This window comes from Haloarcula ordinaria (assembly GCF_029338275.1).
GTDB classification, from domain to species: domain Archaea; phylum Halobacteriota; class Halobacteria; order Halobacteriales; family Haloarculaceae; genus Haloarcula; species Haloarcula ordinaria.
The window spans coordinates 1614013-1722779 of the sequence record NZ_CP119789.1 but is presented as its reverse complement, the minus strand read 5'-3'; the positions used below and the strand labels follow the sequence as shown (position 1 = coordinate 1722779).

At 67.6% G+C, this 108767-nt stretch carries 119 protein-coding genes, 1 tRNA gene and 1 pseudogene (1 of these 121 running past the window's edge); 47 read left to right on the top strand and 74 right to left on the bottom strand.

Annotated features, from left to right (window positions below; all coding sequences use genetic code 11):
• Positions 1 to 46 precede the first annotated feature (46 nt).
• Entirely contained in the window at positions 47 to 244 is a 198-nt protein-coding gene (locus P1L41_RS09135; RefSeq protein WP_276295422.1) for a DUF5800 family protein, read from the bottom strand.
• A gap of 197 nt (positions 245 to 441) precedes the next feature.
• Between P1L41_RS09135 and P1L41_RS09130 the strand changes: the two genes are divergently transcribed.
• The gene (locus tag P1L41_RS09130; RefSeq protein WP_276295421.1) at positions 442 to 1494 is read left to right on the top strand and encodes a polymer-forming cytoskeletal protein; all 1053 of its coding nucleotides are present in this window, start codon (positions 442 to 444) and stop codon (positions 1492 to 1494) included.
• 1 nt (position 1495) lies between these two features.
• On the opposite strand, the gene P1L41_RS09125 is transcribed toward P1L41_RS09130, so the two are convergent.
• Positions 1496 to 1924 carry a hypothetical protein gene (locus P1L41_RS09125; RefSeq protein ID WP_276295420.1) on the bottom strand — a complete coding sequence of 143 codons (429 nt, stop codon included), beginning with the start codon at positions 1922 to 1924 and terminating at the stop codon, positions 1496 to 1498.
• Positions 1925 to 2020: 96 nt separating this feature from the next.
• Here P1L41_RS09125 and P1L41_RS09120 point away from each other — a divergent pair, with 96 nt between their 5' ends.
• The gene (locus P1L41_RS09120) at positions 2021 to 3199 is read left to right on the top strand and encodes a redox-regulated ATPase YchF (protein ID WP_276295419.1); all 1179 of its coding nucleotides are present in this window, start codon (positions 2021 to 2023) and stop codon (positions 3197 to 3199) included.
• Between the two features lie 14 nt (positions 3200 to 3213).
• Here the strand turns inward: P1L41_RS09120 and P1L41_RS09115 are convergent, their stop codons facing one another.
• Positions 3214 to 3510, bottom strand: coding sequence for a DUF5305 family protein (locus P1L41_RS09115; protein ID WP_276295418.1), 297 nt, complete (start codon positions 3508 to 3510; stop codon positions 3214 to 3216).
• Here P1L41_RS09115 and P1L41_RS09110 point away from each other — a divergent pair.
• Together P1L41_RS09110 and P1L41_RS09105 are read left to right on the top strand one after the other, a co-directional pair.
• A complete protein-coding gene (locus P1L41_RS09110) occupies positions 3470 to 3652 on the top strand; it encodes a hypothetical protein (protein WP_276295417.1) in 183 nt (60 codons plus the stop codon). The genes P1L41_RS09115 and P1L41_RS09110 overlap by 41 nt on opposite strands.
• 239 nt (positions 3653 to 3891) lie before the next feature.
• Complete coding sequence (locus tag P1L41_RS09105) at positions 3892 to 4731, top strand: hypothetical protein (protein WP_276295416.1); 840 nt, start codon at positions 3892 to 3894, stop codon at positions 4729 to 4731.
• A gap of 24 nt (positions 4732 to 4755) precedes the next feature.
• On the opposite strand, the gene P1L41_RS09100 is transcribed toward P1L41_RS09105, so the two are convergent.
• The 5 genes from P1L41_RS09100 to P1L41_RS09080 form a co-directional block, all read right to left on the bottom strand.
• Entirely contained in the window at positions 4756 to 5616 is an 861-nt protein-coding gene (locus P1L41_RS09100; RefSeq protein ID WP_276295415.1) for a UbiA family prenyltransferase, read from the bottom strand.
• Between the two features lie 75 nt (positions 5617 to 5691).
• Positions 5692 to 6063 carry a hypothetical protein gene (locus P1L41_RS09095; protein WP_276295414.1) on the bottom strand — a complete coding sequence of 124 codons (372 nt, stop codon included), beginning with the start codon at positions 6061 to 6063 and terminating at the stop codon, positions 5692 to 5694.
• A gap of 111 nt (positions 6064 to 6174) precedes the next feature.
• Complete coding sequence (locus tag P1L41_RS09090; protein WP_276295413.1) at positions 6175 to 7296, bottom strand: pyridoxal phosphate-dependent aminotransferase; 1122 nt, start codon at positions 7294 to 7296, stop codon at positions 6175 to 6177.
• A gap of 264 nt (positions 7297 to 7560) precedes the next feature.
• A complete protein-coding gene (locus tag P1L41_RS09085; protein WP_276295412.1) occupies positions 7561 to 8724 on the bottom strand; it encodes a thiolase family protein in 1164 nt (387 codons plus the stop codon).
• A 45-nt stretch (positions 8725 to 8769) separates the two neighbouring features.
• Positions 8770 to 8937: a hypothetical protein gene (locus P1L41_RS09080; protein WP_276295411.1), complete on the bottom strand. Its 168-nt coding sequence runs from the start codon at positions 8935 to 8937 to the stop codon at positions 8770 to 8772.
• 145 nt (positions 8938 to 9082) lie between these two features.
• Between P1L41_RS09080 and P1L41_RS09075 the strand changes: the two genes are divergently transcribed.
• Both P1L41_RS09075 and P1L41_RS09070 read left to right on the top strand, forming a co-directional pair.
• Positions 9083 to 9763 (top strand): metallophosphoesterase, encoded by a 681-nt coding sequence (locus P1L41_RS09075; RefSeq protein WP_276295410.1) that lies wholly within the window; start codon positions 9083 to 9085, stop codon positions 9761 to 9763.
• A 37-nt stretch (positions 9764 to 9800) separates the two neighbouring features.
• The gene (locus P1L41_RS09070) at positions 9801 to 9959 is read left to right on the top strand and encodes a hypothetical protein (protein WP_276295409.1); all 159 of its coding nucleotides are present in this window, start codon (positions 9801 to 9803) and stop codon (positions 9957 to 9959) included.
• Positions 9960 to 9976: 17 nt separating this feature from the next.
• Here P1L41_RS09070 and P1L41_RS09065 read toward each other — a convergent pair whose 3' ends face one another.
• On the bottom strand, positions 9977 to 11245 hold the full coding sequence (locus P1L41_RS09065; RefSeq protein ID WP_276295408.1) for an NAD(P)/FAD-dependent oxidoreductase: 1269 nt from the start codon (positions 11243 to 11245) through the stop codon (positions 9977 to 9979).
• A gap of 82 nt (positions 11246 to 11327) precedes the next feature.
• Between P1L41_RS09065 and P1L41_RS09060 the strand changes: the two genes are divergently transcribed.
• The 3 genes from P1L41_RS09060 to P1L41_RS09050 all read left to right on the top strand — a co-directional run bounded on the left by P1L41_RS09060 (position 11328) and on the right by P1L41_RS09050 (position 13886).
• Entirely contained in the window at positions 11328 to 12488 is a 1161-nt protein-coding gene (locus P1L41_RS09060; RefSeq protein WP_276295407.1) for a threonine synthase, read from the top strand.
• 42 nt (positions 12489 to 12530) lie between these two features.
• On the top strand, positions 12531 to 12977 hold the full coding sequence (locus P1L41_RS09055; protein ID WP_276295406.1) for a DUF6653 family protein: 447 nt from the start codon (positions 12531 to 12533) through the stop codon (positions 12975 to 12977).
• A 75-nt stretch (positions 12978 to 13052) separates the two neighbouring features.
• A complete protein-coding gene (locus tag P1L41_RS09050) occupies positions 13053 to 13886 on the top strand; it encodes a hypothetical protein (protein ID WP_276295405.1) in 834 nt (277 codons plus the stop codon).
• Here P1L41_RS09050 and P1L41_RS09045 read toward each other — a convergent pair whose 3' ends face one another.
• The 7 genes from P1L41_RS09045 to P1L41_RS09015 all read right to left on the bottom strand — a co-directional run bounded on the left by P1L41_RS09045 (position 13887) and on the right by P1L41_RS09015 (position 17949).
• The gene (locus tag P1L41_RS09045) at positions 13887 to 14486 is read right to left on the bottom strand and encodes a J domain-containing protein (RefSeq protein ID WP_276295404.1); all 600 of its coding nucleotides are present in this window, start codon (positions 14484 to 14486) and stop codon (positions 13887 to 13889) included.
• A gap of 124 nt (positions 14487 to 14610) precedes the next feature.
• Positions 14611 to 15369, bottom strand: coding sequence for a proteasome assembly chaperone family protein (locus tag P1L41_RS09040; RefSeq protein WP_276295403.1), 759 nt, complete (start codon positions 15367 to 15369; stop codon positions 14611 to 14613).
• Positions 15370 to 15374: 5 nt separating this feature from the next.
• Positions 15375 to 15557, bottom strand: coding sequence for an RNA-protein complex protein Nop10 (locus tag P1L41_RS09035; RefSeq protein ID WP_276295402.1), 183 nt, complete (start codon positions 15555 to 15557; stop codon positions 15375 to 15377).
• Between the two features lie 4 nt (positions 15558 to 15561).
• Positions 15562 to 16362 (bottom strand): translation initiation factor IF-2 subunit alpha, encoded by an 801-nt coding sequence (locus tag P1L41_RS09030; RefSeq protein ID WP_276295401.1) that lies wholly within the window; start codon positions 16360 to 16362, stop codon positions 15562 to 15564.
• Position 16363: 1 nt separating this feature from the next.
• Positions 16364 to 16537 carry a 30S ribosomal protein S27e gene (locus tag P1L41_RS09025; RefSeq protein ID WP_276276876.1) on the bottom strand — a complete coding sequence of 58 codons (174 nt, stop codon included), beginning with the start codon at positions 16535 to 16537 and terminating at the stop codon, positions 16364 to 16366.
• A 2-nt stretch (positions 16538 to 16539) separates the two neighbouring features.
• Positions 16540 to 16818 (bottom strand): 50S ribosomal protein L44e, encoded by a 279-nt coding sequence (locus tag P1L41_RS09020; protein ID WP_276295400.1) that lies wholly within the window; start codon positions 16816 to 16818, stop codon positions 16540 to 16542.
• Positions 16819 to 16968: 150 nt separating this feature from the next.
• Positions 16969 to 17949 (bottom strand): orotate phosphoribosyltransferase, encoded by a 981-nt coding sequence (locus tag P1L41_RS09015; protein WP_276295399.1) that lies wholly within the window; start codon positions 17947 to 17949, stop codon positions 16969 to 16971.
• A 144-nt stretch (positions 17950 to 18093) separates the two neighbouring features.
• Between P1L41_RS09015 and P1L41_RS09010 the strand changes: the two genes are divergently transcribed.
• Positions 18094 to 18366, top strand: a complete 273-nt coding sequence (locus P1L41_RS09010; RefSeq protein ID WP_276295398.1) for an HAH_0734 family protein — start codon at positions 18094 to 18096, stop codon at positions 18364 to 18366.
• A gap of 25 nt (positions 18367 to 18391) precedes the next feature.
• Here the strand turns inward: P1L41_RS09010 and P1L41_RS09005 are convergent, their stop codons facing one another.
• Positions 18392 to 20707, bottom strand: coding sequence for a DUF2298 domain-containing protein (locus P1L41_RS09005; protein ID WP_276295397.1), 2316 nt, complete (start codon positions 20705 to 20707; stop codon positions 18392 to 18394).
• Between the two features lie 98 nt (positions 20708 to 20805).
• Between P1L41_RS09005 and P1L41_RS09000 the strand changes: the two genes are divergently transcribed.
• The 4 genes from P1L41_RS09000 (at position 20806) to P1L41_RS08985 (ending at position 23180) form a co-directional block, all read left to right on the top strand.
• Positions 20806 to 21573: a glycosyltransferase gene (locus tag P1L41_RS09000; protein WP_276295396.1), complete on the top strand. Its 768-nt coding sequence runs from the start codon at positions 20806 to 20808 to the stop codon at positions 21571 to 21573.
• Entirely contained in the window at positions 21570 to 22049 is a 480-nt protein-coding gene (locus tag P1L41_RS08995) for a GtrA family protein (RefSeq protein ID WP_276295395.1), read from the top strand. Before P1L41_RS09000 ends, P1L41_RS08995 begins: the two co-directional genes overlap by 4 nt.
• 74 nt (positions 22050 to 22123) lie before the next feature.
• Positions 22124 to 22198: transfer RNA gene (locus P1L41_RS08990), tRNA-Met, on the top strand.
• 238 nt (positions 22199 to 22436) lie between these two features.
• Positions 22437 to 23180 (top strand): CPBP family intramembrane glutamic endopeptidase, encoded by a 744-nt coding sequence (locus P1L41_RS08985; protein ID WP_276295394.1) that lies wholly within the window; start codon positions 22437 to 22439, stop codon positions 23178 to 23180.
• Between the two features lie 144 nt (positions 23181 to 23324).
• On the opposite strand, the gene hpt is transcribed toward P1L41_RS08985, so the two are convergent.
• From hpt to P1L41_RS08895, 18 genes are all read right to left on the bottom strand, one after another.
• Positions 23325 to 23894, bottom strand: a complete 570-nt coding sequence (hpt, locus tag P1L41_RS08980) for a hypoxanthine/guanine phosphoribosyltransferase (RefSeq protein ID WP_276295393.1) — start codon at positions 23892 to 23894, stop codon at positions 23325 to 23327.
• Positions 23895 to 23938: 44 nt separating this feature from the next.
• Positions 23939 to 25870 carry a hypothetical protein gene (locus tag P1L41_RS08975; RefSeq protein WP_276295392.1) on the bottom strand — a complete coding sequence of 644 codons (1932 nt, stop codon included), beginning with the start codon at positions 25868 to 25870 and terminating at the stop codon, positions 23939 to 23941.
• Positions 25867 to 26187, bottom strand: coding sequence for a hypothetical protein (locus P1L41_RS08970; protein ID WP_276295391.1), 321 nt, complete (start codon positions 26185 to 26187; stop codon positions 25867 to 25869). Before P1L41_RS08970 ends, P1L41_RS08975 begins: the two co-directional genes overlap by 4 nt.
• 255 nt (positions 26188 to 26442) lie before the next feature.
• Complete coding sequence (locus P1L41_RS08965) at positions 26443 to 26940, bottom strand: type IV pilin N-terminal domain-containing protein (RefSeq protein ID WP_276295390.1); 498 nt, start codon at positions 26938 to 26940, stop codon at positions 26443 to 26445.
• 261 nt (positions 26941 to 27201) lie between these two features.
• The gene (locus tag P1L41_RS08960; protein WP_276295389.1) at positions 27202 to 27780 is read right to left on the bottom strand and encodes a DUF7344 domain-containing protein; all 579 of its coding nucleotides are present in this window, start codon (positions 27778 to 27780) and stop codon (positions 27202 to 27204) included.
• Between the two features lie 134 nt (positions 27781 to 27914).
• A complete protein-coding gene (locus P1L41_RS08955; protein ID WP_276295388.1) occupies positions 27915 to 28352 on the bottom strand; it encodes a type IV pilin N-terminal domain-containing protein in 438 nt (145 codons plus the stop codon).
• Between the two features lie 332 nt (positions 28353 to 28684).
• Positions 28685 to 30460: a Na(+)/H(+) antiporter subunit D gene (locus P1L41_RS08950; RefSeq protein WP_276295387.1), complete on the bottom strand. Its 1776-nt coding sequence runs from the start codon at positions 30458 to 30460 to the stop codon at positions 28685 to 28687.
• Complete coding sequence (locus P1L41_RS08945; protein WP_276295386.1) at positions 30460 to 32163, bottom strand: proton-conducting transporter transmembrane domain-containing protein; 1704 nt, start codon at positions 32161 to 32163, stop codon at positions 30460 to 30462. Before P1L41_RS08945 ends, P1L41_RS08950 begins: the two co-directional genes overlap by 1 nt.
• The gene (locus P1L41_RS08940; RefSeq protein WP_276295385.1) at positions 32160 to 33665 is read right to left on the bottom strand and encodes a monovalent cation/H+ antiporter subunit D family protein; all 1506 of its coding nucleotides are present in this window, start codon (positions 33663 to 33665) and stop codon (positions 32160 to 32162) included. Before P1L41_RS08940 ends, P1L41_RS08945 begins: the two co-directional genes overlap by 4 nt.
• Positions 33658 to 34017: a cation:proton antiporter subunit C gene (locus P1L41_RS08935; RefSeq protein WP_379788710.1), complete on the bottom strand. Its 360-nt coding sequence runs from the start codon at positions 34015 to 34017 to the stop codon at positions 33658 to 33660. The genes P1L41_RS08940 and P1L41_RS08935 overlap by 8 nt, the downstream gene beginning before the upstream one ends.
• The gene (locus P1L41_RS08930) at positions 34014 to 34484 is read right to left on the bottom strand and encodes a Na(+)/H(+) antiporter subunit B (protein WP_276295384.1); all 471 of its coding nucleotides are present in this window, start codon (positions 34482 to 34484) and stop codon (positions 34014 to 34016) included. Before P1L41_RS08930 ends, P1L41_RS08935 begins: the two co-directional genes overlap by 4 nt.
• The gene (locus P1L41_RS08925; RefSeq protein WP_276295383.1) at positions 34481 to 35020 is read right to left on the bottom strand and encodes a DUF4040 domain-containing protein; all 540 of its coding nucleotides are present in this window, start codon (positions 35018 to 35020) and stop codon (positions 34481 to 34483) included. Before P1L41_RS08925 ends, P1L41_RS08930 begins: the two co-directional genes overlap by 4 nt.
• On the bottom strand, positions 35017 to 35337 hold the full coding sequence (gene mnhG, locus P1L41_RS08920) for a monovalent cation/H(+) antiporter subunit G (RefSeq protein ID WP_276295382.1): 321 nt from the start codon (positions 35335 to 35337) through the stop codon (positions 35017 to 35019). Before mnhG ends, P1L41_RS08925 begins: the two co-directional genes overlap by 4 nt.
• Complete coding sequence (locus tag P1L41_RS08915) at positions 35334 to 35609, bottom strand: cation:proton antiporter (RefSeq protein WP_276295381.1); 276 nt, start codon at positions 35607 to 35609, stop codon at positions 35334 to 35336. Before P1L41_RS08915 ends, mnhG begins: the two co-directional genes overlap by 4 nt.
• The gene (locus P1L41_RS08910) at positions 35602 to 36657 is read right to left on the bottom strand and encodes a monovalent cation/H+ antiporter subunit E (RefSeq protein WP_276295380.1); all 1056 of its coding nucleotides are present in this window, start codon (positions 36655 to 36657) and stop codon (positions 35602 to 35604) included. The genes P1L41_RS08915 and P1L41_RS08910 overlap by 8 nt, the downstream gene beginning before the upstream one ends.
• 108 nt (positions 36658 to 36765) lie before the next feature.
• Positions 36766 to 37926 (bottom strand): bifunctional phosphopantothenoylcysteine decarboxylase/phosphopantothenate--cysteine ligase CoaBC, encoded by a 1161-nt coding sequence (gene coaBC / locus P1L41_RS08905; RefSeq protein ID WP_276295379.1) that lies wholly within the window; start codon positions 37924 to 37926, stop codon positions 36766 to 36768.
• A gap of 204 nt (positions 37927 to 38130) precedes the next feature.
• Positions 38131 to 38484, bottom strand: coding sequence for a DUF4112 domain-containing protein (locus P1L41_RS08900; protein ID WP_276295378.1), 354 nt, complete (start codon positions 38482 to 38484; stop codon positions 38131 to 38133).
• An 84-nt stretch (positions 38485 to 38568) separates the two neighbouring features.
• Complete coding sequence (locus P1L41_RS08895) at positions 38569 to 39435, bottom strand: universal stress protein (protein WP_276295377.1); 867 nt, start codon at positions 39433 to 39435, stop codon at positions 38569 to 38571.
• Between the two features lie 101 nt (positions 39436 to 39536).
• Between P1L41_RS08895 and P1L41_RS08890 the strand changes: the two genes are divergently transcribed.
• Together P1L41_RS08890 and P1L41_RS08885 are read left to right on the top strand one after the other, a co-directional pair.
• Positions 39537 to 39827, top strand: coding sequence for a DUF211 domain-containing protein (locus P1L41_RS08890; protein ID WP_276295376.1), 291 nt, complete (start codon positions 39537 to 39539; stop codon positions 39825 to 39827).
• A 3-nt stretch (positions 39828 to 39830) separates the two neighbouring features.
• A complete protein-coding gene (locus P1L41_RS08885; protein WP_276295375.1) occupies positions 39831 to 40412 on the top strand; it encodes a VIT1/CCC1 transporter family protein in 582 nt (193 codons plus the stop codon).
• 9 nt (positions 40413 to 40421) lie between these two features.
• Here the strand turns inward: P1L41_RS08885 and P1L41_RS18630 are convergent.
• A pseudogene (locus tag P1L41_RS18630) lies at positions 40422 to 43009 on the bottom strand (cation-translocating P-type ATPase).
• 140 nt (positions 43010 to 43149) lie between these two features.
• Complete coding sequence (locus tag P1L41_RS08870) at positions 43150 to 43605, bottom strand: pyridoxamine 5'-phosphate oxidase family protein (protein WP_276295372.1); 456 nt, start codon at positions 43603 to 43605, stop codon at positions 43150 to 43152.
• 94 nt (positions 43606 to 43699) lie between these two features.
• Between P1L41_RS08870 and P1L41_RS08865 the strand changes: the two genes are divergently transcribed.
• Positions 43700 to 43990: a transcriptional regulator gene (locus P1L41_RS08865; protein ID WP_276295371.1), complete on the top strand. Its 291-nt coding sequence runs from the start codon at positions 43700 to 43702 to the stop codon at positions 43988 to 43990.
• 54 nt (positions 43991 to 44044) lie between these two features.
• On the opposite strand, the gene P1L41_RS08860 is transcribed toward P1L41_RS08865, so the two are convergent.
• Positions 44045 to 44461, bottom strand: a complete 417-nt coding sequence (locus P1L41_RS08860; RefSeq protein ID WP_276295370.1) for a Rieske (2Fe-2S) protein — start codon at positions 44459 to 44461, stop codon at positions 44045 to 44047.
• A 109-nt stretch (positions 44462 to 44570) separates the two neighbouring features.
• Here P1L41_RS08860 and P1L41_RS08855 point away from each other — a divergent pair, with 109 nt between their 5' ends.
• On the top strand, positions 44571 to 45011 hold the full coding sequence (locus P1L41_RS08855) for a pyridoxamine 5'-phosphate oxidase family protein (RefSeq protein ID WP_276295369.1): 441 nt from the start codon (positions 44571 to 44573) through the stop codon (positions 45009 to 45011).
• A gap of 28 nt (positions 45012 to 45039) precedes the next feature.
• Here P1L41_RS08855 and P1L41_RS08850 read toward each other — a convergent pair whose 3' ends face one another.
• Genes P1L41_RS08850 through P1L41_RS08830 form a run of 5 tightly spaced genes read right to left on the bottom strand, consistent with a single transcriptional unit; the run spans position 45040 to position 49468 of the window.
• Positions 45040 to 45912 carry an aminotransferase class IV gene (locus tag P1L41_RS08850; RefSeq protein ID WP_276295368.1) on the bottom strand — a complete coding sequence of 291 codons (873 nt, stop codon included), beginning with the start codon at positions 45910 to 45912 and terminating at the stop codon, positions 45040 to 45042.
• The gene (locus P1L41_RS08845; protein WP_276295367.1) at positions 45897 to 46520 is read right to left on the bottom strand and encodes an anthranilate synthase component II; all 624 of its coding nucleotides are present in this window, start codon (positions 46518 to 46520) and stop codon (positions 45897 to 45899) included. The genes P1L41_RS08850 and P1L41_RS08845 overlap by 16 nt, the downstream gene beginning before the upstream one ends.
• Positions 46517 to 47989 carry an aminodeoxychorismate synthase, component I gene (gene pabB / locus P1L41_RS08840; protein WP_276295366.1) on the bottom strand — a complete coding sequence of 491 codons (1473 nt, stop codon included), beginning with the start codon at positions 47987 to 47989 and terminating at the stop codon, positions 46517 to 46519. The genes P1L41_RS08845 and pabB overlap by 4 nt, the downstream gene beginning before the upstream one ends.
• A 44-nt stretch (positions 47990 to 48033) precedes the next feature.
• Positions 48034 to 48624, bottom strand: a complete 591-nt coding sequence (locus P1L41_RS08835) for a helix-hairpin-helix domain-containing protein (protein ID WP_276295365.1) — start codon at positions 48622 to 48624, stop codon at positions 48034 to 48036.
• A 46-nt stretch (positions 48625 to 48670) separates the two neighbouring features.
• Positions 48671 to 49468, bottom strand: coding sequence for a shikimate dehydrogenase (locus tag P1L41_RS08830; protein ID WP_276295364.1), 798 nt, complete (start codon positions 49466 to 49468; stop codon positions 48671 to 48673).
• Positions 49469 to 49582: 114 nt separating this feature from the next.
• On the opposite strand from P1L41_RS08830, the gene P1L41_RS08825 reads away from it, so the two are divergent.
• The 5 genes from P1L41_RS08825 (at position 49583) to P1L41_RS08805 (ending at position 54321) form a co-directional block, all read left to right on the top strand.
• A complete protein-coding gene (locus P1L41_RS08825; protein WP_276295363.1) occupies positions 49583 to 50968 on the top strand; it encodes a sodium:calcium antiporter in 1386 nt (461 codons plus the stop codon).
• Positions 50968 to 52329: a D-aminoacyl-tRNA deacylase gene (locus P1L41_RS08820; RefSeq protein WP_276295362.1), complete on the top strand. Its 1362-nt coding sequence runs from the start codon at positions 50968 to 50970 to the stop codon at positions 52327 to 52329. The genes P1L41_RS08825 and P1L41_RS08820 overlap by 1 nt, the downstream gene beginning before the upstream one ends.
• 103 nt (positions 52330 to 52432) lie before the next feature.
• Positions 52433 to 53590 carry a cell division protein FtsZ gene (gene ftsZ / locus P1L41_RS08815; RefSeq protein WP_276295361.1) on the top strand — a complete coding sequence of 386 codons (1158 nt, stop codon included), beginning with the start codon at positions 52433 to 52435 and terminating at the stop codon, positions 53588 to 53590.
• Positions 53591 to 53699: 109 nt separating this feature from the next.
• Positions 53700 to 53879, top strand: a complete 180-nt coding sequence (locus P1L41_RS08810; RefSeq protein WP_276295360.1) for a protein translocase SEC61 complex subunit gamma — start codon at positions 53700 to 53702, stop codon at positions 53877 to 53879.
• A gap of 4 nt (positions 53880 to 53883) precedes the next feature.
• Positions 53884 to 54321, top strand: a complete 438-nt coding sequence (locus P1L41_RS08805; protein ID WP_276276843.1) for a transcription elongation factor Spt5 — start codon at positions 53884 to 53886, stop codon at positions 54319 to 54321.
• 216 nt (positions 54322 to 54537) lie between these two features.
• Here the strand turns inward: P1L41_RS08805 and P1L41_RS08800 are convergent, their stop codons facing one another.
• Positions 54538 to 54834: a DUF7565 family protein gene (locus P1L41_RS08800; RefSeq protein WP_276295359.1), complete on the bottom strand. Its 297-nt coding sequence runs from the start codon at positions 54832 to 54834 to the stop codon at positions 54538 to 54540.
• Positions 54835 to 54967: 133 nt separating this feature from the next.
• Between P1L41_RS08800 and P1L41_RS08795 the strand changes: the two genes are divergently transcribed.
• On the top strand, positions 54968 to 55729 hold the full coding sequence (locus tag P1L41_RS08795) for a PHP-associated domain-containing protein (RefSeq protein WP_276295358.1): 762 nt from the start codon (positions 54968 to 54970) through the stop codon (positions 55727 to 55729).
• Here P1L41_RS08795 and P1L41_RS08790 read toward each other — a convergent pair.
• Positions 55726 to 56232, bottom strand: coding sequence for a metal-dependent hydrolase (locus P1L41_RS08790; RefSeq protein WP_276295357.1), 507 nt, complete (start codon positions 56230 to 56232; stop codon positions 55726 to 55728). The genes P1L41_RS08795 and P1L41_RS08790 overlap by 4 nt on opposite strands.
• Before the next feature lie 37 nt (positions 56233 to 56269).
• Positions 56270 to 56782: a CinA family protein gene (locus tag P1L41_RS08785; RefSeq protein WP_276295356.1), complete on the bottom strand. Its 513-nt coding sequence runs from the start codon at positions 56780 to 56782 to the stop codon at positions 56270 to 56272.
• Positions 56783 to 56867: 85 nt separating this feature from the next.
• Between P1L41_RS08785 and P1L41_RS08780 the strand changes: the two genes are divergently transcribed.
• Together P1L41_RS08780 and P1L41_RS08775 are read left to right on the top strand one after the other, a co-directional pair.
• Positions 56868 to 57011 carry a hypothetical protein gene (locus P1L41_RS08780; RefSeq protein WP_276295355.1) on the top strand — a complete coding sequence of 48 codons (144 nt, stop codon included), beginning with the start codon at positions 56868 to 56870 and terminating at the stop codon, positions 57009 to 57011.
• 42 nt (positions 57012 to 57053) lie between these two features.
• A complete protein-coding gene (locus tag P1L41_RS08775) occupies positions 57054 to 58172 on the top strand; it encodes a pyridoxal phosphate-dependent aminotransferase (RefSeq protein ID WP_276295354.1) in 1119 nt (372 codons plus the stop codon).
• An 11-nt stretch (positions 58173 to 58183) separates the two neighbouring features.
• Here the strand turns inward: P1L41_RS08775 and P1L41_RS08770 are convergent, their stop codons facing one another.
• Both P1L41_RS08770 and P1L41_RS08765 read right to left on the bottom strand, forming a co-directional pair.
• Entirely contained in the window at positions 58184 to 58966 is a 783-nt protein-coding gene (locus tag P1L41_RS08770; RefSeq protein ID WP_276295353.1) for an ABC transporter permease, read from the bottom strand.
• Positions 58959 to 59948 carry an ABC transporter ATP-binding protein gene (locus P1L41_RS08765; protein ID WP_276295352.1) on the bottom strand — a complete coding sequence of 330 codons (990 nt, stop codon included), beginning with the start codon at positions 59946 to 59948 and terminating at the stop codon, positions 58959 to 58961. The genes P1L41_RS08770 and P1L41_RS08765 overlap by 8 nt, the downstream gene beginning before the upstream one ends.
• 136 nt (positions 59949 to 60084) lie before the next feature.
• Here P1L41_RS08765 and P1L41_RS08760 point away from each other — a divergent pair, with 136 nt between their 5' ends.
• The 4 genes from P1L41_RS08760 (at position 60085) to P1L41_RS08750 (ending at position 65125) form a co-directional block, all read left to right on the top strand.
• The gene (locus P1L41_RS08760) at positions 60085 to 61005 is read left to right on the top strand and encodes a sodium:calcium antiporter (protein ID WP_276295351.1); all 921 of its coding nucleotides are present in this window, start codon (positions 60085 to 60087) and stop codon (positions 61003 to 61005) included.
• Between the two features lie 318 nt (positions 61006 to 61323).
• Positions 61324 to 63762 (top strand): ATP-dependent DNA helicase, encoded by a 2439-nt coding sequence (locus tag P1L41_RS08755; RefSeq protein WP_276295350.1) that lies wholly within the window; start codon positions 61324 to 61326, stop codon positions 63760 to 63762.
• Positions 63763 to 63847: 85 nt separating this feature from the next.
• Positions 63848 to 64009: a DUF7563 family protein gene (locus tag P1L41_RS18625; protein ID WP_276276834.1), complete on the top strand. Its 162-nt coding sequence runs from the start codon at positions 63848 to 63850 to the stop codon at positions 64007 to 64009.
• Positions 64010 to 64060: 51 nt separating this feature from the next.
• On the top strand, positions 64061 to 65125 hold the full coding sequence (locus tag P1L41_RS08750; RefSeq protein WP_276295349.1) for an ArsA family ATPase: 1065 nt from the start codon (positions 64061 to 64063) through the stop codon (positions 65123 to 65125).
• Here the strand turns inward: P1L41_RS08750 and P1L41_RS08745 are convergent.
• From P1L41_RS08745 to P1L41_RS08725, 5 genes are all read right to left on the bottom strand, one after another.
• Positions 65122 to 66438 (bottom strand): glycerate kinase type-2 family protein, encoded by a 1317-nt coding sequence (locus P1L41_RS08745; protein ID WP_276295348.1) that lies wholly within the window; start codon positions 66436 to 66438, stop codon positions 65122 to 65124. The genes P1L41_RS08750 and P1L41_RS08745 overlap by 4 nt on opposite strands.
• A 3-nt stretch (positions 66439 to 66441) precedes the next feature.
• Positions 66442 to 67260, bottom strand: a complete 819-nt coding sequence (locus P1L41_RS08740; protein WP_276295347.1) for an SDR family oxidoreductase — start codon at positions 67258 to 67260, stop codon at positions 66442 to 66444.
• A gap of 57 nt (positions 67261 to 67317) precedes the next feature.
• Positions 67318 to 68883 (bottom strand): hypothetical protein, encoded by a 1566-nt coding sequence (locus P1L41_RS08735; protein WP_276295346.1) that lies wholly within the window; start codon positions 68881 to 68883, stop codon positions 67318 to 67320.
• Between the two features lie 213 nt (positions 68884 to 69096).
• On the bottom strand, positions 69097 to 69894 hold the full coding sequence (locus tag P1L41_RS08730; RefSeq protein ID WP_276295345.1) for an endonuclease V: 798 nt from the start codon (positions 69892 to 69894) through the stop codon (positions 69097 to 69099).
• 3 nt (positions 69895 to 69897) lie between these two features.
• A complete protein-coding gene (locus tag P1L41_RS08725) occupies positions 69898 to 70836 on the bottom strand; it encodes a rhomboid family intramembrane serine protease (protein WP_276295344.1) in 939 nt (312 codons plus the stop codon).
• 112 nt (positions 70837 to 70948) lie between these two features.
• Here P1L41_RS08725 and P1L41_RS08720 point away from each other — a divergent pair, with 112 nt between their 5' ends.
• Positions 70949 to 71986, top strand: coding sequence for a zinc-dependent alcohol dehydrogenase family protein (locus P1L41_RS08720; protein ID WP_276295343.1), 1038 nt, complete (start codon positions 70949 to 70951; stop codon positions 71984 to 71986).
• Positions 71987 to 71992: 6 nt separating this feature from the next.
• Here P1L41_RS08720 and P1L41_RS08715 read toward each other — a convergent pair whose 3' ends face one another.
• Positions 71993 to 72919 (bottom strand): response regulator, encoded by a 927-nt coding sequence (locus P1L41_RS08715; protein ID WP_276295342.1) that lies wholly within the window; start codon positions 72917 to 72919, stop codon positions 71993 to 71995.
• A 391-nt stretch (positions 72920 to 73310) separates the two neighbouring features.
• Between P1L41_RS08715 and P1L41_RS08710 the strand changes: the two genes are divergently transcribed.
• Positions 73311 to 73445: a DUF7503 family protein gene (locus tag P1L41_RS08710; protein ID WP_276295341.1), complete on the top strand. Its 135-nt coding sequence runs from the start codon at positions 73311 to 73313 to the stop codon at positions 73443 to 73445.
• A gap of 81 nt (positions 73446 to 73526) precedes the next feature.
• On the opposite strand, the gene P1L41_RS08705 is transcribed toward P1L41_RS08710, so the two are convergent.
• On the bottom strand, positions 73527 to 75602 hold the full coding sequence (locus tag P1L41_RS08705) for a hypothetical protein (protein WP_276295340.1): 2076 nt from the start codon (positions 75600 to 75602) through the stop codon (positions 73527 to 73529).
• A 181-nt stretch (positions 75603 to 75783) separates the two neighbouring features.
• Between P1L41_RS08705 and P1L41_RS08700 the strand changes: the two genes are divergently transcribed.
• From P1L41_RS08700 to P1L41_RS08690, 3 genes are read left to right on the top strand one after another with little or no spacing between them, the layout of a single operon-like run.
• The gene (locus P1L41_RS08700) at positions 75784 to 76236 is read left to right on the top strand and encodes a DUF5788 family protein (RefSeq protein WP_276295339.1); all 453 of its coding nucleotides are present in this window, start codon (positions 75784 to 75786) and stop codon (positions 76234 to 76236) included.
• Position 76237: 1 nt separating this feature from the next.
• Complete coding sequence (polX, locus tag P1L41_RS08695) at positions 76238 to 77980, top strand: DNA polymerase/3'-5' exonuclease PolX (protein WP_276295338.1); 1743 nt, start codon at positions 76238 to 76240, stop codon at positions 77978 to 77980.
• Positions 77973 to 78434 carry a Mut7-C RNAse domain-containing protein gene (locus P1L41_RS08690; protein ID WP_276295337.1) on the top strand — a complete coding sequence of 154 codons (462 nt, stop codon included), beginning with the start codon at positions 77973 to 77975 and terminating at the stop codon, positions 78432 to 78434. The genes polX and P1L41_RS08690 overlap by 8 nt, the downstream gene beginning before the upstream one ends.
• Before the next feature lie 6 nt (positions 78435 to 78440).
• On the opposite strand, the gene P1L41_RS08685 is transcribed toward P1L41_RS08690, so the two are convergent.
• Genes P1L41_RS08685 through P1L41_RS08675 form a run of 3 tightly spaced genes read right to left on the bottom strand, consistent with a single transcriptional unit; the run spans position 78441 to position 81896 of the window.
• Positions 78441 to 79586 carry an ABC transporter permease gene (locus P1L41_RS08685; protein WP_276295336.1) on the bottom strand — a complete coding sequence of 382 codons (1146 nt, stop codon included), beginning with the start codon at positions 79584 to 79586 and terminating at the stop codon, positions 78441 to 78443.
• On the bottom strand, positions 79564 to 80313 hold the full coding sequence (locus P1L41_RS08680) for an ABC transporter ATP-binding protein (protein WP_276295335.1): 750 nt from the start codon (positions 80311 to 80313) through the stop codon (positions 79564 to 79566). Before P1L41_RS08680 ends, P1L41_RS08685 begins: the two co-directional genes overlap by 23 nt.
• Positions 80310 to 81896, bottom strand: coding sequence for a COG1361 family protein (locus tag P1L41_RS08675; protein WP_276295334.1), 1587 nt, complete (start codon positions 81894 to 81896; stop codon positions 80310 to 80312). Before P1L41_RS08675 ends, P1L41_RS08680 begins: the two co-directional genes overlap by 4 nt.
• 106 nt (positions 81897 to 82002) lie before the next feature.
• On the opposite strand from P1L41_RS08675, the gene P1L41_RS08670 reads away from it, so the two are divergent.
• Positions 82003 to 82482, top strand: a complete 480-nt coding sequence (locus P1L41_RS08670; protein WP_276295333.1) for a DUF5797 family protein — start codon at positions 82003 to 82005, stop codon at positions 82480 to 82482.
• On the opposite strand, the gene P1L41_RS08665 is transcribed toward P1L41_RS08670, so the two are convergent.
• The 3 genes from P1L41_RS08665 to P1L41_RS08655 all read right to left on the bottom strand — a co-directional run bounded on the left by P1L41_RS08665 (position 82483) and on the right by P1L41_RS08655 (position 84845).
• Positions 82483 to 83526 (bottom strand): DUF5787 family protein, encoded by a 1044-nt coding sequence (locus P1L41_RS08665; RefSeq protein WP_276295332.1) that lies wholly within the window; start codon positions 83524 to 83526, stop codon positions 82483 to 82485. It lies immediately after the preceding gene.
• Between the two features lie 46 nt (positions 83527 to 83572).
• Entirely contained in the window at positions 83573 to 84238 is a 666-nt protein-coding gene (locus P1L41_RS08660; RefSeq protein ID WP_276295331.1) for a DUF4013 domain-containing protein, read from the bottom strand.
• Positions 84239 to 84407: 169 nt separating this feature from the next.
• Positions 84408 to 84845, bottom strand: a complete 438-nt coding sequence (locus P1L41_RS08655; protein WP_276295330.1) for a bis(5'-nucleosyl)-tetraphosphatase — start codon at positions 84843 to 84845, stop codon at positions 84408 to 84410.
• A gap of 184 nt (positions 84846 to 85029) precedes the next feature.
• Between P1L41_RS08655 and P1L41_RS08650 the strand changes: the two genes are divergently transcribed.
• The 4 genes from P1L41_RS08650 (at position 85030) to P1L41_RS08635 (ending at position 88497) form a co-directional block, all read left to right on the top strand.
• Positions 85030 to 85362: an uS10/mL48 family ribosomal protein gene (locus P1L41_RS08650; protein WP_276295329.1), complete on the top strand. Its 333-nt coding sequence runs from the start codon at positions 85030 to 85032 to the stop codon at positions 85360 to 85362.
• A gap of 25 nt (positions 85363 to 85387) precedes the next feature.
• Positions 85388 to 86665, top strand: a complete 1278-nt coding sequence (locus P1L41_RS08645; protein WP_276295328.1) for an amidohydrolase — start codon at positions 85388 to 85390, stop codon at positions 86663 to 86665.
• A gap of 198 nt (positions 86666 to 86863) precedes the next feature.
• A complete protein-coding gene (locus tag P1L41_RS08640) occupies positions 86864 to 87274 on the top strand; it encodes a zinc ribbon domain-containing protein (protein ID WP_276295327.1) in 411 nt (136 codons plus the stop codon).
• Positions 87275 to 87276: 2 nt separating this feature from the next.
• Complete coding sequence (locus tag P1L41_RS08635; protein WP_276295326.1) at positions 87277 to 88497, top strand: MFS transporter; 1221 nt, start codon at positions 87277 to 87279, stop codon at positions 88495 to 88497.
• 9 nt (positions 88498 to 88506) lie between these two features.
• Here the strand turns inward: P1L41_RS08635 and P1L41_RS08630 are convergent, their stop codons facing one another.
• Together P1L41_RS08630 and P1L41_RS08625 are read right to left on the bottom strand one after the other, a co-directional pair.
• Positions 88507 to 89349 (bottom strand): hypothetical protein, encoded by an 843-nt coding sequence (locus P1L41_RS08630; RefSeq protein WP_276295325.1) that lies wholly within the window; start codon positions 89347 to 89349, stop codon positions 88507 to 88509.
• 76 nt (positions 89350 to 89425) lie between these two features.
• Entirely contained in the window at positions 89426 to 90592 is a 1167-nt protein-coding gene (locus tag P1L41_RS08625; RefSeq protein ID WP_276295324.1) for a 3-dehydroquinate synthase II, read from the bottom strand.
• Positions 90593 to 90857: 265 nt separating this feature from the next.
• On the opposite strand from P1L41_RS08625, the gene P1L41_RS08620 reads away from it, so the two are divergent.
• The gene (locus P1L41_RS08620) at positions 90858 to 92525 is read left to right on the top strand and encodes an AAA family ATPase (protein WP_379788692.1); all 1668 of its coding nucleotides are present in this window, start codon (positions 90858 to 90860) and stop codon (positions 92523 to 92525) included.
• Here P1L41_RS08620 and P1L41_RS08615 read toward each other — a convergent pair.
• Genes P1L41_RS08615 through trpC form a run of 4 tightly spaced genes read right to left on the bottom strand, consistent with a single transcriptional unit; the run spans position 92522 to position 96235 of the window.
• Positions 92522 to 93325 (bottom strand): 2-amino-3,7-dideoxy-D-threo-hept-6-ulosonate synthase, encoded by an 804-nt coding sequence (locus P1L41_RS08615; protein ID WP_276295322.1) that lies wholly within the window; start codon positions 93323 to 93325, stop codon positions 92522 to 92524. The genes P1L41_RS08620 and P1L41_RS08615 overlap by 4 nt on opposite strands.
• 26 nt (positions 93326 to 93351) lie before the next feature.
• Positions 93352 to 94182, bottom strand: a complete 831-nt coding sequence (gene trpA / locus P1L41_RS08610) for a tryptophan synthase subunit alpha (protein ID WP_276295321.1) — start codon at positions 94180 to 94182, stop codon at positions 93352 to 93354.
• Complete coding sequence (gene trpB, locus P1L41_RS08605; RefSeq protein ID WP_276295320.1) at positions 94182 to 95444, bottom strand: tryptophan synthase subunit beta; 1263 nt, start codon at positions 95442 to 95444, stop codon at positions 94182 to 94184. Before trpB ends, trpA begins: the two co-directional genes overlap by 1 nt.
• Positions 95441 to 96235 (bottom strand): indole-3-glycerol phosphate synthase, encoded by a 795-nt coding sequence (gene trpC, locus P1L41_RS08600; protein ID WP_276295319.1) that lies wholly within the window; start codon positions 96233 to 96235, stop codon positions 95441 to 95443. Before trpC ends, trpB begins: the two co-directional genes overlap by 4 nt.
• 222 nt (positions 96236 to 96457) lie before the next feature.
• On the opposite strand from trpC, the gene P1L41_RS08595 reads away from it, so the two are divergent.
• Positions 96458 to 96928: a methylated-DNA--[protein]-cysteine S-methyltransferase gene (locus P1L41_RS08595; RefSeq protein ID WP_276295318.1), complete on the top strand. Its 471-nt coding sequence runs from the start codon at positions 96458 to 96460 to the stop codon at positions 96926 to 96928.
• On the opposite strand, the gene P1L41_RS08590 is transcribed toward P1L41_RS08595, so the two are convergent.
• Positions 96925 to 97761 (bottom strand): CPBP family intramembrane glutamic endopeptidase, encoded by an 837-nt coding sequence (locus tag P1L41_RS08590; RefSeq protein ID WP_276295317.1) that lies wholly within the window; start codon positions 97759 to 97761, stop codon positions 96925 to 96927. The genes P1L41_RS08595 and P1L41_RS08590 overlap by 4 nt on opposite strands.
• Before the next feature lie 3 nt (positions 97762 to 97764).
• Positions 97765 to 99885, bottom strand: coding sequence for an ATP-dependent protease LonB (gene lonB, locus P1L41_RS08585; protein ID WP_276295316.1), 2121 nt, complete (start codon positions 99883 to 99885; stop codon positions 97765 to 97767).
• A 171-nt stretch (positions 99886 to 100056) separates the two neighbouring features.
• Here lonB and P1L41_RS08580 point away from each other — a divergent pair, with 171 nt between their 5' ends.
• The 4 genes from P1L41_RS08580 to truD all read left to right on the top strand — a co-directional run bounded on the left by P1L41_RS08580 (position 100057) and on the right by truD (position 104652).
• Positions 100057 to 100614 carry a nicotinamide-nucleotide adenylyltransferase gene (locus tag P1L41_RS08580; protein WP_276295315.1) on the top strand — a complete coding sequence of 186 codons (558 nt, stop codon included), beginning with the start codon at positions 100057 to 100059 and terminating at the stop codon, positions 100612 to 100614.
• Complete coding sequence (locus P1L41_RS08575) at positions 100611 to 101366, top strand: SAM hydrolase/SAM-dependent halogenase family protein (RefSeq protein WP_276295314.1); 756 nt, start codon at positions 100611 to 100613, stop codon at positions 101364 to 101366. The genes P1L41_RS08580 and P1L41_RS08575 overlap by 4 nt, the downstream gene beginning before the upstream one ends.
• A gap of 511 nt (positions 101367 to 101877) precedes the next feature.
• Positions 101878 to 103230, top strand: coding sequence for an MFS transporter (locus P1L41_RS08570; RefSeq protein WP_276295313.1), 1353 nt, complete (start codon positions 101878 to 101880; stop codon positions 103228 to 103230).
• Between the two features lie 57 nt (positions 103231 to 103287).
• Positions 103288 to 104652, top strand: a complete 1365-nt coding sequence (gene truD, locus P1L41_RS08565) for a tRNA pseudouridine(13) synthase TruD (protein WP_276295312.1) — start codon at positions 103288 to 103290, stop codon at positions 104650 to 104652.
• An 18-nt stretch (positions 104653 to 104670) separates the two neighbouring features.
• On the opposite strand, the gene P1L41_RS08560 is transcribed toward truD, so the two are convergent.
• Positions 104671 to 105585 (bottom strand): DMT family transporter, encoded by a 915-nt coding sequence (locus tag P1L41_RS08560; RefSeq protein WP_276295311.1) that lies wholly within the window; start codon positions 105583 to 105585, stop codon positions 104671 to 104673.
• A 132-nt stretch (positions 105586 to 105717) separates the two neighbouring features.
• On the opposite strand from P1L41_RS08560, the gene P1L41_RS08555 reads away from it, so the two are divergent.
• Positions 105718 to 106446 (top strand): DUF2103 domain-containing protein, encoded by a 729-nt coding sequence (locus P1L41_RS08555; RefSeq protein ID WP_276295310.1) that lies wholly within the window; start codon positions 105718 to 105720, stop codon positions 106444 to 106446.
• 13 nt (positions 106447 to 106459) lie between these two features.
• Here the strand turns inward: P1L41_RS08555 and P1L41_RS08550 are convergent, their stop codons facing one another.
• The 4 genes from P1L41_RS08550 to P1L41_RS08535 form a co-directional block, all read right to left on the bottom strand.
• A complete protein-coding gene (locus tag P1L41_RS08550) occupies positions 106460 to 107278 on the bottom strand; it encodes an alpha/beta fold hydrolase (protein ID WP_276295309.1) in 819 nt (272 codons plus the stop codon).
• On the bottom strand, positions 107275 to 107619 hold the full coding sequence (locus P1L41_RS08545; protein ID WP_276295308.1) for a TfoX/Sxy family protein: 345 nt from the start codon (positions 107617 to 107619) through the stop codon (positions 107275 to 107277). Before P1L41_RS08545 ends, P1L41_RS08550 begins: the two co-directional genes overlap by 4 nt.
• 311 nt (positions 107620 to 107930) lie before the next feature.
• Positions 107931 to 108503 carry a hypothetical protein gene (locus tag P1L41_RS08540; RefSeq protein ID WP_276295307.1) on the bottom strand — a complete coding sequence of 191 codons (573 nt, stop codon included), beginning with the start codon at positions 108501 to 108503 and terminating at the stop codon, positions 107931 to 107933.
• Positions 108504 to 108543: 40 nt separating this feature from the next.
• Positions 108544 to 108767: the 3' portion of a hypothetical protein gene (locus P1L41_RS08535; RefSeq protein ID WP_276295306.1), read on the bottom strand. It continues 1 nt past the right edge of the window; 224 of the gene's 225 nt are visible here — the last part of the coding sequence; only part of the start codon is in view: it crosses the right edge, with 2 bases visible at positions 108766 to 108767; the stop codon is at positions 108544 to 108546.

The window sequence follows — 108767 nt, the reverse complement described above, 5'->3', positions numbered from 1 at the left end:
CGAGGGATTGAATCCTTCGTGGGAACGTTACCACGACAGTCCGCCGTCACCGCACGATTTCGGCGATGCGCTGGGGTTGCCCGGACAGTGACGGGTCGGGTTCGACCATCTGCAGGACTTCGTGGTCGGTGACGTCCGGGTAGGACTTCTGTGTCGCGTCTTCGATGAGGTCCTTCTCGAGTCTGAACTCGGTGCCCTCGTACACGACGTCGACGCCCTGCTCGTCGAACGAAAGGACAGTCATGGTAATCAATAGGCGGCGACCGGATAAAAGTGTAGTCTCTCGCGGGAGCAACGCCCTGTTTGGCGACTCGGAGGGCCCCACTGTCCCCGCCCGACTGGCATAGCACCCACCTCCCCCACAGGTCGCGACGAGGGCGTCAGACGCACGTCAGACGCCCGTCTTGCACGTCCTGAGGGTTTAATACGTCTGATTCCCACATGCACGACGTGCAATTCGGCTCTGACCCGCTCTCCGAACTGGCCATCCCCGACGGCACGACCGTCGAGGAACACGACCTCGTGACCGATGGCGACGTGCTCATCGGCGGGCAGAGCACCGTGGAGTTCGGCGTCCGCGGCCGGTCGGTCGTCGCCGACGAACGCGTCCGCTTCGGCGGTCACATCGAGGCCGAGGGCGACTGCCGACTCGACATGTGGTGTGACGTCCAGGACGACGTACTCGTCGGCGAGGACGCCTACATCGGCGAACGCGTCCACATCGGTGGCGAGCTCCGCGTGGCTGGCGACCTCGACATCGGTGACGACGTCGACATCGAGGAGGGGTTCGAGGCCAACGGCTGGATCGTCATCCGGAACCCGATGCCGACCATCGTCTTCCTTTTCGTCTACCTCTCGCAGCTGCTCCGAATCGGCGAGGAAGCCGCCGCGAAGGAGGTGCTCGACGAGATGCTGGGCGACGAGAGCGAGCACGACCCGATTCGTATCCCGCGGGGCGCGACCGTCTCGGACGACGCCTGGCGCGTCTCGACGCCGGCGACGGTCGGCGACGACTGCCGGCTCCACGGCAACATCCGCGCGAAGTCCCTCGAAGTCGGGCGCGACAACGTCGTCTTCGGAAGCCTCCGCGCCCGGACAGATATCGTCGTGGGTCGTGGCACCGAAATCAAAGGCGACGTGACCACCCGGAACGGCGACGTCCGCATCGGCCCCGGCGCGAAGGTGTGGGGCGATATTTCGGCGAAGACGGTCCATCTCCACGAGAACGCGACCGTCGATGGAACCATCCGCGCCCGCGAGGAGATGCGGATGCACACCGAGGAGGTCCTCGACCGGCCCGACGAGTCCGCCGCCGCGATGGCCGAGATGGCAGAGGAACTCGAACACGGCGGCGAGACCGAGGACGAGGGAGAGCAGGAGGCTGCCGATGAGGAGCCAGTCGAGGGCGAAGACGACGCCGACGGCGGCGCTGCCGACAGCGGAGCCGAGGAGGAACCCGAGTCAGAAAGCGAATCGGCCGAAGCCTCCAACTGAGTCAGGCGCCGAGGTCGTCGGTGTGCGTACCGCGTACCACCCGATACCCAGAGCGTGCGAGTACCACGGCTACCAGGAGACTCCCCAGTAGCAACGCCGGGACGCTGGCGAAGAAGACGCCGCCGTTGGACGTATTCAGCGAGACCTGCGCGAACACCGACGCGAGGATGGTCAGAACTCCCAGGAGCCCAGTCCCGTCGCCAACCGTGGTGTCGCGGCCGCCGGCGACCCGGCGCTGAAGCCAGTCCGCAGCGACGACACCACCGAGCACGAACGTTAGCAGGCTGATAGTATCGAGCGTGACGGACCCGATGTAGAGCCAGGTCGGGACGAAGTCGACGGCCAGCAGTCGTGCGGCGATGCCGAGGCCCACCGCCAGCGCGACCACGGCGCGAAGCAGCTGGCGGTCGGAGCGAGCCTGCGGGGACATACCTGAACGTGGCACCGAGACGGCAATAGTTGCTGGGGACAGTCAAACTGCCGTCGAACCGAAACCGGCTTTCGCGGGGCACTGATAGGTCGTCGCATGCTCTCTATCGCGCTGGCTGGCAAGCCGAACGCGGGCAAGTCTACATTCTACAAGGCCGCGACGATGGCCGACGTCGACGTCGGCAACTACCCGTTCACCACCATCGACGCCAACCGCGGCGTGAGCCACGTCCGGACCGAGTGCCCCTGTCTGGACCGCGAGGAGCGGTGTGGTGACGAGCACTGTCGGGACGGCAAGCGCTACGTCCCCGTCGAGCTCATCGACGTCGCCGGCCTGGTCCCCGGCGCACACGAGGGACGCGGCCTCGGGAACCAGTTCCTCGACGAACTGACGAACGCCGACGTCATCTGCAACGTCGTCGACGCCTCCGGCGGGACGAACGCAGAGGGCGAACCCGTCGAAGTCGGCGAACACGACCCCGTCGAGGACGTCGACTTCGTCGAGGAGGAGATGGACCTCTGGCTGGCGAGCATCGTCGACCGCAACTGGGAGTCCATCGAGCGCCAGTCCCGCTCGCCGGACTTCTCGCTGGACGAGGCGCTGGTCGACATGCTCGCCGGCGTCGGCGCGAGCGAACTCGACGTGGCCCGAACCCTTCGGGAGCTGGAGTACCCAGAGGACCCCATCGCGTGGACCGACGAGGACCGCGAATCGCTGGCCCGCGAGATCCGCCTGCGGACCAAGCCCATCGTCGTCGTGGCGAACAAAGCCGACGTCGCGCCCGAGGGGAACGTCGAGCGACTGAAGGAGGCCGCCGACATCGTCGTCCCGGCGACGGCCGACGGCGAACTCGCCCTTCGGAACGCCGCGAAGGCCGGCGTCGTCGACTACGACCCCGGTGACGCCGACTTCGAGATAACCGGCGACGTGAGCGACCAGCAGCGGGCGGGCTTAGACCAGATACGGACCGTCATGGAACAGTGGGGTGGCACCGGCGTCCAGCAGGCGATGGACACCGCTGTCTACGACCTGCTGGACCACGTCAGCGCGTACCCGGTCCAGAACGACACGAAGTGGACCGACGGGCAGGGCAACGTCCTCCCGGACGCCTTCTTGCTCCCCCGGGGCTCCACTCCGAAGGACCTCGCCTACGCCGTCCACTCGGACATCGGCGACGGCTACATCCACGCGGTCGACGCGCGCAAGGAGATGCGCATCTCCGACGAGACGGAGCTCGAAGAGGGCGCGGTCATCAAGATCGTGAGCTCGAACTGAGCGTGAACGCCCCGCTACTGGTCCCCAGTTGAGGGGGCTTCGGTGCCGGACGCCGACGACGACCCGGTCGTGGACTCAGATGCGTCGACGCCGTCCAGAGCAGGCGGTTCGTACGTGTACAACACCCCGTCGTGGCGGACGTAGTACGTGTCCGAACCGGGATTCTCGATGACGCTGTTGTTGGTGTCGATGGCGAAATCGACCAGGTCGGCGAGCGACGACGCCTCTGCCCTGGGAAGGTCGAGTGCTCCCTGCGGGAGGTCGAACGACGTGACCTTTGACGGCGACGCGAACGGTGAGCGAGTCGACATCGGTGTCGAGGCGACCGGCCCTGACTTCGGCATCCAGCTGACGCGGTCGGTCGAGGTCACCTGTGAGCGTGTCGTCGTGACTGAAACGACCGAGACAGACGTCGTGGCGACCGAGACCGGTTCCGAGACGGCGTCCGGCTGAGTGGGCCAGGTGAGCGGCGCCCGTGGCGAGGATATCGGCCGTGGTGCCGGACAGCGCCCGTCGTAAACCCGGGCCGAGAGCCCGTCTAGAGCCAGTTCGTCAACATCTTACAGAAGGCGCGTCACTGATCAGCGGTCACTAATTGTGTTAGTATCTAAACTGTAAATATATGTATCTGGTATGTATACGAACCTTCTCGGTACGAATTTCTTTTTAAGTATGTTTGCCCCATCGAATCGATGGCAAGAAACGACAAGCAGCGTCGAACGGCGGAAGGCGAACGCGATGGGTCGGCGGAGAATCGCTTCTTCAGCAGGCGATCGGTCCTGAAGGCGACGGGCGCTCTGGGGGTGGCCGCGGCGTCCTCGCTTGGCATCGGCAACGCGGCCGCGGCAGACAGCACCGCCGGGTTCGGTGAGGGCGACTACGGCGCTGATCAGTACGGAACTGGCGAAACCACGACGACGACGTCATTCGGCGTCTCGACGGCCCAGGCGACAGACGTCCAGACCACGTCGGCGACGCTCAACGGGTCGGTCGCCGACCTCGGTGGCGCAGATACCGCCGACATCGCCTTCGAGTACCGTCCGGTCGGCGGGTCCTGGTCGACCACCGCGGCACAGACGCTCAGCGCCGCACAGACCTTCTCACAGTCGGTCTCCGGGCTGAACAGCGGCACCGACTACGAGTGCCGCGCGACGGGCCTCTCCTCGAGTGGGGAGACGGCGACCGGAAGCACCGTGGCGTTCACCACGGTTGCAGAGACCACCGAATCCCCACCGGCAATCAACCGGTTCAACGTCTCCGAGGCCGGACGGAAGGACCCACACGCCGAGGTCACCGTCAACTGGGACGCCACCGACGTCGACGGCGACCTGGCATCGGTCGTCCTCGAGGTCGCCGACAGTAGCGGGACGACGCTCCGGAGTACCGCCTGGACCTTCGACGGTACCGCCGCGGCGTCAGACACCGACGAGTACCGGTTCAAGAAGGGCGGCGGCGTCGACTACCAGGTGACGATGACCGTGACCGACCAGGCGGGGAACACCGTCTCACAGCAGACGATGGTCTCGGCCTGAGCGACCGAGAGACGTTCGACCGGGTTACCCCAGCGGCCGGAACCACACCGCGGCCACCAGCACCGCGAGGAAGAGGTACGACCCGCGAATCAACAACTTCGTCGCCAGCGAGGACTCCGCGCGTTGAGCGACCAGCGCGACAGCCCCGAAGACCAGCGCAGCGGCGGCAGCGCTCCGGGGCATCCCTGGGACCGTCGTCGACAGCGCAACTACGCCGGCGAGCGCAGCGGCGAGCAGCCCCAGCGCCAGTCGTCGGGCCCGCGTCGGTCCCAGGACCACAGCGACGGTATGCTTCTCGATGGACCGGTCGTAGTCGTAGTCCTTCTCGTCGTCGATAATCTTGATGCCCGTCAGCAGGACCAGGAAGACGGCAGCGAGACCCAGCACGCGTGGCGAGAAACTGCCCGCCTGGGCGTAGTACCCGCCGAGCAGGGCGAGGCCGATCCCGCTCGGGTACCCCATCGTCGCGCCGACCGTGTTGAGGTCCAGTTGCGGTGCGTGGGCGTAGCCGATGAGCCACGTCGGGAGGGTCAGCAGGGCCGCCCACGGACCGACCGCGAACCAGAGGCCGGCGGTGCAGGCGGCGAATCCTGCCGTCGCCCCCACGAGCGCCAGTCGACACCCCGACGCGGTCATCGGGTGGTCGTCGTCCTCGCCGCGGACGTGGAAGTCCACGTAGCCGTCCTTGACGTGGGCGGTGTAGACGGCGAAGAACATCGCCGCGGCGTGGAGCGCCGCCACGCGGAGCGAGAACGTGACGCTCTCGGCCAGCAGCGCTCCGAACAACGACGTCGCGAGCGGCGGGAGCATGAACACCGGGTGGACCTGCGAGGCGAGGGCGCGGCCCGCCGAAAGCGGCCCCGTGTCGTGTCGGGCGACTGCCATACGACAGGAGACGGACGCCGGCGTCAAAAAGTCTCGTACGGCTGACGGAAATGGGAACGAAAGGGGCGGCCCCAGTCAGCGCCAGTTGGTGCGGTCGAGGACGAACTCGGAGATGTGCGAGGCGAGGTCGCGGCCGGCCTGTTCGGTGCCGGTGTGTAACTCACCGGAGACGGCGCCGGCCTCGCCGCCGATCCCCTCGGACTCGGAGATGGGGTCGGTTCCAGTCGGATAGGGGCGGCGCGACCGGACGCGGTCGCGGAGTGCCTGGACGGCTTCGGGTGCGAGTTCCCGGTCCAGGTGCTGGAGGTCGTACTTCACGATATACCCGCGTGTGGCGCCGCGGACGGCGAGGACCGGATGGCCCCGGTCCGCACAGCGCTCCCAGATGGCGCGGTGCTCCTCGGCTGTCGCGTACACCGGCACGTTCGACGGTGCGAGGTGGTCCATTCGGACGGGGATACGGGCTGCGTCGTTATCCACCCTTCGGGGTCACGTCAACCGCGCTCCACGAGCGGGCGCAAGATTCGTTCGAGACGGGTCGCAATCTCAGTCAGAAAGTCAGCGGACGGCGTCCGTCGCCTCCGCCATGATATCGATGGCTTCTTTCAGCGTCTCCATGTCCGTGGCGTAGGAGATACGAGCGTAACCCGCGCCGCGCTCGCCGAACGCGTCGCCGGGGACGACGACAACGCCGCGGTCGATGACCGCCTCGACCCACCCCTCCGGAACCTTCGGCATCGCGTAGAACGCGCCCTTCGGCGTGGGACACTCCAGACCCATCTCCGCGAGCCCGTCGAGCAGCACGTCACGGCGCTCCTCGAAGGCATCGCGCATCTCGGCGACGGGGTCCTGCGGGCCCGAGAGTGCGGCCTCCGCGGCGAACTGGGCGGGGGCCGACGCACAGGCCTGCGCGTACTGGTGGACCCGCAACATCCGCTCGATACGGTCGTTCGGGCCGGTGACCCAGCCCAGGCGCCAGCCGGTCATCGAGTAGGCCTTCGAGCAGGCGTTGACGACGACGACGTTGCCTGCCTCGCTGAACTCCGCCGGCGAGCGGTGTTCACCCTCGAACACCTGGTGTTCGTACACCTCGTCGGAGATGCAAAGCACGTCGTGCTCGTCGGCGATACGGGCGAACTCGCGCATGTCCTCGGGCGACTGGACCGCCCCCGTCGGGTTGGCCGGCGAGTTGACGACGAACGCCGCCGTGTCGTCGGTGATAGCGTCCTCGACGGCGGCCGGGTCGAGCGTCAGGTCCTCGCGCAGGCCGACCGGTTTCGGCTGGCCGCCTGCGAGGTGGGTCAGCGCCTCGTAGGAGACGAAGCCGGGGTCCGGGAAGACGACCTCCTCGTCCTGGTCGACGTGGGCCTCCAGGGCGATGTGGAGCGCCTCGCTCCCGCCCGAGGTGGCGATGATGTCAGCCGGGTCGACCTCGAGGTCGTTGTCCCGGGCGTGCTTCGCGGCGATGGCTTCCCGGAGTTCCAGCGTGCCCTTGTTCGACGTGTAGGCGTCGGCCTTCCCCGCGCGGATGGCCTCGACAGCCGCCTCGCGGGCGTGCTCCGGGGTGGGGAAGTCCGGCTGACCCAGCCCGAGGTTGATGGCGTCCTCGCCGGCCGCCTCGAACACCTCGCGGATGCCCGATATCGACACCTGCTCGACGCGCTCGGAGAATTCGATCATACTCTGTTCGGAGGGGGCCGGGCCGATAATTCTTCCCGTCTTTCATGCCGACCCGGTGTTCGCCCGGTGGCCATACGGCTCGGTCGAGAGCGAACTGAAAGCACCGGGCAGTCGTGCTGCTCTCCCTGACTCGCAGAAAGTCCTACCCGCCAGCCACGCCCTCCCCAGCCGAGTCGCGCGGTCGCTATCGCTCCCGCGCTCATCCCTCGCACAGGTCCGTCGCTCGACGGAGCGAGCGACAGCGCGCGCCGAAGCGTGGTCGACTCACCGCACCAGTGACATCGCCAGCGCACCCCCACCGCCCGCGCTCATCCCGACGACCCCCCGGTCGTGGTCCTCGCGCTCCATCGCATAGAGCAGCGTCGTCGTGAGGATGCCGCCGCTGGCGCCGATAGGGTGGCCGAGTGCGACGGCCCCGCCCAGCGGATTGTGTTTCTCCGGCGGCAAGCCCAGTTCGTCGGCGACGTAGACCATCTGGGCGGCGAAGGCCTCGTTGAGTTCGAAGTGGTCGACGTCGTCGACAGAGAGGTCGTTCCGCTCGAGGAGTTCCAAGACGGCGTCACGGACCGCAATCGTGAACTCCGCGGGATCGCGGTAGACGACAGTGTAGTCCTCGACGTGGGCCATCGGGCCCATGCCCGCCTCGTCGACAGTCTCGGCGTCCGCGAGCAAGACCGCGCCCGCGCCGTCGGAGAGCTTCGAGGCGTTGCCGGCCGTGATGGTGCCGTCCTCGCCGAACGCCGGCGGGAGCCGGGCGAGCTGTTCCATCGTCGTATCCGGTCGAGGCCCCTCGTCCTCGGTGACGAGGTGGTCACCCGCCTCCACGGGGACGATCTCCTCGTCGAAGGCGCCGGACTCGATGGCGTCGCCGGCCCGGTGGTTGCTCCGCCGGGCGTACTCGTCCTGGGCCCGGCGGCCGACCTCGAAGCGCTCGGCGAGCTGGTCGGTCAGCGTCCCCATGTGGGCCTCGTAGTGAGTGTCCCACAGCGAGTCGTGAATCATCGCGTCGACGAGCGTCGCGTCGCCGTGTGGTCGGCCCTCGCGCAGCTCGCGGACGAGGTAGGGGGCGTTCGACATCGATTCCGTCCCGCCGGCGAGACACAGCGACGCGCGGCCGGCCTCGATGCGGTCGGCGGCAGTCATGATAGCCCGAAGGCCGGACCCGGAGGCCTCGTTGACCGTGGTTGCGGGGACGGCATCCGGCAAGGGTGAGTCGACGACGACCTGCCGCGCCGGGACCTGGCCGACCCCGGCCTGGACGGCGTTCCCCATCGCGACCCAGTCCACCAGGTCGTGGTCGACTCCGGTGCGGTCGAGCAGCCCCTCGATGGCCGCCTGTCCGAGTTCGGTCGCGGTCCGCTCCGAGAGCGCGCCCAGGAGCGACCCGTGTGCGGTTCGTGCCCCGTCGACGACGACCACGTCGGTCATGCCCGTAACGTGACGCCGAGACTACAATACTGTTCGCCCGGGCGCTCACTCCGACTCGGTCGCCGAGCGCAGCTCCGCAATCGCGCTCTCCAGGCGGCGCAGGGTCGCGTCGGCGTCCGTGTAACCGTGCTCGTACTCGTCGTAGGCGTCGTCGGCCGCACGGAGGAACGCCGCGACGGCCTCGTCGGTCGACTCGTTCTCGGTATCGCTCATACTCGAACCGACGGGGTTCGGCCCCGAAAAGGTTGCTCACTGGGGGGCCTCGTCGTCGTGGCCGGTATCGCTGAGCGCGTCGGTAGAAGTATCACCGATGACGAGGGCGTCACCGCTATGTGTGGGCGGGCCCGACCCGGAGGCGATGACGCCCACGTACGACGACCGGGCGCTGCTACTGGACGGGACCCTCGTGCTCGCTGACCTCCACCTGGGCCGGGGCACCGGCGGGAACCTCGAACTCCCGATCGGGTCGGGCGCCGACGTCGCCCGTCGGTTCGAAACCCTCGTCGACCGCCATCGCCCGAGCGAGGTCGTCGTGGCCGGCGACCTGCTGCACTCCTTCCAGACGGTCCCCCGGACCGTCGAGAGCGTGGTCGAGAGCCTCCGGGCGACCTGTGTGGACCGGGATGCCGACCTTATCGTCACGCCGGGCAACCACGATACGATGCTGGAATCGGTCTGGGATGGCCCGAGTCCGGCGTCACACCGCATCGGCGACACCGTGGTCTGTCACGGCCACGAGGTACCCGAGGCGGAGGCCGACCGCTACGTCGTCGGCCACGACCACCCGACCATCGCCATCGAGGGCCAGCGCCGACCCTGCTACCTCGTGGGTCCCGAGCAGTTCCGCGGCGCGACGGTGGTGATGCTCCCGTCGTTCAACACGCTCAACGCGGGCGTCGAGGTCAACCGGATGCAGGCCGCTGACTTCCAGTCGCCGCTCGTCACGGACGCCGACAGACTCGAACCAGTGGTCTGGGACGAGAGCGGGCGGGAGGCCGTCACGTTCCCCGCCCTCGGGGAGTTCCGCCGGATGTTATAACGGTAGGTATTTGAGCCATCGCGGTGGACGCTGGAACATGGTTCAGACTGGCGCTGCACTCGCGCTCATCGCGGTTACGCTCCTCGCGCTCCTGGCGCTGTACTACGCGACCATCAAGTACGTCTCGGCGGTCCTCGTCGGGGACGAGGACGAGGACCCCGAGGGAAACCCGAATAGCGGCGGTCGCCCCGCATAGGCCGCCGCGCGAGTCTTCTACCGGTTGGCTCCCACCAGCTCCGCAGCGACGCGACCGCTCTCAAGGGCGCCCTGTATCGACGACCAGCGCGTGTAGTCGCCGGCCAACGCGACGTTTCCGTCGGGGGCATCCGGGTCGGGAAGGCCGGCACGGAACCCCGGCGGCTGGGCGAACTGGGCGAACGGGACGCGGTCGGTCCGGCGCAGTTCGAGGCCGTCGAACCCGGCGGCCGGATACCACGACTGGAGGGCCTGGCGCACCTCGCTGGCGAGTTCCGCGTCGCTCTCCTCGGGGACGCCGAGGAACGTCGCGCTGTACAGTTCCATCCCCTCGGGCGCGTACTCGGGTGCGACGGCCGACATCGGCGCGACGGTGTTGGGCCGGTCGTCGGCGGCGTTGAGGATGATGCGCTTGCCGGTGTTCGGCGCCCGGTTCGTCGGGAGCGAGAAGTACTGGGTGACACAGCCCAGTGCCTCGGTCGGGATTGCGTCGACGCCGGTGAGGTCCGTCGCCGTCCGAGGGTCGGTCGCGACGACGGCGCCGTCGACCGAGAGCGTCTCCGCGCCGACCTCGACGGTCGTCGCACCGGAGGCGTCGGCCCCGTCGACGCCCGTCACCGCCCGTCCCGTCTCGATGGTCGCACCGGCAGTCCGGGCCCGCTGGGCCAGTTGCTCCGGCATCGCCTGCATCCCCCCGGCCGGCACGAATATCTCGCCCTCACTGAGCATCTTGTAGGTGTACTCGAAGACGGCGCTGTCGGTACCCAGCGAGCGGTCCAGCGTGATACCGCCGTAGAAGGGCGCGGCGAAGCGCTCGACGAACCACTTCGAGAACCCCTGGTCGGCGAGGTAGTCCCGAATCGTCGACCCACCGCGGTCGAGCAGTGTCTCGGGGTCCTCGCCAGCGAGTTCGCGCTGGAGGCGGAAGAGCCGCAGTTTGTCGGCGGTGCTGACCTCGCGGTTGAACAGCGTCTCGACCGCGGCCGACGGCACCCGAAGCGGGTCCGACAGCACCGAGCGGTGGTTCGGGCGAGCGATGGTCGCGCCGGGCGAGAACCGCCGCGGCGCGAGCGCGTTCACGTCCAGCTCTCGCTTGACTGCCGGATACGCCGAGAACAGGACCTGGAACCCGCGGTCGTAGGTGTAGCCGTCCTCGTGGACCGACCGGACGCGGCCGCCCACCTCGTCGCGTTCCTCGAACACGGTCACGTCGACTCCGGCCTCGGCCAGGTGGCGGGCGGCGACCAGGCCGGCGAGTCCGCCCCCGGCGACGGCGACTTCGGTCATACGCGGGGCTTCGGCCGCACCCGTCAAGAGGATGCTGAAGTAGACCGGACGACACTTGGTTCTCCCGGCCCGAGCAGCGACTATGGAGACGACGGCGGCCTTCCGCGGCCTGCGATGCACCGAGTGCGGCGAGCGAACCGAGCCGGAGACCGACCGCTGTCCTGCGTGCAACGGACTGCTGGTCGCCGATTACGACGTCCCGGCGCTGGAACCGGCGGATTTGCCCCACGTCCGTGGCCCCGGCCGGTACGAACCGCTGCGGCCCTTCTCCGAAGCGGTAACGGTGGGCCTCGACGAGGGTGCGACGCCGCTGGTCTCGGTCCCGGAACTCGCGGCGGAGCTGGACGTCGCCGCGGTGTACGTCAAAGACGAGGGCCGCAATCCCACGGGGTCGCTGGCCGACCGGAAGCTCTCGCTCGCGGTGACGGCGGCCACCCAGCGAGGCGCAGAGCGCGTCGCGACGCCGTCGACGGGCAACGGCGCACAGGCCAACGCGGCCTACGCCGCCCGTGCCGGCGTCGATTCGACGGGCTTCGTCCCCTCGCGCTGTCCGTTCCTCAACAAGGCGATGGTGAACGTCCACGGCGGCGACATGCGCGTCGTCGAGGGCCGCTACCAGGACGCCGCCGACGCCTTCCAGGAGGCCGACGACGACTGGACGCCGGTCGCCCCGGGCGACCCCTTCCGCATCGAGGGGGCGGCGTCGGTCGCATTCGAAGTTCTCGAAGACCTGGCGTGGACCGCTCCGGACGCCGTCGTCCAGCCGACCGGCCACGGCGAGACGCTCGTCGGCCTCCAGCAGGGGTTCGACGCGGCGACCGAGAGCGGCCTCGCCGAGGACGCACCACGACTCTACGCCGCCCAGCCGGCGACCGCCGACGCCGTCGCCGAGGCGTGGGCGCAAGGCCAATCCGAGCCCGCTCGCATCGAGCACCCGGACACCATCGTCGGCCCGCTGGAGGTCCCGAACCCGGCGGCCGGCGAAGCCGCGCTCGGGGCCATCGGCGCGAGCGACGGCGGGGCCGTCAGCGTCGAGGACGAGGAGACGCTGCGTGGCGCTGTGGACTGCTGTGAACTGGGCCCGGAGGTCGGGGCGACCGGTGGCACGGCCGTCGGCGCCGCTCGCACGCTCTCGGCGCGTGGGGCGTTCGACGCCGACGACGTCGTGGTGCTGGTCAACCCCGTCGCCGGGAGCAAGGAAGCAGACCTGCTGCGGTCGCACCTGATGAGCCGCGGGCTCTAAGCGCACCCGAACAGATTTACCGGTCTCGCGAGTCGTCCCGGCATGGACTCGCCCCTCCCCGATTCCGACGCATCCACCCTCGACCGCTACTTCTGGGCCCGCCACGCGAACCCCAGGAGCGGCTGGTCCCGCGTCGCCTCGCTCCCGCTCGTCATGACCTGTCTCTACTACCGACACTGGCGCGGACTCGCTGCGACCCTGGCGTTCGTCGTCCTCAACCCGTTCCTGTTTGCCCCGCCGGACGACGACAGCGCTTGGATGACGAAGGTGGTCTACGGCGAGCGCATCTGGACCAGGATGGACCACGACCGCTTTGGCTACCCGACGATACTCAACTACGCCAACGGCGCGGCGGCGTTCTACGCGGTGTACGCCGCACTTCGCCGCCGCCCCGCTGAGATGGCGCTCGCGACTGCGCTGTCGATGGCGTTCAAGCTCTGGTTCGTCGCCGAGATGGTCCACATCTACGAGGCCGAGCGGTCGAACTGACCGGACACGACGCCCGGAACCGAACACCTATGTAGACTGGCTGTCAATTCACGCCACCGAACCGAACGTGTCGCCATGCCCGCAAAAGCACCACTCACCCTCCTGCTCGTCGCCTGCCTCGCCGTGACCGCCGGCTGTTCGTTCTTCGCGACGAACCCGGACAGTCTCTCGAGCTCCTACGAGTACAGCGTGGGTATCGACGCCAACGAGACGCTGGAGAACGTGACGGTTCGCGTCCCCCTGCCGATGCAGGACGGCAGTTCCGCGGTCGATGCCGACGAAATCGCGCCGAACGGAACCCTCGAGACACAGTTCGACTCGAGCAGGATGGGGACGAACCGGACGGCAACCGGGGCGTTCAGCGCGTCGGTGGTCGACACCGAGTACGGCCCTATGCTCGAACTCACGGCCGAGCAGTTCACCGTCGAGACGCGCTACTTCCGCTACGTCGAGGAAGACGGCCTCGGTCGTCAGGAGGAGATATCCGAATCCGAGTACGACCCGGACGACCCGGACCACGCGAAGCGCGACCGACGGACGGTGTCCACGACGGTGGTCCTCGACGCGACGTACCCCATCGAGACGCGTGACCCGGTCGGTACCTCCCCGACGCTCTACGGTGAAGGCGTGACCCGCGAATTGACCGAGTGTACCGTGCCGTATCGGGACGAGGCAGCCTGCTTTGGGTACGACGCGCCGGCGTACCTGTCCTACGAGACAAGCGACGACGCGCAGGTCGACGCCACCATATCGGCCTACGGGACTAACGAGTGGTTCACCGGCGGCTGGACGGGCAACAGCTACCAGGACCGGGTCCGCGTCTCGGCCACGGGACCACAGGACGGCTGGGTCACGGCGACGGGACACACCGAGACTGGCATCGGGAACTACCCCTCGCCCGAGCCCTGACTACGAGGCGTGCTGTTTGGCCGTCGTGTACGCCTCACGGACGCGCTTGAAGTCGGCCTCGTCGCCGCCGTGGTCCGGGTGGACCTCCTTGACGCGACTCCGGTAGGCCGACTTCACCTCGTCGATGGTCGCGGTCTGCTGGAGCCCGAGCTCGGCGAAGGCCTGGACCGTCGGGTGGACCTGTTCTACCGGGTCCGGTCCGAGGTTGACCTCCGGCACGTCGAACGGGAGGCGGGCGCCCAGCTGTACGCCGGGCATCTCGTGTTCGACGAGCACCGGAATCGTCGGCGAGCGCTCGATGCGGTAGTACGCCCGGGCGTCGAAGGTGATGGCGACGTCCCGTTTGGGCAGGTAGAAGGCGACGTGTTGCCCCTCGACGAAGTGGTTCTCGGCGAACTGCTCGTCGATGGCCCGCAGGTACTCGCGGAGCTCGGTCCGGCGCTTGGTCTCGCCGCTGTCGTGCATCCGGCGGGCCGGTTGCTCGGTCGGGAACAGGCGGTCGGCGGCCACGAAGACGACGGCGGCGGCCAGGCTACACCCGCCGCCGAGCAGGAGTCCCGTGACGAGCCAATGTGGTAACGTCCCCAATGCGCTCTGCACGAACGCCTGTTGGACGTGAGTGGTAAAGAAATTCTCGCTCGCACCATACTCCCGGCAGTCCGTTCGTGACAGATTGGGTATCAGGGGAGACTGAATACTCTCAAATTGGGACTGCCGTGAAGCATCACCCGATGTAGCGGAGGTCCTCGTCGGACGGGGCGGGCGCGTTCTGCTGTTCCATCTCCTGGATCTTGCGGACGACCTCTTCCATCTCGTCGGCTCGTTCCTCCAGCGACGCATAGTCGACGTCGAAGCCGATGATCTCCTGGAGGACCTCGAGGACGGCCTGTGCGCTCTTGGGGTCGACGAGGTAGCCGGAGGTCTCGCCCATGAGACAGGTCGCGGGGATGTCACGGCGCTCGGACAGGCCGAGCAGGAGGCCCGACACGCCGACGATGCCGCCCGCGGGTTCGTCCTCGCGGAACTCGACGCCGGCGTCCTCGAGCTCGTCGGCGAACGCGTCCGTCGTCGACGCGCCCAGCACGTCGTACTCCTCGATGAGCTCGCCCGTCGGCACGCCCCCGAGCGCGAACACCCGGCCGACACCGAACGCCTCGGCGATGTCGAGGAACGTGTCGGTCAGGCCGTAGTGGCCCTGGTTGTCCTGTGCCTGGTGGTCACCGGTGAGGACGAGCAGGTCCTGGCCCTCCTCGGGGGTGACCGCGTGGAACTCGGCAGCGGCCAGTCGGGCTCGGCCCTCGTCGATGGTGACCTGCGGCGGGAAGTGCGTCGAGTAGACCCGCCGAACGAGTTCGCTCTCCAGTTCCTCGAGCAAGTGCTCGGCGGCGAGTTTGCCGACGTGGCCCACGCCGGGCAGCCCCTCGACCAGTACCGGGTCCTCGAGCGCCGGGTCGGCCAGCGCCTCGATGTCGAATTCGTCCATACCCTCTATTCCCGGCGGCGGCGCTTAAGAGAACGTCGATACTCGCCGTATCGGTCGGTGGCGTCGAACGGCGCCGGGGCGCTGTTTACCGCCTCGGCACCGCAGTCGGGGCACGTCTCGGCGAGCGTGTACACTGGGCGGTCGTGTGCCGTCTCCCAGTCCGAACACGTCCGGATGTCGGACTTCATCGCCCTACTCGTCGTCTTCGTGGCGCTCGCGGTGGAACTCGGCGGAACCGCCCTGTTCCTCGACGACGACTCGAGCCCGGTCCGCACTCTCCTCGAGTTCGCCCTCGGCGGTCTTGTAGTCGGGCGCTCGCACCTGGATGCGGTACTCGGGGGACCCGACGTAGGTCACTTCGAGTTCGATCTCCTCGGGCACCTCGCCGTTGCCCTCGGCGGCCTTCAGCGCATCCTTGATGACGTCGACGCCGTCGCTGGTCGGACAGCGGAGGTCGACGTAGCCGGTGACGTTGACGTAGGGCACCGAGACGTTGTTGCGCGCCGTCTCGACGATGGCCTCGACGTCGTCGTCGTCGAGGTCGGTCTCCTCGAGGGCGCTCTCGCCGTGGATGGCCGCCGCCTCGAAGCCGTCGTACAGCGACCCGAACTCGGCGAGCAGGGCGTTCGCGATGGCCCCGTACGTCTCGTCGTCCAGGTTCTCGCCGAAGGCCAGTTCCATCCAGTTGTCGGCCTTCTGCTCGTTTTTCCACTCCTGGATCTTCTCCTTTCGCTGGTGGTCGTTGACGTCCTTTATCGAGAGGTCGATCTGCTGGGCGCTCTCGTCGACGTCTAGGACTTTGGCGACGACCGTTTGGCCCTCGTTGACGTGGTCGCGGACGTTCTTGATCCACCCGCTCGCGACCTCGGAGACGTGACAGAGCCCGCGCTTGCCCTCGTACTCCTCTAAGTCGACGAACACGCCGAAGTCCTCTATCTCGTCTATCTTCCCGACGACGAGTTCGCTGGGCTCTGGCCAGCCGCTGTATTTCATCCTATCGTGCCTCGACGACGGCGGTCACTTCGCCTTCGATGTCGGCTTTCCCGCCGGTCGGGCGGGCGAGGGTGTGGCCACAGACGGCACACGAGACCTCGCTGGCGGCCTTCTCGAAGATGGTCTGTTCGTTCTCGCAGTCCGGACAGGCGACGGTGATGAAGCTTCCTGCCATGCTTACTCCTGGAAGGTGAGTCGGCCGGCGCGCCATCCCTCGCGGAGGTGGGCCTTCCCACACTCCGAGCAGCGGTACTTCAGGTCCGTCTTCTTGGTGGGCTTGTCGCCACCGGGGACCTTCGAGAACTTGCCGTCGTTCCCGATACCGGAGTTGCGCTTGCGCTGGCGGTCGATCCACTTCATCCCGGTCTCGCGGCCGGTGCGGACCTTCTCGACCTCGTGTTCGTTGTGCTCGTTACAGTGCGGACAGTACGTGTTAAAGCGTCTCGGCATCTCCATAGATATCGACCTTACGGAGCGATTTGGCGTGACTGCTTAAAACCCGTTTGGTTCGGAGTCGGGCCGCCGTGCGTGGTTTGGTGTCCGTTCACGCACGCATCGGTACGCTCTGGAACGGCTGCCGTGTCGCTTTTTCCTCCCAGTGACACGTTACTGGGTCCTGGCGGAAACGTAGTTGTGGCCGACGTAGTACAGGTGTTTCACGGCCTTCAGGGAGAACGACGTGGGGTTCTCTCTGAACCGCGATGCGTACTGCTGGGCCTTCAAGTGCGTTCGTTTCGCTCGGTTGGGTCGGATCATCTCCCTGGTCTCGTAACAGAACACCGGCCTACCCGTCCGCCGGGCGATTCCCCTGGCTTGCCGCTGACTGCTTTCGATGAAGAGCGACGCGTCCGTCGTGTTGTACACCGCCGCCTTGTGCTGTACGTGGTCCCCCTGTTCCTGCCTCGCCTCCTTGGTCGGAAGGTCCATCATCACGAGCGTGTCGTACTGGACCCCGTGCTCGTCCAACCACCGCTCAGTCTCCGGCCGGTACTTCTCCAGTCTGCTCGTGACGAGGTGTCCGATCTGCTGGTTCGGAATGATGTTCGGCTCGACGTCTGCGAGAAACTCGAGATATCGCTCTCCGTCGTCGTTCTCCTCCGGTGTCGGATCTCGACAGAGGACGCCGTCGATGTCCACACACGAGTGCTCCAATATCGGATGATGCGTGATGTTCCACTCGAAGACGCGCGGTTTGGGGACCATCTCACCCCAGTAATCGACGTACTTGTGCCCCTCCCGAGAGACGTATATCGCACCGTACGAGATATCGAACGGGAGGTCCAGTTCGTCGAGTCGACTCCGCGTTTCCGTCATCTGACGGCCCGTCCTCACGGAGTCATCCATGACGAGCACGGAGGTGAGGTCACGGAGCGACTCATCGTCCTTGTACCGATTACCGGTCCCGATCAGCCGCCCCTCACAGAGCCCCTCGACGTCCGTCATCGGGACATCGAGGTAGAGACAGAGCAAGTTCGCGGCCAGGAGACCGCTCCGCGGAATACCGACTACGAGGTCAACGTCAATCGGGTGGTCGCGAGCAAACCGGTGAGTGTCTTCGCTAAGGTCAGCGATACTCTTGTAATTCACAACGTTCTCCTCCCACCGATACCGTCATAGTTATGCTACTTATACCGGCCGCGCGGGTGTCTCGCTATCTGTCCGCTATGGAAACCGAATCGTGATAAACTCGCCTTCGACATTTCTAAGTACGCCGTTTCCGAAGCCGTCCCCATGAAGAAACTCATCATCCACGGGGACCCCGGCCTCCGGAAGGGTGGCCGCATCGAGTACGACGGCGAGGAGTACGAGGTGTTCGCCGTCGCCCGGCAGGGTGACTGGCACGGCCCCGACCGCCCGCAACTCTGGTGTACCATCGGGAGCGAGGACGAGGAAGAGACCTTCGAGAAGCAGGACTACATCCCGATGCACCTCGACACCGAGGACATCGAAGCCGAGGGCGTCACCGTGCTCCGAGAGCGCGGCGCACAGCCAGGCGAAACCTGACACCGAAGCCGCCCAGTTCTTTCCGTTACAGTTGCTCCGGGTGGACGCGATAGATAACCACGTCACCGGCGCGCTTCGCCACCGTCACGCCCGAGAGGTGGTCGACCGTCACGTCCCCGTAGCGGTTGCGCTCGGCCGGCCCGACGTAGACGTAGCGGACGTCGTAGGCCCTGAGCAGCCGAATCTGCTCGTCTGCGCTGCCGGTGTAGATGGTCCGAACGGCCGCGACGCGCGTGTCGTACGCCGACTGGGAGCGGTACTGTGCCTCGTGGTTCCACCCGGCGACGGTGGGGATACCGGTCAGACTCGCCGGGGCGCTCGCCCCCTCACCGTTCCCCGGGTCCCACCCGTAGCTGGCGGGCGCAGCCGTGACTATCGTCGGCCGGCCGTCGAGGCTGGCGAGCCACCGGATGGCGGGCGCTTCTCCGGGGTGGGTCCGCTCTAAGTGGTCGAGGCCGTCGAGCGTCGCGTCGCCCGCCCGCTCGGCGTGGTTCGCGAGGGCGAACGCGCCGTACAGCGACGTCGAGAGGACTAGCAACGTGACGAACACTGTCGTCGCCGGCCGGACCCAGTGCTGGGCGTCGGAACTGCCGGGTCGCCAGCGAGTCAGCAGCCAGGCGAGCACCGGCCCCACGGCGACTCCCCAGAGAATCCACACCTGCATGTACGTCTTGAACACGGTGTTCATCCGGCCGATGTTCTCCCGGACGAAGACGAACTCGACGAGCAGGACGAGGCCGGCCCCGGCGAGAACCAGCACCGCCTCGAACCCGAGCGGCCGGTCTCCGCCGTCGGCCAGCGCGGGCACGGCAGCGACGGTTCGTTCGAGCACCGGCGAGCGCGAGAGGAGCCACGTGCCGACGAGAATCGGGACGAGGACGCCCACTGCAGCGGCGTCCAGCAGGGCCGCGACGGCGACGAGTCCGAGCGTGGCCGCGCCGACGACTCGCTCGCGGGCGGTCCCGATGCCACGGCCGAGTCGTGCGTAGAGGTACAGCGCGAACGGGACCACGAACAGGCCGTGGACCGAGAGCAGTTCCACGAGGGAGATACGGTCCGGGAGGACGGCTATCTCCCGGCCGCTGGCTGGCCCCAACCAGAACGGGAGCGACCAGAGCAGGCCGACGAGCAGGACGCCGCCGGCGATGGCGAGCGCGAGCGCGATTCTGACCGCTTCCCGCGTGAGCCCCCTCGTTTGAGCGCGGTCCCGAACACCGGCCGGGAGCAGCGAGGCGGGGTCGGCCGGCGCCACGGCGACGGTCAGGAAGACGAGGCCGCCGACCGACGGGAACGACCACGTGCTGGTCACGGCGACGATGCCACCGACCGCCGGAACCGCGCCGAACAGGAGCGCGAGTCGCCGCCGGCGTTCGGAGTCGGGCGTCTGAAAGTAACTGAAACAGAGGGCAGCGACGAGCAACAGGAACCCCGTACTCATCATGTGCGCGTGGAGGTCGCCGTTGAGCCAGGCGAACAGCGGGAACTCGTCGATGACGAAGGCCGCCGACGGCTCGTAGGTGGCGAAGTCGCTCGCCTCGTCGGTGATGACACGGCTCGCGTCCCAGTAACTGAACTCGTCGGGGCCGTTCGCGAGTCCCTGGGGATCGTAGTTCGCGGCATCGATGACCGACTGGCGGAGCCCACCGGGCAACAGCCAGACGACGAACTGCGCCGGCGTCGAGAGGTTGCTCGCGAACCCCACGAAGAACGCGCCCAGTCCCGCAGCGAGGCGGCGCGGGATACCACGGTCGGCGGCGATTGCCCCCGCGAGTCCGTACGCCGCGGTGACGAGCGTCGCGTAGAATCCCGCGAGCGCGAGGTTGTACGCGAACTGGCCGGGCGTGCCGGTGAGCCGGGCCAGTATCGACGCGGCGAGGTGACCGCCGTAGTAGTACGCGACGGGTTCGCCGGCGAACCACATGTCCTCCAGCGGGAGGCTGTCGGCCCGCAACAGCGACTGCAACAGGCCGAAGTCGAGGAACTTCTCACCGCCCAGCGAGATGATGGCGGGGTCCAGGGCGCGAATCCAGACGACCAACAGGAACCCGACCGTGAACACGACGGCCGCCTCGGCGTACTGGCGGCCGTCGACCGAGACACCTCGGTAGGTCAGGCCGATAGCGGTCGCGACCAGCGCGACGAGGCCGGCCCAGACGCCCAGAGTGAGCGAGAGGCGACCGAAGAAGTACGTCGCCAGCCACAGGATAGCGACGGCCACCGGAACGCCGAAGGTCACGCCGCGGTCGGCGAATCGTGGAAAGAGGGTCGCTGCAATCGTCCCGCCGGTGTAGAGCAACAACAGGTAGAGGACCAGCCAGAGCGCAACGAGCCCGTACTCCATCGGTAGAAAGAGCGCAATCCTGTCGTATACGTCTTTTGCACCGCGGTGACGGTGGCATATTCGAACTGTTTTTACTCGCCGGGGCTGGAACCTACCCTATGTCGCGTTCCGTCGGCGTCGTCGTTCCGGCCTTCCATCCCGACGTCGAGCAGTTGCGGGCGTACGTCGAAGCCATCGACGACAACCTCTCACCGGCGACCATCGTCGTCGAACTCGACGCGCCCCGGGACGGCGTCCCTGCCGTACTGGCCGACCTGCCCGCCGACATCGAGACTGTCCCGTACCGCCGGGGGAAGGGGGCGGCGATAACGGCCGGGTTCGAACGCCTCGACACCGACGTGTACGTCTTTGCCGACGCCGACGCCTCGACGCCAGTCGACTCACTCGACCGAATCCTCGACCGCGTGCGTCGCGGCGAGGGCGACCTGGCCGTCGGGTCGCGGCGCCACCCCGACTCAGTTGTCACCAGCCACCAGACGTTCGCTCGCCGCTTCCTCGGTGACGGCTTCGCCTGGCTCGCCGGCCGCCTCCTCGCGGTCGACCTCTACGATTACCAGTGTGGCGCGAAGGCCATCACCGCCGACGCCTGGGACCAGGTCCGTCGGCACATCTACGAGCCTGGGTTCGCCTGGGACGTCGAACTGGTGGCAATGGCGGGCGCGCTGGACCAGCGAGTGGTCGAGGTCCCCATCGAATGGGAGGACAAGCCCGGGTCGACCGTCTCGCCGGTCCGGACCTCGGTGGCGTTGCTGCGCGCCCTCCTCGCGGCCCGGCATCGGGCGAAACAACTCAGCGACAGTCGGTTCCACACCGCCATCGCCGCCCGGCGCGAGGACCCGACGGCTCTCGTCGAGCAGGAGCGATGAGCGACCCGCTGGCCCGACTCCGTGAAGCGGTCCCCAGTCGCTTCGAAGCACTCGTCTCGGGCGTCCGCTTCGGCCAGTTCGTCTCGGTCGGCGTTATCGGTGCGCTCTGTGATACGACTGTACTCGTGGTGCTGACCGAAGTGTTCGGCGTCCTCCCGGAGATCGCCACCATCGTCGGCATCGAGACGGCGATCCTGGTGATGTTCGCTGTCAACGACAACTGGACGTTCGACGCCGACGGCGAACACCGGTCGCTCGGCCGCCGGCTCCTCCGGTCACACGCGGTCCGAGCCGGCGGCAGCACCACCCAGTTCGTCGTCTTCGTCGTCGTCTATCGCCTGCTGTTCGCCCCGCTCTCGTTCGCGGGCGTCGACCTCTGGCTCCTGGTGGCCAAAGCCGGCGGCATCGGTGTCGGGATGATGGTCAACTACGTCTTCGAGAGTCTCTTCACCTGGCAGGTCCATCAGGGCGACTGACCGTGGCGCGTCACTAATTCACGGACGGCGCCTGAATCACAACCCTTAATGAGCGGCCGGGGTTAGCGAGAGGTAGCGGGATGGGATAGCCAGGAGATTCCGGCGGGCTCATAACCCGCAGATCGGTAGTTCAAATCTACCTCCCGCTACTTTCTACCGACGCAACGACAAGGAGCGAAGCGACGAGTCCAGCGTCGGTTGAAATCTACCGTCCGTTCCTTTCGGCCGACGGAGCCGCTATACAGACCTCAATCGCGTAGCGAGAGCACCGAGTGAGTATCGGTTACTAATACATCAATAATCCTATAAGTAGTCCGGCGTCGTTGATACTGCATGAACGCGATTCTCGAACGTCGGCCGATTGTATTCACCCTCGGAGTTACCATCGTGATTATCGGATTCGCCGTCGGAGGTCGGCTCCTCCTTGCGCCGCTCCTTCCACAACTCACACTCGACGGTGTCGGACTCCTGTTGAACTGGCTGTTCGTCGGCCTCACTCTCGCACTGGTCGCGTGGCTTGGATGGTGGGACAAAATACGGCTCCTCGCTCCGGTCAACCGTCGGGCGCTGGTGTACCTCCTCCCGTTCGCCGTAGCGGTGGCGATACCTGTCGTGTTCGGACTCGCGATTCCCGACGTGTCCCTCGTCCGGGGTGAGATACTCCCCGACTGGGCGACCCTCCTCGTCTTGATTGTTGGCGTTGCGCTCGGTGCGGCGCTCTTCGAGGAAATCCTCTACCGGGGCGTCTTGCTCCGAGCGCTCGAGTCACGGGGCCACCTCGTTGCTGGCGTCGTCACTGCAACCGCGTTCGGTCTCACGCACGTCTCGAAGATTATCCTCGGGGGCTCCGTCGCCGAGTGGCTGCCGTCGATGATTCTCATCATCCCGCTGGGTATCGGGCTCGCGGCAGTCGCCTTCCGTCTCGAGAGCATCTGGCCACTGATCGTCTGGCACTTCGCTGTCGACGTGACGGGACTTCTCAGCGCCGGCCAATCACAGGCGTACACACTCACGACACTCGGCTTCATCTTCTTCGTCGGCGTGATGGGCGTCTGGCTCCTCTGGCAAGACGACCGAACCGCGGAGGCCGAGCTCTCCCGCGACGGGTCCGCTATCCACACCGAGAGCTGAGAACGCAAGCCATACTCGCGAACGGACAAGGGATACCTGCCCTCGGTACTGGGAGGGATTCGCGTCGTTCACGCGTGTCTCCCATAGGGGTCTATACGAGCCACGAATTCCCGGCAAAATCCCAGTCGAAGGCTGCTCCGAGCCTCAGCCGTCGCCGTGCTCGTCGGTGATGACGACCTCGCCGTCGACGACTTTGACGTTGATGAGCGTCTTCGCGTCGTAACCGGCCTCGTCGAGCTCGTTCGTCCCGTTGTCCTTCTTGATGACGCTGACGACGTCACAGATGTCGGCGCCGATGTCCTCGAGCGCACCGGTGAGCGCGGCAAGGGTGCCACCAGTCGAGAGGACGTCGTCGAGGACCAGCACCCGGTCGCCCTCGTAGACGTCGTTGACGTACATCTCGTTCTCGGAGTAGCCGGTGACCTGCGAGAGCGACACCTCGCCGTCGAGGCCGTACTTGCGCTTGCGGACGACGACCAGCGGGATGTCCGTCATTAGCGACACCGCCGTCGAGATGTGGATGCCCATCGCGGCGGGCGTGACGATCTTGTCGATGTCGTCGAGCTCGGCCTTCCGGATGATCTTGATGACGATCTCGCGGAGGAGTTCCGGCCGGAGCATCGGCACGCCGTCGCTGATGGGGTGGACGAAGTAGTGATACCCGTCTTTCTCGATGATTGGAGCCTCGAGCAGCGAGTTCTTGAGCTGGTCCATGTCGTCGGTACTGCAAGGCCCTACAAAAGTTCTCCGTCAGCGACTCACAGCAGCGTCAGTAACTCGGCGAGGGCCCGCACCATCGGCAGCGCGTGGGTATTCCCGAGCGGGTAGTACTCGACGGCGGTCAACACGACGAACAGCGTCGGGACGGCCGTGGCGACACCCAGCAGCACGGCACCGACACGACCGCCCCACCCGTCGGACCGACCCGAGAGCGCCCACAGTCCGAGCGGGACGCCGGCCGCGAGCGCGAGCAGCGCGTGGAACTGGAACGCCTCGCCGAGTCCGTTCGCGGTGAGATAGACGACTACGACCACGAGTTGCCCGCCGACCAGCGTCGTCCCGGCGAGTGTCCAGATGAACGTTCGCCAGTGGTCTGTCAGCGTCGCGCGAACGACGGGGAGGCGAACGACCAGGTAGACGCCCAGCGGGAAGAGCGGAAAGAGGTAGCGGACCGTAATCTGAGCGTGGATCGGGAGTCGGCTGGCGTACTGCAGCGTGAGGCCGACGACGGTGATGAAGGCAAACAGGTCGACGACACGCCTTGCTGGAAGGACTCGAGACGGCAGTTCGAACGCAGCAGCGCGGGCCTGCACGGTCCGAAGCGCGCCGACGAACACCAGAAGCACCGGGGCCGATTCGAGGAGCGAGAGGTTGACGGCCTCCTCGTTGTCGAGATTGAGCGTGCCTGAAGTATGGCCTGACCGAATCGTCGCATGGTAGATCTCCGACGGTTGGGTGAGGATAGACTGGAATCCGACCACGAGTTCGTCGGAGAGTATCACGAGCGGCCGAGCGACTCTGGAGACGAGAGACAGAAGCGGTGAGACAGCGACGAGGACGGCATGGACCAAATCACCGACTCCCGAACCTGAACTCGAACCCGAACTCGCACCCAGACCTGAACTCGAACCCGAACTCGCCGCGTCCACCCCACCGCCACCACCCGAGACAGCGAACAGCCGTGGTGGCCGCAACGGCGACCCGACGACCAGCGTGTTCGTCACGAAGAACGGAATCAGCGAGAGGACGAAGACCACGGCGATGAGAGCAAGGGTCCGCGCGCTGTTGTCCGGTGCCGTCGGTACGTCGACGACAGCCAGGGCGACGAGAACCAGGAGCGCCTCGGGCGCGTGGACCCAGGCGTACAGGCCGACTGTAGCGTACGCGAGCGCGCGGAACGTCGCCGGATTTGTGACGAGCACACCGTCGGCCTCCACACGACTCCGATAGAGGAGGTACGCGACCGCGACGACGACCGTCGCCGTGAGCGCGTGTCGTTTGGGAACGCTGGCCCAGAGCACGAGTGGCGTGCCGAAGACAAGCAACAGGGCGCCGGTGATGCCGACACGACTGGTGTGGATTCGTCCCAGCAGCCGGTAGAGAGCGACGGGTGCGAACGCGGCGACTGTGAGGTGGAACAACTGGAGCGCGTACAAGTGGGTCGAATCGCCTGCGAGCGGTCGAGCGAGAGCCACGTTAAGCGCGAATAGGGCGAGCACGCCGACACTCCCCCCGATGGTGATTCGCTCGTCGTCGAGTTGCCGGCCGAGAACGACGACGAGGGCGAGCAAGGCGAGCGACCAGAGCGCGACGAGCGCGATTCGGAGGTCGACGACGCGTTCGAGCCCCTCGAGCGCCAGCCAGAAGGGAAGCGAGAGGACGATGGCGCCGTAGTTCCGTGCGATGAGGGCACCGCCGACGCGCTCTGCCCCGGGCGTGTCCAGCCGGGGCCCGTACGCGACGTCGGTGAGGACGAGCTGTCCGTTCGAGAGGCTGTACAGACCGTTCGCGAGCGTGTAGGAGTCAGTGATGAGAAAGTCGGTCCGCCAGACGAGGCCAAAGAGGCAGAGACAGCCGAGGAAGACCACGAGGCCGAGACGGTCGCCGAACAGGACAGCAGTGAGAGTCCGTCGGACCGAGTAGGCGTCGGCTCGGGTCCGAACGCGCTTCGCGAGCCCGGTGACGCTCATCCGGACACCTCGATAGTGACGTTCCGCGCCGCAGCGACAGATTCGCCCGCAGAGTCGCGTTTGACGACCGAGAGTTGGCCGTCGTACGAGGACTGGTTGATAGCCTCCAGCGAGAACGTGTCCGACCGCATCGTCAGCCGGTAGCGCTCGCCGGTCGACGGGCCGAGAAAGTGGGTCGTCGTCCGGGTGTAGTCGAGGGCTTCGATGGTAAGGCGATACGACAGCGTCGGACGACCGTCAAGTCGTGTGAGCCGGAGCGTCGTCGGAGGGACCGTGAGATGATAGTTCTCGGCACCGAACGAAGCGCGTTCGAACACCGCTGATTCGGGGAGTGGTATGTTTTCGATAGTGGCGTTGCCCTGACCGTACGCACTCCTGCTGGGTTCAGCCGTGAGAGAAACTCCCGGTATCAGTGGTCCGGAGACGAGCGTCGTCACCAGGATAAGGCCGACCACTCCGAAAATGGCACCACGCCCGTAATCCATCGTTAGCATCGACTGGATAGGTGAAAATAAATGCATCGTCCAGAGCCGTTGCTAGTTCGTTATAAAAACGTAGAAAGTCGAAGGGAATTATGCGTCGGGGCCTTCGTCCTGAGCGAGGGTCGCTGAGCTGTCACCCTCCTGGGATTCGAAGACGACCCGGAAGTCGTAATCGCTGTTTGAAGCAACGTTAATGCTGTTACCAGCGGAAATTTCACTGTCTGACGTATGACCCTCCCAGGACTGAGTGCTATTTTCAGAGACAATGTTGACTCCACCAGTAGTGTTCCAGTCATCAGAACCCTCACCACTGGCGAATCCTGAGCCACGAATGAATATGCTGTTGCCCTGGATTGTGTCACCACCGTCGTGCGTTATCGATAGAACCCCTTGGTCTGCTGGGCCGGTGCTCTCATCGTAGTCGAACGAAAAACTCGCCTGCGGAGTCGTTTGCTGTGCCTGGTCGCCTAGTCCGAGGACGAACGACGCGATGACCGCGGCCAGGATGACCGTGATCGCGACCATCAGGATGACCCCGATGACCGGCGAGACAGCGTCGTCGTCGTGGATGAGTTGTTTGATATCCATTGTGTTCTCCACACACCGGTTGTGCTACGAGCGGTAATCCGAACTTATCTCCGGTAAGGGGATTATTCCCGCTCGTGGAGGTGTGCTTAGTCGATACATTAACTCGTCAAGACTTATACCCAGAACACGTTTCAGCCTTTCAATCCCGGCTTGAAACGGGTCAATAGGGGTCTGAAGGCAAATCTCGGTCTGCTTCAGAAGCGCCAAGACCAGCTGTTCGAGAGGATACCGATTTGTCATTCAGACCGGTAGTGGTGGTTCCTACTCGCTTTCTTCCCGTGAAGCCGCGTACTCAGTGAGCGTGACCTCTCTCGCGACGAAGGTGTGGTACACGGCCGAGATAGTGAGCACGACGGCCATCACCGTGGCCCAGACCAGCGGGGGGACGAGCGTGAATGGGTAGATGCCGACCCAGAGAATCGCGACGACAGCGAGGCTGATGGCCCCCAGCGAGAGGTAGTACTCCCGCCAGGGGAACTCGCTCCCGGGGACGATCTCGAGGTATACCGTCAATTCGGTCGTATGGGACGTTGTATCGATGACGCCGTTCTCAGAGTCGTATTCCACGATACCAGCCTCGTCCATCCGCGGGAGGTGCGTCTGCTGGAGGGTGGTGTAGACCCGCTTTCGCTGCGCACTCGAGACTTCGTCCGGTGTGCAGTCGTACTCTTTCGCGGCCACGTCCGACGCCAGCTCTCCCAGTTTGACCGGACCGCCGTTCGTTCGGAGATACTGGAGGACGTAGCGACGGCGTTCGTTCTGGAGGACGTCGAAAATCTCGCCTTTGGACAGTTTGTCGTTCGGTGATCGAGCCTTAGACACCTTCGTCTCCTGGCTCATTGCTGGATAGGACTCCGCCGTCCCTGTCGTGCGGCTACCATCCGATATCGGAGGTGCGCAATGCTGGGTAATAACTCCAGCGGTGAGTGTGGTTTCTTAGAAAAATCGACGACTGAAACGGAGAGTTAGACTATTTACGCCTGTGGGCCTTCCCACTCGCCGAGGGTTGCAGAGTTTCCACCCTCAGCGGCCTCATAGACGACACGGACCTTGCTTGAAGCATCGAGACTTTCATCAGCATTAGTAACAGTTACTGAATTTCCTGCAGATACCTCAGAGCCACCACCCAAGGCACCGCTGTCCCAGCCGTATCGACTACCGTCAACGACGACGTAGAGCTCAGAGCCCTGAATCGTGTCCCCGCCGTCGTGAGTTATATCCAGCGTAGGCCCAGAGCTGCTGTAGTCAAATGAGAAACTGGCTTGCGGCGCGGTATTACTGACCTGGTCACCGAGACCGAGGACGAACGTTGCGATGACGGCGGCGAGGATAACTGTAATCGCGACCATCAGGATGACACCGATGACCGGCGAGACAGCGTCGTCGTCGTGGATGAGTTGTTTCGGGTTCATGCTTTGTGTGCACGCACACCGGTTGGTGCGTATCGCACGGCGGTAACAAGACCTTAACAGAGCCTTGCTCGCGGAGGTGTGCTATCTCTCCGTTTGGGCCGGGTGCATATATATCCTGTTCACCATTCAGCGCTTCAATAGCGTCTTGAAATGGTCTTTTAGCGCCCCTAAGTCCCGAATTACCTCTGGTAATAAATCATAAATATAAAGTTATAATATTCGTCATTTCTCCGGTTAGGTAGCACGTACTCCAAGTCAAGCCGGGCCAGGATAGAATATTACGGAGGGTCGAAGAACGATCCCAGTCGTGGTCACCGAATCGGCCACGCCGATCAGGACAGCGCGATCAGTGCCAGCGCGACGAACACCGCGAGGACGAGGATGCTGAACCCGATGCCGGCACGGAGCGGGTAGGCCAGCGAGTCGTCGTTCCCTGCGGTGTCCTGGAGCCGTCGAACGACCGTGTTCGGTTCCGAAACCACCCGCGTCGTCACCGCGGTGCCCCGGACCACCGCGCGGTCGACGGCGGCGTAGAGGTCAGTAACGCCGACGACGAGGACGCGCATCCCGTAGAACACGGCGGGGTTGTACAGCGAGTCGACGTCGGGGACGCGCCCGAGCTTCGAGAGGGGCTTCTTCGTCGCGTAGAACCCGATGAGACCTGCGATGGCGAGCGCGAGGCCCTCGACGATGTGGTCGACCGTGTACGTGACGTAGACGTGCGAGACGACGCTCTCGCTGGTCACGTCGAACGGGAGGATGCTGAACAGCGTCCCCGGAAGGAGGCCGTAAGCGACACACAGCACGGCGACGGCGACCATCGCGACGGTCTGGCCACGGTTGGCGTCCTTCACGGTGCCGTCGTACTCGCCGTGGAAGAAGGCGTAGTAGCCGAACTTGATGAACGACATGAACGTACCGACGCCACCGAGCAGGAGGAGCCATTCGAGCGTAGTGCGGTCGGTGCCCAGCGTCAGCGGCCCCGCCGCGAAGTCGTAGTGCGCGCCGGCGATGACGATGCCCTTGCTGACGAAGCCGTTGAAACCAGGGAAGCCCGCGATCGAGAGCGCCGCGACGGTGAACGCGACGGCGGTGATGGGCATCTCGCGGGCGAGGCCGCCGAGTTTCTTCAGGTTCTCGTTGCCGGTGCGATAGATGACGACGCCGGCGGTCATGAACAGCAGCGCCTTGTAGAGGATGTGGTTGTAGACGTGCGCGAACGCGCCGGCCTGGGCCAGCGTCGTCCCGATGCCGACGCCGGCGACCATGTACCCGACCTGCGACTGGATGTGATAGGAGAGGAGGCGACGCATATCGTTCTGGAACAGCGCGAACATCGCACCGAAGACAGCCATCCCACCGCCCATGTACGCGATGGCGACGTGGCCGTCCGGGAACGCCCGGTACATCCCGTAGACACCGGTCTTCGTCGTGAAGACACAGAGGAACACGCTGGCGGCGATGTGGGGGCGCGGGTAGGTGTCGGGCAGCCAAGCGTGCAGGCCGATGAAGCCGACGTTGACGCCGATACCGACGGCGGCGAGCGCTGCGGGGAGGCCCGCGGTGATGCCGTCGCCGGTGAACAGGAAGGTTCCCTGCGCGACGTAGTGCTGGAGGATGGCGGCCATCAGGAGTGTCCCGCCGATGCCGTGCAACAGCGCGTAGCGGAACCCGGCACGGACGGCGGCCCCGCGGTAGTGCCAGACCAGCAGCGTGCTGGTGACGGCCATCAGCTCCCAGAAGAAGATGAGCGAGAGCCAGTCACCGGCGAAGACAGCGCCGAAGCTCGTCGCGACGTACGAGAGCGCGAACGCCGTCTGGAGGCTCTCTGCCTTGCTCGCGTAGGAGTACAGGACCGCGACGGTCCCGATGATGCCGAAGATGAGTCCCATCAGGCGCGAGAACTCGTCGACGTTGAGGAAGGCCGCCTGGAACCCGAGGAACGACGTCTGGAGGTGTGTGCCGGCCGGGACCGAGAGCGACCACGGGACGGCCAGCGCAGGCACGAGCGCGCCGAGAGCGTGGCCGGGCTTTCGGGGCAGTACCGCCACCAACAGCGCCGTCACCAGCACGACGACGACCGGCGGCAGGAGCGTCAGCGTCGACATCAGGCGACCACCCCCGGGAGGCCGGTGACGATTGCCTCGACGATGCGGAGGAAGACCGCGGTGTCGGGGACGATGCCAAGCAGGAGCGAGAGGGTGGCGGCCGTGAGGATGGGTGCGAGCATGAACCAGGTACTCTCACCGCCGAGCCAGTTCCGCCGCTCCCAGCCGCCCTCGGGTGGGCCACCGTGGTACTCTTGGTCCTCGTGGTGCTTCCCGAGGTGGTCGACGTGTTCGGGGCGGGGAATCTCCGCGTCGTCAGTGGTGGTCTCGGGGGCCGTCTCGTCACCGCCGTCAGTCAGCGCGGCGGTGCGACCGCCCAGCATCTCCTCGATGAGCGGCTTCTCGTCGTGCGATTCGGGTGTCTCGAAGTACGCCTGATAGACGATGGGCCAGAAGTACGCGATGTTGAGCACACCCGAGACCAGCAGGGCCCCGGCGAAGACGAGGCTCCCGCCCTCGAGCGCGCCGATGATGATGTACCACTTGCTGACGAACCCGGCGACCAGCGGGATGCCGGCCATCCCGGCGGCCGCGACGCCGAAGGCGGCCATCGTCAGCGGCATCCGTCTCCCGATGCCGGCCATGTCGCTGATGTCGTCGGTGTGGGTCTCGACGTGGATGGCCCCCGCACAGAAGAACAGGGTGAGTTTCATGAAGGCGTGCGCGGGGATGTGGAGCAAGCCACCGACGAGGGCAGGGCCTTCGAGCAACGCGAGGCCCAGCACGATGTACGAGAGCTGGCTGATGGTCGAGTAGGCCAGCCGTCGCTTGAGGTTGTCTTTGCGGAGCGCGATGACGCTGGCAGTCAGCAGAGTGAGGGCGGCCACCGCAGCCAGCGGAAGGTCGACGCCGAGGTCGGCCATCACGTCGGGGCCGAAGACGTCGAGCACGACGCGGGCGATGCCGAAGACGCCGCTCTTGACGACAGCGACGGCGTGCAGCAGGCCCGAGACGGGCGTCGGCGCGACCATCGCGTCCGGGAGCCAGGAGTGCATCGGCATCAGCGCCGCCTTCACGCCGAATCCGGCGACCAGTAGCGCGAACGCGGCGCGTGCGAGTGTCGGGTCGGCGCTGGCGAGCGCGGCGATTCCACCGGGCGTGAACGTCGTCGTCCCGCTGGTGATGCCCGTCCCGGTGAGGAAGAAGACGAGGACGGTACCACCGAGGACCGCGACGCCGCCGCCGAAGGTGTAGGCGAGGTACTTCCGGCCGGCGGCGCGGGCCACATCGGTCTCGTCGTGGGTAACCAGCGGGTACGTCGAGACGGTCAGCAGCTCGTAGAAGACGAACAGTGTCAGCAGGTTCGCCGAGAACGCGACGCCGATGGCCGAAGCGAGGCTCGCGGCGAACGCGGCGAAGTAGCGCGTCTGAGCGTGTTCGTCCAGGCCGCGCATGTAGCCGATGGAGTAGAAGCTCGTGACAATCCAGAGCAGACTCGCGAGCAGGCCAAACAGGAGACCGAGCGGGTCGACGCGCAGGGCGAGTTCGATGCCGGTCGCGAACTGGCCGACCGAGAAGACGTACCGAGTGCCAGAGAGCACGCCGGGGACCATGCTCGCGACGATGGCGAACTTCGAGAGCGCCACGGCGATGGTGACGCCCTCGCGGACGTTGGGCCGCTCCTTCAGCGAGAGGATGACTGGAATCGCTATGGCCGACACGAGCACTGCCAACAGGGGTCTGAGTGAGGCGACGTCTGTCATTGGTCCAGGAGCGGTGGGAGCGTTTCGAGGAGCGTCTGTTCGAGTGCCGGTACCGCGGCGACGAGGGCGACGGCGAGGACGGCGGCGACGAAGACGACGGCGAGCATGCCGGTCGAAACCGGGCTGTCACCGCCGTCGGCGACCGGCGCCGTGCCGGCGTCGTCGGCGCCCTCCTCGCCGTAGATGGTCGGCTCGGCGAAGTAGAGCCGTTCGACGAGCTTCGCGAAGTACGCCAGCGTCAGGAGCGTACTCGCCAGCAGGACGACGACGACCGACCAGATCTCGGCCCGGACGGCGCCGACGACGATGTACCACTTGCCGACGAAGCCGATAGCCGGGGGGACGCCGACCATCGCCAGTGCGAGGACGGCGAACGCGCCGCCAGCCAGCGGGACGCGGCTCGCCATCCCGGAGTAGCCACTGACCGTCGTCGCGCCGGTGTCGCGCTCGATGACGCCGGTCGCGGCGAACAGTCCCCCTTTCATCACGGCGTGGCCCAGGAGGTGGACCGTCGCGCCCACGACGGCCGTCGGCGTCGCGATGGTGAAGCCGGCGACGACGAGGCCGAACTGCGAGACCGAGGAGTACGCGAGCATCCGCTGGACGCTGTTTTGCGACACCGCGAGCGCGCTCCCGGCGACGATGCTCACGCAGGCCAGCCCGATGAGCGTCCACCGGGCGACCGGCACCGCGGTGAGGAACTCGACGGTGAACACCGAAAACAGGATGCGGGCCAGCGCATACGCCGCGATGGTCGAGACGAGCGCCGAGATGAACGCGCTCACCGTGTCGGGCGCGTTGGCGTAGGCGTCGGGTTGCCAGGTGTGCAGTGGGAACAGCGCCACCTTCACCGTCAGCCCGCCGACCATCAGGCCGAACGCCGTGAGGACGAGCGGCGACCCGTAGCCGACTGCCGCGAGCTTGTCCGCGAGGTCGGCCATGTTGAGCGTCCCCGTCACCGCGAGCAGGTAGCCGACGCCCAGCAGGTACAGCGACGCGCCGACCGTCCCGATGATTAGGTACTTCAGCGCGGCGACGGCCGAACTGGCCTCGCGACCGCTCGCGACCAGACCGTACGCCGCCAGGCCGGTAATCTCGAGGAAGACGTAGAGGTTGAACACGTCGCCGGTGACGGCCATCCCGGTGAGACCGGTCACCAGCAGCAGGTACTGGCTGTAGAACGCGTTCGAGCGCGGCCCGGCGCGGCGAGCGTAGGCGAGCAGGCCCAGCGCGACGGCGCTCACCAGCAGGACGACGGCCGCCGAGAGGCCGTCGACCACGAGTTCGATGCCGTAGGGGATGGTGAACCCACCGACCGCGTAGTCGATGGTCCCGCTGGTCCCGACCGACCAGGCGAGCCACCCCGCGAGTGCGGTGTGGACGGCCATCGTGATGGTCGCGATGGACCAGCCGGCACGGTTGGAGACGAGACTCGCCACCAGCGGAATCGCACCGCCGACGATGGGGAGAACGACCAGTAAGACGGGGAGTTGTTCAATCATAGTAGAGCTGTTTGAGCGTCTCTTCGTCCAGCGTCCCGTACTCCGAGTAGATGCGGATGATGAGTGCGAGCGCCACCGCCGTCAGGCTCACCCCCACGACGATGGCGGTCAGGATGAGGACGTGGGGCAGCGGGCTGACGTACGGCCCCCCGCCGTCCTCGATGACCGGCGGGTTGGCCCCGGCCCGGAAGGACAGCGTGATGAAAAACAGGAAGATGCCCGTCTGGAAGATGTTCATCCCGATGACCTTCTTCACGAGGTTGCGCGACTCGATGAGCATGTACAGCCCGATGCCGAGCAGCACCACGACGGCGTAGTAGTTGTACCGCGTCAGCAGCAGGTCGACGATCATGCCTCTCCCTCCCCGTCGACGGCGTGTCCGAACCCGGCAGCCAGCAGGAAGAAGAGGCCGATGGCGACGCTGGCGACGATGGCACCGATGCCCAGTTCGACCAGTTCGATGCCGTACTTGCTCGCCTCCTTGTAGATGAACAGGTACTCGTTGTACTGCAGGAAGTTCCCCCCGAGCGCGATGGCGCCCAGGCCGATGGCGGCAAAGACGAGGACGCCGCCCGAGGCGAGCGCCGCGACGGCCCGGACGTCGACCCACTGGCGAGCCGACTCGATGCCGTAGGCGAAGGCCAGCATCATCACCGTGGCCCCGGCGATGACACCGCCCTGGAACCCGCCGCCCGGCGAGTCAGCGCCGTGGAACATCACGAACAGGGCGAAGGTCAGCACGAACGGCGCGACGACCCGGACCGTCGTCATGATGATGGTGCTCTCGACGTAGAGGGTCGATTGGTCGTCGGCGCTCATGCGAACACCTCCTGCCGGAGGACCGACAGCGCGGCCACGCCGGCGACGAAGACGACGACCGCCTCGCCGAGCGTGTCGAAGCCACGATAGGCCGCCAGCACCGCCGTCACCGCGTTCTTGACGCCCGTCTCGTCGTAGGCGTTGGCGATGTAGTACTGCGAGACTTCGCCGGCGACGACCGGGGCCGTCGGGTCACCGATGGCCGGCAGCGAGGGAACGGTCGCACCGAGGACGACGACGAACGCGCCGACCCCGAGCACTGTCCGGAGTCGGACCGGCTCGAGGCGTTCCTCCTCGTCAGGCCGGACCGTGTTGGCCATCGCCAGCAGGAACAGGATGGTCATGATGCCGGCACCCACCGCGGCCTCGGTCAGGCCGACGTCGGGGGCCTGCAGGATGACCCAGATGATGGAGACGCCCAGGCTGTAGGCCGCGAAGGCGATGACAGAGGAGAGCAGGTCCCGCAGCAGCGCCGCGCCCAGCGCACAGGCGACGACGAACACGATGAGCGCCGCCTCGATGAAGGTCAGCGTCATCCATCACCCTCCCGGTCATCGACGGTCCACGGGCGGATGCCCTGGTCCTCGGCCGCACGCGCGATGGCGTGTGCCGCCGTCGGGTTCGTCAGGAACATGAAGAGCAGCAGGAACACGGCCTTGATGGTCGAGAGGTTGGTCTGGATGGCGAGCGCGACGGCAACCAGAGCGAGGACGGCACCGAGTGTATCGCTCTTCGATGCCGCGTGTGCACGCGTGTAGATGTCCGGCAACCGGACGATGCCGACGGCCGCGACGCCACCGAAGAAGGCCCCGAGCGCCGCGAGGGCGACGATGGCCCACTCGAGGGGCGTCACAGCACACCTCCCCGCTCGACGGTGAACTTCGAGAACGCGATGGACAGCAGGAAGTTCAACAGCGCGTAGACGAGCGCGATGTCGAGGAACACCGACTGGTCGAAGGCGCCGGCGACCAGCGCGATGGCGATGACGGTGTTCGTCCCGACGACGTTGACGGCGATGATTCGGTCGAACGGCGTCGGCCCGGCGAAGACGCGGTAGAGCGCGACGACGGCGAAGATGACGAAGGTGCCGGCGACGACCAGCAGCGCCGTCTCGAACTCAACCATCGTAGGTCACCTCCTCGCAGTCCTCGCGTTCGCCCGGCGACGCGATGGCGGCGGCCTCGCGGCCGTAGAAGACGAACCGAACGGCCCGTTCTAAGCCGCCCGCCTCCAGGTCGTCGCGGGAGTTGTCGGTCAGCGAGTGGACGTTGAACGCGCGGTCGGAGACGCTTATGGTCAGCGTCCCCGGGGTCAGCGTGATGCTGTTCGCCAGCGTCGTGACCGGGGCGTCGCCCCAGACGGCGGCCCGGTAACGGATGACCGTCGGGTCGATTGGCAGCGACGGGTGCAGGACAACCTTCGCGATGTGGAGGTTCGCCAGCGCGATCTGCCAGAGCAGATAGGGGACGTAGACGACCATCCGCAGGAGCTGGATGGGGACGCGGGTGATAGAGGGCTGCTTGCTGAAGGCGATGGGTGCGAGCAACACCGAGACCAGCGTCGCGGTGATGGCGCCGGTGAAGAAGTCGAGCGCCTTGAGCGGACTCAACAGGAGGTAAAACAGGTACGAGGCGGCGAAGACGCTCAGGTACTTCGGGAGCGTCGCCGCGCGGGTGAGGACCGTCTGGCGGGCCTGGCGTTCGACCGGGGCTTCCTCGATTTCGAGGCCGTTACGGGCGAGTTCCAGCTCCAGGGGCCGCAACATCGGTGCCGCGCCTGCGGGGTTGTACTCGGGGTCCAGAATCGCCCGCTCGACGGCGTGTTCGTCGCCGTACTCCAGGAGCACGTCGGCGTAGTCGGCCGGTCCGAACAGGTATCGATCCGTGCCGAGGACGTCGAGCGTTATCGAGAGCCAGTCGGGGGGAGCGCCCCCGAGGTCCTCCTCCGTCCAAACGGAGACACGGTCGAGCAGGTCGGTCGCCGCGCCCAGCTCTTCGACCGCGTCGGGGTCCACAGAGCGGGTACCCGAAACGACGACGAAGTGGAGTTCCACCGGTGCAGCGGTGTCCTCGTGTAACGACTCGGCCTCGCTGATGGCGTACGCAACGGTGTTGCGGACCGTCGCCGAGTCGTCGACTGGGATCAGCAGACGGCGTGGGTCGGGTGCAGTCACAGTAGTGAGAGAATCCTGAGTGGTGGCGGTTGACACACTGTACAGTCGTTGTCGGTGAGAAACTGCGGGACACGCAAAACTATTTCGCAATGACGCAGCCGTTTCGCGTCAGGTGCCGAGTGCGGTGACCAGTTCGTTGGCGACGCGCGCTCCGAGTCCGCGCTTGTCACCGGTGTACTCGCTCACGTCGCCGTCACTGACGAGGAGTGCCCGGGTCTCGTCTTCGCCCATGACCCCGGCGTCGTTGGCGACGACGAATGCCAGTCCCGACCGGTCGCGAAGCGAGCGAGCCTGCTCGACGAGTGCGTCGTCGTCGCCCGCCGTCTCGACCTTGAACCCGACGATGGGGAGGTCCGGGGCGGCCTCGCGGACCGTGTCGATGAGTTTCGGGGCGGGTTCGAGTTCGAGCGTCAGGTCCGTCTGTCCGCTGCGAATCTTCTGGTCGGCCCGGTCGACGGTGTAGTCCGAGATGGCAGCCGCCGAGACGAGCGCGTCGGCCGACGGCGCCAGGTCGGTCGCCGCCGCGGTCATCTCCGCGCCGGACTCGACCGGTTCGACCGTCGCGTACGGGACGTCGGGCCCGTCGTGGAGGAGCGTCACGTCGGCGCCGCGGACGTAGCACGCCCGGGCCACCTCGCGGCCGGTCCGGCCCGACGCCCGGTTCGAGAGCGTCCGCACCGGGTCGATTGATTCGGTGGTCGCCCCCGCCGTCACGACGACGTGGCGCCCCCCGAGCGGCTGGGCACCGGCCGCCCTGGCGACGTCGGAGACGATGGCCTCCTCGGTGGCTATCTTGGCCTTTCCCTCCTCCACCCGGGGGTCGACGAATCCGACGCCCCAGGACTCGACGCGCTCGATAGCGTCCAGGACACCGGGATGGTCGTACATCGGTTCGTGCATCGCCGGCGCGACGACGACCGGGACGCCGGCTCCGAGCGCAGTCGTCGCACACGTCGTCACTGGCGTGTCATCGATGGCGCCTGCGACCTTCCCGACGGTGTTGGCCGTCGCCGGTGCCAGCAGGAGCACGTCACCCCAGCCGTCGGTGCCACAGAGTTCAACGTGTTCGACGGCCCCGGTTATCTCGGTCACGACGTCGTGCTCGGTGGCGAACTCGACGGCCCAGGGGTGGACGATGCCCGTCGCGCTGTCGGTCATCACGGCCCGAACGCTGGCCCCCTGTCGGCGCAGCTCGTGGGCGAGTTCCACCGTCTTGACCGCGGCGATGGAGCCGGACACCCCGAGGACGACGTTGACTCCGCTCAACATGCCCGCGTCTTCGCCCCCATCGGCTAAAAGTCCCGGCGTCCCTCACGCGGTCAGGTTTCGTTAAGCGATTTCGGGAGTGACTAGCCAGCCACCCCTGTCAGTCCCACCCGAAGCCGGATGGTCAGCCGAGCTGGGCGGGCCCTTTCTGGCTCTACAACCCGGCAATCAAATTTCTAAAATAAACAGCACCACTCACGCGCCCCGTCACTCGACGTGCGATTCGAGCAGGCGATTGTTCCGGTCGTTCACGCGCAAGAAGGCGTCGAACAGCGGCCCGACCACGGGAATCGACCCGAGGGCGAAGTCCAGACCCACCAGGGCGAGCATCCTGGCGAGCGTGCGTTTCGGGACGCCGAGCCGGACCGCCTCGAAGACGATGTACAGCGAGATGAGGGCCCCGACCGCGTCGCCAGTGACCGGGACGATGCTGAGGAGCGGGTCGAGCCCGAACCGGAGGTTCGTCCCCGGGACGCGGACGACGTCGTCCATGGCGGACGCGACGGTCCGGGTGCGTTCGAGTGCCGCCTCGCGTGCTGGCTGGGTCTGATAACGGAGCATCGGCGTCAGGTCGGTGCTACGTCTATGCAGCAGATACGGCTGGAACCCACCGAACGCCACGCGACGAAGCAGTGCGTGTCGGCCTCACTCCTCGGCCTCCTCGGGAGCCCGGACGGTCATCACCGGCACCGGCGACGTGCGGACGATTTTCTCGGTCACGCTCCCCAGCAGGTAGCGCTCGAGGCCAGTCCGGCCGTGGGTCCCCATCACCACGAGGTCGACGTCGTTGTCGTCGATATACGAGCTGATGGCCTGGTACGGGACGCCGTGGACGATGTCGGTCTGGATGGACTGGACGCCGTCGGTCGCCAGGTCGTCCTCGAGGGTGCCGACGGCCGACCGGGCCACCTTCTCCAGTTCGTCGAGAATCAGGTCCGAGCGGACGTCGACGCCCATCGAGCGCACGTCGACGACGGACAGCGCGTGGACCGTGGCGTCGGTCGCCGTCGCCACGGCTGCCGCCGGTCGGGCCGCTGCCCGCGCCCCGTCGCTCCCGTCCGTCGGGACCAGGATGTTCTCGAACGAGACGTCGGTGCCGTCCTCGGTCTCCTGGACCGTCAGGACAGGCGTATCGGAGAGGCGGACGACCTTCTCGGTCACACTGCCGAGGAGGTACCGACGGACGCCGGTCCGGCCGTGCGTTCCCATCACGATAAGGTCCGCATCGTTGTCCGCCGCGTACGTGCGTATCTCCTCGTCCGGAACGCCGTGGCGGACGGCCGTCGTCACGGAGAAGTCGTCGGTGTCGACACGGTCGACGAACTCCGCGAGGTCGACCGACGCGTCCGTCTCTGCGTCGTCTATCTCCGTCGCCTTGTCAAGGTAGCGGACGTCGACGACGGACAGCGCGTGGACCGTCCCGTCGTGTCGCCGGGCCAGTTCGGCGGCCGTCTCCAGCGCCCGTTCGGCCTGGTCGCTCCCGTCGGTAGGGACGAGAATCGTATCGAACATCTGTATGTAGCTCGTTCGCGGGACGAGGTTATAAATTGTTGTTCGATAAATATTACCACTGGAGAGGTACTTTTAGGGCCGGGGCCCGCCTACCGGACGGTATGGTCGCAGTTCGACGGCTCGTCTTAGACGTGCTGAAGCCCCACAGCCCGCGATTGACGACGTTCACTGAGCAGGTCACGGAGGCCGAGAGCGTGGCCGGCGCCACCGTCTCGCTCGTCGAACTGGACCAGGAGGTACAGACGATCAAGCTCACGCTCGAAGGGGAGAGCGTCGCCTACGACGAGGTCGAGACGATAGTCGAGGGACTCGGCGCGACGGTCCACTCGATAGACGAGGTGTCCTGCGGGGAGTACGTCGTCGAGGAACGAGCGACGTTCCAGGACGCTTGACGCGTGCCCTCGATTCGCAGTCGGCTCCGGATGCTCCTTGCCCGGGAGGACGTCCGGTCTATCTCGCGGCGGTACTTCATCTCGAACGGTTTCGACGGGACGCTGACCAGCATCGGCATCGTCGTGGGTGCCGTCCTCTCGGGGGTGCCAGACGGGGTGACAGTCATCCGAATCGGCCTCGGTGCCGCCGTCGGCCTGGGAACGTCGGCGGTCTGGAGCGTCTGGGAGATCGAACGGGCCGAGACGAAAGCCGAGATACTCCGCATCGAGCGGGCGATGCTCACCGACCTCGACGACACCCGCGTCCAGCGCGAGCATCGGAGCGCCCGCGTCCTCCACGCGACGATGAGCGGCCTGGGACCGCTGGTCGGCATCCTCGTGCCCCTGACGGCCTTCCTCTTCGAGGGGACGGTGTTCACCATGGCCGAGGCAGCAGTCGTCTCGGTAGCGCTCGGCATCGGCGTCCTCGGCGCGTTCGGGGCCTACATGGGCTCGATCTCCGGCCAGCGGTGGTACGTCGCGGCCGCACGGATGGGGCTCGCGGGGCTGGTCGTCGCGGTGGTGAACCTCGTCCTGCCGGGCTGAGTGCGACACTCAGGCGGCGGGCCCGGCGACGAACCGTTTCACCGCCCAGCCGACGACGAGCAACAGCGGCCCGCCCACAGCGAGCGCGAGCGCCAGCAGGCCCCAGTCGGCGAGCGAGAGCGGGACGGTGCCGAAGTAGGTCCGCAGCGGCGTGTACAGCACCGCGAGGTGGAGCAGGCTGGACAGGCCGACGGCGGCCGCAAGCCACCCGTTCGACAGCGTCGGCGTGTCCTTCGTCCACCGGACCACGTAGAGCTTGACGAACTCGAAGACGACGAAGCCGGTGAACACCATCGTCATCGCGTAGGGCGTGACCGAGGGCGCGCCGTTCAGCGTGACGACCATCACGCCGAGCATAACGACCGTCGCGACGAGTCCGGCGCCGGCGATGAACGCCATCATCTCCCGGTCGATGATGCCCGACGCCCGTTCTCGCGGCTGGCGGTCCATCACGTCGCCCGACGGGTCGGTGCCGAGCGCGAGGGCGGGCAGACCGTCGGTCAGGAGGTTTATCCACAGGAGCTGGACCGCAGGCAGGATGAGATAGCCAAAGAGCGAGGCGATGAACACCAGCAGCACCTCGGCGGCGTTCGCACTCAGGAGGTAGCCGACGAACTTCCAGATGTTGTCGAAGATGGTCCGCCCGCGCTCGATAGCGGTACGGATGGTCGCGTAGTTGTCGTCGAGGAGGACGATGTCGCTGGCCTCCTTCGCGACGTCGGTGCCGCGGACGCCCATCGCGATACCCACGTCGGCGTTCTTCAGCGCCGGCGCGTCGTTGACGCCGTCGCCGGTCATCGCCACCGAGTGGCCGTTGGCCTGGAGCGCTTTGAGAATCCGGACCTTGTGGACCGGTTCGGCACGGGCGTAGACGTCGACTTCCTCGACCCGCACGGCGAGCGTCTCGTCGTCCATCCCCTCGATGTCCCGCCCGGTCAGCGACTCGGACTCGATGCCGACCTGTGCGGCGATGGCCCGGGCGGTCACCTCGTTGTCGCCCGTTATCATCTTCACGTCGATGCCGGCCCGGTGGGTGTCAGCGATAGCCGGTGCCACCGCGTCCCGCGGCGGGTCGATGAGGCCCTGCAGGCCGACGAAGACGAGATTCTCCTCCGGCCCGCCGTCGTCCGAGCGGTCCTTGTAGGCGAACGCGAGCACACGGAGCGCGTCGCTCGCGAACTCCTCGACCTGCTCCTCGATTCGCGCTCTGGTCGCCTCGTCCATCGGTTCAGGCCCGTCCTCCCGGAGCAGGCGAGACGAGCGGTCGAGGACGACCTGTGGCGCGCCCTTGACGTACACCTCGTGCTCGTGAATCGTCGCCATGCGCTTGCGCTCCGACGTGAAGGGGACCTCGTCCTCGCGGGGGGGTGCTCGCTCTGAGTTCGGCGACGTCCAGGCCGTGGTTCTCGGCGGCGGCGACCAGCGCCTGTTCGGTCGGGTCGCCGTCGTCCGTGGTCGCGTCGTTACAGACCGCCCCGATTTCGAGGAGCTTTTCGGAGTCGGGGCGCCGGGTCCGTGTCGCCGTCGTCCGCGGCGACGGTCCCCGGACCCTCGATATCGAACGACTGGTCGTTCACCCAGGCGACGCGGACCTGCATCTCCCCTTCGGTCAGCGTGCCGGTCTTGTCCGTACAGACCACGTCGACGGAGCCCAGGCCCTCGACGGCCGGGAGGGTCCGGACGAGCGCGTTCTCGTCGGCCATCCGTCGGACGCCCAGCGCCAGGGTCAGCGTGACGACCGCGGGAAGCCCCTCGGGAATGGCGGCGACGGCGAGCGAGACGGCGGTGAGGCCGGCCTGGACGAGCGCCGTACCCCCGGCGACGAGCAACGGGACGATGACGGCAGAGAGGACGAGGACGGCGAGCCCGAGTCGGCGGCCGAGTCTATGGAGGTCCCGCTGGAGCGGCGTCTCGGGGTTCTCGGCCGTGAGCAGCTCCGTCGCGATAGTCCCCATCTCGGTGTCCATCCCCGTCTCGACGACGACGCCGACGGCGCGGCCACGGGTGACGCTGGTCCCCTTGTAGACCACGTTCGGCCGTTCTGCCAGCGGCGTGTCCGCCTGGACCGGGTCCGAATGTTTCTCGACCGGCATGCTCTCGCCGGTCAGCGCGGCCTCGTCGACCTCGAGGTTCTGGCTCTCGACCACCCGGCAGTCCGCCGGGACGACGTCCCCCTGTCCGAGTTGGACGATATCCCCCGGGACGAGGTCCGTCGCCGCAATCGTCGCCTCGGTGCCGTCGCGGCGGACCGTGATCTCGGGCGTCGCCAGCTCGCGCAGCGCCTCGAGGCTCCGCTCGGCGCGGTACTCCTGGACGAACCCGAAGACGCCGTTGCCGAGCAGAATCACGGTGATGAGGACGGCGTCGACGGTCTGGCCGATGGCAAAGGAGAGCGCCGCTGCAGCGAGCAGGACCCAGATGAGCGCGCTCGAGAACTGCGCGAGGAAGACCCGAACCGGCGAGCGGCGCTCCTCGGTGGTTATCTCGTTGGGTCCCGCGGTTTCGAGTCGCTCGGCGGCCGCCTCGCTCGTGAGCCCCTCCTCGCTCGTCTCGAGTGCTTCGAGGACGTCCGACGTCGACTGCGCGTGCCACTGCATCGGTCGCGTACGGTCAGTCCCCCACCACGCTCGGTTCGGCCCCTCCGGACGGCGACGCCAGACCCTGTCCGTGGTCGGAGCGAGCACCGGGTCGCATCGCCGTGACCGACTCGAATTCCGGAGTCACGGCGGCGTCACCGTCAGATGTCGGCACGGAGTTCTTTTCGAGCGGTCAGTTCGTCGGGGACGAGCCGGAGGAACTCGAAGGAGATGTCCTGGACTGGCATGTCGAAGACGTCCACGATGGGGATGTCGACCCGTTCCAGGCCCTCGAGCGTGTCAGTCGAGATGCCCTCGGTGTCGACCGACTCCAGCCGCCCTTTCGCGATGACGCTCACCCAGCGGTCTGCGTCCTCGGGGCGCCCGTAGGTGACGAACGTGACCCGCTTGCCGACGACGTCCCCCTTCTGGCTGTCCAGCCCGGTGGCCATCCGGAAGTAGAAGGCCGTCTTCTCCGGGTCGTAGCCGTACGAGATCGGGACCGAGTGTGGCGACTCGGCGCCGTCTGTCGCAAAAGAGACGACGCCAGTGCCACCGACGCCGAGGAACTCGTCGCGTTCGTCCGCGGGGACCGCTGCGCGGTGTGCTTCTCCCATACGTAATGTAACTCAAGGACAACTAATAAAGCCACGCTGCGGTGGACTCTCGACGGGGAACAAAACCTATTATCACGGGTTGCCAACTGCTGGCATGCGCGAGGTAAGTCGGACGACGCGACAGCGCATCGCAGACCGGTTGCGAGATGAGACGATGGCTGCCGGGACGATCGCGAACACGTTCGAGATACAGACCAGCGACGCGCTCACACACGTCGAGCACATCGCTCGGTCGCTCGAGTCGACGGACGAACAGTTGCTCGTCGCCCCGCCGGAGTGCAACGCCTGCGGGTTCGCCGACTTCGACGACCTGACGAACCGACCGAGTCGGTGCCCGGAGTGCAAGCACGAGAGCATCTCGGAGCCGGCCTACACTATCAGCTAAGTGAGCGTCGCGGACCGGTCACCAGTCGCCCCTCGAAAGCGACAGGCACCGACGCTACTGGCCGGAGAACCCGATACGACTGCCCGACGAGCGGTCGTGGTCGCCAGAAGGACCCTGTTTCTCGAACTCGTACCGGTCGTCGGTCAGGTACACCGCGCCGTCCGCGACAGACACCGAGAGCTCGTCGAGCACCGCCCCCTCACAGGGCCCGAAGTTGCAGTACCCGGAGTCCGATTCGAAGGTCGCACCGTGTTTCTCACACACCAGTTCGTCGTCGCGCATCGTCGCCCCGCTCCCCTTGTCCAGCCTGACGTCCCGCCAGTGGGGACAGTAGTTCTCGAAGGCTGCGACGCCATCGGACAGCGATACCAGGAGTGCCTCCTCGGTGTCGAACCCGTCACGGACGGTAAACAGGAGCGTCCCGTCGTCCGGCACCTCGTCGAGTGACGCGATCCGGCGATCCTCGTCCATTCTCGTCTGGCCGTATGCGTGTGGTCGGTTTCAACGTTCGGAACCGTCGATGCCGGCCGACGGGACCCTGCCACGTACCCTTATTGTCATTCGGATAGTAGGTATTGGTATGAGCCGGCGCAACATGGACGCCATCCAGATAGAGGAGTTTCTCAAGAACCAGGTGACTGGTGTGCTCTCGCTGGCCCGCGAGAACGACGGCTACGGCGTCCCGCTCTCGTACTGGTTCGACGAGGACGATTCGAGCTTCTACTTCCGGATGGGGTACGCGCCGGGGAGCCAGAAGCGGAAGTTCATCGACGCCTCGCAGTACGTGACCTTCGTGGTCTACGCGGACACCGAGGAGGGCTGGAAGAGCGTGCTCGCGGAGGGCGAGCTCGAGGTGCTGTCGGAGGATACCATCGACGCGTCCATCGAGGAGGTCACGAGACATCTCGACATCCCCTACTACGAGGTCCACGAACGCCCGATAGACGAACTGGAGTTCGACATCCTCCGGATGCGCGTGACGAAGCTGAACGGTATCGCCGAGGGGCATATGGGCGCCTGAGAGGGAGTCGCCCGTCCGCAGTCGTCGGTCAGTAGTACTCGGCTTCCACCCGTTCGTCGAACAGCCGCTGGAGGAGCGTCGTCATCGGGCCGGTTCCCACCTCGATGCCGTCGACGCTCGCAATCGGCCGCAGCTCCCACGTGGAGTTGGTGAGGAACGCCTCGTCGGCGTCCCGGACGGCGTCGAGCGAGTAGTGGCCGGTCTCGACGGGAAACGACTCTTCGCGAGCCAGATCGAGCACGACGGACCGAGTGACGCCGGGGAGGAGGTCCAGGTCGTCACTGGGTATCCGGAGGCCGTTCTCCGTGACGAAAAAGAGGTTGCTCGTCGCCCCCTCGACGACGTTGCCGTCCATATCGCGCATGAGGCACTCGTCGGCGGCCTCACGGTTGCCGGCCGCCCGACGTAGCTCCAGTCGGCCGAGGATGCCGTTGAGGTAGTTGTGCGTCTTGACGTCCGCGGGCACCGCCTCGCTCGGAATCCGGCGCGTCCGGACCGTCTGGACCGCCGCGGGGTCGTCCCAGACGCGCTGCCCGTCGCGGCCGCCCCGCGGGAGCGGGGTACAGGTGACGACAACCGTCGGGTCGACGTCGGCCCCTGGGGTGAGTTTCCCCGGCTGGACGCCCCTGCTGACCGAGACCTTGGCCGACGCCTCGTCCAGGCCGTTCTCCGCGAGCGTCTCGTCGACCCGGTCACGCAGGTCGTCGGGAACGGCGTCGGCGAACCCCAGCGTCTCGGCGGTGCGCTGGAGTCGCTCGCGGTGGGCGTCCCACTCGAAGGGAGTCCCGCCGTAGACGCGGAGCGTCTCGAACGCCGCGTCGCCGTACATGAACCCGCGGTCGCGGACTGACACCGTCGCCTCGTCGGCCGGGACGAGCTCGCCGTTTACGTGGTAGTACATTGGAGACAGAAGTTCTCGACCATGGTCTTGCCGTGTTCGGTGAGGATGCTCTCGGGGTGGAACTGGACGCCGACGTGGGGCCGCTCGCGGTGGCGCACGCCCATCAGGATGGTCGCCTCGTCGTCGGTGTAGGCCGTCTCCTCGAGCTCGTCGGGGAGGTCGACCCGCTCGACCGCCAGCGAGTGGTAGCGGCCGACCTCGACGGGGTCGGGGACGCCCTCGAAGACGCCCCGGCCGTCGTGGGTCACCTGCGAGGCCTTGCCGTGGACGACGGCCTCGGCGTGGCCGACTGGCGCGCCCGCAGCCGCACAGAGCGCCTGATGGCCGAGACAGACGCCGAGCGTCGGGTACGCGAGGTCGGCGAAGACGGGGATTGAGACCCCCGCTTCGGCGGGCGTTCCAGGGCCTGGCGAGACGACGATGCCGTCGGGGTCAAGCGCCCGAATCCCGTCGACGTTGATGGCGTCGTTGCGCCGGACGACGACGTCGTCCTCGCTCCCGCCGAGTCGGAGGACCACCTCGCCGACGTACTGCACGAGGTTGTAGGCGAACGAGTCGTAGTTGTCGACCACCAGCACCGTCGGGGCGAGGTCCGAACCACTGGTCACGGCGACCCCTCCACAGAGAGGTCGGCCCGTTTACCCAGCGCCTCGTCGATGGCGGTGACCAGCGCCCGGCCCTTGTCCAGCGTCTCGTCGTACTCCCGGTCGGGGTCCGAATCGTGGACGATACCCGCACCCACGCGGAGGTAGTAGTGGTCGGCGTATCGGACGAGCGTCCGGATGACGATGTTGAGCGTGGCCCGGCCGTCGAAGCCGAACACGCCGATGGAGCCTGTGTAGGGCCCGCGCTGGGTGCCCTCGACCTCGTCGATGATCTCCATCGTCCGGGGCTTCGGCGCGCCGGTGATGGTCCCACCGGGGAAGACGGCGGTGACGGCGTCCTGCAGCGTCGCTCGCTCCCGGAGCCGCCCCTCGACGACCGAGACGAGGTGCATCACCTCCGAGTAGCGGTCGACGCGTCGATAGTCGGTCACGTCGACAGTCCCGAACTGACTCACCTTCCCGAGGTCGTTGCGTTCGAGGTCGACCAGCATCGCGTGTTCGGCCCGCTCCTTCTCGTCGCGCAGGAGGTCGGCCTCCAGGCGGTCGTCTTCGGCGGCTGTCGCCCCCCGCGGCCGCGTGCCGGCTATCGGTTCTGTGACCAGGCGGTCGCCGTCGCGGTGCAAGAGGAGTTCGGGACTGGCGCTCACGAGGTCGACGCCCGGGAACTCGACGAGTGCCGAGTACGGCGCGGGGTTCACCTCGCGCAGCGCGTCGAACGCCTCGACGGGGTGGACGGCCGCCGGCGCCTGCAGGCGCTGGGAGACGTTCGCCTGGAAGGTGTCGCCGTCGCGGATGTACGCCTTGACGGTCCGGACGCGTTCGGCGAAGGACTCGCGGGTGCAGTCGCTCTCGAAGCGAGCCTCGTCGGCGTCGACGGGCGCATCGCCTACCACAGGGTCGCCCTCGGTGGCCCGCCGGGCGAGTGCGAGCGCGTGTTGCTTGCCGAACTCGTAGGCCGCCGTCGCGTCGTCGTGGTCGCCCAGTCTGGGGCAGGCGGTCACGCGGAGCGTCACCGGGCCGTCGCCGCGCGGTTCCTCCCAGGCCGCGACGCGGTCGTAGGCGCCGACCTGCAGGCGGGGCAGCGCCCGGTCGTCGAGAGCCTGCGTCGGGAGCGTCTCGAGGTCACGAACGATGTCGTAGGAGAGCCACCCGAACGCGCCACAGGGGTAGGGGACGTCACAGTCGCCACGGACGAGCGACGACGCGTCCAGCAGGTCAGAGAGCGCGTCCAGGGCCGGGCCGTCGTCGGGCGTGACGGACAGGAACTCGGCCGGAGCCGTCGCGAAGTAGCCCCAGCCGGACTGCCCACCGGTGGTCGCCAGGTAGACCCCACCGACCGCTTCGCGGGCCCGCCGGTAAGCAGTGAAGGGGTCGTCGACGGTGACGCGGACCTCGACCGGAATCCGGGCCTGTTCGTCCGCACCGGCCGCGAGGCTGGTGAACGACTCCCGGTCGGTTTCGACCGATACCATTACCGGGAGAGAACAGCTGCGCGACTAATTCCCTTGCGGTTCGGTCAGTAGTCGTTCGCCCGTTCGATCCAGCCGGCGACCCGGCTCTCCGCGAGGTCCGTCTGGGCGGCGATGTCGGCCGCGTCCGCGACGGCGAGGTCGCCGACTGTCTCGATGTCCAGGCCGGTGAGCCGCTCGGCGTAGGCCGGGCCGATACCTTTGATCTCGGTCACCGGGTCGTCCGCGCCCTCGAAGTCGAGTTCGGGTTCTGTATCTGCTGCCGATTCGACCTCGGGTTCAGGTTCTGGCTCGGTCTCGGCTTCCGAGGCGGGTTCGGCCTCCGGTTCAGACTCGGCCTCGGCTTCCGTCCCGGCGTCGGACTCGAGTTCCGCGTCGGATTCGTCTGGACCGTCGCTTTCGGCCGCTTCGCTAGCCGCCGCGGAGTCCACCTCCGTCTGTTCGTCGTCCGCGTCGGAGTCGTCGGGCTCGGGTTCAGGCGTGGCCGTCTCCGTCCCCTTGACCGCGTCCTCGGATTCGGTAGATGGCTCGCGCTCGACGGTCACGTCCACGTCCCGCTCACCGTTCGTCCCACTGGCGGCGGACGATTGGGCCCCGTCGAGCCCGAGAATAGATTTGATGGTTTGGAGCAGACCCATGACACGGCCTAGACCCCCCCGACACTAATCTCTTGCTGGTTTGCCACTAGAGACGGGCACGCAGCGCCCGGTTCATCGCCTCCACGGGAGCCGTCTCACCGGTCCACAGTTCGAAGGCCTCGACGCCCTGGTACAGGAGCATCCACGCCCCGTCGACCGTGGTCGCCCCCGCGGCGTCGGCATCGCGCAGCAGGCGCGTCTCGATGGGCGAGTAGACGGCATCCAGTACGGACAGGTCGCCGTGCAGCGCCGACTCGGGGACCGGCGTCGCGTCCTCCTCCATCCCGACGCTGGTGCAGTTGACGAGCACCTCGGCGTCGGCGAGCAGGTCGTCGAGGTCGTCGAGACCGTGCCCCGTCGCCCCGTCGACCTCCGCGGCGAGAGTGGTCGCCTTCGACGCCGTCCGATTGGCGATGCGGACCGCCATCCCCTCGTCCGCGAGGCCGAACGCCACCGCTCGGCCGGCGCCCCCCGCCCCGACGACGACGGCCGTCCCCTCGAGTTTGACGTCGTGGTGTGCCAGGGCGCGGACGGCACCGACAGCGTCGGTGTTGTACCCACGCGGCGTCTCGCCGGAGAAGTCGACGGTGTTGACCGCACCGATGCGCTCGGCCAGAGGGGCCGGCTCGACCGCCTCGAACACGTCCTGTTTGAACGGGATGGTGACGTTCAGCCCGTCGACGGCGAGCGTGTCGGCCGCCGCGATTGCCTCTGCACCGGCGTCGGCCGCCGGTTCGAACGTGACGTAGCGCGCGTCCAGGTCGAGTGCCTCGTAGCCCGCCTCGTGCATCGGCGGCGACAGTGAGTGCTCGACCGGGTTTCCGATGAGTCCGTAGACGTCCATATGTCCCCGAGCACACGCCGTCGGCATGAACGCCACGCTCCCGGCGAGCGGGTCGGCTCGCCCGATAATTCCCTTTCGCAACCTTTTCACGGGGACCAGTGTACGGGTCTCGTAGTGAGCTCTCTGCGTCACCCGCTGGTCCAGGTCGCCGTAACAGTCGCGCTGACCGCTGGCTGGGTCGCCGTCTTCCTCACGGGGACGTCGCTCGGGACGACGGCGACGGTGGCAGTCAGCGGCCTCGCCGTCCTGGGCGCGTCGTTCCTGCTGGCGTGGGGGGCAGAGACCGCCGAGAAAGACGTGCCACGGGCCTTCGCGATTGCCGTCCTGGCCGTCCTGGCCGTCGCGCCCGAGTACGCCGTCGACGCGCTGTTCGCGTGGAACGCGGGGGCCGGTGGTGCGACCGCCGAGGCCTGTGCGCAGTTCACCGCAGCCGAGATAGAGACCGGGGTGACGTCGCTGGCCGCGGCCTGTCACGATGCGAACCTCGCCATCGCCAACATGACCGGCGCCAACCGCATCCTCATCGGCATCGGGTGGGCCGGCATCGCTGTCTTCACCGTCTGGCGGGCGACGAAGACGAAAGACCCCGCAGTCATCAGCCGCGAGGGGATGCTCTCCGACGCCGTCCAGCTGGACCGAGATATCGCGACCGAGATCACGTTCCTCTTTCTGGCGACGATGTGGGCGTTCCTGGTCCCGCTGGGTGGCGGTATCGGTATCTTCGACACGCTGTTCCTCGTGGGCCTGTACGTCGCGTACATCGGTCTCGTGTTGAAATCGGACACCGAACACGGGGAGGAGCACGTCGGCGTGCCGAAGTACTTCCAGAACTGGTCGCTGCCGTGGCGCCCAATCGTGGTCCTGCTGCTCTTTGGCTACTCGGGGGCGATGATATTCACCGCCGTCGAACCGTTCGCCCACGGGCTGGAGGACATCGGCCTGGAGCTGGGTATCCCCGGCTTCTTCATGATACAGTGGATTGCCCCGCTGGCCAGCGAGTCGCCGGAGCTCATCGTCGTCGCCGTCCTCGTCAACAAGGCCCGCTCGACGGCCGGGTTCAACGCGCTCATCTCCTCGAAGCTCAACCAGTGGACGCTGCTCATCGGGACCATCGCCGTCGTCTACTCGCTGGCGCTGGGCCGGTACGGCGTCCTCCCGTTCGACTCGCGACAGGCCGCCGAGATATGGATCACGGCCGGCCAGTCTTTCTTCGCGCTGTCGATTCTGGTCAACTTCGAGATATCCGTCCGGGAGTCCATCCTGCTGTTCGTCCTGTTCATCTCGCAGGTCCTCGTCGAGTTCGCCCTCATCCAGGACCTGCTGGTCCTGCCGATAACGAGTCACGAGTTGCTGCTGGGCTACACGGCGCTGTATATGCTCGCCGGCACGGCCCTGTTCGTCAGCCGCCGCGCGTCGTTGGTCCTCCTCCTGGGACTGGCAGGCGACGCCGTCCGAACCGCCCTGGGCCGCGACCCGGTCCATCCCGAGTACATCGACTGATGCTCGCCATCGTCGTCTCCCGCGCCGACGAAGCGTCCGTCCACATCGGTGAGCGACTGCTCGAGCGCGGAGACTGGGAGACCGAAACCGACGAGCGTCGTCCGGACAGCGAGGGCGGCGGCACGGTCTACCGCCAGGGCGACGTCGAACTGCGGGAGTTCGACGGGCTGCACCTCGAGCTGACCGACCCCGCGGCTGCCTTCGACGACCCCGACCTGCTGGTCTTCGCCTCGAAGCACGCCGGCGAGACGGATGAGCTACTGACGGCGCACCACACCGGGAACTTCGGGGCCGCGGAGTACGGCGGTGCGGATGGCCACGTTGCGCGGGCCTGCCCTAACGCGCTCCGCGCCGTCGTCCACGCGCTCCAGGAGCACGCGCCCGACCGATACGACGTCGGCATCGAGTGCACGCACCACGGCCCGACGGACGTTGGCGCTCCGTCGATGTTCGTCGAGGTCGGGAGCGCCGAACCGCAGTGGGACGACCCCGAGGCAGCGACCGCCGTCGCGGCGGCGATACTCGACCTCGAAGGCGTCGCCGCCGACGCCCCCAGAGAGGACGGGACCCGGCGTCACCTTGTCGGGCTCGGCGGCGGCCACTACGCACCGCGGTTCGAGCGAGTGGTGCGCGAGACGGACTGGTCGGTGGGACACGTCGCCGCCGACTGGACGCTCGAGGCGCTCGAGGAGTGGGCCGAGGACGACGAGCAGTACGCGGCGGTTCTCCGGCGAGCCTTCGAGGCCAGCGCGGCCGACTACGCCCTCCTGGAGGATGACCGTCCGGAGCTTGCGGCGACCGTCGAGTCGCTCGGCTACCGGGTGGTCGGCGAGACGTTCGTGAAGGAGACGAGCGGCGTCCCGCTCGACCTGGTCGAGGCGCTGGAAGGGGAGGTAGCGTCGGTCGAAGACGGGCTCCGGTTCGGCGACCAGGCGACCGAGTTCGACGGGGAGTGGACCGTCGTCGACCTTCCGGCAGACCTGCTCGCGGAGGCCCGCGGTATCGACGAGGCGGCCGTCCGCACCCTGGTCGAGGCCGAGACGCTCGCGTTCGGGACCGAGCAGAATGGGACGGTGGTGGCCGGCCCGTTCGGCTGCCCCGATGGGGTAGGGACTGCCCGCGATCGACTGGTCGAAGGGCTCGTGGATATCCTCCGCGAGCAGTACGACAGTGTCGAGCGAGACGGGGACGAGGTCGTCGTTCGCGAGACGGCCTTCGACCCGGAGCTCGCGCGTACCGCTGGCATCCCCGAAGGACCGAAGTTCGGCCGCCTCGCTTCGGGCCGGTCGGTCGAGGTCGACGGCGAAGAGATCGGCCCGGAGCGGTTCCAGCGCGAGCGTATACGTCGATTTACGTTGTAGGAAACCGGCACGAGAGGCGGTCAGACGCCGGACGAGAGTGTCAGCCGAGCGTCAGACATAGGGGGAACGTTAATAACAACGCGTACGCAAGGGGGATTTAAATATGGACTCGATCATCGACGACGCCATCGACGAGGCCGAGCAGGAACGGGAGGAATCGTCGTCGGAGACAGCTGCGGAATCAACGGCGCCACGGGACGACGTGTCGACGTCCGGGCAGATGACCGACGAGGAACTCGCCAGCGTCGTCAAGGACCTGGAGACGAAGATCACCGTCGTCGGCTGTGGCGGTGCCGGGGGGAACACCGTCACGCGGATGATGGACGAAGGCATCCACGGCGCGAAGCTCGTCGCAGCGAACACCGACGCCCAGCACCTCGCCGACGAGGTGGAAGCCGACACGAAGATCCTCATCGGCCGCAAGCGCACCGGCGGCCGCGGCGCGGGGTCGGTGCCCAAAATCGGCGAAGAAGCCGCCCAGGAGAACATCGAGGACATCCAGCAGTCCATCGACGGGTCGGACATGGTGTTCGTCACCGCCGGACTCGGCGGGGGGACCGGGACCGGGTCGGCACCAGTGGTCGCACAGGCTGCTCAGGAAGCCGGCGCGCTGACGATCTCTATCGTCACGATTCCGTTCACTGCCGAAGGTGAACGTCGACGGGCGAACGCCGACGCCGGGCTCGAACGTCTCCGTTCGGTCTCGGACACCGTGATCGTCGTCCCGAACGACCGCCTGCTGGACTACGCACCGTCGATGCCACTGCAGGACGCCTTCAAGATCTGTGACCGCGTTCTCATGCGCTCGGTGAAGGGCATGACCGAACTGATCACCAAGCCTGGCCTGGTCAACGTGGACTTCGCCGACGTTCGCACCATCATGGAGAACGGCGGCGTCGCGATGATCGGCCTCGGCGAGTCCGACTCGGAGAACAAGGCCCAGGACTCCATCCGCTCGGCGCTTCGCTCGCCGTTGCTCGACGTGGAGTTCGACGGCGCGAACTCCGCGCTCGTGAACGTCGTCGGCGGCCCCGACATGAGCATCGAGGAGGCCGAGGGCGTCGTCGAGGAGATCTACGACCGCATCGATCCCGACGCCCGAATCATCTGGGGCGCGTCGGTCAACAACGAGTTCGACGGCAAGATGGAGACGATGATCGTGGTCACAGGCGTCGAGAGCCCACAGATCTACGGCCAGAGCGAGGCCGAACGCGAGCGCGAAGCACAGCAGATCGGCGACGACATCGACTACGTCGACTGACGCCGCCGTCGGATTGCGGTTTTCACGGTCCGATACTCTATCACGAGCCCGACGACCCGGTCGGACACTTACCACAATATAGAAAAGCCATCGGCGGATACGACCGGGTATGGACGTTCCGTTCGACCTCAACTCCTACGTACGCGTGCTCAAACTGGCGAGTACGCCGTCCTGGAACGAGTTCTCATCGATTGCGAAGATCGCCGGTGCTGGTATCGTGCTCGTCGGACTGCTCGGGTTCATCATCTTCGCCATAATGAGTTTCGTCCCTGGCGCAAAGCCGGTGTAAACAGATGGGCATCTACGCAGTCAAGACCACCGCGAGCCAGGAGCGCACCGTCGCCGACATGATAATCAACCGCGAGGAGCCGGACATCCACGCCGCGCTCGCGCCGGACTCGCTGACCAGTTACGTGATGGTCGAGGCCGACGACGCGGCCGTCTTCGACCGCATCCTGGACGAGATTCCCCACGCCAACGGCGTGGTCCAGGGCGAGTCCTCCATCGCGGAGGTCGAGCACTTCCTCTCGCCGAAACCGGACGTCGAGGGCATCGCCGAGGGGGACATCGTCGAGCTCATCGCCGGCCCGTTCAAGGGCGAGAAGGCGCAGGTCCAGCGCATCGACGAGGGCAAAGACCAGGTCACCGTCGAGCTGTACGAGGCGACGGTCCCGATTCCCGTGACGGTCCGTGGGGACCAGATACGGGTGCTGGATAGCGAGGAGCGCTGAGCGTAGCGAAGCGGTCCTCGGGAAGTTCGAACGGGGAGCGAAGCGAGCCGTGAGAACAGCGAGGACCGGTAGTTACTCGGAACAGGTGAACGGACGCGTAGCGCCCGTGAGAATAGCGAGGAGCGGTGAGCGGAGCGAAGCGCTCTTCACGTAGTTCGAGCAAGCCGCGAGAAAGGAGCTTCCTTCGATACGGTCCACCGGGGAGACGCGTGCCCCTCAGGCGCCGCCTTCGAGCCGCTCGATGACTTCACTCATGTTGGCCGTCTCCTCGACGGTTTCCTTGACCGTCTCGCGCCGGCGGACCTCGGCCGCGGAGGCGTCGTAGGCACGGACGTACTCGGCGCGCGAGTGTTCGTCGAAGGTGTGTTTGATGGCGAAGTAGCCGTCTGGAACGACGGTACCACACACCTTGCACTTGACCCGCTCGTGTTCGGTGGACTGGTGGATGATGAGCTCTTCGACGCGGTCGAACTGGTGGTCGTCTCCCTCGATAGCGCACTCCCAGCGTGGCATGTGGGCGGAAACAGGCCACGGGCCGATAAAAACGTTCGCCCCCAGGCATCCACTCTGAGTACACCCTGGACCGGTCGGCGTCCCGGCGGGACGAATGGAAATTACTAATGTACCGACGTGGCTAGCGGTGTGCGTGACGAGTGAGGGGTACGCAGTGGACCTGCACGTGAAGGTTCTCGACGAGGCGGTCGTCCGACGGGCCAAGGACCGGGGGCTGGACGCCATCGTATACGCGCCGCACTTCACGCGGTTGCCACAGATAGAGAAACGGGCGCGGCAGTTCTCCGACGACGAGCTGACCGTCGTCCCCGCCCGCGAGCTGTTCGCGAACTCCTGGCAGAAGCGACGCCACGTGCTCGCAGTCGGCCTCGACGAGCCAGTGCCCGACTTCCTGACGCTGTCGGCGACGATGGACGAACTCCGCCGGCAGGCGGCCGCCGTGCTGGTTCCCCATCCGGGCTTCCTGAGTGTGAGCCTCGGGCTGGACGAGATACGGCGCTACCAGGACACCATCGACGCCATCGAGGTGTACAACCCCAAGCACCTCCCGCACCACAATCGGCGGGCGCGGCGGTTCGCCAGCGAGACGGGACTGCCGACGTTCACGTCGTCGTACGCCCACCTGCGAAAGACCGTCGGCGAGGCGTGGGTGGAGTTCGAGCGGCCGCTCACAGGCGCCGGGGAAATCGTCGACGCACTCCGAGCGGGCGAGAAGCGGCGCGTCCTCCGCCGGGAGGGTGTCGGTCACCAGCTGCGCTGTGCGTTGGAGTTCGCGCACCTGGGCTACGAGAACACCTGGGAGAAGTTCGACCGGGTGATGCTCCAGGGGACGGCGGCGACGCACCCGGACCACGTCGCCTACGGGGGCGAGTTCGACGACGTGAAGGTGTACTAGGCGATGAGCGCGGTGTTCTCGGCGAGCAGTTGGGTCACCTCGGGCGGGAGGTACTGCGGGAGGACGTGGACGAGCAGCGCGATGGCGCCCAGCTCGACCACCGTGATAGCGACCGTGACGAGCTCGGCCCGCTTGTCTGACGTCGTGACGCCGGAGGGGAACCCGTACTCCCGGTCGGAGAGCGGGTAGAACAGGGCGATGCCGCGCCGCGAGCCAAGGTAATCGAGGACGTAGTGTGTCAGCACGCCCAGCCACACCCACTGGAGGTTGCCGGCGTGGTAGATGGGATGGGCCAGGAAGATGACGAGCACCGGCAGGTTGTGGAGCGTCTTCCGGTGTTTCCCGAAGGCCGTGTCCACGTCGGGGAAGAGCGCGCCGAGCACCACCGGGAGGAACACCTCAGCGATGGTCGCGAACGTCGTGACGTCGCCGGATGGGTCCAGGACGTAACCGAGGCCGATACTCAGCAACACCGCGTTCAGCACGTGCCCACGTTTGTTCATCCACCGGGGGGAAAGTACCGGGTCCCGAAAGGTGTTTTCACTCCTCGACTGCGGCCGCGAGCAGGTCCGCGAGGGCCTGTCGGGCAATCTGTGCCTTCACGTCGGTCCGCGACCCGTCGAACTCGTGGTGCGTGACGGTGGCCCACGAGTCACCGGACTCCCACGGCGCGGCGAAGGCGACGCCGATGTAGACCGTTCCCACTGGCGTCTCGGCGGTCCCACCGCCGGGACCTGCGACGCCGGTCGTCGCGACGCCCCAGTCGGTGCCGGCGGTGTCTCTGACGCCGCGCGCCATCTCGCGGGCGACCGGGTCGGAGACGGCACCGTGGGCGTCCAGCGATTCACGAGAGACGGCCAACAGCTCCTGTTTCGCCCGATTGGAGTAGGTCACCAGCGAGCGTTCGAAGTAGTCGCTCGACCCGGGGACGTCGGTGACGAGCGAGGCGACGAGCCCGCCGGTGCAGGACTCCGCGACGGCGACGGTCTCGTCGCGCTCCCGCAACGCGTCGCCCACCCGTTCCTCGACCGGCGTGTCGCTGTCAGCAGCCATACCGGCCGTTCGACCGTCGGGGGCAAAAGGGTTGAGTCGTGACAACCATGCAATAATATATCCGTCCACGGCCGTGACTGAGGGTATGGCGTATCAGACGACGCTCGGCTGGTCGCTGGTGGCTTCGGGCCTCGTGACGCTGCTCCTCGGCGTGTTACCGGGGTCGGATTTCCTGTGGGGCGTGCTCCTCGTAGGCCTCGGTGCTCTGACGCTGTACGTCAGGCAGTGACCCGAAGACAGAAAACCCGCCACACGCAAAGAGCCGGATACCATGGACTACGAGACGCCCCAGTTCTTCCGGGTGATACAGTACGCCCGGCGGGCCGACCGGGACGTCGTCGATATGGTCTCCGGGAACCCGGACTGGGACCCACCCGAGGGGCTCCGCGAGGGACTCCGCGAGTACGCCGACGCCGACGTCGATTCGTTCCAGTACCCGCCGAGTGTCGGGCTCCGACCGCTGCGTGAGGAAATCGCCACCCGCCGGAACGTCGACGTAGGCCGCGTGGTGGTGACCAACGGAGCGGGCGAGGCCAACCACCTCGCGATGAGCGGCGGGCTCGAACGGTTCTCCGGGTCCGAGATTATCCTGACCGACCCCGTCTACCCCTACTACGCTGGCCGTGTGAACTTCCTCGGCGCGGACATGACGCTCGTTCCCGTGGACAGCGACGGACCCCTCTGCCCCGCCGTGCTCCGCGAGGCCGCCAGCGACGAGACGGCCGTCATCGTCGTCAACTCGCCGAACAACCCCACCGGCGCGGTGTACGACGAGGACGCGATGGCCGAGTTCGCCGGCGTCGCCGAGGAGAACGACGCCCTGCTGGTCAGCGACGAAGTGTACGACCACTTCGACTACTCGGGCCGGTTCAGCTCGGCGCTGGAGCAGGACTCGCCGAACGTCGTCGCGACCAACTCGTTCTCGAAGTCGATGGCTATCACCGGCTTCCGGGTCGGCTATGCCGTCTTCCCGTCGGAGGACGGTCCGCACGGCGAACTGCTCGACCGGGCGCGGACCCGGCACATGCTGACGAACGTCACCGGAAGCCGGCCCGCGCAGTACGCCGTTCAGCGGGCGCTCGAGACGACGTCGCCCGACTACTACGCCGAGGCCCGCGAGCGGCTCGAATCGCGCATCGACACCTTCTGTGCGGCGTTGGCCGAATCCGGGGCGGAGTACGACCGCCCCGAGGGCGGCTTCTACGTCATGGCCAGGTTCCCGGAGTTCCCCGGCACGTTCGAGAACGTCTACGAACTCGTCGACGAAGCCGGCGTCGCGGGGATGCCCGGCGAGGCGTTCGGCGAGTCGCGGGCCGACTGGATTCGCTTCGCGCTGGTGACGCCGCGGGTCGAGGAGGCGGCGACGCGGCTGGTCGAGCACTTCGGGTGAGTCACGAGCCGTCAGACAGCTTCGACTCGACGGAACAGCGCCGCGCCGACGGCGATGGTGAGCACCGCCGCGACGACCATCGCGCCGAAGTCGACGAGGAGCGCACGTTCGGAGAACCCGACCAACGCCCCGCGCAGGCCGTCGACGCCGTACGTGAGCGGGTTGAGGTAGCCGACGATGCGAACCGGGAGCGGCAGGTTCGACAGCGGGAAGAACGCCCCGGAGAGGAAGGCCAGCGGGAACAGCGCAAAGTTGATGATGAGGTTGTACCCCTGCGTATCCTTGAACTGGGAGGCCATCGCCAGCCCCAGCCCGATGAACGTCGCGGCGATGAGCACGAGGAAGGCGACGGCGACGACGACGCCCCACAGCGAGACCGGGCGAAAGCCCAGCGGGATTGCGAGGACGAGGATGAGCAGCGCCTGGAGCAGCGTCGTCGTCGCACCGCCGGCGATGCGCCCGACGACGACCGCGGTTCGACTCACCGGTGCGACCAGAATCTCCTTGAGGAACCCGACCTCGCGGTCCGAGAGGACGGCTAGCCCGGTGAAGGAGGCCGAGAACAGCATCGTGAACCCGAGGATGCCGGGCACGAGGTACTCCAGATAGGAGACCGACGACGGAATCGCGCCGAAGCGTGCGTCGCTGAACCCGAACCCGAAGAACACGAGGATGAAGAAGGGGCCCAGCAGCAGGCCGACGACGCGGCTCTTGGCCCGCCAGAACCTGACGATATCGCGTTTCCAGAGCCCGTAGACGGCGATGGCGTCACCGCCGAGACGGCCGTCAGTCATCGTCGTCCTCCCCGGCGACCGGCGAGATGGGGGTCCCGCTGGCTCCCGCCTCGGCCTCGTCGACCGTCCGACCGGTCAGCGTGAGGAAGACGCGTTCGAGCGTCGGCCGGTCCACAGAGACCGTCGAGATGGCGCTCACCTCGCTGGCGGCGGTGACGAGCGCCGCGACACGTCGTTCCCCGTCGTCGACCCCGACGGTGATATCGTCGTCCGTCGTGGTCACCGACCGAATCCAGGGCGTGTTCCGGAAGGCACTCGCGACGGCGTCGGGATCGTCGGTCCCCAGCCGGACCACGTCGCCGCCGAGGTCGGCTTTCAGCGCGTCGGGCGTATCGAGTGCGACCACGTTCCCGTCGTCGACGATGGCCACCCGGTCACAGAGCGCGTCGGCCTCCTCCATGTAGTGGGTCGTCAGGACGACGGTGACGCCGGCCTCCCGGTTCAGGCGGGCGACGTACTCACGGACGGTCTTTCGGGTGCCTGCGTCGAGGCCGACGGTCGGTTCGTCGAGGAAGAGGACGGCCGGTTCGTGGAGCAACCCGCGGGCGAGTTCGAGCCGGCGGGCCATCCCGCCGGAGTACTCGCCGACTGGCTTGTCGCGGTCGTCGGCGAGGTCGACCAGGTCAAGGACCGTCTCGATGCGTTCGCGTCGATAGTCGCCACGGAGGCCGTACAGCCGGCCGTGGAACCGGAGGTTCTCGATACCGGTGAGCTCCTCGTCAAGCGCCGGCTCCTGGAAGACCACGCCGATGCTCGCCCGGACGGCGCCCGGGTCCGTGCGGACGTCGTGCCCGGCGACGCGAGCGGTCCCGTCGCTGGGCCGGAGGAGGGTACAGAGCGTGTTGACGAGCGTCGACTTGCCGGCCCCGTTCGGCCCGAGCAGGCCGAGTATCTCGCCCTCGGCGACCGAGAACGAGACCCCGTCGACGGCGACCAGGTCGCCGTAGCGCCGCGTGAGCCCGTCGACCTCGATTGCGTGCATTCGTTCGGGTAACGGGCCGGACGGGCTTGAGGGATTCGTCGCCCAGCGGGATTCGAGTTCGGTCGACTGCGATGGTGACGGTGGAACCTGTCTCTGGAGTAATACTTTACTCCCCGCCGCGAGTCGTTCCCGACAGATGCTCGTCGAGATCGTACTGTTCCTCGCCGGCCTCGCTGGCCTCGTCTTCGGGGCCGACCGAGCCGTCACGTCGGCCGGCGACCTCGCGCTGTACTACGGCGTCTCACCCTTCTTCATCGGGGTGACACTCATCTCGGTCGGAACCTCTGTCCCGGAGATGGTCACGTCCATCTACGCCTCCTATTACGGCGCGGGCGACCTCGTGGTGGGCAACATCGTCGGTTCGGAGACGACCCAGATCACGCTCGCCATCGCCGTCGTCGCGTTCATCGCCCCCTTCGTCGTCGAGCGGCGCAACGTCCTCATCTACGGCTCGGCGATGATTCTGGCGATGATAATCATGATTCTGACGCTCGACGACGGCATCATCAACCGCTCGGAGGGACTCCTGATGATGCTCGCGTACGTCCAGTTCATCTATACCCTGTACACGAACGAGGGTGGCACGGAAATCACAGAGGAGGTAATCGAGGAGCCCCGGACGCCCGAACAGACGTTCCCGTGGATCGCCGGCGGGCTGGTGCTCGTGGTCGTGGGCGGCCAGCTGATGGTCACCAACGGCGTCGCGCTCGCCCAACTGGTCGGGCTCCCTCAGTACCTCATCGGACTGCTGACTGGGCTGGGAACGACGCTGCCCGAGATCGTCATCGCCGGCATCGCCGCCGCCGAGGGGCGGAGTGGTATCTCTGTCGGGTCCATCCTGGGGAGCAACATCACCGACCCGGTGTTCTCGCTCGGTATCGGGGCCGTCTTCTTCGACGTCGTGCTCGCCGACCCCGGCGCGGTCCAGCCGTCGCTCCTGTACATGCTCGGCGTCTCCATCTTCGTCCTCGGCCTGTTCTACTGGCGGCGGGGCATCGACCGTCCGGCCGCAGTGGTCTGTCTCCTGCTGTACTTCCCGTCGTTCTTCCTGTTGTAACGACCTGATTCCGTGGATTCCGCCGATTACCCGTCCACAAGACAGCGCCAGGGCAACAACCGACCGGGCGGGACTGAAAGGGGCCGGTCGCTCGCTGGCTGCTACTCGCTGTCGTCCGAAAATCAAGGATTTTCGTAATCACGAAAGACCGGCGGTCTTTCGAACGACGCGCTTCCCTCGCTCACTCCGTTCGCTCAGTCCAGTGCTTGCGTCGTTTCGCTCAGCGAGCGACCAGGGGCTTGCTGGCTGGTTTCAAATCTAGCGGAATCGACTAGCGAATCCGGCGGTTCAAATACCAAGCCGCCCAACCCTGTCTCGATGCGAGATTCGGCCCAGACCGGCGACGAGGCGTGGCGCTCGTACTTCGGCTTCGAAGAGCCCTACGAGAACCAGGCCGACGCCGTCGAACGGGCCATCGAGGCGGGGAAGTCGCGGGGGTTCCTCGCGATGGAGGGGCCCTGCGGGACGGGCAAGACGATGGCCGCGCTCACCGCCGCGGCGACGCTGGTCAAGGATACCGACCTCTACGACCGCCTGCTGGTCGTCACACCCGTCAAACAGCAGCTCGACCAGTTCGTCGACGACCTGCGGACGCTGAACGCCGGCCTCGAGGACCCGCTTTCCGGCATCGCACTCGTCGGCAAGCGCGACCTCTGCCCGTACGGGCGCGAGGGACTGTTCCCCGACGACGCGAGCACGCACGAGCGCTGTGAGGACCTCCGGGAGGCGACGGCCCGACTCGTCGAGGACGACGGGCGGTCGAGCAGCGCCGCCGTCGCCGAGACGGCCATCCAGAACGAGGTCGAGGACGAGGACCAGTGGTGGGACCCCCGCAAGGCCCAGGACCTCGCGGCAGCCGCCCGGCCAGACGCCGTCGAGCAGGCCACGCTCGGCGAAGACAGCCTGGAGACAGCCGGGGTGGCCTCGCCCTACCGACCCAGCCAGCCGACCGCCCCGGAGTCCATGGCCGAGAGCGACGACCCGCCGCTGTACTGTCCCTTCGAGGCCGACTGGTACGCCCGCGACAAGGGGTCACCGGTCGACTTCACCGTCGGCGAGCACACCGTCGCGACCATCGACGAGTACCTCCCGGCGGCCGTCGAGCGGGGCACCTGCCCCCATCGGGTGATGGGCGTGCTGCTGGACGAGGCGGACGTCGTCGTCGGCAACTACAACCACCTGTTCGACCCCGGCTCGCGGCCGCTGCTGTCCTCGGTGCTGGACGACCGGACCTTCGTCGTGGTCGACGAGGCCCACCGGCTCGAAGGGCGGGTTCGGGACCTGCTCTCGGACAGGGTGGGCCGACAGACGCTCACGCAGGCCCGCAACGACTGCAACCTGCTGGTCCAGCGCGCCCAGCAGAGCAGCGACCACAAGGCACAGGTCCGGGAGATACTGTCGGCCCGAGAGGTGCCACTGGAGGCCGTCGACCACGCCAGGAAGTTCTACGAGGACGTGCGCCGGTGGCTGGACGACCGCATCGAGTCACACCTCGACGCCGAGCACGAGGGGTGGCGCGCCGACCCGAGCGTCCTCCCCGAACACGACCGGGAGATACCACTGCGTGACCCCGATACGGTCGAGCAGGACGAGCTGACAGAGTGGGCCGAACAGCAGGGGTACGACGGCCAGCTGTGGCGGTCGCTCGCGAAAATCGGTGCCGCCGTCGAGGACGCTATCGACCAGCTGGGCCTCAACCGCCAGCCGGTGTGTGCCGCCGTCGGCGTCGTCGCCGGCCAGTGGTGGGAGCGCGACCACTCGACGTTCCTCCGCGAGATAGCGCTCGAGCACTCGCCAGCGGACGGGCGCCACGTCGACGCCGACTACCAGGCTGTGTACACGCCAGGCCTCCTCTGTTACAACTGCATGCCTGCGAGGGCGCTCGAGGAGGTGTTCGACGAGCTGGGTGGCGGGGTCCTGATGAGCGCCACGCTCGAACCGCTGGACGTCTTCACCCGCGTCTCCGGTCTCGAGGCGCTAGGCGAGCAGTCGGGCGACGACGAACCGGGCCGCCCAGTTCGCTCGGCCACGTACGACCTCCCCTTCCCGCCGGCGAACCGGGCCTCCTACCTGGTCGACGCGCGCCCCTTCACCGCCCGGAATCGGGGCGACCCGGAGGCGATGAAGCCACTGGGCGAGCACTGGAACCCGACGCGCGACGAGTACGCACAGGCCCTGCGGGCGCTCGCGCGCTCGCCGGGCAACGTCATGCTCGCCATGCCGAACTACCGAGAGGCGCGGTGGGCCGGGGCCTACCTCGAGGACGCCGTCGAGAAATCCGTCGTCGTCGACGAGGCCTCCAGCAACGAGGAGACCGACCGGCGCAAGCGGCGGTTCTTCCGCGGCGAGGGGAAGGTGCTCGTCACCTCCACGCGGGGGACGCTGACCGAGGGCGTCGACTACGACGGCGCGAAGCTCTCGACCTGCGCGGTCGTCGGGGTCCCGCTAGTGAACATCGGGTCGCCCCGAATCAGGGCCGTTCAGCGGGCCTACGGCGACGCCTTCGGCGAGGACAACGCCTTCGAGTACGCGCTGACGGTGCCGGCGGTCCGCCGCGCCCGGCAGGCCATCGGCCGCGTCATCCGCGGCGTCGACGAGGTGGGCGTCCGCGCGTTCGTCGGCCGGCGCTACACGCCCAACGCGCGCCACTCGGTGTACCCGTACCTCCCCGAGGGCGAACGCGAGGAGTTCACGACGATGACACCGGAGTTCCTCGCGGGACAGCTCGACCGGTTCTGGTCGACCCACGGCGGCTAGGTCCACGATACAACGGGTGTCGAGGTACCGGTTCATTTCGTGGGCAACAAAAGACATTTATCCGACTAATTACCTTTATCTGAGGATGCCCGAGTGCCAGAACTGCGGAAATTTCGTCACAGAGCAGTACGTACGGGTTTTTACGCCAGAAGCAGTCGAGTCCCAGGGCCCGAGGGTCTGCCCGAACTGCGAAGATAAACTACGCGACGGTGCGGACGTTCGCGAGGCGCGCTCCTCGCGCCAGTAGCGGGCGACGTTTTCGAGAAGTACTCAAGGCCGGCGGTTCGTAGCCTCGGCTATGACCGAACTCGACGTCGAGGCAGTCGACCAGGTGACGACGCCGGACGGCATCGACGCACCCGACTACGTGCTCTACGGCGGGAAGGGCGGCGTCGGGAAGACGACGTGTGCGGCCGCGACGGCGCTCGCGTCGGCCCGCGACGGGACAGAGACGCTCGTCGTCTCGACGGACCCCGCCCACTCGCTGTCCGACACGCTCGAAGCGAACATCGGCGCGACGCCGACCCGTATCCGCGAGGACGTCCCGCTGTTCGCCGCGGAGATCGACCCCGAGGCGGCCATGGGCGACGGCCCCCTCGGGATGGAGGAGGGCGCGCTCGGCGGCCTCGGCGAGATGCTCGGCGGCGAGGGGATGCCGGGTGGCCCCGGGGGAGACGACCCGGTCGGCGGCGAGGACGGCCTGCTCGGCGGGTCGATGCCCGGGGCCGACGAGGCCGCGGCGATGCGCCTCCTGCTCCAGTACGTCGACGACGACCGGTTCGACCGTGTCGTCATCGACACCGCACCGACCGGCCACACGCTCCGGCTGCTGGAACTGCCCGAGACGATGGACTCGATGGTCGGGAAGATCCTCCAGTTGCGCGAGCGGTTCTCGGGGATGCTCGGGAACCTCACCGGGATGTTCGGCGACGACGGGGACGTCGACCCCGAGGCGGGTATCGAGGACCTCCAGGAGCTGAGCGACCGCATCGAGCACCTGCGGGCGATACTGCGTGACCCCACGAAGACCGACTTCCGGGTCGTGATGGTGCCCGAAGAGCTCTCCGTCGTGGAGTCGGAGCGCCTGCTCGACCAGCTCGAGGCGTTCGGCATCCCGGTCGGGACCATCGTCGTCAACCGGCTGATGCAGGACCCCAAAGAGATTCTGGGCGAAGACGTCGACATCGAGGGGCCGAACCACGCCGACTGCTCGTTCTGTGCCCGCCGCTGGGACGTCCAACAGGAGGCGCTGCGCCGCTCGCAGGACCTCTTCCGTGGTCACGAGGTCCGGCGGGTACCGCTGCTGGCCGAGGAGGTGCACGGCGAGCGGCTGCTGTCGGTGGTCGCGGCCTGTCTCGACTAGTCGACCACCAGCACGCGCAGGTCGTTGACGTTCGTCCCGGTCCGACCGGTGACGATACGGGCGTCCCGGTCTCCCAGGTAGCCGCCGGCGTCGTTGTCGTCGAGCGCGTCCCGAGCGGCGGCCACGTCAGTGACAGTCTCGCTGTCGACGAGTGCGCCAGCGGCATCGCTCGCACCGTCGCGGCCGTCGGTGTCCACGGCGGCGAGGACGGCCCCTGCCGGCAGGTCGATGGCGCCCGCGAGCGCGAACTCCTGGTTCGGCCCTCCCTCGCCGTCCCCCCGGACCGTGACGGTCAGTTCGCCGCCCGAGAGAACGACTGCGGGCGGGTCGACCGGGTTGCCAGTCGCTACCAGCTCCTCAGCGACCGCGAGGTGGGTCAGGCCGACCTCCCGTGCCTCGCCGCGCAGGCGCGAGGAGAGCACCAGCGTCTCGTAGCCGTGGTCCGCTGCCGTCGAGCGGGCCGCTTCAAGCGCGGTCCAGGCGTCCGCGAGGACGTGCGTCGAGACGCGGTCGAACGCCGGGTCACCCGCCGAGGGCGTCTCGGCTTCGTCCCCGTCGACGCCGGCCTGGAGGTGGTCGCGGACCGCGGGCGCGTCGATGTCGTACCGGTCCAGGACCGCCAGCGCGTCGGCGAACGTCGTCCCGTCGGGCACCGTCGGCCCGCTGGCGATGACCGAGAGGTCGTCGCCGACCACGTCGGAGAAGACGAGCGTCGCCACCGTGGCGGGCGCGGCCGCCGCCGCGAGTCGCCCACCTTTGAGCCGCGAACAGTGCTTCCGGACGGTGTTTATCTCGTCGATGGTCGCGCCCGAGGCCAGCAGTGCGTCGGTGACCGATTGGAGTGCTTCGAGGCCGATGGCCTCGACCGGTGCGGGGAGCAGCGCGCTCCCGCCGCCCGTGATAACGGCGAGGACGAGCGTCGACGCGTCGGCGGCCCAGGCTTCGTCGAGCACCGCGTCGGCCCCCTCGACGCCTCGCTGGCTGGGGACCGGGTGGTCGCCCTCGCGGACGGTCACCCGGTCGCTGGCCTCGGGGTCGTCGGTGACGACCACGCCGCCCGTCAGCGCGTCGCCGAGGACGGCCTCGAGTTCGCCCGCGACCTGTGCGGCGGCCTTCCCGCCGCCCAGGACGACGACGCGCTCGAAGGCGTCCAGGTCGTAGACGGCGTCGTCGATGCGGAGCTGGCTGCCCGTGCGCTGAACCGCCGCGCCGACCACGGTCCGCGGGTGTGCGGCCTCGATACCGGCCTCGATACAGTCGAGAGCGCACTCGTGGGCCGGCGACCGCGCGAGTGCGTCGGATTCTCGAATCATGGGTCAGGCGAACTTCCGGACGATGCCGACGGCGGCGTCACGCCAGCGGGGCGGGAGGAACCGCGCGAGCAACAGGACGCGGGCCGCCTCGCCGACGGGATACCGCGGGCGCGGGTCGCTGGCGTTCGCCGCGTCCCGAATCGTCAGCGCCACCGCTTCGGGCGTGACGGCGAAGGCGTCGGTGACGCCCGAAAGGCGCGCGTCGTCTGCGGCCTCGTAGAGCCAGTCGTAGGCCCCCGTCGCGCCCGTCGCCTCGCGTTCGTCGACGGCCCGGTCCTCGAACCCGGAGGCGACCGGCCCGGGCTCGACGAGCACCACGTCGACGTCGTACTGGGCTACTTCGGCCCGCAGGGCGTCGCTCAGCCCCTCCATCGCGTGTTTGGAGGCGGCGTAGACGCCCTGACTCGGGAAGGCGAGCTTCCCGGCGACGTCGGAGAGGTTGACGATGGTCCCGTCCTCGCGGGCTCGCATGTGCGGGAGGACCTCGCGAATCAGTCGATGCGGGCCGTAGAGGTTGACGTCGAACTGGTCGTCGAGGGCCTCGGTCGAGACGTCCTCGACGGCGCCGAACTGGCCGTAGCCGGCGTTGTTCACGAGACAGTCGACGCGCCGTTCCGCCTCGATTAGGTCCTCGACGACACGCTCGCACTCACGGGCGTTCGTCACGTCGAGTTCGGCCGTCACGCACCCGTCGGGGAGGGCCGACAGGTCCGACTCGTCGCGTGCGGTCGCCCAGACCGTCCAGTCGTCGGCCAGGAATGCCTCGGCAGTCGCTCGCCCGATTCCGGAGGACGCGCCCGTTATCAGCACCGTCTTCGCCATGTGTCGTCTGGGCGAACACACCCCGGGCAGTTATACTGTTTGCTGTCAGCCAGCGGGTCAGTCCGACTCGACGGTGATGGTCGTCGAGTCGGTGTCGTCGCCGGTGGTGACGGTGAACGTGTACTCGCCCGGCGGAAGGCCGGCGGTGTCGAAGGTCTCGAAATCGACGAAGGACAGCTCGTCGGGCTCCAGGTCGACGCGCAGGTCGCGTCGGAACAGGGACGCAGCATCACTGGTCAGCGTGGTCCGAACCTGTCGCGTGCCGGCGGCCTCGCCCTCGTTGCGGACGAGTCCCTGCAACCGCAGGTCGACACCAAGGGCGACCGACACGTCCGACTCGACGATCTGAATCTGGACGTCGGCGTCGTCTTCGTCTGCGCTAGCCGACGTGGTCGCGAAGTCGGCTGGTTCGCCGTCGACTCGGACTGTCGCCGGACCGACGACCGAGCACGCGGTCACGTCGCCGGTGTACCGGTACTGGTCCCGTTCGCCGCTGCCGACGCTGCCAGTCACCGTCGCCCCGTCCCGGTCTCGGGGGAACGGTGCGTCCCGGTCGTCGCCGTAATCGAGGTCGCCGCTCACCGAGAACTCGTAGAACGCCTGGTCCTCACCGGTGCTCTCGACGACGAGGTCGTGTATCGCGGCCTCGTCGTCCGACGGCCGGGGGACCAGGTCAGCGTCGAACACCGAGAGGTCGAGTCGGTCGTCACCGAACACCGAGAGGTCGAGTCGGTCGTCGCCGACGGACACGACGGCTGGCCCCTCGGTCCGGAAGTCGGTGAGCTCGCCGGTGAAGGTGAAGGTGTCCTCGCTATCCCCGTCGACAGCACCTCTGGCCCGTGCGCCCTCGATGAACTCGGGATGTGCCGGGTCGTCCTCCTCGCCGGGGCGGCCGTACGAGAGGGTCCCGCCAACCTCGAACTCGTAGAAGACGCGGTCGCCGTCGTCACTCTCGATGGTCATCGTCTGTCGGATGCCGGTCTCTTCGACGCTCGCATCCTCGACGCGGTGGAAGTAGTACGGGGCGGTCGAGCGGACGGCACCGTTCTCGTCGACCAGCAGGACGAACACGCGACAGTAGTCACAGAACGTGTCGACTGACACTGTGGCCGTGTCCTCCTCGCCCTCGACCGACGTCGACCCGAGGTAGGCGTCACCGCCCCGTAGGAACCAGACGGTCCGGTGGAGGTCGCCGTCGGGGTCGCTCGTCGCTATCGTCAGGTCGATTGCGGTGCTCTCGTCGGAGTACGTGACCTCCTGTGCGGCGGTGGGGCGGTCCAGGACCGGCGGCCGACTCCCGCCGTCCTCGACGGTGACCGTCCACGTCACCGAGTCGGTCTCCTCGCCGGACTCGTCGAGTAGCAGTGCCGTCACGTCGTACGCCCCCGCCGAGTCGAACGTCTGTTGCAGGAAGTCCATCCCGTTGTGCAGGTACTCGTCGTGGAGCGGGCCGACGTCGGTGACGTCACGGCCGTCGACGGTCCAGCGTGTCTCGACGCCGCCGTCGACGTACTCCGGGACGGCGATTTCGAACAACACCTCCGTCTCGGGGGCGACGGTCGCCGACCCGTTGACGGGCGTGATTCGCCGTGCGCTCGTCTCTGTCTCGTGGTCGTATGCCATTGAATGTCCTCGTCGGCCCTCAGCTACCGCTGGCCCGACCAGCCACGCAGCCGTCGACGTACCGGGCGGTCAGGCGCCACTGGGGCACGTGGTGTCACGACCGTCGCGCTGTCGGACCAGCGGGGTGACCATCGGTGGGTGGGACAGCGTCGAGCGGCATAGTTAGTCGCTGCTTGTCGAGCGGAGGGGGCTCTGGCGGTCGTCTGGCTGCTTTCAGGTCGATTCGACAGCGTCCTTCGCAGCGTCGGCCGCGCGGTCCGCGAGTCGGGTAGGCTCGGGCAACTTGTAGTCCGTGACCGTCGCCGCGACGACGTCGGCAGCGGTCGCAGCGCTCACTCGATGACCGGGACTCACGATGAGGGGATTGATGTGCCGGTTCGGCGAGTCGTACTGGCGGGTCTGGACGGCGTAGCCGATGAGCGTCCCGTCGGGCGCCGTCTCGACGTCGGCGTCCGCTTCGATGCCGATTCGCTCGCCGACGGGGAGTTTCCGGTCCAGCGAGGCCCGCGGGGCCCCACAGAGGAGGTTCTTCGCGACGCCGACCGTCGGCACGTCCAGCGCGACGCCGATATGCGTCGCCAGCCCGGCCTCGCGGTAGTGGATACGGCCGCTGCCGTCGACGAGGACGACGTCCGGGCTGGACGTCAGTTTCTCGAACGCCGCGAGGATGACCCCGCCCTCGCGGAAGGCGAGGAGTCCGGGGATGTACGGAACGGTGACTGGTTCCACGGCCGTCACTTCGTCGACGACCTCGCCGTCCCGCAGGACGACGACCGCCGAGACGGCCCGGTCGCCGACGAACGCCTGGTCGACGCCGGCGACGAGCGGGGTCGCGTCTGTAGTCCCGGCGTCGCCAAGCGTCCGCTGGTCGCTGTCGATTCGGAGCGACGCGACGTCGAACGAGATGTCGTCCTCGAAGACGGCCGCCTCGGCGATGTCGCGCTGGAGCGCCGCCATCTCGTCGCGAGCGAGCGACGGGTCGGGGACGAACTCGGGGCGAACAATCTCCATCGGTCAGGGGCGACGCCGGCCGGGGCCGCCGGGGCCGCCGGGGCCACCCGGTCCGCCCGGGCCGCGACCGAACTGGAGACTCTGTGGGACCCGCGCCCGGCTCTTGACCTTGTTCCCGTACCAGAGCCCGATCGCCAGGCCGATGAGGTGGGCCGTGTGGGCGATATCGCCGCCGAGCAGGCCGGCCCCAAGCGGCGAGAGCGACCCGAAGATGCTCGCAAACAGGTAGAATCCGGTGATGGCCCAGATGGGGACCGGGATGAGGAAGTAGAGGTAGACCCGGAGTTCAGGGTTCAGCACCGTCAGGAAGGCGAGGATGGCCAGCGCGGCCCCGCTGGCCCCGAGGACGCCGTAGGCGCTCCCCTGGGCGAACTGCAGTGCTATCTGGCCGAGCCCCGCGAGCATCCCCGAGGCGAGGAAGAATATCGTGAACCGCTTCGAGCCGAGCTGGCGCTCGACGATCTGGCCGAAGAAGTAGATGACGATGCCGTTCCCGAGGATGTGGAAGAACCCGCTGGGGTCGTGGGCGAAGACGGAAGTCACCCACGTCCAGACGTACTGCGGGTTGTTCGGGTGCAGGACGAAGATGTCCCGGAACGTCCCGAAACCGAACAGCTCGATCACGATTTGTTCGGCGACGAACGTGATTACCATGGCCGCCAGGAAGACGTAGGTCATGTTCCCCCGGAAGTAGCCGAAGAGGCCCCCCGGCCCGGTGTCCAGTCCCACCCGGTCGGCCAGTCCACCGGAGTTCGTGGACTGGCTCGTCGTCACGCTGTCGTCGAACCCGCTGTCGAACACGCCGCCGGGGTCGTCCCAGTTGTCGAGCCCCGGACAGTCGTGTGCCTCCGGCAGCCGGTGTTCGGCACAGTACGTCCCGCCACAGTGCCCACACTGGTATGGCATGCTTTCTGACTTGCCACACACGTCGCACTTCGCCATTGTCCGAATGTAGAGGTGACGGGCCAAAGGGATTGTGTTTGTGCGGGTCCGAGCGGCGACCGAGTGGCGCGAAGTGCCGTGTTTTTGTGGTCCCGCCCCGAACGACCGAGCGATGCAAGCGACTGTCTACCACGGGACACGAGACGTCCGGGTCGAATCGGTCCCCGACCCGGAGATCGAGGAACCGACGGACGCCGTCGTCCGGATAACCCACACCGCCGTCTGTGGCTCTGACCTGTGGTTCTACCGCGGCGAGCGCGACTACGAGGAGGGGTGGCGGACCGGCCACGAGCCGATGGGAATCGTCGAGGCAGTGGGCGACGAGGTCAGGTCCGTCGAACCCGGCGACCGCGTCCTCTCGCCGTTCGCCATCAGCTGCGGGGAGTGCGAGTACTGCCGGAAGGGCATCCACACCTCCTGTGTCGAGGACGAGGGCTGGGCGGGCGACCACGACGGGGCGCAAGGCGAGAAGGTCCGGGCACCGTTCGCCGACGGGACGCTGGTCAAGGTGCCGGACCGCCACGCCGACGACGAGGACATGCTGGAGGCGCTGCTCCCGCTGACCGACGTGCTGTGTACCGGCCACCACGCGGCGGTGAGCGCCGGCGTCGAGCAGGGGAGTACCTGTGCCGTGGTCGGCGACGGTGCGGTCGGCCTCTGTGGGGTGCTCGCTGCTCAGCGCCTCGGCGCGAACCGCATCGTCGCCGTGGGGCACCACGAGGACCGCCTCGCCCTGGCCGAGGAGTTCGGCGCGACCGACGTGGTCTCCAGTCGCGGCGAGGCGGCCGTCGAGGAAGTCGAGGCGCTGACTGCCGGCGGCGTGGACCACGTCATGGAGTGTGTCGGGGCACAGTCCGCGATGGAGACGGCCGTCGACGTCTGCCGACCCGGCGGGACCGTCGGCTACGTCGGCGTCCCCCACGGCATCCAGGACGGCGACCTGGTGTACTCGCTGTTCGGTGACAACATCACGCTCGCCGGCGGCGTCGCGCCCGTCCGTGCCTACGTCGAGGACTTGATGTCCGACGTCCTGCAGGGCGTGCTCGACCCCTCGCCGGTGTTCACGAAGACCGTCGACCTCGAGGGTGTCCCCGAGGGCTACCGCGCGATGGACGAGCGAGAAGAGATCAAGGTGATGGTCAAACTCTGAGGGCCGTCACTCGTCGTCCAGTTCCCGGACGACGCAGATCCAGGCCGGGTCGCCGTCGTACTCGATGGTCCCGCCGGAGATTTCGATGGTCCGCGATTCGCCGTCCGCGCGGACAACCGGACAGTCGGTCTCGAACGAGTCCGCCCGTTCTCCGTCGGGCGCGCCGAGCTGCTCCAGAAGGTCTGTCTGGTCGGCAGCGACGACGAACGAGGGGGGCTGGCCGACGAGCTCGTCCTGCCCGTACCCGAGAATCTCGGCGAGTTTCTGGTTGACGTAGACGAACTCGCCACCCTGGACGATACAGACCCCGGTCAGTTCCTGTTCGACCAGGCGCTGGTACCACGAGAGGGCGCTCCAGAACTGCTGTTCGGTCCGATACTGCTCGACGGCGTTTTTCACCCGGTTCGCGAGCACCTCGTACGTGTCGGTGCCGGTCCCCTTCTGCATGTAGTCGGTGGCGCCGGCCGCGATGGCCTCGCTCGCGATCTCCTCGCTTCCCTTCCCTGTAAAGAGGATAAAGGGCAGGTCCGGGTGCTGGTCGCGAACGAGCTCGAGCAGCTCGAGCCCGTCGGTGTTCGGCATCTGGTAGTCGCTGACGATGCAGTCGACGTCGCCTTCGCGGACGTGGCCGAGTGCCGCGACGGCGCTCGTCTCGGTGACGACGGTCAGGTCCTCGTCGATGCGTTCCAGGAACATACCGACCGTCTCTCCGAGGTCCGGGTCGTCGTCGACGTGCAGGACGCGGATCTGTCGCTCCTCGCGCAGTTTCGCGAGCGGGACGGGTACCTCGATGCGACTGTCGGCGGACGGGTCCGCGGACTCCGTCCGCAACAGGGGCGCACTGTTGTCGGCCGCCCGCAGACTGCCACGCAGGACGGTCCGCGAGAGTCGGACCGTCTCCCCGTCGAAGTTGCGGAGTTGGTCCGTAGTCATAGTACCACCCCGTGCTCGCGTGACGAACTCGACGCGGCAACGCTCCCATCCGACCCGTGAGTCCGCTGCCGAGATACCCCCGGTTCGTCCGCGAAGTGAGTGCTTGCAAGTCCCATCTGTCGGTTATTCTTGCCAATGATTGTGGAGGGAGTTACAAAACGATACTGGTAGGTCGCACGGGAATCGCCACCACCTCGCCCTCTGCCGACGCAGACGGGGCGTCAGTCACCGGTCGGGACAGGGTGCACGAATCGCTCGCGAGACCGGTTCTCGTCCCCTAATGGCAAGCGGGCTCGGAAATCGCAGTTATTCGCTACTTAATATAAGTTAAAATATGTAGGTTACAATCAAAAATATTTAATTTCCCATCTCCCGACAGTCAGGGTGTACCATGTCAGATAGTACAATGGCGAAGTACCTCGCAGAGCACCCACGAATGGCCGGCGTCCTGTTCACCGTCCTCCTGCTGCTGATGCAGGCCGGGAACGCGGCGGCAGCGAACAACGCGGCTATCAGCGGTCCATAGAACGAGAGCGAACGACGAGCGTTTCGCAGCGCGGATTTTTCCGGCCGATACCTGAAACGGTAAGCAGCGCGCCCACACCGCTCAGAGAACGTCGTCCAGTTCCATCGAGCTGCTCCAGTGTAGCTCGTCGTCGATGCGGACCGGGACCTCCTCCAGGGAGAGGAACCGCGTGAGTTCGGGTTCCGAGACGTGGAAGGTGTCGATACTCCCCGAGCTGAGGTAGTACGTTTCGTTGGCCTCCAGGAACGGCATGAAGATGGTTCCGAGCCCGCGGTCGTCCGTCGAGTACGTCCGAATCTCCACGTCGAACCCGTCGCCGACCGGGGTGACGTCCAGGAGGTTCGGCGCGCCGCCCGCCGTCTGCGTGACCGTTATCCCCCCGTCCCCGACCACGATGTACTGGCCGCCCATGACGCTCTGCTCGCGTGCGACGGTGAGCGCCGCCCGGAGCGGGAAGCCACCGTTGAGCAAGCGTGCGATGGTCTCGCCGATGTGGACCGCGCGCTCGTTGATGACCTCGTTGAGCGTGACGATACCGCCGATGGCGCCCTGTTCGACGAGGGCCAGCCCCTGGTGGTAGGAGTTGCAGGCGTTCAGGAGGAACGTGTCGACGCCGACCGAATCGAGGGTCGTCACGTCGAGTTTGCCGTCGCTGCAGGTGAATCCGTCCCTGTCCGTGTGGCCGATGTAGTGGAAGAAGTCACACCGGCCGGTGAGGACGTCGGTCAGCTCCGCTGTCGTCAGGTTCTGGTGAGCGGTGACGTCGAACGGGAGGTCCGACCGGGTCCCGTAGACGGCGTCGACGAGTTCCCGTTCCGCGTCCATCCGGGCGTCGTTCTGGACGACGGCGATCGAGATATCCTCCTCGGTGTTCTCGCGGTTCAGGCGGTTCAGGAACGCCTCGACGGTGAGTTTGCTCGCCCCGATAGGGATGCTCTCGCCGATCCAGGCCTGTTCGAGGGTCCCCTCGGACGTCGGTTCGACGTACTCGCTGGCCGTCGCGCCGTCGCTGGCGCTCGCCGAGCGAGTGATGACGTCGTCGCGGGTGAACTCGGCCTCGACCTCCGCGGGCACCGTCGCCTGCGTCCGCTGGTGGTGGTCGTGGGTCCGGACGACCGCCAGGTCGTCGACGACGAAGGGGAGTTGCTCGGCGTTCCCCGCCGTGGGTTCGACGTGGGCCGTCAGTCGCCACTCGGGGATGTGGTCCTCGATGAGGTCGTACGGGACCTCGAGGTACGCCGCCACCTGCTCGGCGAGCGGTCGGTCGTAGAGGGTCGCGAAGTCGAGGTCGACGTAGGGTTCGACAGCGGTTCGCTCGTGCAGGTCTATCTCGTAGTATCCCTCGGTTCGGGTCACGCAGTCGAGGAAGAACAGCTGTTTCAGCGTCCGCTCGACCGCAGACTCGAAGCCGCGCGGCGAGTCGAGCGCGTACTCGAACCCGGTGTCGGTCGTCAGCCGCGGCGTCGACGCCGGGACCAACCGCGCGCCCAGGTAGTAGGCCAGCGGCGCCGCGACGAACACGGACGCGAGGCGCGGCGGGAGTTCCATCGTGACTCCCGTGTCCGGCCGCTCGACGCTCGACGGGATGGACAGCGAGTCGCCCAGTTCGAGCGCCGGCGGGTGGCCCCTGAGCGTCGGGTACGACCGCTCCGGGTCGGTCGTCTTCAGCGCCGACCCGAACGTCTCGACGGCCGCCATCAGGTCGCGGGGGTCCGACGTCGTCGTGACCGTCGCGGCCGGTCGGTCGTGGCGGGAGCGGGCGCCGATTCTGACCTCGGTCGGCTCGTCGAACTCGATGCGTGTCCGGTCGATGTCGACGCTGACCTCGAATCCAGACCGGACGCGCAGGTAGGTCTTGATGCGGGTACAGAGGTCGAGGCTGTACTCGCCGTCGGGGAGGGACCGACTGTCGAACTGCGTGACCTCGGCGACCGTCGCCCCCTCGGCGTCGCGGACGTAGACGGGAACGACCGTCGGGAGGACGATGGCCTCGGTCCGAATCGACACTGCGGCGCCGACCGGGAACCGGAACGAATCCGCGGCGGTCGGGTGCGGGTCGACCGCCTCGGGGGTTAAGATGCGGTAGCGCTGTCGCTCGACGCGGTCGATGACTGCCAGCCCCGACTCGTCGTCGAGCGGGTCGAATGTGAGCGTCATGGAGAGCGGATAGCGGGCGGTCGACCCTGTCTTGTCTCAGACCCACGTGAGAGGAAATCAAAAAGATACCGGCGGGCTCGGATCAGGGCGACTGGAAGTCCGTGATGCTCGCGTCCCGGTACTGGCGGCGAGAGGTCACCGAGCGAAGCGAGTAAGAGCCCCCAGACCGAACGAACGGGTAGTGAGAGAGTTCGAGCGCAAACGACTGCTGGAGCGCATCGAACGGGAGGGCGCGACAGTGGGTGCCGCGATTCCCGACAGCATCATCGTCCAGGGTGAGGAGATCGAACTCCAGTCGTTCGTCTTCGAGATAAAGCGGCGGGACACGATTCCGCCGGGCGAACGCGAGCGCGTCGAGCAGGCGAAGACGAACCTCCGCAGAGAGCGCCTCCAGCGCAAGCAACGCATCGAGAACGGCGAGGTGAGCTACGAGGAGGGCCAGACGCTGGCCGACGCCGTCATCGGCATCGACCGGGCGCTGAACGCGCTCGAACAGCTCGGCCCGGCGGACCTCGAGGCCGAACAGCGGGCCCAGCAGACCGCCGACCAGAAGCGCTGGATGAAGTTCCTGCGCAAGGCGCTGGGCCACGAGGACGCGGATTCCGGTACGGGTCGTGCCGGACGGAGTCTCTAGCATGAGCCGGAACGACGAAGTCGCGACGGAGCTCGAAGCGTTCGCCGACCTGCTGGACGCGCAGGGCGTCGAGTACAAGCCCCGGACGTACCGCCGGGCAGCCGAGAACGTCCGGGACCACCCGGCGGCCGTCGAGGACTTAGCGAGAGAGGGGGCCGACGCAGTCGGCGAGATAGAAGGCGTCGGCGACGCGATATCGGCGAAGATCGTCGAGTACGTCGAGACGGGTGCCATCGGGGAACTGGAGGACCTCCGCGAGGAGCTGCCCGTCGACATGACCGGGCTGACCGCCGTCGAGGGCGTCGGCCCGAAGACCGTCGGGAAACTGTACGAGGAGCTGGGTATCACGACACTCGACGAGCTGGAAGCCGCGGCCGAAGCCGGCGAGATTCAGGACGTCAAGGGCTTCGGTGCGAAGACCGAGCAGAACATCCTCGACAACGTCGACTTCGCCCGCGAGGCCCACGAGCGCGCACTGCTCGGGGAGGCCAGGCCCTACGGCGAGGAGGTCCGCGCGTTCCTCGACGACGTCCCGGCCGTCGAGCGGTGTGCACTGGGCGGGTCGCTCCGCCGGTGGCGGCCGACCATCGGCGACGTGGACGTCCTCGTCGGGAGCACCGACGGCGACGCCGTGGTCGACGCCTTCACCGACTGGGGGGCCGGCGACACCGTCATCGAGGCCGGCGAGACGAAAGCCAGCGTCCGTGCCGGCGGGGTACGCGTCGACCTCCGGGTGGTCGTCCCCGAGGAGTTCGGGGCTGCCCTCCAGTACTTCACGGGGAGCAAGGACCACAACGTCGCCGTGCGGAACCGCGCCATCGACCGGGGCCTGAAAGTCAACGAGTACGGCGTCTTCGACGTCTCCGAAGTCGAGGAGGAGTCGGACGGTCAGCGTGCCGGCGAGCGAATCGCGGGCGAGACCGAAGCGGGCGTCTACGAGGCCCTGGAGATGGCGTGGATGCCCCCGGAGCTACGCGAGAACCGTGGCGAGGTCGCGGCCGCGGCGAGCGGGGACCTGCCGGACCTCCTCGAAGAAGGGGAGATTCGCGGCGACCTACACGTCCACACCGACTGGTCCGACGGCGGGTACACGGTCGCCGAGATGGTCGAGGGGGCCGCCGAGTTCGGCCACGACTACCTCGCAATCAGTGACCACGCGACGGGGCCGGGGATGGTCGGTGGCGTCGGCGTACCGGACGACGAACTGCGCGAGCAACTCGAGGCGGTCCGGGCGGTCGCCGAGGATGCCCCAATCGACGTGTTCACCGGCGTCGAGGCGAACATCGCCGAGGACGGCACTATCTCGGTCGCCGACGACCTGCTCGCCGACCTCGACGTGGTGGTCGCCTCCCCGCACGCCGCGCTGGACGGCGACGGCACCGACCGCCTGGTCGCGGCCGCGGAACACCCGGACGTGAACATCGTCGGCCACCCGACAGGGCGGTTCCTCAACCGGCGACCCGGCCTCGACGTCGACGTCGAGCGACTCGCCGCGGCGGCCGCCGAGCACGGCACCGCCCTCGAGGTGAACGCCAGCCCGGCCCGCCTGGACCTCACCGGTGGCGCGGTCAAACGTGCCATCGAGGCCGGGGCCACCATCGCCATCAACACCGACGCGCACAGCCCGAGCAACTTCGAGCAGGTGCGCTACGGCGTCCACACGGCCCGTCGGGGGTGGGCCGAGGCAGCCGACGTGCTGAACACGCGCGACGCCCAGGAAGTCCGTGAGTTCCTCGATGGCTGAAGCCCCGGGCGACCCGCTCTTGCTCGACGCGATGCTCGGGAAGCTCGCGACCTACCTGCGGCTGTGTGGCTACGACGCCGCGTACGCGCTGGACCGCGACGCCGAGGGCGACGAGGACATGCTGGCACTGGCCCATACTGAGGGACGGCGTGTCGTCACCCGCGACCGGCAGCTGGCCCAGCGAGCGCCCGACGCGGTGTTACTGACCGAACGCGAGGTGACCGACCAGCTGCGCGAGCTCGCAGCCGCCGGCTTCTCGCTCTCGGTGACCGACGAACCGCAGTACTGCGGGACCTGCAACGCGCCGCTGGAGCGCGTCGACCGGACCGAGCCGACGCCGGAGTACGCCCCCGACCCGACCGAGACGTCCGTGTGGCGATGTCGCGACTGCGGCCAGCACTTCTGGAAGGGGAGCCACTGGGACTCGGTCGTCGAGACGGTCGACTCCCTGTAGCCGTCCTCACCCGCGCAACGCCGACACCGGCGGTTCCCAGGCCGCCCGGTACGCCGGGTACAGGCCCCCGACGAGCGAGATGACGACGCCGAACGCGAACGCGCCCAGCGGGACGACGGCGTTCCCCGGCAGGAGGACCGCCGACAGCGGGAGTTCGGTGAACAGCGCCGTGACGACAACTGTCACGGTACCCAGGAGCGCCCCGATGGCACCGCCGACCACGCCGAGCAGCGTCGCCTCGACGAGCAGCGTCCGGAGGACCTGCCGACGGTGGATTCCGACCGCCCGAAGGACGCCAATCTCCCCGCGACGCTCGGAGACGGACATCAGCATGACGTTGAAGATGCTGACGCCGGCGACGACCAGCGAGATGCCCGCGATAGCGAGCAAGAACCCGTTGAGCAGGTCGAAGAACTCCGAGATGCGGTCGAGGATGCTGGTCAGGGAGAAGACGGAGACGCGCTGCTGGCGGGCGTTCAACCGTTCTTCGACGCCGCTCGCCACCGCCCTGGCGTCGTCAGCCGAGTTCGCCCGTATCACGACCTGGGAGTACCCCGACGTGGCGAACTCGTCGGCCGGGAGGATGACCGACGAGTCCGGCTGGAGCGGCGAGATGCTCGACACCTCCGGGAGGACGGCGACGACCCGGTACTCGTTTTCCTCGACGGTTATCGTGCTCCCCTCGCGGACCGAGAGGTCCGCGGCGACGTCCGCCCCGACGAGCGCGCCCTGCCGGTGGAACGCCGGAATGCCGTCGCTGCCGTTCCCGAAGAGCGTCCCCGGGCGGTCGGTGCCGTACACCTGTGCGAACGTCTGCCCGCCGCTGGCACGCACCTGCGCCCCGGTCACCCTGAGCGGCACCACCGTCCCCCGGCCGCTCGCGGCCCGTTGGACCGCCGCCAGGTCGCGGGAGTCGAGCGAGTCCTCGCCGGACGCCTGGGACGGACTGACGATGACCTGGTTGCCCAGGCCGCCCAGTTCCTCCGTCGCAGCGACGCTGAGTGCGTTGCCCAGCAGGCCCAGCGTGACGACGGCGAACACGCCGATGACGATGCCGAGCGCCGCCAGCGCCGCCCGTATCCGCTGGCGTGAGAGGTTCCGCGTGGCCAGCGTCAGCGCCGGGAAGCGGTCACCCACGCTGGACCACCCCATCGATTAGCTGGACCGTCCGGTCGGCGTAGTCGGTGACGAGGTCGTCGTGGGTGACGGCGACGACGCCGACGCCGGTGTCGCTGATTTGCCGGACCTCCTCCAGTATCTGCGTCCCCGTCTCGCGGTCCAGGTTGCCCGTCGGCTCGTCGGCCAGCAGCACCGCCGGTTCGTTGACCAGGGAGCGCGCGATGGCGACCCGCTGTTTCTGTCCGCCGGAGAGCTCGTCGGGCGTGTGGTCCATGCGGTCGGCCAGGCCGACGCGTTCGAGCAGGTCGCGGGCCCGGTCGGTCGCGTCGCCGGGGAGGAACGCCGTCGGGAGCCGGACGTTCTCCAGCGCGGTGAGCGTCGGCAACAGGTGGAAGTCCTGGAACACGAAGCCCAGCGACTCCCGGCGGGCGTCGGTCAGTTCGGCGTCCGAGAGGCCCCCGGTCGACTGCCCCCAGAGCTCGACCCGGCCGCTCGTCGGGTCGTCGAGCAGGCCGAGCAGGTTGAGCAGCGTCGACTTGCCGCTCCCGCTGGGCCCGACGACGGCGACGACTTCCCCGGGCTCGACGGCGAAGTCCACGTTCGAGAGCGCCGCCACGTAGCCGGCGCGGCCGCTGTCGTAGCGTTTCGTGACGTCGGCGAGGCGGAGCGGCGGGACGTCGTGAGCCACCGTCACCGCGTCCACGTCCAGCGATACCGAGTGGGCGGGTGCAGCGTCACCGGCCCCCTGCTCGCCGGTCATCGGTCGCCGCCCCGGCGACGCCGGAGCAGGAGGGTGAGCGCGACAGTCACCACGAGGCCGGCCCCGACCCACGCGACGAGCGTCGCGGTCTGCTGTCCGTCCGCCAGGTCGGTGCCGTCGTCGGCCGGCAGCGGCACCGTCAACCGGTCGGTCGTGCGCGCATCGCCGGCGGTGTACTCGACGCGGACCGTCACCGACGTCGCGTTTTCCGTGTCCGCCTGGGCGACCAGCTCGAAGGGGGCGAACTCGCTGCTCGCGACGGTGCCCACGAAGTAGGTCCGCTGCGGGTAGGCGGGCTGGACGGCGTCGGTCGGTTCGACGGCGACCAGCGCGCTGCTGACGTCGCCGTCGCCGACGTTGGCGAGGTTCCCGCTGATGGCCACCCGACCCTCGTCGTCGACGGTCACGTCGAGCCCGGTCAGCGTCGCCTGGCCCACCGCTGGGTCGAGCGCGTACGTCCCTGTCGCTCGCTGCGTGCTGTCGTTGCCGGCCCGGTAGGTCGCGACGAAGTCGACGCTTGCGGCCGAGACCCCGGCGAGGTCGGCCTCGACGGTCGCCGACTCGCCCGGTTCGAGCCGGTCGGTCACGGCGAACCGACCGACAGCGGCCAGCACGGTGCCGTTGGGCGACTCGGCGGCGGCGACCACGTCTTCGATGGCCGCGTTGCCGAAGTTGGTCACCGTCACGTCGACCGCCTCGTCGCTCGTCGTCTCCGAGTCGTCCGGCTGTGGCTGGAGCGCGCCAGCGCCGCCACCGCCGCCACCGAGGAGGCCGGTGAGTCCGGTCGTCACCTGTTGCTGCGTGTCGTCGGCCTGCGCCCGTTGGACGCGCACGTCGACGTCGTCGGTCAGCGGGTCGACGGGGGTTGGCCGCGCGAACGTCGAGGTCACCTCGGCGCCGGTCGGCGTCGTGTAGGTCGTCGCCACCGTCAGATTGGTCGTCCCAGGTTCGGTGGCCCGGACCGAGAAGTTCAGCGTCGTCGACGCGCCCGCCGCGAGCGCCGGCGCCGTCCGGCGGAGTCGGTCACCGCTCGCCGGGTCGGTCACCTGGACGGTGATGCCACGGAGCTGTGCGTTCGTCGGGTTCGAGACGACTGCCTGGACCGAGGTATCCGCGTCAGCCACGAGACTGTCGGCCCTGAGCTCCACGAGCGGCGCGGCGCGTTCGACGCCCAGCGAGAGGGGACGCGTCGCGCGGACGTCGTCGCCGTCGGTGTCGCGGCCCTCGACGACGAGCGTGAGGTCGTAGGTGCCGGGGTCCGAGACGTCGAACGTGACCGGCACCGCGAGCGTCTCGCCGGGCGAGAGCCGGCCGAGGTCGGCCGCCGACCCGAGCGTGTTCCCGTCGCTGTCGCGGACGGTGACCTCGTCGAGGCGGAGCGGCGTATCGCTGCCTGCCGAGAGCCGGACCGTCGTCTCGGCGGTTATCGGGGCGCCCGCCACCGGCGTCGCCGGCGTGACCGTCGTGTCGGTCAGCGTGACTCGTGCGTCCGCGGCGGACGCGGGACCGACAGCCGTCGCCGGTAGCACCGAAACGAGGAGGGCCACAGAGAGTACCAGTGGGACGAGACGAGACGTCTGCATCTACCCGAGTCAAGGGCCGAAGCGACAAATATGTTGTCTGGACGAGGGGCGGCGGGCCGGCACAACTTCAGAACGCTTGTTACGCCCCTCCGGGTAGTAGGCGTCGATGACCCTCTCGGAGGAGGCCAGCGAGCGGCTCGCCGACATCGTCGAGCTCCAGCCGACGAAGAACCGCGAGCTGCAAGAGCGGTGGGGCATGGACAGTGGGAGCGAGGTCCACCAGTACCTCGAATCCGAACTCAAGGAGTACTACTACCGCAACGAGAACAGCCTCATCTGTGCGACGCCGGAGGCGACCAATCTCATCGAGGGCGAGGACCCCGACCGGGTGCAGACGGTGACAGTGACGGCCCTGCAACACGCCGTCGTCGACGTCATCGCCGGCCCCGACGAGGAGAGCCAGAGCGTCGTCGCGGTGCTGCACGCGCTGCGCGACGCCGGCGAGGATCCCGAGGTCGACGCAGTCCGGTCGGCGCTGCGGAGCCTGGCCGACAAGGGAATCGTCGAGACGGTCCAGAAGACAGTGCCGACGTTCAGGCTCGCCGTCGAACGCGACGCGCTCGACATCCAGACGACCGACGACTAATCACGCGGCGTCGTCGTCGAGGCCCGGCCGCCGGCGTCGGCGTCGCCGGTCGAGCAACCGCTTGCTCGCGCCGCCCGGCCCCCCGTCCAGCGGCCACGCCTTCGACCGCCAGGCCGGCGGTTCCGGCTCGAACGACCCGCAAGCCCCGCGACACTCGGTTTGCGTCGGCACCCGTTCCTTGGCCACACAGTACGGATAGACGCCGGAGTCGGTGGCGCGCAAGTCGAAGTGTCGGCAGTCGGGCCGCATCGTTCCGGCGTAGGCCCGCCACCCCCGTTCGTAGGCCCGCTCAGCGATCTCGTTGCGTTTGTCGGCCTTCCATCCGGGGTCGGCGTACTCGAATCGCGCGGCGCTCACGCCGTCGTCGGGTCGCTCCAGAATCCGTGTGCCGGAGTCGTCGACGGCCAGCGTCCGCGGTTGCCAGACCGCCTCGGCGGTTCCGTCATCGGGGTCGACGGTCAGGACGCCGGCCTCCGCCGGCAGGTCCGCGAGCAGGATCGGCTCGACGCGTTCGTCCGTGGCCGCCGTCGCCACCCACACCTCGTCTGCCAGGCCGAGCGCGACGTCACGTTCGAGCTGGGGGACCAGGTCGCGCGCGGCGCTGGCGGTGAGGTCCGGTTTGTTCTCGATGGCGACGACCCGGCGAATCCAGTCGGGGTAGTCGTGACGCCGGCGAATCTCGATGCGGTTGCCCCGCTTTCGGGACTCGACGGCGTCGCGGTCGGCCGCCTCGTGGATGGCTTCCCGGACGTAGCGCCAGGGGTAGCCCGGGTCCGGGAGCGCGTCGCGATAGAAGGCCCAGTCGCTCGGCGCGTTCCGGACGACGTGCAAGAGGTCCGAATTCAGGGCATCGAGTCCGAACGCGCCGCGCTGGGTCAGCCCGTCGGGGTCACACTCGAGTACCACGGTGTCCCAGCGGCGGTACTGAGTGCCGAGCTGGCGGGCGACCAGCGCTGTCGAATCGTCGCTCGCGGGCGACCACGCGCGCTCGGCCCACTGACAGACGGCCAGTTCGAACGCGAACTCGGAGTCGGCGTGGTCCACACCGCTCGTTGGCGTGGCCGGATAAAAACAGTCGGGGCCGCTCAGGTCAGGCCGTCGTCGCGACGTCCGTGGCCTGTCCGCCGTCCGTCGGCGCGTGCTTCGCGAACGCGAGTCCGAACATCCGGAACACGGCGACCTGGCCGTAGAACATGACGAACGGGACCAGCAGGCCACCGACGATGGTGAGGATGAGCACCTGGGCGACGACGTTGATGACGACGCCGACGACGATGGGCATCAGCACGGCGACGAAGTAGTCGCTGGTCAGCACGACGCGCTTGAGCATCCCGACGTCGAACGCGGCACCGAGTCGACCCTCGACGGCCATGTTCGACAGGGCGGCGGGGACGAGGTAGTAGACCAGGAACAGCACCGGAATCAACAGCAGGATGGTCGCGAGGCCGAAGCCGGCCAGGAGACCGCCGCCGTCGTTGCCGGCCGCGGAGCCGATGCCGATCAGTCCGGCGCCGATACCGACGATAACGACTGTCGGAATTAGTCCGTAGACGAGGCCGACCACCGTCGCTTTCAGTCCGTCCACGACGAGACCGCCCCAGTCGTCCCACTCGGGGGGTTCCGAATCGCCCTCGATAGTCGACTCGAGGACGCGGACGAGGTAGCCGTAGAATATGAACACCGGAACTATGAGGAAGGACAGAAAGAGGAGGATGCCGCCGATTACCAGCCGCCCGATCCAACTGTCGCCTTGCATTGGGTAGGAGAGTCCGTCTTCTAACATTGTGGGACCTTCAGTCAGAACGTCTAAGTAATCATATATAAATTCCACGGGAAATTAGACCGGCCGAGACCTCGTCTCGCGGTTTCGACCAGGATTCGGAAACGCAGTCGCTAGCGGTGCCCGTCGGGCACGTCTCGCGTCCTCACTCCCCGTCGCCGTTCTCGAGCGCCTCGTCGAGGAACTCGTGGGCGTCTTTCAGTATCTCGCGGGGGCCGTCTTGCGTGACGGTGTTGACAGCCTGGTCGTAGTCGCGCCACTGCAGGTCGCGATGCTCCGTAGAGAGCTCTGCCGATGCTTCGAAGGACTTCGCGACGAACAGGTGCACCGTCTTGTGGATGGTGTTGCCGTTCGCCTCGAACACGTAGTCGTAGTCTTTGCGGAAACCGTCCAAGAGCCGGAAATCGCCGATTCCGGCCTCCTCTTTCACTTCGCGGATGGCCGTCTGCTGAAGTTCCTCGTCGCCCTCGACGCCGCCTTTCGGGAACTCCCAGTCCCCGGGGCGGCTCTTGAGCAACAGGTACTCGCGCCGGCCACGCGTATCGCGAAAGAGGATGGCTCCCGCGCTCGTGGCCTCTATCATTAGCGATAGGTAGTACATCGGTACTTAAGAGAATATCGGAGACGACATCGAAACCGCGCGACGGCACTCACGTGGGATAGAGTCCGTCGCTGACCGGTGGGAGCCCAGTGCAGGTAGCCCGGACGACGGACGCGCGCGCAAAGAGATGCCCTTTTGACCCCGGCCGGCCTGCATCCGTAGAGAGATGCCCTTCGTCACGACCCTGACGCTCACCAGTGGGAACCGCTACCGCCTCGACGACGTCGTCTCCGACATCAAGGAGTCGGCCGAGCGAAAGGGCGTCGAACTGAAAGGGCCACACCCGAAACCGCCCAGTGACCTCCGGGTGCCCCAGTCGAAGACGCTGGGCCCCAGCGGCGGCAGCTTCGACGCCTGGAACTACACCGTCTACGAGCGGACCATCGACATCGTCGGGTACGAGGAGTTCGCCCGGAACGTCACCGAACGCTCGTTCCCCGCGGGCGTCCACGTCGAAGTGGACGTCGAGCAGCGCCAGCAGGTCGGCAGCGGGTCATAAGTCGGTCCGGCGCGTCACGGGCGGTATGGACGACGACAGACGCGAGCGACTCACCTCGCTCAGGCGGGCCCTCCACCGGTATCCCGAGCCGGCGTGGTGCGAATGTTACACCACCAGCCGCATCGTCGACGAGCTGGAGCGCATCGGCGTCGACGAGCTGCTGGTCGGCCCGGAACTGCTCGATGCCGAGGCCCGCATGGCCGTCCCGGACGACGCCGAACTCGAGCGCTGGCACGACCGAGCCCGCGAGGCCGGTGCCCGCGAGGACGTCCTCGAACAGGTCGAGGGCGGCTTCACCGGCGCGCTGGCAGTCATAGAGCGGGGCGAGGGCCCGACGGTCGGGCTCCGGGTCGACATCGACGCGCTCCCGATTCGCGAGAGCGACGAGACGGGCCACGCGCCCGCCGACGGCGGCTTTCGGTCGGACAACGAGGGGTACATGCACGCTTGTGGGCACGACGCCCACGCGACCATCGGCGTCGGCGTCCTCGAAGCCATCGCCGAGAGCGACTTCGCCGGGACCCTGAAAGTCCTCTTCCAGCCCGCCGAGGAGGTCATCGGCGGCGCGAAGCCCGTCGCCGAGCGTGGCCACCTCGACGACGTGGACCACCTGCTGGCCATCCACGTCGGGCTCGACCACCCGACCGGCGAGGTCGTCGCCGGCGTCGGCGGCTTTCTCGCGGTCCGCCAGTTCGTCGCGACCTTCGAGGGCGAGTCCGCGCACGCCGGCCGCCACCCGGGCTCGGGCCGTGACGCCGTCCAGGCGCTGGCGACGGCCGTCCAGAACCTCCACGCCATACGCCGCCACGAGGGCGGCGCGACGCGGGTCAACGCCGGCGTCGTCGAGGGCGGGACGGCGACGAACATCGTCCCCGAACACGCCCGTTTCGGAGGAGAGGTCCGCGGCGAGACCACCGCACTCAAGGAGTACATGAGCGAGCGGGCGGACTCGGTGGTCGAACACGCTGCCGCGATGCACGACTGCGCGGGGCGAGTCGAGACGACGGCCGAAGCGCCGAGCGCCGAGAGCGACGCCGAACTCGCCGACGTGGTGTACGAAGCTGCGGGAACCGCCGCCGGCGTCGAGCGCCGGCTTCACGAGGCCGCACTGGGAGGGAGCGAGGACGCCACCTATCTCATGGACCGGGTCCAGCGCCACGGCGGGACGGCGACGTTCGTCGGTATCGGCACCGACCACCCAGGCGGCCACCACACGCCCACCTTCGACGTCGACGAGCGGACACTGGAGATCGGCGTGGACGTGCTCGTCGAGACCATCGCCCGGCTCTCGGCGAGTGAGTGAAAGCCGCCCACAGCGCGGTCGCAACGTGACGGCCCGACGACGACGGCAGCGACGCCGTCCGACAGACGCGCGACCACTGTCGAAGCAAACGGCGTCACAGGCCCACGTCTGTCCCCGGAAGACCCGCCAGCGACGGCGAATCGGCCGTAACTCGCCGAAGGGGAAGATATAGGGGCGTCGGTGACAGAGTCGGAATTAATGACCGAGACAGGACGCAAGCGGCCGTGGCTCGCCGCTTTGCTCGCCTTCATCTACCCCGGCCTCGGCCACGTCTACCTGCGGGAGTGGTTGCGGGCGATACTGTGGTTCGGCCTCGTCGTCAGCACGACGACGCTGCTGGTCGGTGGCGACGTCATGCCGGACGCGCTCAGCGTCGAGGCGTTCGTCGCAGCCTCGCAGGCGCTGCCCCTGGAGGCGTCGGTGGCGTTGCTCGCCATCACCGTGCTCAGCATGGCCGACGCCTACTGGATGGCGACCAAGGAGAACCAGGCGACGGAAGTCGTCGAGGGTCACACCTGCCCCAACTGCGGGCAGGAGCTCGACGAGGACCTCGAGTTCTGTCACTGGTGTACGACCAGACTGGAACCGGCTGACGTGGACGACGCCTGAACGTGGCCGGCAGCGCCACGGAACAGCCAGCGCGCCGGTGGGTACTGGTCGTCGTCGCCGCGGGGGTGATGGGCGCGGCCGGCACCTACCAGTTCGTCTGGACGACGCTCAGCGGCGCCGTCGGAGCCCGCGTCGGTGCGTCGCCAGCGGCGCTGGGGACCGTCTTCACGCTGTTCGTCGTCACCCAGACGCTGGTCCAGTTCCCGGCCGGCAGCATCCGTGACCGGTACGGTCCCGGCGTGGTGCTCGGGGTCTCGTCGGTGTGCATGTTCGCCGGCTACGCCGGGCTAGGTCTGTCGACGACCTACCCGGTCGCCGCGCTGGCCTACGCCCTCGGGGGCGCCGGCAGCGGGATGGCCTACACCGTCGCCGTCAACACGCCGGTGAAGTGGTTCACCGACCGGCGGGGGCTGGCGATGGGCGTCGTCACGACGGCGTTCAGCGCCGTGAGCGCCGCCCTCATCCCGCTCGTCGGGGCTCGTATCGACGCCTCCTACACGGCCACCCTGCTGGCCCTCGGCGCGCTAGTGGGCGGCCTGGGGCTCCTGGCAGCGGTGGTGGTCCGCGACCCGCCAAAGCGCACCGAGACGGCCGACGGGAGAACAGAGACCGGACAGACGGTCGACGTGGTCGAGAGCGTCGGCTGGCGAACCGTCCTGGGGACCTGGCAGTTCTGGGTGCTGTTCTGGGTGATGCTGATCGTCAACGGGGTGGGTCTGATGCTCATCGGCCAGTCGGTCGGCTTCACGACCGGGCTGGGTCTGAGCGCCGGGACGGCGACGGTGGTTGCATCGGTCGTCGCGCTGGCCGACGCGCTGGGTATCATCGTCATGAGCACGCTCTCGGACCGCGTCGGCGGGGAGCGGACCGTCGGCGTCTCGCTGGTGCTCGGCGGCCTCTCGCTCGGCGGCGCGATACTCACCGGGCTGGCGGGGCGTCCGGCGCTGTTCGTCCTCCTGGTCGCCGGGACCGCCTTCTTCCGGAGTCCGGTGTTCGCCATCTTCCCGTCGCTCGTCGGGGAGTACTACGGACGGGCACGGTCCTCGGAGAACTACGCGCTGGTCTACGCGGCGAAGATTCCCGGCGGCGTCTTCGGCGGCACGGTCACGGGGCTCCTCGTCGCGCGGCTCGGGTGGTCACAGTCGTTCGCCGTCGGGGCCGCCCTGCTCGTCCTCGCCGGACTGTCGACGCTGACGCTCAGGCAGCCAACTGAGGAATCCTGATGGGAGACGTTAGACCGAGCGGTCGCTGTCTGCACCCGCGAGACGGTCTCGCCCGGGAATCCGACGGAGGTATCGAACGGCGAAGGCCGCGGCGACGAGTACCGGGAGCACGGTGAAGACGACGGCCACGAGCGGGAGCGTCACGCCGCCGGAGAGAAACAGGGCGAGGGTCATGCTGGCGATTGCTGGCGCGAGGAGGGCCCCGAAGACGAGCGCGACGCCGGCGAGGACGTACCCCCAGGGACGGCCCTGCCAGAGCCAGGCGGCGACGACGGTCAGTGCGGGGACGACGACGGCGAGGTCGAGGAAGTGCGACACTAGCGCCTTCGGGCCGACCTCCTCGACGAGCAGCGGGGGCGTCCCGGTGAGCGTGGCCGGGACCAGCTCCGAGAGCCAGAGCGCGGCGAGGCCAGCGGCGATGAGCCCGAGGACAGCCCCGTAGCGGCGTTCCGAGATCACGTCCCCGACTGCCTCGGTCACGGCGTCGGCGTCAGTGCCGACCACGCCGCCGACGAAGGTGAAAAGCGAGAGCCCGAACAGCGCGACGTAGCCCAGGAAGAAGCCGTTGAACGGGACCTGGAGACCGATGGACACCCACATGTAGGTCATGAACGCGAGCGCACCGAGCCAGAGGAGTCGGCCGCGGAGCGACCCCGCACGGGCGGACCGGAGACCGAACGCGAGTGCCGGCACGCCGACGAGCAGGATGACGAGGTCCTGGACGTAAAAGGCCGGGAGGAGCGACGGCGGATAGTGGCCCGCTCTGAAGAGGCCGAGGAGGGTAGAACCGATAGCGAGGACGACGACGATCGCCGTCGTGCGGCGCTGCCACGGGGGAATCGGGGTCGACATTGCGCGGTCACCGCTCGGAGAGATGCGCCCCGAGCAGATAGTTCCTATCAGCGGTTCTCGAAGACCGAGCGCAGCGTCACTGTTCGATGATACTCTCTTCGATCTTCTCGCCGAAGTGGGTGGCCGTGTCCTCGTAGTGGACGAGAATCTCGTCGCCGGCCTCGAGCTCCGTGACCGACTTGCGGCCGTCGCGGGTGTGGACCTTGATGGTCTCCGCGTTCTGGAGCAGCGTCTCGATGCGGTCCCCCTCGTCGGTCTCTGCCTGCACGCGGAACATCGGGCGCTTCTCTATCTTCGCGCGGCCGACGATGGCCTCACGGGTGTGCCCGTTCTCGTCGACGATCTGGACCTCGTCACCGGACTGTATCTCAGAGAGGTACTTCGTCCCGCCGTCGGGCGTGCGGACGTAGGCGTGGACCGCGCCGGCGTTGACCCGGAAGGGGCGCGAGGCGACGTACGGCGACTCTGCCGTCTCGGCGTGGACGAAAAAGAGGCCACGCGCCATCGACCCGACGAGCATCCCCTCGTCGTGTTCCATCAGGTTGCCCGTGTCGATACAGACGCGGTCGGCGGAGCCGGTCTGTTCGACCGCGGTGACGGTGGCGTACTCCAGGTCGACCGTCTCGCGCCCCATCTCGTCGCGGACCTGGACGGTCTTGCGGATCTCGTCGAGGTCGTCGGTGTCCAGCAGGACGCCGTCGGCGCCGTGTTCGAGCGTCTCGTAGGCAGTGCGGGCCTCGTCGGCCGACTGGACGCCGGTGATGAGGTCCGTCTCGTCGCCGATGCGAGCGATGAGGTTCTCCAGCGGGATGATCTGCCAGTTCTCGCCGATGACGATGGTGAACTCGGCTTCCCTGGCGACCTCCTCGGCGAACGCCTCGTAGTCCTCGTCGAAGATGCGGACGTACCCGCCCTCGTGGGCGGCGTCGTTCCGGCGGAGTGCAGAGAGGTCCGCAGACCCGGAGAAATCAGTGGGCAGGTCGACCGTGCCGTCGCCCTCGCCGTCCTTGCCGACGACCGTCGCGTCGGCGTCCGAGTCGGTAGCCTCTGCGTCCATGACGTGGACGTCGCCGTTGGTGAACGCCGCCACGTTGACCGCGCCGAGGTCACGCACCTTCTCGACGTCGGCCTCGTCGACGAGCACCCAGTCGACGCCGGCCTCCAGGCCGGCAGTGATACGCCGCTTTCGCGTCTCCCAGTCGCCGACCTCGTCGTCGGCCTTGAGCCACACGGTTCGTGTCATACGCCCACGTCCGCGACGATGGGGCTTGAACGTGGCGAAACCTGCAGTTCGGTCGGCGGACGCGGTGAACGAGACGGCCGCGTCCGTCGGCCCCGGACGTGTTCAACCGGCAATACCTGGCGGTTCCGTAACGTGATATCAGTGAAGATAACGGGACGAAAGAGTTATCAAGATTATCTAATAACACATAGACTGATACGTACCTCGTGACTTGCTAACGATGAAAGATAGATTTACCTGTGCGGTGGCTGGGGCCAAGGGTGGTGTGGGAAAGACGACGACGAGTATCAACCTCGGGGCGTCGCTCGCGGCCGCGGGGTACGCCACCGTCACGGTCGAGCTCGACCTGGCGATGGCAAACCTCGTCGATTTCCTCGATATCGACATCGACGTCACCGAGGCGACGACACTCCACGACGTCCTCGCCGGGAAGAGCGACGTCGAAGCGGCGACGTACGAGACCGACTCGGGACTCTCGGTGGTCCCCAGCGGGACGGACCTTCAGGGGTACGCGGAGACGGACCTCCGACGGCTCCCCGACGTCGTCCAGGCGCTCCGGTGGCACTACGACATCGTCCTGCTCGATACGCCGGCCGGACTGAGCGAGGAGACGGTCCGACCGCTCCAGGTCGCCGACGAGACCATCCTCGTCTCGACGCCGCGCGTGGCGTCGGTCCGCAACGTCCAGAACACGAAACAGCTCGCAGAGCGCGTCGACTGTGACATCCGAGGACTCCTCCTGACGAAGTCGGGGACCGGGGCGTCACCGGGCGCCGAACGAGTCGCGGAGTTCCTCGACGTGGAGCTGCTCGGCCACGTCCCCGAGGACGAGGCGGTTCCACACTCACAGGACAAGGGCCGGCCGGTCGTCTCGAACGCGCCGAACAGTGGTGCCGCCATCGCCTACCGGAAAGTCGCCAGCCGCCTGGTCGAGGCTGACAGAACGGGACGCGAGTTCCAGGGTCAGATGTCGTCGGCAGAGACGAGCGAGACGGCCGAGACGAACGGGACGGCTCAGGCTGCACAGCGCGAGGACACGCTTCGGCAGCCCGCAGAAGTAGCGGCCGACAGTGGGGGAACTCGTGACCTGGAATCGACCGGTGGCGAAGGGCTCTCCGCCACTCGACAATTTTCCACGGACGGGGCGTCAGCGGCACAGGCTGGCCAGGAGCCAGCGGCAGACAGCGCCGACGACGAGGAATCCACCAGCGGCCGTGACGAAGCAGCAGAACCCGCAGACACCGACGAAGCTGACGAGACGGTGTCGTCCACAGAGCCCACCGAGACGGACGGAACCCCGACGGACGGGGAGAAGACAGCGGCGGTCGCGGATACCGAGGCGACGGGCGGCGTCGATAACGCCCAGGACGAGGCAACGGAGTCGGCGGACGCAGACGAGTCTGACAGCGAGGACGACGATACACAGCAGGAGAGCACTGACGCCTCCGAAGTGGAATCACAAGCGGACGCCTCGGGTTCGGAGTCCGGATCGGGCGACACCGAGTCGGCACCAGCGGACGAGGGGGAGACGTCAGCTGACGTGGCTGTGTCTGTACCGGCGGAGGAAGAGGAGGCGGCGACATCGGCCGACGCGGACGAGTCCACACCAGCAGCCGAGGGGGCGCCCGCGACGGAAGAGGACGAATCCGACGAGACGGACGCGGACGGGTCCGACGATGCGGACGCGGACGAATCCGACGATACGGACGCAGACGGGTCCGACGATGCGGACGCTACCGAAAGAGGGAACTCCACGGTCGAGTCGACCCCCAGAGAGCCTGCAGACACCGACGGCGACGCAACGGCCCGTCGGGAACCGACGGGAGACCTGGAGACCGAAGCGGACGGCGGCGAACAAACGGACGAGACAGCAGAGAGCCAGGGTGACGACAAGTCGGTCGCCAGCCGCGTGCTGTCGCTGTTCAGTTTCTAGAGTTCGGCGGCCAGTTCGGCGTCACTCAGCGCCTCCGCGGCGCTCGCGTCGTCGTGGACGACGCTGGCGACGCCGCGTGCGATCTTCTCCGGGTCGTCGTGCTGGAAGATGGACCGCCCCATCGAGACCCCGGCTGCCCCGGCGTCCATCGCGCCCCGGACCATGTCCAGGGTCTGCTCGTCGGTGCCCCTGGCGCCGCCGGCGATGACGACCGGCAGCGACGTCGACTCGACGACGTGCTGGAAGGTCTCTGCGTCGCCGGTGTAGCCGGTCTTGACGAGGTCCGCACCGAGTTCCTCGGCGAGTCGGACGGCGTGGCCGACGGCCTGGTTGTAGTCGTCGTCGTCGGGGTCGATGTCCGGACCGCGCGCGTAGTTCATCGCTAGGACGGGCAGGCCGTAGCGCTCGGCCTCACTGGTCAGGGCGGCGAGGTCCTCTATCTGCTCGGGTTCGTACTGGCTGCCGACGTTGATGTGGACGGAGACGGCATCGGCCCCGGCCCGGATGGCGTCCTCGACGGTGCCGGTCATGCGCTTGTCGTTCTCGTCGGGCCCGATGGTCGTCGACCCGTTGAGGTGGACGATGTAGCCCGCGTCGTTCTTGTTCGGGTGGACCCGGTCCGCGATACCGCGCTGGGTGAGGACGGCGTCGGCCCCGCCGCGCGTGATGGCGTCGATGGTCGATTCGATGTCCTTGAGGCCCTTTACCGCGCCCATGGTGATACCGTGGTCCATCGGGACGATGACGTACTTCTCGTCTGTCCCGATGCGGTCCAAGCGTGTGCGCTTACCTGCGTTCATGATATGCGAGAGTGTGGCAAGAACGATTATGTGCGTTCCGGTTGCGGACGTTCCTGTGCCCCCCGGAGGGCCCCCTGCTTGAGTTCGTGGGCCTTCGCCTCGAGCTCGTCGGCCACGTCGTCGACCGACGCGCCGCTCTCGTGACCCTCGGCGACGATGTCGACCAGGGCGGAGCCGACGATGACGCCGTCCGCACCCGCGGCGACGATGCGTTCGGCGTGCTCGCCGGTCTTGATACCGAACCCGACGGCCTTCGGGACGTCCCAGTCGGCCAGACGGGCAAGCGACGCCTCGGTAGCGTCGTCGACGTCGTCGCGCGCGCCGGTGACGCCCAGGCGCGCCTGGACGTAAACGTAGCCCGAGACCTGCGCCATCATCTTCTCTAAGCGCTCGCCTTTCGTCGTCGGCGCGACGATGAAGACGAGGTCGATGTCGAACTCGTCACAGGCCGCCCGGAGCGGGCCGGCCTCCTCGGCAGGCAGGTCCGGGACGACGAAGCCCTCGATGCCGACCTCGGCGGCCTTCTCGACGAAGGGACGGGGCCCCTCCTCGTCACCGTACTGGTAAATCAGATTGTAGTAGGTCATGCAGACGATGGGGACCTCGACGTCGAGGTCCTCGACGAACTCGAAGAAGCGAGTGGGCGTCATCCCCGCTTCGAGCGAGCGGACGATGGCGTCCTGGATGGTCTTGCCCTCGGCGATGGGTTCCGAGAACGGCAGGCCGAGTTCGATGACGTCCGCGCCGCCGCGAGCGAGCGCTTCGACGTACTCCAGTGACGCCGCGTAGTTCGGGTCGCCGGCAGCGAGATAGGGAACGAACGCCGGTTCGTCGGCGAAGGCGTCTTCGAGCGCCATCACAGCATCCCCCCACCGACCTGCTCGAAGACGCTCATGTCCGGCGCGATGTCGAGGTCGCGCTTGCTCGTCTCCTCGATGACCGTCTCTAAGTCCTTGTCGCCGCGACCGGAGACGTTGACGACGACGGTGTCGCCCACCTCGTCGTGGTGCTCCTCGAGGTAGCCGAAGGCGTGGGCCGTCTCAAGGGCCGGGATGATACCCTCGTCCTGGGAGAGGCGGTGGAACGCCTCCAGCGCGATGTCGTCGTCGACGTTCACGGGCGTGACGCGGCCCTCGTCGACGAGGTAGGCCAGTTCGGGACCGACGCCGGCGTAGTCCAGGCCGGCCGAGACGGAGTGAGACTCCATGATCTGCCCGTCGCGGTCCTGCAGGAGTTTCGTCCGTGCACCGTGGAGGACGCCCTCGCCGCCCGTCGACAGCGACGCGGAGTTCGGCGCGACACCTTCCTCCTCGTCGACCTGCAGCGAGGAGCCGCCGGCCTCGACGGCGTACAGACTGACATCAGAGTCGTCGACGAACTCCGCGAACGCGCCCATCGTGTTCGACCCGCCGCCGGCACAGGCCAGCACCGCGTCGGGCAGGCCGCCGGTCTTCTCGATGCACTGCGCGCGGGCCTCCTCGGAGATGACCGACTGGAAGTCCCGGACCATCTTCGGGAACGGGTGCGGGCCGACGACGCTACCGATGACGTAGTGCGTCGTCTCCACGGTGGTCGCCCAGTCGCGCATCGTCTCGGAGATGGCCTCCTTGAGCGTCCCGCGGCCGACGGTCACGGGGTTGACCTCGGCCCCGTTGATGCGCATCCGGAAGACGTTGGGGCGCTGGCGGGCGATGTCGGTCTTGCCCATGTAGATCTCACAGGGCATGTCGAGGTGCGCGGCGGCCATCGCCGTCGCGGTGCCGTGCTGTCCCGCACCGGTCTCGGCGATGATGCGCTCCTTGCCCATGTACTTCGCCAGCAGGACCTGTCCGAGCGCGTTGTTGAGTTTGTGCGCGCCGCCGTGGAGCAGGTCCTCCCGCTTCAGGTAGACGTCGGTGTCGTAGCGTTCCGAGAGTTGCTCCGCGTACTGCAGGGGAATCGGCCGGCCACCGAAATCGGCCAACCGCTCGCGGAACTCGTCCATGAAACCGTCCTCGTTTTCCAGTACGTACCGCCCGTAGGCGTCGGTCAGCTCCTCGATGGCTGGCATCAGCGCCTCGGGGACGTACTGTCCGCCGTACTCGCCGAACTTGGGGTCGTGTGCGTCGTCCGTGCTCATGTCTCTGTCTCCGGGTGTGTCAGTCGTCGGGTGTTCTCGGCCACGTCCGAATCGCCGCCGTGGTCCATGATGGCTGACCCGACCAGCAGCGCGTCCGCGCCGGCCCGGCGCATCCGCGTGACGTCGTCGGGCGTGTGTATGCCGCTTTCCGCAATGAGGGTGACGCTCTCGGGGACCGACGCCGAGACGCGCTCGAACGTCGCGAGGTCGACCTCGAGCTTCGCGAGGTCGCGGTTGTTGACGCCGACGAACTCGGCGCCGGCGTCGAGTGCTTTCGCCACCTCGGCCTCGGTGTGCGTCTCGACGAGGACCTGGAAGCCCCGCTCGCGAGCGGCCGCGAGTAGGTCCGCGAGGTCGTCCGTACCGTCTTCCTCTAGGAACCGGACGATGAGCAGAATCACGTCGGACTCCACGACGTCGAGCTGGTCCTCGTGCAGGACGAAGTCCTTGCGCAAGACGGGGACGTCGACGGCTTCGCGCACCCGTCGAAGCGTCTCGGCCGAGCCGCCGAAGTGCTCGGGTTCGGTCAGGACCGACAGCGCGGCCGCGCCGCCTCCGACCATCTGTTCGGCCAGTTCGACCGGGTCGTCGGTCCGCTCGCCCTCGGCGGTCGGACTCGTCGGTTTCACCTCGGCGATGAGCGGTACGCGGCCGTCAGCCTCGGCGCGCTCGAAGGCGTCGGCCAGCGACCGCGCGTCGACTGAGACGCGCTCGTCACCACCGCCCCGTTCGCGGGCCGTCGCCAGAATCGAGGCGACCTCCGGTGCCATCTCTTCCTCACTAGCGTCCATTACCGTACACTAACGTACAGAGATGTTCATAAGGCTTGCGTAGTCGTCCCACTCGAAACCGGTTGGTCAGCCGACATAGGTGGGACTGAAAGGGACGTTATCGGCTCGAAGCGACCGATGACAGCCGGGGCTTTCTGGCTGTTTGCGCTCCTATTTTCGTAACTAAACGCTACCGTACTTCTCGGGCGAATCTTGAAGGGGCGACCCGCCGACGGTAGAGACATGAGCGCACCGACGGGGGACGCCGGCATCTACGCCCGCGAGTCGGACTATCTGGACCGGTACGTCCAGTTCGGCGAGGCGGGGGACCGGATTATCTCGGTCACGTTCCCCACGCAACCCGAGGACGACACAAGCGACGACCATCCGCTGCTCGACCGTATCGACGAGTATCTCACCGGGAACAGGGACGACTTCGCTGACGTCACGGTCGGCCTGACGGTCCCGACGGACCAGCGGAAAGTGCTGGAGGCGGTCAGGCAGATTCCCTACGGCGAGAACGCGACCGTCGAGAAGGTCGCCTCGATGACGCCGGACCTCTCGGCCGAGGAGATGGACGACCTGAATCTGGTCCGGGAGGCGCTGGACGCCAACCCCGTCCCGCTGCTGGTTCCCGACCACCGGGTGCGGGACGGGCCAAGCGGTGCCCCGCCGGCCGTCGAACAGAAGCTCCGCGTCGTCGAGGGCCTCTAGAGGGCGAGCCGGTCGATACCCAGCCCCTCGTGGACGATCAGTTCCAGCGCGTTCACCAGGTAGTGGGCGACGACCACGACCAGGAGGCTATCCGTGAGGACGAACAGCCCCGCCAGGCCGAGCCCGAGCGTCCCCGTGACCAGGACGCCGGCCCGGCCCTGCGCCCCATGACCGAGTGCGAACGCCACCGAAGAGACGACAGCCATCGCCCACGCCGGGGCGCCGAGACCGGCGACGGGGACGCCGATGGCCGCGCCGCGAAACAGGAGTTCTTCGACGATAGCGATGGTCGGCAAGACGAGTCCCAGCAGCACGGCCCACCCGCCGACCGAGTCGGGGCCTAGCAGTTCCCGCAGCGACTCGTCGACGGCGATGCCGAAGCCATCGGCCAGCGACGCCGCCACCTCGTTGCCGACCCAGAAGCCGACGCCGGCCGCGAGGCCGAGCGCGACTGCGGGGAGCCCAGTCGAGAGCGGAACATCGGTGATGCCGAAGGCCCACGCCGGGATGTCGAAGAAGATGGCACCGCCGACCACGAGCGCGCCGAACAGCCCCTGAGTGAGCGCGACGTTCGCGAACAGCGTGCCCGCGGAGAGGTCCGTCGACGAGAGACGGCCCTGCAGCTGGCGGCGCTGCGCGGCGGCCTCGGCCGTCTCGAACCGGGGGAATGTCGGGTCCGGACCGTCGGCCACGCGGCTCGGTTGCAGGGAGTCTGCGGTCGCAGTCAGGCCGCCCCCGTCAGCGGGGAGCGCGTCCTGCGAGAGCCGTGCGAGCGCGAGCAGCGCGGTTAGAAGGAGGCCCGTCAGGCCGACGAAGGCGGCCCACTCGGGCACGGGTTACTGCGGGCTGGGACTGCCGCCCTGGCGGCCGACCTCGTGTTCGAGTGCCTTGCCCGTGATGGACTTGAGGCGGTCGACCAGCGAGTCTTTCTCCGGTTCGCCGGAGAGCGCAACCTCGAGCACCTCGGAGATGTGCGAGACCGGGATGATCTCGATCATGTCCTCGTACTCGTCTTCGATCATCACGTCCTGGGTGTTGGCCTCGGGGATGATGACCGTGTCGAGGCCGGCCTTCGCGGCGGCCTCGATCTTGTGCGTGACGCCGCCGACCGGGAGCACGTCGCCCCGCACCGACAGCGAGCCGGTCATGGCGATGTTCTGCTCGACCGGGACGTTCTCCAGCGCGGAGATGACGGCCGTGGCGACCGTGATGGAAGCGGAGTCGCCGTCGACGCCGCCCTCACCGGCCTGGACGAACTGGATGTGGACGTCCTTCTCCGAGATGTCCTCGTCGCTGAACTTCTTGATGATGGCCGAGACGTTCTGGACGGCCTCTTCGGCCATCTCCTGGAGCTGCCCGGTCGCGATGACCTGGCCGGGGCCCTGGGAGGGCGTGACTTCGGCCATGACGGGGAGGACGATACCGCTGTCCTCGCCCATGACCGCCAGTCCGTTGACGCGGCCGACCACGTCGCCGGAGTTGACGGTGAGCTCGTAGTCCTTGCGGCGCTCGATGTAGTTGTCCGCGAGCTGTTGCTCGATGGACCGGGAGCGGCGCTTGGCCTGGAGCACGTCGTCGCGGGTGGTCCGCTCCTGGTCCTCGGCGCGGGCGATGTCGCCGGCGACGCGAACGAGGCCACCGAGGTCACGGAACTTCAGCGTGAGGTGCCCTTTGCGGCCGGCACGTCGGCGGGCCTCGAGGATGACCTCCTCGACGGCGGCCTCGGTGAAGTGCGGGAGCCGCCCGTCGTTCTCGACTTCCTGAGCGACGAAGCGGGCGTACTTCCGGCGCATCTCGGCGTCGTCCTCGATGGTGTCGTCCATGTACACCTCGTACCCGTAGCCCTTGATACGGCTGCGGAGCGCAGGGTGCATGTTCTCCATCGCGTCGAGGTTCCCCGCCGCGATCATGATGAAGTCACACGGGACGGGTTCGGTCTGGACCATCGCGCCCGAGGAGCGCTCGGACTGGCCCGTGATGGAGAACTCGCCTTCCTGGATGGCCGTCATCAGCTTCTGCTGGCTGCGGATGTCCAGGGTGTTGATCTCGTCGACGAACAGCACGCCCTTGTTGGCCTGGTGGATGGCGCCGGGTTCCACACGGTCGTGGCTCGGCGTCTCCATCCCGCCGGACTGGAACGGGTCGTGGCGGACGTCGCCCAGCAGCGCACCAGCGTGGGCGCCGGTCGCGTCCTCGAACGGGGCGGTCTTCTGGCTGGCGTTGTTGACCAGCAGGTTCGGGATCATCGCGTCGCTGCCACGCGAGCCGTAGCGGAACGCGAGGTAGATGACACCGGCCGCGAGGATGCCCAGCAGAATCTGCTGGACGATGATCAGCGAGTAGCCGATGACGATGGCGATGATGATCCACATCAGGAAGGTCCGCATCTGGTTTCGCTTGCGGGCCTCTTCCTTGTGGGCCTCGACGATCTGTTCGCCCTTGCCGCCCGGAACGGTCCGGACCTTCGGTTCGTTCCCGTCGTCGGGGTTGTGATAGACCAGGACGTCCTGGAGTTCCTCTCGGGGGAGCAGCTGACTCATCGCCTTCGCGAGCATCGACTTGCCCGTCCCGGGCGAGCCGATCATCATCACGTGGCGGCGCTGTTTGGCCGCTTTCTTGATGACGTCACGGGCGTGGTCCTGCCCGATGACCTGGTCGACGAGTCGTTCGGGGACCTGGATGTCGGCGGTGGTCTCGATGTCCAACCCACCCAGTAGTTCCTCCTCGTCCTCGCGGAGGTTCGAGTCGCCGTCGACCGTCACGTCGCTTCCCAGCGTCGTCTCTGACGAAGCCCCGTCACCGGCCGTCGGTTCGTCGGGAGCCGGTTCGTCCGCCGGCAGATCGGAGGGCTCGTCGTCGGCCACGTCCTCGTGGCTCTCGGTCGCCGTCCCATCCTCGGCGTTACCGGCGTCCCGCTCAGGGTCGGGAGCCGCGTCTGTGTCGGTATTGTCGCTCATACAAACGTTTCTAACATCTCAACGGAAGGACTGTCGACTGATATACTTTCTCCCCACGTCCGTCTTTGCCACACCGTCGGAACCGATAGACGGGAGTCGGATAACGCACTCCTACTACCGCCGCAGGCGCTCGCCGTCGGGTTTATCAAACCGCCAGTCGCAGAGACGGGTATGCGCGGGTTCTACATCGGTCGCTTCCAGCCCTACCACGACGGCCACCACGCGATGGTCGAACGCATCGCGGACGAGGTGGACGAGCTGGTGCTGGGCATCGGGAGCGCGGACGATTCCCACACGACACACGACCCCTTCACCGCCGGCGAGCGGATCATGATGATAACGAAGGCCGTCGCCGAGTTCGACCTGACCACCTACGTCGTCCCGCTCGAGGACATCAATCGGAACGCGGTGTGGGTGAGCCACGTCGAGAGCATGTGCCCCGACTTCGACGTCGCCTACTCGAACAACCCACTGGTCGTCAGGCTGTTCGAGGAGTCCGGCATCGAGGTCCGCCAGTCGCCCATGTTCGACCGGAAACGCCTCGAGGGCACTGAGATTCGCGAGCGGATGATACTCGACGAGTCCTGGCGCGACAGGGTCCCCGAACCGGTCGTCGACGTCATCGAGGAGTGTCACGGCGTCAAGCGGCTCCAGTACGTCTCCGACACCGACACGCTGGACCGGTACACCTCGGACGAGGAGGCAGAGGCCGATCCGGCAGAGGAATGATCACCCTCAGTTCTGACTTCGGCGCGCCGTACCCAGCGGCGATGAAAGGCGTCATCGCCCGGGCCTGCGACGCGCGCCTCGTCGACGTCTCCCACGAGTTCCCGCGACAGGACGTCAGTACGGCGGCCTTCTGGCTGACACAGACCCTGCCGTACTTTCCCCCGGCGGTCCACTGCGTCGTCGTCGACCCCGGCGTCGGAACGGACCGGGACGCCCTGGTCGTCCGGGCCGGCGAGCACGCGCTCGTGGGGCCAGACAACGGCGTGTTGCTGCCGGCCGCCCGGGAACTCGCCGGCGACGTCGAGGTGTTCACCTGGGCTTACGAGGACGCGGCGAGCACGACGTTCCACGGCCGGGACGTGTTCGCGCCGGCCGCCGCTGCAGTCCACGAGACCGGCGTCGACGCAGTCCCGGACCTGGACCGGACCACAGCGACCGACGAGTTCGTCGACCTGCAGTTCCCGGTGGCCGACCGGGACGGCGACGGGGCCACTGGCGAGGTGCTCGTCGTCGACGGCTTCGGGAACGTGATTACGAACGTTCCCGGCGACGTGCTCGCCGGCCGGTTCGGCGAGTCGGTGACCGTCAACGGCGACGCCGTCCCGGCCCGGCGGGCCTACGCCGCTGTCGAGGTCGGCGAGCGACTGGTTACCGTCGGGAGCCACGGTAACGTCGAACTTGCGGTGAACCAGGGCCGTGGCGACGACGCCTTCAGCCTCGAGGTGGGCGACGCCGTCGGAGTGGCGAGGTAACCGGTCGGTCGGAAACCGTCAGAGTTATTTATTTTTAGGCCAGCCTAATCGAGTGGATGCTGGACGAACAGCGCCGAGCGGCCCCGCACGGGCCGTCGGACCGTCGCGTGTTGGTGAGAACTCGCGTTCGTCGCCAGCGGCAGGGCAGCGAGAGTGACGCATGGGGGTGGATAGCCCGTCGGTGAAGACGGACCCGGCCCCTCGGGCCATCGGCGGTGTTGCGGCGACGGAGACGGTTGGCACCTGGCCGCCGGCCGGCGGCGGCTGCCCGTCGCCACGCACGAGCCCAGCTCGTGTCTGTCCCTTTTCGCGGCACGGACTCGCAGTAGCGTACACTCACCAGACAGCCTGTACAGCGAACCCAGCGCGCCGAAACTCGGGAACGTCGGCCGGCGAGCTGGTCACCGCACACAGCCACCGCTGTGGCCGACCAATCGGTCTCTATTCCCCTCGTAGCACCCAATAGGTCTCAGTTCAGGGAACTAAGTAGTCCCCTTCCGAACCCCCGCCAATGACTGCCGAATCGGAGACCGACACCGGCGGCGTCGACGTGCTCGACGCCTTTCGGCAGTTCTTCGCGCTCGAACGCGACGTCCTCGTGCTCTCGCTGTCGATGCTCGCGTTCAGCCTCGCCTTCCAGATGACCAGCCGGTACATCCCCGAGTACCTCCGGCTGCTGGGTGCCAGCGCCGGGGTCATCGGCCTCTACGGGAGCGTCGGGAACCTCATCAGCGCGCTGTACCCCTACCCCGGCGGCGCGGTGTCGGACCGCATCGGCTCGCGGTTCGCACTCACTGCCTTCGCGACGCTCGCGACCCTCGGGTTCGGGCTGTGGTATCTCGCCTCGGTCGTCGGCGACGTCGCGCTGGGTCCGGTCACCCTGCCCGCGTGGGGACTGGTCTTCGTCGGCCTCTTTCTCGCACAGGCCTGGAAGTCCTTCGGGCTGGGCGCGACGTTCGCCATCGTCAAGCAGAGCGTCCCCCCGGACCGTCTCGCGATGGGCTTCGCCAGCACCGAGGTGTTCCGGCGCCTCGGGTTCCTCGTCGGCCCGCTCCTGGCGGCCGCCCTGCTCGCCGCGAGCGCGACGTTCGTCCTCGGCTTCCAGTGGGTGCTGCTCGTCGCGCTTGGCTTCGGCGTTGTCGCGACGGTGGCCCAGCACGTGCTCTACGACGCGAGCGAGGACTCTATCGGCAAGACCTTCGAAGGTATCGGGCAGATAGTCGCCGACCTGCGACGGATGCCCGAGACGCTGCGTCCGCTCCTGGTGGCCGACACGCTCGTCCGCTTCGCCAACGGGATGGTGTACGTCTTCTTCGTCATCGTGGTCACGGACTTCCTCGCCGTCGGCTTCACCGGCTTCGGGTTCGACCTCCGGCCCGACGCCTTCTTCGGCGTGCTGCTGGGCATCGAGATGGTCGTCGCCATCCTCTCGATGATCCCCGTCGCAAGACTGACCGAGTACGTGGGACTCAAGCCGGCCGTGGCGCTGGGCTTCTCGGTCTATGCGCTGTTCCCGCTCGTCCTCATCGTCACGCCGCCGAACCAGTGGTTCCTCGTTGCCGTCTTCGCGTACTCCGGGCTCCGGTTCGCGGGCCTGCCCGCCCACAAGGCGCTCATCGTCGGGCCGGCCGAGCAGGACACCGGTGGCCGGGTGACCGGGACGTACTACCTCGTGCGGAACACCGTCGTCATCCCGAGCGCCGCCCTCGGCGGGTGGCTCTACGGGAGCGAGTGGGTCGTCGACCTCGCCGGGCAGACGATACGCGCCGGCCCTGAGTTCGCCTTCGGCGTGGCGTCGGTCGTCGGGACGGTCGGCGTCGCGTACTTCGTCGTCTTCGGGCGGGAGTTCGAGGCCTACGCGTGAACCGTCGCCGCCCGAACGCCAACCCTAAAGCCGGGCCGGTGAAGAGACAGAGCAACGATGCGTTCCGCCCATCCACTCGAACGCGCGGTCGGCATGGAGTACTACGTCAGCGACGCCGACGGCGTGGGCGGCCACCTCAGGGCGTCGCCCGAGGACTTCCGAGTCACCGAACTCGAGGCCTTCGAGACCCAACCGGTCGACGCCGACACCGGCGCGTACCCCCACCTGGTCTTCCGGGCCGAACTCCACAACTGGGAGACGAACGACTTCGCCAGTGCCCTCTCGGACCGACTCGGTATCTCGCGGGAACGGGTCTCCTGGGCGGGCACGAAAGACAAGCGCGCGGTCACGACCCAACTGTTCTCGGTAAAGGGGCTCGACGCCGACGACCTCCCCGCGCTCGACGGGGCGGCCATCGACGTGGTCGGCCGGGCCGGCCGGCCCATCCTCTTCGGTGATCTCGCCGGAAACGCCTTCGACATCGTCGTCCGCGACGCCGAGTCTCCAGAGAATGCCGCGTCGGTGCTCACCGACCTGCAGACGCTGAGCGGGACGGCGGAGCCGACGGACAGCGAGACGCTCCCGACCGGAGCGGTCACCGTCGGCGTCCCGAACTACTTCGGCCAGCAACGATTCGGCTCGCGTCGGCCGGTCACTCACGAGGTGGGCCTGGCCATCGTGCGGGAGTCCTGGGAAGACGCGGTGCTCGCCTACGTCGGCAACCCACACGAGCGCGAACCCGAGGCCACCCAGGCGGCTCGCGCGTACGTGGACGAGACCCGCGATTGGGCCGGGGCGCTGGACCGGCTCCCGCGAGCGCTGGGCTACGAGCGCTCGATGTGCCACGCGCTCGTCGAGAACGGGGCCGAGACGCCCGCCGACTTCCGCGAGGCCGTCGAGACGCTCCCGACGAACCTCCAGACGCTGTTCGTCAACGCCGCCCAGTCCTACGTCTTCAACCGCGTCCTCTCGGCGCGACTGGAGCGGGGCCTGCCCTTCGACCGCCCCGTCGAGGGCGACGTGGTGTGTTTCACAGATAGTGATGCGCCGGCCGACCTCGCGCTCCCGGACCCCGACCGCACACAGCGAGTCACCGAGACCCGCCTGCGAACCGTCGAGCGACACTGCGAGCGAGGCCGGGCGTTCGTCACCGCCCCGCTCGTCGGCACCGACACCGAACTCGGGGACGGTGAACCGGGTGACATCGAGCGGACCGTTCTCGACGACGTCGGAATCGAGCCGGGGGACTTCGACCTGCCCGGCGCCTTCGACAGCACCGGGACCAGACGGGCCGTACTCGTGCGGACCGACCTGGGCGTCGTGCGCGATGGCGCCGACCTCACGTTCTCCTTCTCGCTCCCGAAGGGAAGTTACGCGACGGTGCTCCTCCGGGAGTTCCGGAAGGGCGACCCCGCCGAGTGAGCGAGGCCGGGAGTCGACTCAGCGAACGAGGCCGCGATACCGCGCGAGTTCCGCGTACAGTTCCCGGCGCTGGAGCAACGCGAACCCGGCGACGATGACGGCAAAGCCCAGCAGTGTCAGGGGCTGAATCTGCTCGTCGAGGAACGCCCACCCGAGCACGAGCGAGACGACCGGGGTCAGATACGTCACGAGGTTCGCCTTCACCGCCCCGACAGTACCCATCAGGACGAGGTACCAGACGAGTCCGAGCGCGCCCGCGAAGACGCCGAGGTAGAGTATCGTCGCGACGGCCAGCGGGGTTATCCTGACGCTTGTCAGCGATTCGCCGACGGCGACGGCGAACCCCATCTGGATGGTCGCCCCGAGGACCATCGCCCACCCGGTCAGCGCGGGGACCGGCATCGCGGTCCGGCTCCGCCTGACCAGCACCGTCCCGAGGGCGACGACGGCCACCGCCGTGAACACGAGGAGCTTGCCGACGACAGTGGGGTCCAGCAGCGCACCGGGGTCCGGGCGGACGATTATCGAGACCCCGACGAAGCCCAGCAGAATGGAGAGGTAGTCGCGCCCGACGAGTCGCTCGTCCGGGAGCAGGGCCCAGGCGAACAGGCCCGTGACGATGGGCGAGAGGCTGAAGATGACCGCCGCGACGCCGCTGGTGATGAACTGCTGGCCGACGAACCCGAAGCCCACCCCGCCAATGAGGAACACGCCGCCGGCCAGGACAGCCGCCCAGTCCCGGCGCGTCCGCGGAACCCGGTAGTCCATCCTGAGACCCGCGTACGCCAGGAGGAGCACCGCGGCGAAGTAGTTCCGCACCGCGACGAAGAGGAGCGGTGGAAAGAACGCGAGCCCGGCTTTGACCGCCGGGAAGGCGGTCCCGAAGATGAGCGTGACGCCGAGGAACAGGAGGGTCGTCCGAGCTCGCGACATGAGTAGCGCTATTGACAACATGGGCAGGTGATAAAATACCCGGCACCCGACCGGACGCCGTGGCCCGGCTCACGCGATGGACGTGGGTCCGAAACCGCCCCGCTTATCCGAGCGAGCGGTCCTACACCCTGCATGGACTGCCGGCAGTGTGCGACGGTGCTCCCCCGACCGGGCGACTACTGCCTGGTCTGTCACACTGCCAACACCGAGGTAGTCGTCCTCGAACTCGACCGTGAGCGGGCGACGGTCACTTCCATCGAAGACGGGGACGTCGTCGGCCGGCGCACGGTGACGACGACGCCGGAGGACGAGGACGGCGAGAAGGACGTCGTCGAACTGCGGAACTTCGCCGGCCTCGTCGCCGATGAAGTGCGCCGGAAGCGACCCGAGGAGGTGTACGTCACCGGCGACCGCGAGGTCATCGACGCAGTCCGGGGCCAGTTACACTACGAGTTCTTCCGCGTCGAGGGCGACGACCCCGTCCAGCGGGTCATCGAGCGCCAGGGGGAGCCCGCACTCGACGTTGTGGACGCCGCCCCGGCGGACAAGCTCGGCGGGAGCCACTCGACGCTCATCGGGGGCCGGGCCGGCCAGCGGGTCATCCAGACCGTCGCCAGCCACCCCCACGTCAAGAAGGTCATCCCCGGTCCCATCGACGCCGGCGGGTCGAGTTCGCCGACCGGCGTCCGGGCGAAGGCGACCCGCGCGGACGCGAACGGGAACGTGCGGGTGCTCATCCGGGACGGGTCGAGCGTCCAGGAGAACCGCGTCGTGACGACGGCCGGCGACCGGGAGCTGGGCGAGCACGTCCGGGCGGACCTGAACGAGGCGCTGCGCGAGGCCGGGCTACAGGACGAGTGAAGCGCCGGGGACCTCACTCGGACAGGAACGCACCGACGGTCTCGGCCACCTCGACGGGCCGTTCCTCGGGGACGAAGTGCCCAGTGTCCTCGAAGATCGTGAGTTCGGACTCCGGGATGGCGTCGGCGGTCCGCTCGGCCACCGCGGTGTCGAAGAACGGGTCGCTGTCGCCCCAGAGCACCAGCGTCGGCACGTCGAGGCCAGGGAGCGAGCGTTCGATGGGGCCGTAGTTCCCCTCGAGGTCGGCCAGACTCCGCTGGAAGATGCGGCGCGTCATTGACATCGCCGACGGCGTCAAGTGCCGCTGGAACTGGCTCCAGGGCAGTGTCGAGCGCTGCTCGACCGCTGCCCGGTGAAGGAGGCGAAGGCCAAAGCGGTTCCCGACCATCGCGGTGAACAGGAGCGTCCCGAGCACCGGGACGCCGGCCACCCGCAGCGGCGGTGGGACCGGATTGTCGGTGAAGACGTTCGTCGAGGCGAGGACGAGCCGGCCCACTGACTCGCGGGGGAACCGACGGTCGAGCGTCAGCGCCACCGGCCCGCCGAAGTCGTGTGTGACGAGCGCGAACGGGTCGACCTCGAGCGCGTCGAGAAACGCGTCGAGCGCCGCCGCCTGCGCGTCGAGATAGTAGTCGCCCGCCGGCGGCTCGGAGTAGCCGAACCCGCGGAGGTCAGGCAACAGGACGTGGTACCGATCGGTCAGCCGCTCGGCGACTGGTTCCCACGTGTGAGCCGATCCCGGGATGCCATGAATGAAGACAACAGGGGCCCCCTCACCCCCGACCAGGTAACTCGTCTCGCCGACCGTCGCTCGGCTGAGTGAGTCGGTCACGGCTCGCCCTCCGCGCGTGCCGTCTCGTAGCTCGCCTCGACGTACGGGACCAGCGGGCCGAGGGTGGCGTCGTCGACGGGGACCTGTACCCACGACGTGACGGTCCGGTCGCCTGCCTGGAACGGTTCCGCTTCGAACGCAGCCGCGAGTTGCGCCCGCTGGTCCGGGGGGAGCCGCGTCAACACGACGCCCTCCGTAACCAGGACCGCGAAGAGGGTCCCGTCCGCGCGGTAGGACGGACAGCCGAACATGGTCGTCGCGTCGACGTCGGGCCACTCGTCGACCAGCGACTCGAAGGCGGTCCGCAGGTCCCCGCCAGCCTCGCCGTCGAAGTAGGTCACGCGGGGTCACCGTCCCGTCCTCGAAGACTGTCGCGATGACCGACGCCTCCGAGACGGCGATGGTCGCCCAGAAGACGAGTTCCACCGCTATGAGGGGCAGCGGCTCGCCGAACAGGTCGTAGGGGGTGAAAAACTCCCAGAAGGCGAACCCGACACCGAAGAGGAGTCCCGCGAAGCGGGCGGCGCGCGGTCGGACGCCGGGCGGTCACGCCGACGCGACGGTACGTCGATTGCATGGTGAGGGTTCATCGTGTGGCCCGATATACCTGTAGTACGGACTGAATGTAGACATCGCGGGCGACGCCGTCGGGCTATGCCCGCTGCCGGGCATCCAGCGCGAGCGGGACGACGTGGAGCACGCCGAGGAGGAGGAACGCGACGGGTTCGACGGTCGGGAAGGTGAACGCGCCGACCGCCAGGACGACGAGCGCGACGACGCCCGAGAGCAGGTAACCCCGCCCGCGCTCGGCGTCGCCAGCCCCTTCGAGGAGGCCCCCGGTCCAGCAGTAGCCGACGGCCGACGCGGCCACCCACGCCCCCCAGAACGCGACGACGGCGGGGACGAGTCCGGCGAGACCGCCGAGCGTGAGCGCCATCGCCGTGCCGTTGGCGCTTCCCCAGACGAACATCGGGTCGGAGAACCGGGCCTCGTCGGGGCCGTGCAACACGGTCACAGTGGCGAACCCGGCGACGAGCACGGCCCAGAGCCCCGTCGCGAGCGCGGCCGACGAGCGCGGACCGAGCCACGCGAGAACCTGGGTGCCACCCCAACCGAGGGCGCCGGCTGCTGCACCCACGAGCAGGAACTCTGACTCCGAGAGGCGGCCGCTGGTCGCTGGCGAGCGGCGCTCGAGACGCTCGCGGACCCTATCGGTGACGGACATACCGGTGTCTGCGCGTGCCAGCCCCTTAGTCGTCGTGCGCTCAGGCCAGTTCCGCCGCGAGCAAGAGCACGGACGGGGCCACGAGCAGGACCAGCCCGACGACGACGAGGAGTGCCGGGACGACGAGCAGGCCCATGTCGGTGAGCAGCCACAGGCCGAGGCCGGCCAGGACGGCGAGGAGGCCGACCAGGCGCAGTAGCCAGGTGACGATACCTTCGAGCCCCGAGTCCGCGACGACGTCGACGACGTCGAGTACCTCGTCCA

Bases quoted from the DNA above. Each gene is read 5' to 3' on its own strand.
- P1L41_RS08735 (WP_276295346.1), bottom strand. From the start codon at position 68,883: ATGGCATACGACCACGAGACAGAGACGAGCGCACGGCGAATCACGCCC.
- P1L41_RS09130 (WP_276295421.1), top strand. From the start codon at position 442: ATGCACGACGTGCAATTCGGCTCTGACCCGCTCTCCGAACTGGCCATC.
- P1L41_RS08715 (WP_276295342.1), bottom strand. From the start codon at position 72,919: ATGACTACGGACCAACTCCGCAACTTCGACGGGGAGACGGTCCGACTC.
- P1L41_RS08850 (WP_276295368.1), bottom strand. From the start codon at position 45,912: ATGTACTACCACGTAAACGGCGAGCTCGTCCCGGCCGACGAGGCGACG.
- P1L41_RS09005 (WP_276295397.1), bottom strand. From the start codon at position 20,707: ATGGAGTACGGGCTCGTTGCGCTCTGGCTGGTCCTCTACCTGTTGTTG.
- P1L41_RS09025 (WP_276276876.1), bottom strand. From the start codon at position 16,537: ATGGCAGGAAGCTTCATCACCGTCGCCTGTCCGGACTGCGAGAACGAA.
- P1L41_RS08830 (WP_276295364.1), bottom strand. From the start codon at position 49,468: ATGGACGTCTACGGACTCATCGGAAACCCGGTCGAGCACTCACTGTCG.
- P1L41_RS09075 (WP_276295410.1), top strand. From the start codon at position 9,083: ATGACGCCCACGTACGACGACCGGGCGCTGCTACTGGACGGGACCCTC.
- P1L41_RS08820 (WP_276295362.1), top strand. From the start codon at position 50,968: ATGCTCGCCATCGTCGTCTCCCGCGCCGACGAAGCGTCCGTCCACATC.
- P1L41_RS09065 (WP_276295408.1), bottom strand. From the start codon at position 11,245: ATGACCGAAGTCGCCGTCGCCGGGGGCGGACTCGCCGGCCTGGTCGCC.
- P1L41_RS08540 (WP_276295307.1), bottom strand. From the start codon at position 108,503: ATGTCCGTCACCGATAGGGTCCGCGAGCGTCTCGAGCGCCGCTCGCCA.
- P1L41_RS08765 (WP_276295352.1), bottom strand. From the start codon at position 59,948: ATGCACGCAATCGAGGTCGACGGGCTCACGCGGCGCTACGGCGACCTG.
- P1L41_RS08835 (WP_276295365.1), bottom strand. From the start codon at position 48,624: ATGGGTCTGCTCCAAACCATCAAATCTATTCTCGGGCTCGACGGGGCC.
- P1L41_RS08995 (WP_276295395.1), top strand. From the start codon at position 21,570: ATGAGCGACCCGCTGGCCCGACTCCGTGAAGCGGTCCCCAGTCGCTTC.
- P1L41_RS08770 (WP_276295353.1), bottom strand. From the start codon at position 58,966: ATGACTGACGGCCGTCTCGGCGGTGACGCCATCGCCGTCTACGGGCTC.
- P1L41_RS08595 (WP_276295318.1), top strand. From the start codon at position 96,458: ATGAGCGCACCGACGGGGGACGCCGGCATCTACGCCCGCGAGTCGGAC.
- P1L41_RS09080 (WP_276295411.1), bottom strand. From the start codon at position 8,937: ATGAGCGATACCGAGAACGAGTCGACCGACGAGGCCGTCGCGGCGTTC.
- P1L41_RS08755 (WP_276295350.1), top strand. From the start codon at position 61,324: ATGCGAGATTCGGCCCAGACCGGCGACGAGGCGTGGCGCTCGTACTTC.
- P1L41_RS09090 (WP_276295413.1), bottom strand. From the start codon at position 7,296: ATGATCGAATTCTCCGAGCGCGTCGAGCAGGTGTCGATATCGGGCATC.
- P1L41_RS09095 (WP_276295414.1), bottom strand. From the start codon at position 6,063: ATGGACCACCTCGCACCGTCGAACGTGCCGGTGTACGCGACAGCCGAG.
- P1L41_RS08705 (WP_276295340.1), bottom strand. From the start codon at position 75,602: ATGACGCTCACATTCGACCCGCTCGACGACGAGTCGGGGCTGGCAGTC.
- P1L41_RS09010 (WP_276295398.1), top strand. From the start codon at position 18,094: ATGAAGAAACTCATCATCCACGGGGACCCCGGCCTCCGGAAGGGTGGC.
- P1L41_RS08725 (WP_276295344.1), bottom strand. From the start codon at position 70,836: ATGGCGAAGTGCGACGTGTGTGGCAAGTCAGAAAGCATGCCATACCAG.
- pabB (WP_276295366.1), bottom strand. From the start codon at position 47,989: ATGGTATCGGTCGAAACCGACCGGGAGTCGTTCACCAGCCTCGCGGCC.
- P1L41_RS08690 (WP_276295337.1), top strand. From the start codon at position 77,973: ATGGCTGAAGCCCCGGGCGACCCGCTCTTGCTCGACGCGATGCTCGGG.
- P1L41_RS08555 (WP_276295310.1), top strand. From the start codon at position 105,718: ATGGACTGCCGGCAGTGTGCGACGGTGCTCCCCCGACCGGGCGACTAC.
- P1L41_RS08895 (WP_276295377.1), bottom strand. From the start codon at position 39,435: ATGTTCGATACGATTCTCGTCCCTACCGACGGGAGCGACCAGGCCGAA.
- P1L41_RS09040 (WP_276295403.1), bottom strand. From the start codon at position 15,369: ATGGACGAATTCGACATCGAGGCGCTGGCCGACCCGGCGCTCGAGGAC.
- P1L41_RS08800 (WP_276295359.1), bottom strand. From the start codon at position 54,834: ATGCCACGCTGGGAGTGCGCTATCGAGGGAGACGACCACCAGTTCGAC.
- P1L41_RS08630 (WP_276295325.1), bottom strand. From the start codon at position 89,349: ATGTCGACCCCGATTCCCCCGTGGCAGCGCCGCACGACGGCGATCGTC.
- P1L41_RS08780 (WP_276295355.1), top strand. From the start codon at position 56,868: ATGGCGTATCAGACGACGCTCGGCTGGTCGCTGGTGGCTTCGGGCCTC.
- P1L41_RS09125 (WP_276295420.1), bottom strand. From the start codon at position 1,924: ATGTCCCCGCAGGCTCGCTCCGACCGCCAGCTGCTTCGCGCCGTGGTC.
- P1L41_RS09000 (WP_276295396.1), top strand. From the start codon at position 20,806: ATGTCGCGTTCCGTCGGCGTCGTCGTTCCGGCCTTCCATCCCGACGTC.
- P1L41_RS08615 (WP_276295322.1), bottom strand. From the start codon at position 93,325: ATGAACGCAGGTAAGCGCACACGCTTGGACCGCATCGGGACAGACGAG.
- P1L41_RS08580 (WP_276295315.1), top strand. From the start codon at position 100,057: ATGCGCGGGTTCTACATCGGTCGCTTCCAGCCCTACCACGACGGCCAC.
- P1L41_RS08950 (WP_276295387.1), bottom strand. From the start codon at position 30,460: ATGTCGACGCTGACGCTCCTGCCGCCGGTCGTCGTCGTGCTGGTGACG.
- P1L41_RS08760 (WP_276295351.1), top strand. From the start codon at position 60,085: ATGCTCGTCGAGATCGTACTGTTCCTCGCCGGCCTCGCTGGCCTCGTC.
- P1L41_RS08955 (WP_276295388.1), bottom strand. From the start codon at position 28,352: ATGAACCCGAAACAACTCATCCACGACGACGACGCTGTCTCGCCGGTC.
- P1L41_RS08945 (WP_276295386.1), bottom strand. From the start codon at position 32,163: ATGACAGACGTCGCCTCACTCAGACCCCTGTTGGCAGTGCTCGTGTCG.
- P1L41_RS08855 (WP_276295369.1), top strand. From the start codon at position 44,571: ATGAGCCGGCGCAACATGGACGCCATCCAGATAGAGGAGTTTCTCAAG.
- P1L41_RS09135 (WP_276295422.1), bottom strand. From the start codon at position 244: ATGACTGTCCTTTCGTTCGACGAGCAGGGCGTCGACGTCGTGTACGAG.
- coaBC (WP_276295379.1), bottom strand. From the start codon at position 37,926: ATGTTGAGCGGAGTCAACGTCGTCCTCGGGGTGTCCGGCTCCATCGCC.
- P1L41_RS09115 (WP_276295418.1), bottom strand. From the start codon at position 3,510: ATGTCGACTCGCTCACCGTTCGCGTCGCCGTCAAAGGTCACGTCGTTC.
- P1L41_RS08570 (WP_276295313.1), top strand. From the start codon at position 101,878: ATGACTGCCGAATCGGAGACCGACACCGGCGGCGTCGACGTGCTCGAC.
- P1L41_RS08675 (WP_276295334.1), bottom strand. From the start codon at position 81,896: ATGCAGACGTCTCGTCTCGTCCCACTGGTACTCTCTGTGGCCCTCCTC.
- P1L41_RS09035 (WP_276295402.1), bottom strand. From the start codon at position 15,557: ATGAAGTCCGACATCCGGACGTGTTCGGACTGGGAGACGGCACACGAC.
- P1L41_RS08965 (WP_276295390.1), bottom strand. From the start codon at position 26,940: ATGGATATCAAACAACTCATCCACGACGACGACGCTGTCTCGCCGGTC.
- P1L41_RS08650 (WP_276295329.1), top strand. From the start codon at position 85,030: ATGCCCTTCGTCACGACCCTGACGCTCACCAGTGGGAACCGCTACCGC.
- trpA (WP_276295321.1), bottom strand. From the start codon at position 94,182: ATGGCGCTCGAAGACGCCTTCGCCGACGAACCGGCGTTCGTTCCCTAT.
- P1L41_RS08740 (WP_276295347.1), bottom strand. From the start codon at position 67,260: ATGGCGAAGACGGTGCTGATAACGGGCGCGTCCTCCGGAATCGGGCGA.
- P1L41_RS08790 (WP_276295357.1), bottom strand. From the start codon at position 56,232: ATGAACAAACGTGGGCACGTGCTGAACGCGGTGTTGCTGAGTATCGGC.
- P1L41_RS09055 (WP_276295406.1), top strand. From the start codon at position 12,531: ATGGACTCGCCCCTCCCCGATTCCGACGCATCCACCCTCGACCGCTAC.
- P1L41_RS09120 (WP_276295419.1), top strand. From the start codon at position 2,021: ATGCTCTCTATCGCGCTGGCTGGCAAGCCGAACGCGGGCAAGTCTACA.
- P1L41_RS08750 (WP_276295349.1), top strand. From the start codon at position 64,061: ATGACCGAACTCGACGTCGAGGCAGTCGACCAGGTGACGACGCCGGAC.
- P1L41_RS08655 (WP_276295330.1), bottom strand. From the start codon at position 84,845: ATGATAGAGGCCACGAGCGCGGGAGCCATCCTCTTTCGCGATACGCGT.
- P1L41_RS08890 (WP_276295376.1), top strand. From the start codon at position 39,537: ATGGTCGCAGTTCGACGGCTCGTCTTAGACGTGCTGAAGCCCCACAGC.
- P1L41_RS09030 (WP_276295401.1), bottom strand. From the start codon at position 16,362: ATGAAATACAGCGGCTGGCCAGAGCCCAGCGAACTCGTCGTCGGGAAG.
- P1L41_RS08925 (WP_276295383.1), bottom strand. From the start codon at position 35,020: ATGACGCTGACCTTCATCGAGGCGGCGCTCATCGTGTTCGTCGTCGCC.
- P1L41_RS08685 (WP_276295336.1), bottom strand. From the start codon at position 79,586: ATGGGGTGGTCCAGCGTGGGTGACCGCTTCCCGGCGCTGACGCTGGCC.
- P1L41_RS08775 (WP_276295354.1), top strand. From the start codon at position 57,054: ATGGACTACGAGACGCCCCAGTTCTTCCGGGTGATACAGTACGCCCGG.
- P1L41_RS08940 (WP_276295385.1), bottom strand. From the start codon at position 33,665: ATGATTGAACAACTCCCCGTCTTACTGGTCGTTCTCCCCATCGTCGGC.
- P1L41_RS18625 (WP_276276834.1), top strand. From the start codon at position 63,848: ATGCCCGAGTGCCAGAACTGCGGAAATTTCGTCACAGAGCAGTACGTA.
- hpt (WP_276295393.1), bottom strand. From the start codon at position 23,894: ATGGACCAGCTCAAGAACTCGCTGCTCGAGGCTCCAATCATCGAGAAA.
- P1L41_RS08670 (WP_276295333.1), top strand. From the start codon at position 82,003: ATGACCCTCTCGGAGGAGGCCAGCGAGCGGCTCGCCGACATCGTCGAG.
- P1L41_RS09085 (WP_276295412.1), bottom strand. From the start codon at position 8,724: ATGACCGACGTGGTCGTCGTCGACGGGGCACGAACCGCACACGGGTCG.
- P1L41_RS08915 (WP_276295381.1), bottom strand. From the start codon at position 35,609: ATGGTTGAGTTCGAGACGGCGCTGCTGGTCGTCGCCGGCACCTTCGTC.
- P1L41_RS09105 (WP_276295416.1), top strand. From the start codon at position 3,892: ATGGCAAGAAACGACAAGCAGCGTCGAACGGCGGAAGGCGAACGCGAT.
- P1L41_RS08720 (WP_276295343.1), top strand. From the start codon at position 70,949: ATGCAAGCGACTGTCTACCACGGGACACGAGACGTCCGGGTCGAATCG.
- P1L41_RS08975 (WP_276295392.1), bottom strand. From the start codon at position 25,870: ATGAGCGTCACCGGGCTCGCGAAGCGCGTTCGGACCCGAGCCGACGCC.
- P1L41_RS08660 (WP_276295331.1), bottom strand. From the start codon at position 84,238: ATGCAAGGCGACAGTTGGATCGGGCGGCTGGTAATCGGCGGCATCCTC.
- P1L41_RS08730 (WP_276295345.1), bottom strand. From the start codon at position 69,894: ATGGAGATTGTTCGCCCCGAGTTCGTCCCCGACCCGTCGCTCGCTCGC.
- P1L41_RS08645 (WP_276295328.1), top strand. From the start codon at position 85,388: ATGGACGACGACAGACGCGAGCGACTCACCTCGCTCAGGCGGGCCCTC.
- P1L41_RS08680 (WP_276295335.1), bottom strand. From the start codon at position 80,313: ATGACCGGCGAGCAGGGGGCCGGTGACGCTGCACCCGCCCACTCGGTA.
- truD (WP_276295312.1), top strand. From the start codon at position 103,288: ATGCGTTCCGCCCATCCACTCGAACGCGCGGTCGGCATGGAGTACTAC.
- ftsZ (WP_276295361.1), top strand. From the start codon at position 52,433: ATGGACTCGATCATCGACGACGCCATCGACGAGGCCGAGCAGGAACGG.
- P1L41_RS09050 (WP_276295405.1), top strand. From the start codon at position 13,053: ATGCCCGCAAAAGCACCACTCACCCTCCTGCTCGTCGCCTGCCTCGCC.
- P1L41_RS08710 (WP_276295341.1), top strand. From the start codon at position 73,311: ATGTCAGATAGTACAATGGCGAAGTACCTCGCAGAGCACCCACGAATG.
- P1L41_RS08625 (WP_276295324.1), bottom strand. From the start codon at position 90,592: ATGACACGAACCGTGTGGCTCAAGGCCGACGACGAGGTCGGCGACTGG.
- P1L41_RS08810 (WP_276295360.1), top strand. From the start codon at position 53,700: ATGGACGTTCCGTTCGACCTCAACTCCTACGTACGCGTGCTCAAACTG.
- P1L41_RS08860 (WP_276295370.1), bottom strand. From the start codon at position 44,461: ATGGACGAGGATCGCCGGATCGCGTCACTCGACGAGGTGCCGGACGAC.
- P1L41_RS09060 (WP_276295407.1), top strand. From the start codon at position 11,328: ATGGAGACGACGGCGGCCTTCCGCGGCCTGCGATGCACCGAGTGCGGC.
- P1L41_RS08640 (WP_276295327.1), top strand. From the start codon at position 86,864: ATGACCGAGACAGGACGCAAGCGGCCGTGGCTCGCCGCTTTGCTCGCC.
- P1L41_RS08930 (WP_276295384.1), bottom strand. From the start codon at position 34,484: ATGAGCGCCGACGACCAATCGACCCTCTACGTCGAGAGCACCATCATC.
- P1L41_RS08900 (WP_276295378.1), bottom strand. From the start codon at position 38,484: ATGCTCCGTTATCAGACCCAGCCAGCACGCGAGGCGGCACTCGAACGC.
- P1L41_RS08785 (WP_276295356.1), bottom strand. From the start codon at position 56,782: ATGGCTGCTGACAGCGACACGCCGGTCGAGGAACGGGTGGGCGACGCG.
- P1L41_RS09020 (WP_276295400.1), bottom strand. From the start codon at position 16,818: ATGGAGATGCCGAGACGCTTTAACACGTACTGTCCGCACTGTAACGAG.
- P1L41_RS08870 (WP_276295372.1), bottom strand. From the start codon at position 43,605: ATGGGAGAAGCACACCGCGCAGCGGTCCCCGCGGACGAACGCGACGAG.
- P1L41_RS08560 (WP_276295311.1), bottom strand. From the start codon at position 105,585: ATGTCGCGAGCTCGGACGACCCTCCTGTTCCTCGGCGTCACGCTCATC.
- polX (WP_276295338.1), top strand. From the start codon at position 76,238: ATGAGCCGGAACGACGAAGTCGCGACGGAGCTCGAAGCGTTCGCCGAC.
- P1L41_RS08745 (WP_276295348.1), bottom strand. From the start codon at position 66,438: ATGATTCGAGAATCCGACGCACTCGCGCGGTCGCCGGCCCACGAGTGC.
- P1L41_RS08935 (WP_379788710.1), bottom strand. From the start codon at position 34,017: ATGATCGTCGACCTGCTGCTGACGCGGTACAACTACTACGCCGTCGTG.
- P1L41_RS08575 (WP_276295314.1), top strand. From the start codon at position 100,611: ATGATCACCCTCAGTTCTGACTTCGGCGCGCCGTACCCAGCGGCGATG.
- trpB (WP_276295320.1), bottom strand. From the start codon at position 95,444: ATGAGCACGGACGACGCACACGACCCCAAGTTCGGCGAGTACGGCGGA.
- P1L41_RS09070 (WP_276295409.1), top strand. From the start codon at position 9,801: ATGGTTCAGACTGGCGCTGCACTCGCGCTCATCGCGGTTACGCTCCTC.
- P1L41_RS08865 (WP_276295371.1), top strand. From the start codon at position 43,700: ATGCGCGAGGTAAGTCGGACGACGCGACAGCGCATCGCAGACCGGTTG.
- P1L41_RS08960 (WP_276295389.1), bottom strand. From the start codon at position 27,780: ATGAGCCAGGAGACGAAGGTGTCTAAGGCTCGATCACCGAACGACAAA.
- P1L41_RS08805 (WP_276276843.1), top strand. From the start codon at position 53,884: ATGGGCATCTACGCAGTCAAGACCACCGCGAGCCAGGAGCGCACCGTC.
- lonB (WP_276295316.1), bottom strand. From the start codon at position 99,885: ATGAGCGACAATACCGACACAGACGCGGCTCCCGACCCTGAGCGGGAC.
- trpC (WP_276295319.1), bottom strand. From the start codon at position 96,235: ATGGACGCTAGTGAGGAAGAGATGGCACCGGAGGTCGCCTCGATTCTG.
- P1L41_RS09100 (WP_276295415.1), bottom strand. From the start codon at position 5,616: ATGGCAGTCGCCCGACACGACACGGGGCCGCTTTCGGCGGGCCGCGCC.